The sequence below is a fragment of the Thalassotalea sp. HSM 43 genome, assembly GCF_004752005.1.
GTDB lineage: Bacteria > Pseudomonadota > Gammaproteobacteria > Enterobacterales > Alteromonadaceae > Thalassotalea_A.
The window spans coordinates 692,056-807,398 of record NZ_CP038493.1 but is presented as its reverse complement, the minus strand read 5'-3'; the positions used below and the strand labels follow the sequence as shown (position 1 = coordinate 807,398).

Annotated in this window: 104 protein-coding genes, 1 tRNA gene and 1 other RNA gene (2 of these 106 only partly in view); 69 read left to right on the top strand and 37 right to left on the bottom strand. The window is 41.5% G+C overall.

What is annotated here, in order from left to right; all coding sequences use genetic code 11:
- From E2K93_RS03390 to E2K93_RS03380, 3 genes are all read right to left on the bottom strand, one after another.
- Positions 1-14, bottom strand: partial view of a sigma-54 interaction domain-containing protein gene (locus E2K93_RS03390; protein ID WP_135437740.1) — the 5' end (the start) only. Its footprint begins 1,348 nt before the window's first position; 14 of the gene's 1,362 nt are visible here — the first part of the coding sequence; its start codon is at positions 12-14; its stop codon lies off the left edge, out of view.
- 245 nt (positions 15-259) lie between these two features.
- On the bottom strand, positions 260-2,425 hold the full coding sequence (locus tag E2K93_RS03385) for a M3 family metallopeptidase (protein ID WP_135437739.1): 2,166 nt from the start codon (positions 2,423-2,425) through the stop codon (positions 260-262).
- A 240-nt stretch (positions 2,426-2,665) separates the two neighbouring features.
- Positions 2,666-3,442, bottom strand: a complete 777-nt coding sequence (locus tag E2K93_RS03380; RefSeq protein ID WP_189637843.1) for a DsbA family protein — start codon at positions 3,440-3,442, stop codon at positions 2,666-2,668.
- A gap of 473 nt (positions 3,443-3,915) precedes the next feature.
- On the opposite strand from E2K93_RS03380, the gene E2K93_RS03375 reads away from it, so the two are divergent.
- Positions 3,916-6,882 carry an Ig-like domain-containing protein gene (locus tag E2K93_RS03375; RefSeq protein ID WP_228445569.1) on the top strand — a complete coding sequence of 989 codons (2,967 nt, stop codon included), beginning with the start codon at positions 3,916-3,918 and terminating at the stop codon, positions 6,880-6,882.
- Between the two features lie 94 nt (positions 6,883-6,976).
- Here the strand turns inward: E2K93_RS03375 and E2K93_RS03370 are convergent, their stop codons facing one another.
- A complete protein-coding gene (locus E2K93_RS03370; protein WP_135437736.1) occupies positions 6,977-9,586 on the bottom strand; it encodes a hypothetical protein in 2,610 nt (869 codons plus the stop codon).
- 375 nt (positions 9,587-9,961) lie between these two features.
- Between E2K93_RS03370 and E2K93_RS03365 the strand changes: the two genes are divergently transcribed.
- Entirely contained in the window at positions 9,962-10,615 is a 654-nt protein-coding gene (locus tag E2K93_RS03365) for a cupin domain-containing protein (protein ID WP_228445468.1), read from the top strand.
- 54 nt (positions 10,616-10,669) lie between these two features.
- On the top strand, positions 10,670-11,485 hold the full coding sequence (locus tag E2K93_RS03360) for a ceramidase domain-containing protein (protein WP_135437734.1): 816 nt from the start codon (positions 10,670-10,672) through the stop codon (positions 11,483-11,485).
- 7 nt (positions 11,486-11,492) lie between these two features.
- Here the strand turns inward: E2K93_RS03360 and E2K93_RS03355 are convergent, their stop codons facing one another.
- A complete protein-coding gene (locus tag E2K93_RS03355) occupies positions 11,493-11,774 on the bottom strand; it encodes a hypothetical protein (RefSeq protein WP_135437733.1) in 282 nt (93 codons plus the stop codon).
- 370 nt (positions 11,775-12,144) lie between these two features.
- Between E2K93_RS03355 and E2K93_RS03350 the strand changes: the two genes are divergently transcribed.
- The 10 genes from E2K93_RS03350 to E2K93_RS03305 all read left to right on the top strand — a co-directional run bounded on the left by E2K93_RS03350 (position 12,145) and on the right by E2K93_RS03305 (position 23,062).
- Positions 12,145-14,352: an ABC transporter permease subunit gene (locus E2K93_RS03350; RefSeq protein WP_135437732.1), complete on the top strand. Its 2,208-nt coding sequence runs from the start codon at positions 12,145-12,147 to the stop codon at positions 14,350-14,352.
- A gap of 13 nt (positions 14,353-14,365) precedes the next feature.
- Entirely contained in the window at positions 14,366-16,000 is a 1,635-nt protein-coding gene (gene pstA / locus E2K93_RS03345) for a phosphate ABC transporter permease PstA (protein WP_135437731.1), read from the top strand.
- A 58-nt stretch (positions 16,001-16,058) separates the two neighbouring features.
- The gene (pstB, locus tag E2K93_RS03340; RefSeq protein ID WP_135437730.1) at positions 16,059-16,883 is read left to right on the top strand and encodes a phosphate ABC transporter ATP-binding protein PstB; all 825 of its coding nucleotides are present in this window, start codon (positions 16,059-16,061) and stop codon (positions 16,881-16,883) included.
- A 16-nt stretch (positions 16,884-16,899) separates the two neighbouring features.
- A complete protein-coding gene (gene phoU / locus E2K93_RS03335) occupies positions 16,900-17,613 on the top strand; it encodes a phosphate signaling complex protein PhoU (RefSeq protein ID WP_135437729.1) in 714 nt (237 codons plus the stop codon).
- Positions 17,614-17,823: 210 nt separating this feature from the next.
- The gene (locus E2K93_RS03330; RefSeq protein ID WP_135437728.1) at positions 17,824-18,501 is read left to right on the top strand and encodes a TIGR00153 family protein; all 678 of its coding nucleotides are present in this window, start codon (positions 17,824-17,826) and stop codon (positions 18,499-18,501) included.
- Positions 18,502-18,512: 11 nt separating this feature from the next.
- Positions 18,513-19,778, top strand: coding sequence for an inorganic phosphate transporter (locus E2K93_RS03325; protein WP_135437727.1), 1,266 nt, complete (start codon positions 18,513-18,515; stop codon positions 19,776-19,778).
- A 130-nt stretch (positions 19,779-19,908) separates the two neighbouring features.
- Positions 19,909-20,823 (top strand): hydrogen peroxide-inducible genes activator, encoded by a 915-nt coding sequence (locus tag E2K93_RS03320; protein WP_135437726.1) that lies wholly within the window; start codon positions 19,909-19,911, stop codon positions 20,821-20,823.
- Between the two features lie 45 nt (positions 20,824-20,868).
- Positions 20,869-21,447 (top strand): RNA polymerase sigma factor, encoded by a 579-nt coding sequence (locus E2K93_RS03315; protein ID WP_416316101.1) that lies wholly within the window; start codon positions 20,869-20,871, stop codon positions 21,445-21,447.
- On the top strand, positions 21,434-22,120 hold the full coding sequence (locus E2K93_RS03310; protein ID WP_135437725.1) for a hypothetical protein: 687 nt from the start codon (positions 21,434-21,436) through the stop codon (positions 22,118-22,120). The genes E2K93_RS03315 and E2K93_RS03310 overlap by 14 nt, the downstream gene beginning before the upstream one ends.
- Before the next feature lie 15 nt (positions 22,121-22,135).
- Positions 22,136-23,062 (top strand): hypothetical protein, encoded by a 927-nt coding sequence (locus E2K93_RS03305; protein WP_135437724.1) that lies wholly within the window; start codon positions 22,136-22,138, stop codon positions 23,060-23,062.
- 88 nt (positions 23,063-23,150) lie between these two features.
- Here E2K93_RS03305 and E2K93_RS03300 read toward each other — a convergent pair whose 3' ends face one another.
- The 3 genes from E2K93_RS03300 to nadK form a co-directional block, all read right to left on the bottom strand.
- Positions 23,151-23,489 (bottom strand): outer membrane protein assembly factor BamE, encoded by a 339-nt coding sequence (locus E2K93_RS03300; protein WP_135437723.1) that lies wholly within the window; start codon positions 23,487-23,489, stop codon positions 23,151-23,153.
- Positions 23,490-23,634: 145 nt separating this feature from the next.
- The gene (gene recN / locus E2K93_RS03295; protein WP_135437722.1) at positions 23,635-25,299 is read right to left on the bottom strand and encodes a DNA repair protein RecN; all 1,665 of its coding nucleotides are present in this window, start codon (positions 25,297-25,299) and stop codon (positions 23,635-23,637) included.
- Between the two features lie 130 nt (positions 25,300-25,429).
- A complete protein-coding gene (gene nadK, locus E2K93_RS03290; protein WP_135437721.1) occupies positions 25,430-26,311 on the bottom strand; it encodes an NAD(+) kinase in 882 nt (293 codons plus the stop codon).
- Positions 26,312-26,517: 206 nt separating this feature from the next.
- Between nadK and grpE the strand changes: the two genes are divergently transcribed.
- From grpE to E2K93_RS03260, 6 genes are all read left to right on the top strand, one after another.
- Positions 26,518-27,120 carry a nucleotide exchange factor GrpE gene (gene grpE / locus E2K93_RS03285; protein ID WP_135437720.1) on the top strand — a complete coding sequence of 201 codons (603 nt, stop codon included), beginning with the start codon at positions 26,518-26,520 and terminating at the stop codon, positions 27,118-27,120.
- A gap of 307 nt (positions 27,121-27,427) precedes the next feature.
- Positions 27,428-29,212 carry a hypothetical protein gene (locus E2K93_RS03280; protein WP_135437719.1) on the top strand — a complete coding sequence of 595 codons (1,785 nt, stop codon included), beginning with the start codon at positions 27,428-27,430 and terminating at the stop codon, positions 29,210-29,212.
- 17 nt (positions 29,213-29,229) lie between these two features.
- Entirely contained in the window at positions 29,230-30,252 is a 1,023-nt protein-coding gene (locus E2K93_RS03275) for a glycosyltransferase family 2 protein (RefSeq protein ID WP_135437718.1), read from the top strand.
- Entirely contained in the window at positions 30,242-31,060 is an 819-nt protein-coding gene (locus E2K93_RS03270; RefSeq protein WP_135437717.1) for a class I SAM-dependent methyltransferase, read from the top strand. The genes E2K93_RS03275 and E2K93_RS03270 overlap by 11 nt, the downstream gene beginning before the upstream one ends.
- Before the next feature lie 22 nt (positions 31,061-31,082).
- Complete coding sequence (locus E2K93_RS03265; protein WP_135437716.1) at positions 31,083-31,850, top strand: hypothetical protein; 768 nt, start codon at positions 31,083-31,085, stop codon at positions 31,848-31,850.
- Positions 31,851-32,023: 173 nt separating this feature from the next.
- Positions 32,024-33,190 (top strand): glycosyltransferase, encoded by a 1,167-nt coding sequence (locus tag E2K93_RS03260; RefSeq protein WP_135437715.1) that lies wholly within the window; start codon positions 32,024-32,026, stop codon positions 33,188-33,190.
- A 44-nt stretch (positions 33,191-33,234) separates the two neighbouring features.
- On the opposite strand, the gene E2K93_RS03255 is transcribed toward E2K93_RS03260, so the two are convergent.
- The 3 genes from E2K93_RS03255 to E2K93_RS03245 all read right to left on the bottom strand — a co-directional run bounded on the left by E2K93_RS03255 (position 33,235) and on the right by E2K93_RS03245 (position 37,119).
- Positions 33,235-33,771, bottom strand: coding sequence for a DUF6702 family protein (locus E2K93_RS03255; RefSeq protein ID WP_135437714.1), 537 nt, complete (start codon positions 33,769-33,771; stop codon positions 33,235-33,237).
- A gap of 6 nt (positions 33,772-33,777) precedes the next feature.
- Complete coding sequence (locus tag E2K93_RS03250) at positions 33,778-36,234, bottom strand: M1 family metallopeptidase (RefSeq protein WP_135437713.1); 2,457 nt, start codon at positions 36,232-36,234, stop codon at positions 33,778-33,780.
- A 144-nt stretch (positions 36,235-36,378) separates the two neighbouring features.
- On the bottom strand, positions 36,379-37,119 hold the full coding sequence (locus E2K93_RS03245; RefSeq protein WP_135437712.1) for a DUF1461 domain-containing protein: 741 nt from the start codon (positions 37,117-37,119) through the stop codon (positions 36,379-36,381).
- A 218-nt stretch (positions 37,120-37,337) separates the two neighbouring features.
- Here E2K93_RS03245 and E2K93_RS03240 point away from each other — a divergent pair, with 218 nt between their 5' ends.
- The gene (locus E2K93_RS03240) at positions 37,338-38,201 is read left to right on the top strand and encodes a helix-turn-helix domain-containing protein (protein ID WP_135437711.1); all 864 of its coding nucleotides are present in this window, start codon (positions 37,338-37,340) and stop codon (positions 38,199-38,201) included.
- On the top strand, positions 38,188-39,789 hold the full coding sequence (locus tag E2K93_RS03235) for a L,D-transpeptidase family protein (RefSeq protein WP_189637842.1): 1,602 nt from the start codon (positions 38,188-38,190) through the stop codon (positions 39,787-39,789). Before E2K93_RS03240 ends, E2K93_RS03235 begins: the two co-directional genes overlap by 14 nt.
- 356 nt (positions 39,790-40,145) lie before the next feature.
- Here E2K93_RS03235 and E2K93_RS03230 read toward each other — a convergent pair whose 3' ends face one another.
- Together E2K93_RS03230 and E2K93_RS03225 are read right to left on the bottom strand one after the other, a co-directional pair.
- Positions 40,146-42,149: a sulfatase-like hydrolase/transferase gene (locus E2K93_RS03230; protein WP_135437709.1), complete on the bottom strand. Its 2,004-nt coding sequence runs from the start codon at positions 42,147-42,149 to the stop codon at positions 40,146-40,148.
- A gap of 3 nt (positions 42,150-42,152) precedes the next feature.
- Complete coding sequence (locus E2K93_RS03225) at positions 42,153-42,431, bottom strand: hypothetical protein (RefSeq protein WP_135437708.1); 279 nt, start codon at positions 42,429-42,431, stop codon at positions 42,153-42,155.
- Between the two features lie 305 nt (positions 42,432-42,736).
- Between E2K93_RS03225 and E2K93_RS03220 the strand changes: the two genes are divergently transcribed.
- Genes E2K93_RS03220 through E2K93_RS03150 form a run of 15 tightly spaced genes read left to right on the top strand, consistent with a single transcriptional unit; the run spans position 42,737 to position 56,594 of the window.
- Positions 42,737-42,934, top strand: coding sequence for a Flp family type IVb pilin (locus E2K93_RS03220; protein WP_135437707.1), 198 nt, complete (start codon positions 42,737-42,739; stop codon positions 42,932-42,934).
- A gap of 25 nt (positions 42,935-42,959) precedes the next feature.
- Complete coding sequence (locus tag E2K93_RS03215) at positions 42,960-43,526, top strand: A24 family peptidase (RefSeq protein WP_135437706.1); 567 nt, start codon at positions 42,960-42,962, stop codon at positions 43,524-43,526.
- A 2-nt stretch (positions 43,527-43,528) separates the two neighbouring features.
- Positions 43,529-45,049, top strand: coding sequence for an AAA family ATPase (locus E2K93_RS03210; RefSeq protein ID WP_228445466.1), 1,521 nt, complete (start codon positions 43,529-43,531; stop codon positions 45,047-45,049).
- 23 nt (positions 45,050-45,072) lie between these two features.
- Positions 45,073-45,882 carry a Flp pilus assembly protein CpaB gene (cpaB, locus tag E2K93_RS03205; protein ID WP_135437705.1) on the top strand — a complete coding sequence of 270 codons (810 nt, stop codon included), beginning with the start codon at positions 45,073-45,075 and terminating at the stop codon, positions 45,880-45,882.
- Positions 45,883-45,900: 18 nt separating this feature from the next.
- Positions 45,901-47,373 (top strand): type II and III secretion system protein family protein, encoded by a 1,473-nt coding sequence (locus tag E2K93_RS03200; RefSeq protein WP_135437704.1) that lies wholly within the window; start codon positions 45,901-45,903, stop codon positions 47,371-47,373.
- Complete coding sequence (locus E2K93_RS03195) at positions 47,373-47,636, top strand: hypothetical protein (protein WP_135437703.1); 264 nt, start codon at positions 47,373-47,375, stop codon at positions 47,634-47,636. The genes E2K93_RS03200 and E2K93_RS03195 overlap by 1 nt, the downstream gene beginning before the upstream one ends.
- A 36-nt stretch (positions 47,637-47,672) precedes the next feature.
- Complete coding sequence (locus tag E2K93_RS03190) at positions 47,673-49,022, top strand: TadE/TadG family type IV pilus assembly protein (protein ID WP_135437702.1); 1,350 nt, start codon at positions 47,673-47,675, stop codon at positions 49,020-49,022.
- Positions 49,019-49,498: a TadE/TadG family type IV pilus assembly protein gene (locus E2K93_RS03185; RefSeq protein WP_135437701.1), complete on the top strand. Its 480-nt coding sequence runs from the start codon at positions 49,019-49,021 to the stop codon at positions 49,496-49,498. The genes E2K93_RS03190 and E2K93_RS03185 overlap by 4 nt, the downstream gene beginning before the upstream one ends.
- 1 nt (position 49,499) lies before the next feature.
- Positions 49,500-49,991 (top strand): TadE/TadG family type IV pilus assembly protein, encoded by a 492-nt coding sequence (locus E2K93_RS03180; protein ID WP_135437700.1) that lies wholly within the window; start codon positions 49,500-49,502, stop codon positions 49,989-49,991.
- Between the two features lie 52 nt (positions 49,992-50,043).
- Positions 50,044-51,291 (top strand): AAA family ATPase, encoded by a 1,248-nt coding sequence (locus E2K93_RS03175; protein ID WP_135437699.1) that lies wholly within the window; start codon positions 50,044-50,046, stop codon positions 51,289-51,291.
- A complete protein-coding gene (locus tag E2K93_RS03170) occupies positions 51,292-52,608 on the top strand; it encodes a CpaF family protein (RefSeq protein WP_135437698.1) in 1,317 nt (438 codons plus the stop codon).
- A gap of 9 nt (positions 52,609-52,617) precedes the next feature.
- On the top strand, positions 52,618-53,583 hold the full coding sequence (locus tag E2K93_RS03165; RefSeq protein ID WP_135437697.1) for a type II secretion system F family protein: 966 nt from the start codon (positions 52,618-52,620) through the stop codon (positions 53,581-53,583).
- Position 53,584: 1 nt separating this feature from the next.
- Positions 53,585-54,553, top strand: coding sequence for a type II secretion system F family protein (locus E2K93_RS03160; RefSeq protein ID WP_135437696.1), 969 nt, complete (start codon positions 53,585-53,587; stop codon positions 54,551-54,553).
- A 20-nt stretch (positions 54,554-54,573) separates the two neighbouring features.
- Positions 54,574-55,677, top strand: a complete 1,104-nt coding sequence (locus E2K93_RS03155; protein WP_135437695.1) for a tetratricopeptide repeat protein — start codon at positions 54,574-54,576, stop codon at positions 55,675-55,677.
- Positions 55,678-55,697: 20 nt separating this feature from the next.
- Complete coding sequence (locus tag E2K93_RS03150) at positions 55,698-56,594, top strand: D-hexose-6-phosphate mutarotase (RefSeq protein WP_189637840.1); 897 nt, start codon at positions 55,698-55,700, stop codon at positions 56,592-56,594.
- A gap of 19 nt (positions 56,595-56,613) precedes the next feature.
- On the opposite strand, the gene mutH is transcribed toward E2K93_RS03150, so the two are convergent.
- Positions 56,614-57,285, bottom strand: a complete 672-nt coding sequence (gene mutH, locus E2K93_RS03145; protein ID WP_135437693.1) for a DNA mismatch repair endonuclease MutH — start codon at positions 57,283-57,285, stop codon at positions 56,614-56,616.
- A 137-nt stretch (positions 57,286-57,422) separates the two neighbouring features.
- Between mutH and rppH the strand changes: the two genes are divergently transcribed.
- The 5 genes from rppH to E2K93_RS03120 all read left to right on the top strand — a co-directional run bounded on the left by rppH (position 57,423) and on the right by E2K93_RS03120 (position 63,044).
- Complete coding sequence (rppH, locus tag E2K93_RS03140; RefSeq protein WP_135437692.1) at positions 57,423-57,989, top strand: RNA pyrophosphohydrolase; 567 nt, start codon at positions 57,423-57,425, stop codon at positions 57,987-57,989.
- A gap of 206 nt (positions 57,990-58,195) precedes the next feature.
- Positions 58,196-60,457 (top strand): phosphoenolpyruvate--protein phosphotransferase, encoded by a 2,262-nt coding sequence (gene ptsP, locus E2K93_RS03135; protein WP_135437691.1) that lies wholly within the window; start codon positions 58,196-58,198, stop codon positions 60,455-60,457.
- Between the two features lie 101 nt (positions 60,458-60,558).
- The gene (locus E2K93_RS03130) at positions 60,559-61,350 is read left to right on the top strand and encodes a sulfite exporter TauE/SafE family protein (RefSeq protein ID WP_135437690.1); all 792 of its coding nucleotides are present in this window, start codon (positions 60,559-60,561) and stop codon (positions 61,348-61,350) included.
- Positions 61,351-61,362: 12 nt separating this feature from the next.
- Complete coding sequence (gene lgt, locus E2K93_RS03125; RefSeq protein ID WP_135437689.1) at positions 61,363-62,193, top strand: prolipoprotein diacylglyceryl transferase; 831 nt, start codon at positions 61,363-61,365, stop codon at positions 62,191-62,193.
- Positions 62,193-63,044, top strand: a complete 852-nt coding sequence (locus tag E2K93_RS03120) for a thymidylate synthase (protein ID WP_135437688.1) — start codon at positions 62,193-62,195, stop codon at positions 63,042-63,044. The genes lgt and E2K93_RS03120 overlap by 1 nt, the downstream gene beginning before the upstream one ends.
- 230 nt (positions 63,045-63,274) lie before the next feature.
- Here the strand turns inward: E2K93_RS03120 and E2K93_RS03115 are convergent, their stop codons facing one another.
- The 3 genes from E2K93_RS03115 to rpsT all read right to left on the bottom strand — a co-directional run bounded on the left by E2K93_RS03115 (position 63,275) and on the right by rpsT (position 65,495).
- Positions 63,275-63,892, bottom strand: coding sequence for a PEP-CTERM sorting domain-containing protein (locus tag E2K93_RS03115; RefSeq protein ID WP_135437687.1), 618 nt, complete (start codon positions 63,890-63,892; stop codon positions 63,275-63,277).
- A gap of 426 nt (positions 63,893-64,318) precedes the next feature.
- Entirely contained in the window at positions 64,319-64,927 is a 609-nt protein-coding gene (locus E2K93_RS03110) for a PEP-CTERM sorting domain-containing protein (protein ID WP_135437686.1), read from the bottom strand.
- Between the two features lie 307 nt (positions 64,928-65,234).
- Positions 65,235-65,495 (bottom strand): 30S ribosomal protein S20, encoded by a 261-nt coding sequence (gene rpsT, locus E2K93_RS03105; protein ID WP_135437685.1) that lies wholly within the window; start codon positions 65,493-65,495, stop codon positions 65,235-65,237.
- Between the two features lie 240 nt (positions 65,496-65,735).
- Between rpsT and murJ the strand changes: the two genes are divergently transcribed.
- The 7 genes from murJ to E2K93_RS03070 all read left to right on the top strand — a co-directional run bounded on the left by murJ (position 65,736) and on the right by E2K93_RS03070 (position 74,195).
- Complete coding sequence (murJ, locus tag E2K93_RS03100) at positions 65,736-67,301, top strand: murein biosynthesis integral membrane protein MurJ (RefSeq protein WP_135437684.1); 1,566 nt, start codon at positions 65,736-65,738, stop codon at positions 67,299-67,301.
- A gap of 258 nt (positions 67,302-67,559) precedes the next feature.
- Complete coding sequence (ribF, locus tag E2K93_RS03095) at positions 67,560-68,489, top strand: bifunctional riboflavin kinase/FAD synthetase (RefSeq protein ID WP_135437683.1); 930 nt, start codon at positions 67,560-67,562, stop codon at positions 68,487-68,489.
- Between the two features lie 51 nt (positions 68,490-68,540).
- Complete coding sequence (gene ileS / locus E2K93_RS03090) at positions 68,541-71,360, top strand: isoleucine--tRNA ligase (RefSeq protein WP_135437682.1); 2,820 nt, start codon at positions 68,541-68,543, stop codon at positions 71,358-71,360.
- Positions 71,361-71,385: 25 nt separating this feature from the next.
- Positions 71,386-71,904 carry a signal peptidase II gene (lspA, locus tag E2K93_RS03085; RefSeq protein WP_135437681.1) on the top strand — a complete coding sequence of 173 codons (519 nt, stop codon included), beginning with the start codon at positions 71,386-71,388 and terminating at the stop codon, positions 71,902-71,904.
- A gap of 5 nt (positions 71,905-71,909) precedes the next feature.
- Positions 71,910-72,344, top strand: coding sequence for an FKBP-type peptidyl-prolyl cis-trans isomerase (gene fkpB, locus E2K93_RS03080; protein ID WP_135437680.1), 435 nt, complete (start codon positions 71,910-71,912; stop codon positions 72,342-72,344).
- 14 nt (positions 72,345-72,358) lie between these two features.
- On the top strand, positions 72,359-73,288 hold the full coding sequence (gene ispH / locus E2K93_RS03075; protein WP_135437679.1) for a 4-hydroxy-3-methylbut-2-enyl diphosphate reductase: 930 nt from the start codon (positions 72,359-72,361) through the stop codon (positions 73,286-73,288).
- Between the two features lie 310 nt (positions 73,289-73,598).
- On the top strand, positions 73,599-74,195 hold the full coding sequence (locus tag E2K93_RS03070; RefSeq protein ID WP_135437678.1) for a GspH/FimT family pseudopilin: 597 nt from the start codon (positions 73,599-73,601) through the stop codon (positions 74,193-74,195).
- 93 nt (positions 74,196-74,288) lie between these two features.
- On the opposite strand, the gene E2K93_RS03065 is transcribed toward E2K93_RS03070, so the two are convergent.
- The 4 genes from E2K93_RS03065 to pilV form a co-directional block, all read right to left on the bottom strand.
- Entirely contained in the window at positions 74,289-74,732 is a 444-nt protein-coding gene (locus E2K93_RS03065) for a type IV pilin protein (protein ID WP_135440390.1), read from the bottom strand.
- A 55-nt stretch (positions 74,733-74,787) separates the two neighbouring features.
- Positions 74,788-75,282, bottom strand: coding sequence for a hypothetical protein (locus tag E2K93_RS03060; protein ID WP_135437677.1), 495 nt, complete (start codon positions 75,280-75,282; stop codon positions 74,788-74,790).
- Positions 75,283-75,390: 108 nt separating this feature from the next.
- Positions 75,391-76,293, bottom strand: coding sequence for a PilW family protein (locus E2K93_RS03055; RefSeq protein WP_135437676.1), 903 nt, complete (start codon positions 76,291-76,293; stop codon positions 75,391-75,393).
- Entirely contained in the window at positions 76,283-76,852 is a 570-nt protein-coding gene (pilV, locus tag E2K93_RS03050) for a type IV pilus modification protein PilV (RefSeq protein ID WP_135437675.1), read from the bottom strand. Before pilV ends, E2K93_RS03055 begins: the two co-directional genes overlap by 11 nt.
- Positions 76,853-77,176: 324 nt before the next feature.
- Between pilV and E2K93_RS03045 the strand changes: the two genes are divergently transcribed.
- Genes E2K93_RS03045 through E2K93_RS03025 form a run of 5 tightly spaced genes read left to right on the top strand, consistent with a single transcriptional unit; the run spans position 77,177 to position 82,298 of the window.
- Complete coding sequence (locus E2K93_RS03045) at positions 77,177-77,761, top strand: GspH/FimT family pseudopilin (RefSeq protein WP_135437674.1); 585 nt, start codon at positions 77,177-77,179, stop codon at positions 77,759-77,761.
- On the top strand, positions 77,749-78,534 hold the full coding sequence (locus E2K93_RS03040; RefSeq protein WP_135437673.1) for a PilW family protein: 786 nt from the start codon (positions 77,749-77,751) through the stop codon (positions 78,532-78,534). The genes E2K93_RS03045 and E2K93_RS03040 overlap by 13 nt, the downstream gene beginning before the upstream one ends.
- Positions 78,534-79,748 (top strand): PilX N-terminal domain-containing pilus assembly protein, encoded by a 1,215-nt coding sequence (locus E2K93_RS03035; RefSeq protein WP_135437672.1) that lies wholly within the window; start codon positions 78,534-78,536, stop codon positions 79,746-79,748. Before E2K93_RS03040 ends, E2K93_RS03035 begins: the two co-directional genes overlap by 1 nt.
- Positions 79,749-79,757: 9 nt before the next feature.
- A complete protein-coding gene (locus E2K93_RS03030; protein WP_135437671.1) occupies positions 79,758-81,872 on the top strand; it encodes a prepilin-type N-terminal cleavage/methylation domain-containing protein in 2,115 nt (704 codons plus the stop codon).
- A 9-nt stretch (positions 81,873-81,881) separates the two neighbouring features.
- Positions 81,882-82,298, top strand: coding sequence for a type IV pilin protein (locus E2K93_RS03025; RefSeq protein WP_135437670.1), 417 nt, complete (start codon positions 81,882-81,884; stop codon positions 82,296-82,298).
- A 305-nt stretch (positions 82,299-82,603) separates the two neighbouring features.
- Here E2K93_RS03025 and E2K93_RS03020 read toward each other — a convergent pair whose 3' ends face one another.
- The 5 genes from E2K93_RS03020 to E2K93_RS03000 all read right to left on the bottom strand — a co-directional run bounded on the left by E2K93_RS03020 (position 82,604) and on the right by E2K93_RS03000 (position 88,368).
- The gene (locus E2K93_RS03020) at positions 82,604-83,791 is read right to left on the bottom strand and encodes an ATP-binding protein (RefSeq protein WP_135437669.1); all 1,188 of its coding nucleotides are present in this window, start codon (positions 83,789-83,791) and stop codon (positions 82,604-82,606) included.
- A gap of 7 nt (positions 83,792-83,798) precedes the next feature.
- Positions 83,799-84,533, bottom strand: a complete 735-nt coding sequence (locus tag E2K93_RS03015; protein ID WP_135437668.1) for a response regulator transcription factor — start codon at positions 84,531-84,533, stop codon at positions 83,799-83,801.
- Positions 84,533-84,919 carry a DUF3019 domain-containing protein gene (locus E2K93_RS03010; protein ID WP_135437667.1) on the bottom strand — a complete coding sequence of 129 codons (387 nt, stop codon included), beginning with the start codon at positions 84,917-84,919 and terminating at the stop codon, positions 84,533-84,535. Before E2K93_RS03010 ends, E2K93_RS03015 begins: the two co-directional genes overlap by 1 nt.
- A 13-nt stretch (positions 84,920-84,932) precedes the next feature.
- On the bottom strand, positions 84,933-85,763 hold the full coding sequence (locus E2K93_RS03005; protein ID WP_135437666.1) for a MipA/OmpV family protein: 831 nt from the start codon (positions 85,761-85,763) through the stop codon (positions 84,933-84,935).
- Between the two features lie 247 nt (positions 85,764-86,010).
- Positions 86,011-88,368, bottom strand: coding sequence for a putative bifunctional diguanylate cyclase/phosphodiesterase (locus tag E2K93_RS03000; RefSeq protein WP_189637839.1), 2,358 nt, complete (start codon positions 88,366-88,368; stop codon positions 86,011-86,013).
- Positions 88,369-88,859: 491 nt separating this feature from the next.
- Here E2K93_RS03000 and E2K93_RS02995 point away from each other — a divergent pair, with 491 nt between their 5' ends.
- Positions 88,860-89,192: a hypothetical protein gene (locus E2K93_RS02995; RefSeq protein ID WP_135437664.1), complete on the top strand. Its 333-nt coding sequence runs from the start codon at positions 88,860-88,862 to the stop codon at positions 89,190-89,192.
- A 79-nt stretch (positions 89,193-89,271) separates the two neighbouring features.
- Here the strand turns inward: E2K93_RS02995 and ssrA are convergent.
- Positions 89,272-89,622: a transfer-messenger RNA gene (gene ssrA / locus E2K93_RS02990) on the bottom strand.
- Positions 89,623-89,820: 198 nt separating this feature from the next.
- Between ssrA and E2K93_RS02985 the strand changes: the two genes are divergently transcribed.
- Positions 89,821-90,294, top strand: coding sequence for a hotdog fold domain-containing protein (locus tag E2K93_RS02985; protein ID WP_135437663.1), 474 nt, complete (start codon positions 89,821-89,823; stop codon positions 90,292-90,294).
- A gap of 64 nt (positions 90,295-90,358) precedes the next feature.
- On the opposite strand, the gene smpB is transcribed toward E2K93_RS02985, so the two are convergent.
- Positions 90,359-90,841 (bottom strand): SsrA-binding protein SmpB, encoded by a 483-nt coding sequence (smpB, locus tag E2K93_RS02980; RefSeq protein ID WP_135437662.1) that lies wholly within the window; start codon positions 90,839-90,841, stop codon positions 90,359-90,361.
- A gap of 123 nt (positions 90,842-90,964) precedes the next feature.
- Between smpB and E2K93_RS02975 the strand changes: the two genes are divergently transcribed.
- Positions 90,965-91,393 carry a type II toxin-antitoxin system RatA family toxin gene (locus E2K93_RS02975; protein WP_135437661.1) on the top strand — a complete coding sequence of 143 codons (429 nt, stop codon included), beginning with the start codon at positions 90,965-90,967 and terminating at the stop codon, positions 91,391-91,393.
- Positions 91,393-91,746 carry an RnfH family protein gene (locus tag E2K93_RS02970; RefSeq protein ID WP_135437660.1) on the top strand — a complete coding sequence of 118 codons (354 nt, stop codon included), beginning with the start codon at positions 91,393-91,395 and terminating at the stop codon, positions 91,744-91,746. Before E2K93_RS02975 ends, E2K93_RS02970 begins: the two co-directional genes overlap by 1 nt.
- 29 nt (positions 91,747-91,775) lie before the next feature.
- Here E2K93_RS02970 and E2K93_RS02965 read toward each other — a convergent pair whose 3' ends face one another.
- Complete coding sequence (locus E2K93_RS02965) at positions 91,776-92,066, bottom strand: hypothetical protein (RefSeq protein ID WP_135437659.1); 291 nt, start codon at positions 92,064-92,066, stop codon at positions 91,776-91,778.
- 584 nt (positions 92,067-92,650) lie between these two features.
- Between E2K93_RS02965 and E2K93_RS02960 the strand changes: the two genes are divergently transcribed.
- Together E2K93_RS02960 and E2K93_RS02955 are read left to right on the top strand one after the other, a co-directional pair.
- Positions 92,651-93,343, top strand: a complete 693-nt coding sequence (locus E2K93_RS02960) for a PEP-CTERM sorting domain-containing protein (protein WP_135437658.1) — start codon at positions 92,651-92,653, stop codon at positions 93,341-93,343.
- A 268-nt stretch (positions 93,344-93,611) separates the two neighbouring features.
- Positions 93,612-94,313 carry a PEP-CTERM sorting domain-containing protein gene (locus E2K93_RS02955; RefSeq protein ID WP_228445464.1) on the top strand — a complete coding sequence of 234 codons (702 nt, stop codon included), beginning with the start codon at positions 93,612-93,614 and terminating at the stop codon, positions 94,311-94,313.
- 149 nt (positions 94,314-94,462) lie between these two features.
- Here the strand turns inward: E2K93_RS02955 and E2K93_RS02950 are convergent, their stop codons facing one another.
- The 7 genes from E2K93_RS02950 to E2K93_RS02920 form a co-directional block, all read right to left on the bottom strand.
- Entirely contained in the window at positions 94,463-95,401 is a 939-nt protein-coding gene (locus E2K93_RS02950; RefSeq protein ID WP_135437657.1) for a LysR family transcriptional regulator, read from the bottom strand.
- Between the two features lie 80 nt (positions 95,402-95,481).
- Complete coding sequence (locus E2K93_RS02945) at positions 95,482-96,378, bottom strand: DUF481 domain-containing protein (RefSeq protein ID WP_135437656.1); 897 nt, start codon at positions 96,376-96,378, stop codon at positions 95,482-95,484.
- A 213-nt stretch (positions 96,379-96,591) separates the two neighbouring features.
- A complete protein-coding gene (gene fba, locus E2K93_RS02940) occupies positions 96,592-97,656 on the bottom strand; it encodes a class II fructose-bisphosphate aldolase (protein ID WP_135437655.1) in 1,065 nt (354 codons plus the stop codon).
- Positions 97,657-97,778: 122 nt separating this feature from the next.
- Positions 97,779-98,960, bottom strand: coding sequence for a phosphoglycerate kinase (locus E2K93_RS02935; RefSeq protein WP_135437654.1), 1,182 nt, complete (start codon positions 98,958-98,960; stop codon positions 97,779-97,781).
- A gap of 45 nt (positions 98,961-99,005) precedes the next feature.
- Positions 99,006-100,022 carry an erythrose-4-phosphate dehydrogenase gene (epd, locus tag E2K93_RS02930; RefSeq protein ID WP_135437653.1) on the bottom strand — a complete coding sequence of 339 codons (1,017 nt, stop codon included), beginning with the start codon at positions 100,020-100,022 and terminating at the stop codon, positions 99,006-99,008.
- Positions 100,023-100,059: 37 nt separating this feature from the next.
- Positions 100,060-102,051: a transketolase gene (gene tkt / locus E2K93_RS02925; protein WP_135437652.1), complete on the bottom strand. Its 1,992-nt coding sequence runs from the start codon at positions 102,049-102,051 to the stop codon at positions 100,060-100,062.
- Between the two features lie 731 nt (positions 102,052-102,782).
- Positions 102,783-102,859, bottom strand: a tRNA-Arg gene (locus tag E2K93_RS02920).
- Positions 102,860-103,376: 517 nt separating this feature from the next.
- On the opposite strand from E2K93_RS02920, the gene E2K93_RS02915 reads away from it, so the two are divergent.
- The 4 genes from E2K93_RS02915 to E2K93_RS02900 all read left to right on the top strand — a co-directional run bounded on the left by E2K93_RS02915 (position 103,377) and on the right by E2K93_RS02900 (position 107,585).
- Positions 103,377-104,078, top strand: a complete 702-nt coding sequence (locus E2K93_RS02915; RefSeq protein ID WP_189637838.1) for a flagellar hook assembly protein FlgD — start codon at positions 103,377-103,379, stop codon at positions 104,076-104,078.
- A 131-nt stretch (positions 104,079-104,209) separates the two neighbouring features.
- Entirely contained in the window at positions 104,210-105,316 is a 1,107-nt protein-coding gene (locus E2K93_RS02910) for a sensor histidine kinase (protein ID WP_135437650.1), read from the top strand.
- 84 nt (positions 105,317-105,400) lie between these two features.
- Positions 105,401-106,735 carry a sigma-54-dependent transcriptional regulator gene (locus E2K93_RS02905; RefSeq protein ID WP_135437649.1) on the top strand — a complete coding sequence of 445 codons (1,335 nt, stop codon included), beginning with the start codon at positions 105,401-105,403 and terminating at the stop codon, positions 106,733-106,735.
- A 106-nt stretch (positions 106,736-106,841) separates the two neighbouring features.
- Positions 106,842-107,585, top strand: a complete 744-nt coding sequence (locus tag E2K93_RS02900; RefSeq protein WP_135437648.1) for a VacJ family lipoprotein — start codon at positions 106,842-106,844, stop codon at positions 107,583-107,585.
- 243 nt (positions 107,586-107,828) lie between these two features.
- On the opposite strand, the gene E2K93_RS02895 is transcribed toward E2K93_RS02900, so the two are convergent.
- A complete protein-coding gene (locus E2K93_RS02895) occupies positions 107,829-108,149 on the bottom strand; it encodes a DUF6170 family protein (protein ID WP_135437647.1) in 321 nt (106 codons plus the stop codon).
- Between the two features lie 206 nt (positions 108,150-108,355).
- Here E2K93_RS02895 and ribE point away from each other — a divergent pair, with 206 nt between their 5' ends.
- The 6 genes from ribE to E2K93_RS02865 all read left to right on the top strand — a co-directional run.
- Positions 108,356-108,820 carry a 6,7-dimethyl-8-ribityllumazine synthase gene (ribE, locus tag E2K93_RS02890; RefSeq protein WP_135437646.1) on the top strand — a complete coding sequence of 155 codons (465 nt, stop codon included), beginning with the start codon at positions 108,356-108,358 and terminating at the stop codon, positions 108,818-108,820.
- 9 nt (positions 108,821-108,829) lie between these two features.
- The gene (nusB, locus tag E2K93_RS02885) at positions 108,830-109,249 is read left to right on the top strand and encodes a transcription antitermination factor NusB (protein ID WP_135437645.1); all 420 of its coding nucleotides are present in this window, start codon (positions 108,830-108,832) and stop codon (positions 109,247-109,249) included.
- 15 nt (positions 109,250-109,264) lie between these two features.
- Complete coding sequence (thiL, locus tag E2K93_RS02880) at positions 109,265-110,224, top strand: thiamine-phosphate kinase (protein WP_135437644.1); 960 nt, start codon at positions 109,265-109,267, stop codon at positions 110,222-110,224.
- Positions 110,225-110,239: 15 nt separating this feature from the next.
- On the top strand, positions 110,240-110,713 hold the full coding sequence (locus E2K93_RS02875) for a phosphatidylglycerophosphatase A (protein ID WP_135437643.1): 474 nt from the start codon (positions 110,240-110,242) through the stop codon (positions 110,711-110,713).
- A gap of 265 nt (positions 110,714-110,978) precedes the next feature.
- The gene (locus E2K93_RS02870) at positions 110,979-114,164 is read left to right on the top strand and encodes an Ig domain-containing protein (protein WP_135437642.1); all 3,186 of its coding nucleotides are present in this window, start codon (positions 110,979-110,981) and stop codon (positions 114,162-114,164) included.
- Positions 114,165-114,605: 441 nt separating this feature from the next.
- On the top strand, positions 114,606-115,343 hold the 5' portion of the coding sequence (locus E2K93_RS02865) for a hypothetical protein (protein ID WP_135437641.1). It continues 1,944 nt past the right edge of the window; only the first 738 of its 2,682 coding nucleotides appear in the window; it begins with the start codon at positions 114,606-114,608; its stop codon lies off the right edge, out of view.

Here is a 115,343-nt window from a genome sequence, read left to right as displayed (position 1 = left end):
TCAGGCGATTCCATCGTCGTCACATTTTCCTTTGTATAGCGAAAGCCTTACCAATTAAGGCCGGATGTTTCTGGTGCAGCAATTAAACGATAGGTTACCAATATTGATTTGGCAAGCAATAGGGTCATAGTGAAGTTGATTTTTGTTGGGCAAATGTCTAATTACATTGGGTTTTAGATTGCAAACTCTTTTTTAACAAAGGCATTTAAAAAAGCCCACTCGAGGTGGGCTTTTTATCATTGCTAAAAATAACAAAGAGTTATTTATTATTTTCCATTAGACCACGACGTTCTAGTAAGTAGTCAGGGTTTGGCTCTTTACCACGGAAACGCTTGTACATTTCCATTGGATCTTCAGTACCACCAGACTCTAGTACGTTTTTACGGTAGCTTGTTGCCGCTTCTTGGTTAAAGATGCCTTTCTCTTTAAAGACTTCCCAGGTATCTGCGTCAAAAATGTTTGACCAAATGTATCCGTAGTAACCAGACGAGTAGCCGCCAGCAAAAATGTGCGAGAAGTAAGTCGAACGATAACGCGGGGCGATTTGAGAAATCAAACCGATTTCTTTCATTGCCGCTTCTTCAAAAGCGTCTGCTTCTTGCAATTCTGCGGTTTCAAGGGTGTGCCACTTAAGGTCTAACAAAGCGGCTGCCATGTATTCCGTTGTTGCAAAACCTTGGTTGAATTTACCTGATGCTTGAATCTTCTCAACAAGTTCAGCTGGGATAACTTCACCCGTTTTGTAGTGCTTAGCAAATTGCTGCAATACTTCTGGTTGTGTCATCCAGTTTTCCATAACTTGTGATGGGTACTCAACGTAATCACGTGGTAGTGACGTGCCCGTCAATGAACGGTAGTAACCGTCAGATAATAGACCTTGGATAGCGTGACCAAATTCGTGGAATAAGGTTGACGCTTGATCGAATGTCAGTAGCACTGGCTCATCACCAACAGGGGCAGGGTAGTTAAGTACGTTATAAATAACTGGCTGTGCGTTCTCACCATACATTTTGTATTGCTTCTGGAACGAGCTCATCCATGCACCACCGCGCTTAGATGAACGAACGTAGAAGTCGGTCATGTAAACACCAATGGTCGAACCGTCTTTATCGAAAACTTCGTAAGTGGTCACGTCAGGGTGATACTTTGGTAGGTCATCACGTTGCTTGAAGGTAACGCCCCATAATTTTTCAGCGGTATAGAACACACCTTGCATGGTGTTGTTCAGCTCAAAGTATGGTTTGGTGATTGATTCATCAAGGTCGTATTTTGCTTTACGAACTTTCTCTGAATAGAACCACCAGTCCCATGCTTCTAGCGTACCTTCAAAGCCTTCGCTTTCAGCGTAGGCTTGCATATCGGCAACTTCTTGCTTAGCACGGTTTAATGATGGACCCCAAACACGGTTCAATAGGTTGTAAACGTTTTCAGGCGTCTTCGCCATGTTGGTTTCTAACACGTAATGAGCGTGAGTTTTGTAACCTAGCAATTGCGCACGTTGGTAACGAAGCGATGCCATTTCAGAGGCGATGGCTTTGTTATCGTTGGCGTTGTCGTTATCACCACGGTGTGTGTATGCGTAGAATAATTGTTCACGCAACTCACGATTGGTTGAATAGGTTAAGAATGGGTAGAAGCTTGGACGATGAGTGGTGAACACCCACTTACCTTCATGACCACGCTCTGTTGCGGTAGCTGCGGCTGCGGCAACGATTGAATCCGGAAGGCCTGCTAGGTCTTCTTTGTTATCAATCACAAGCTCAAAAGCGTTGGTTTCAGCTAATAGGTTCTCACCAAATTGAATAGACAATTTAGAGATTTGCTTGTTTAATTCGCGAAGTTTCGTTTTATCTTCGGCGTTTAAGTTAGCACCAGCACGAACAAAACCTTTGTAAGCATTATCGAGTAATGTCTTTTGCTCGGTATTAAGCGTTAATGAATCTTTTTGATCATATACTGCTTTAACACGGGCAAATAGGGTTTCGTTTAAGTAAACGTCATCACCCATAGCAGATAGCTTCGGCGAGTACTCTTTTGAAATGGCTTGCATTTCAGGCGTCGACATTGAACCGATTAAACCGTAAAAGGTGTTGGTTACTTTGGTTAGCAAGTCACCTGATTTTTCCATTGCTTCAATGGTATTTTCAAAAGTAGGAGCGGCTTCATTGTTCGCAATTTCGTCAATGGCGGCAATTTGCTCTTCCATAGCACGATCAAATGCTGGACGGTAGTGCGACATTTTGATCTTTTCAAAAGGCGGTACTTTATATGGTGTGGTGTAGTCAGTGAAAAATGGGTTAGAAACAACAACATCAGCTTGAGCAACGGTTTTCTCAGCTTGACTTGACTCTACCTCATTGTTGCCAGCGTTACAGCCAGCTAACGCAATAGCAAGGGCTATTGGCGATAAAATACGTGCTTTCATTAAAAGCTCCCTGGTTAAAAATAGGTTGCAGTGCAATCGTTTAGCTCACTAAAGGTGAAAGGATAAGCAAATACACCACTAAAATAAAAATTAGTGCATTCGTTTTATAACAAAGTGAGCTGCAAGTAAAACAATTCTTGCCTGATCGGGCGCTAAACTTTTAATAAATACCAAATTGTTGTTACGAAAACATTACAGGTTGACTGAAAAGTTTTACTTAGTAGCTGCACAGAGCTCTGGTTATTGTGCTAAGTATTGCTTCATAACATAATCAAACGAGGCTTGCGGCTGTGCACCAATGATCAATTGCGCCTCTTTAAGGGTATTGCCATCTATTTTACCAATGACAAATGCCGGCGTTCCGGTTACGCCTATGGCTTTGCCCAAGGCAATGTCTTCATTTATTTTGCTTTGATCGGTTTGCTTAAGACACTCATTAAAGGCAGCCATGTCAAGTTGTAACTCGCTGGCAACTTGTTGGTAATACTGCTCTGATAATTTAGCCATGTTATTAAAAAACGTATTTCGCAATTGCCAATATTTTTGCTGCTTGTTGGCACAAAAACCTGCGACAGCTGCACCTCTGGCTTTTGGGTGAAATGATAAAGGAAAATCACGAACATAATAGGCCGCCTTGCCTGTCTTTATAAAGGTTTTGTCAACATACGCAAAGGTTTGATCGATAAAACGTTTACAGTACGGGCATTCAAAGTCTGAAAATTCAATAATGGCTACGGTCGCATCATCACTACCTAATTTAGGTATGGTATCGCCTCGATTAAAATCCTCTAAGGTGCCAAGCTTTCTCGATTTTGGACGTTGTGAGCTCATGGCTATTTCATGAATGTCGGCCACTTGTTTCGCTAAGGTCGATATTTGCGTTTGCAATTCCTGTATTTGTTTTTCTAGTTTTTGAGTGTTGTTTTGTTGATTAGCGTTTGGATTGCTCGGCTCATTGCAACCACTGCAAAGCAAAATGAGGGCGATAATGACATTATATTTCAGACCGATATTCATGGTATTCATCCTGTACCAGATTTTTTGGGAGTGTTTGAGTTTTGTTAAAGGCAAACTTGTAATTCAACAACGCTAATACAGCCTGTATTTATGCTACAGAGTTTAGGAAAGGAATGGCAATTGGGCAATCACGAAAGGCTTTATTGCGATATTGGTTCAATGTTTTGCCAGCGTTACAAAATAGTGAATATTTTTTTCTAACAGGTGTTATTGATTCTTAAAGAGTTTTTAGTTTTCGGTTAAAAAGTGTTCTTTTTGTGGTTGAGTTGTGAACAAAGGGTTTGTTAGTATGCTTGGCGTGTCTTGCTAGGGCACTGCATTTAAAGGTAAGCGACTGCTTACCTTTTTGTGTTTTTACTCATTATAAAATTACTCGGCATAAACCGAGATTGTTGTTTAAGTAATTCATCAATAAATCAAATAGATATGATGAATATTTGACGACAAATTTAGGGGAATTTGTTTTGAAATTTATGTCTGCGCTAAAGGCAGAGGGGATTTTTGCGCTAAAAATCTCTTACCTGTTTTTATTTACCACGATATTTCTAAGCTGTATCAATACGGCTTATGCGTCTGAAAAAAAATCCAATGATCGTAATGTTGAGGCTTTGCTTTCCAATCTTGAACAACAATCTTTAAAGCTTTCAAAATTGGCAAAAAGCAATGATAAGTCGAAGCTGCATCAACAAGCTGTACTTGATCTGGCTAAACAACGACATGCCGGGTTATTAGAGCTTATCGAGTATTCGCCAAAAGAGGTGCTAAAGCTAGCTATTCCTAATAGCAGCCAGAATAGTAAAATTGCCCCGTATTTATTGCAGAAACGCAAACTGTCTGGGCAAATTGAGGTGATCTATCAGGATTCTCCGCGACAAGGTCAAACAGAGTTGCAATACACTCTTATATCTGACAATAAGCGATTTTTACTAAAACCTACGTCGGGTAAACCTTTGCAAGATATACGCTCAGGTGCACAAGTTGTTGTTGAGGGGCTTGAACTGCAATCAGCTCAAGAGTCATACATTGTGTTAGAGCAATCTCAACTTGAGCAAAACACTGTTTCACAAGCCTCTGCAGTGTCGAGTTCAGCAACGATTGGCGAGCAATCGACCCTTGTTATGTTGATTAACTTTGCTGATAACGCCGATGTAAAACCATGGACGGCAGAGCAGGCTGAAAGCCTGGTATTTGGCGATGTAAACGCCTTTGTTGAAGAAAACTCTTACGGCAAAACATGGCTAACCGGTTACGTTGAAGACTTCCAAACACTTCCTATCCAACAAAGCTGTGATTCATGGGATATCTATGTGGCTTCGCGTGATGTTATGGACGCTAAAGGTGTCGATATAAACGCTTATGACAAAATTATTTATATTTTCCCTGAAAATGCTGCATGTGGTTGGACAGGTAAAGCGACTCTTGGTGGTGACCCAGGGCGAACCTATATAAATGGCTCATTCACGTTAAATACCATAGCCCACGAATTAGGTCACAATTTTGGCTTGCAACATGCCAATGCCTTTGAGTGTGGTTATCAATCAATTGCCGATAACTGCTTAAACATAAGTTATGGCGATAAGATTGATGTTATGGGTGCCTACGGAAACGAAGGGCACTTTAATGCCTTTAATAAAGAGATTTTGAATTGGGCTAACGATATAGCACCGAGTATTGACATTATTTCAGAAAGTGGTGATTACCTAATCAGCCCATTGGCCGATTCTGATGTGCCCGGTGTCAAAGGCGTCAAACTGTTACGTCATCAAGACGCCAATGGTAATCATTATTGGTACTACCTTGAATATCGTACAGCACATGGTTTTGATGATTTTCTTGCGGATACGCCGGCTTTGACACAAGGGGTGATTGTCCATTATGCCAGTGATGCCAATATTGAAAGTTCTCGTTATTTAGATATGACACCTGAGAGTGATTTTTATGACTGGGACGATGCCGCATTGCCTCTTGGCCAGCAGTTCCATGACGCAGATGCAGGTATCACCATTGAACCAGTACAAATTACAGAACAAGGCATTTTGGTAAACGTACAGCTTGATCAAGCGCAGTGTCTGCAAGTTCAACCGACAATATCGGTGCAAGAACCGGCGACTTGGAAAACAGCTGGCGAGAGTGTTAGTTATGCCATCACTGTAGCCAATAATAATAACACTCACTGTGCAGCAACAGGTTTCGATTTAACAGCGACGTTACCAGACGGTTGGAGTGCTGAACAGTTGCAGGTCGTGCTTGAATCTGGTCAGTCCGTGGTTAAAAACCTTGTTGTCAGCTCATCAACATCCGCAGCGGATGGTTTTTACAATATTGATTTTACAGCGACCAATCAAAGCAGCCCTGAATATAGCAGCACAGCTAGCGCTAATTTTGTGATTGAATCGCCGCTACCTGAATGTGTTGCTGTCACACCGCAGTTGCAGTTGTTATCTCAATCGCAATCTTTTGTTGCCGCAGGTGAGGCAATTACCTATCAAATGTTAGTGACCAATCTAGATAATGAAGCCTGTGATTCGAGCAGCTATTTATTGGACACCGTGGTGCCACAGCAGTGGCTGGCCGAGTCTAAAATATTGCAACTTGCGCCACAGCAAAGTCAACAAGTCGCACTGACAATAACATCGGCAGAGGCAGCGTTAACAGATGATTATCAGTTGTCGGTCTCGGCGAAAAACAATGCTAATGCAGACTTGGTTAGTTTTGTTGATGTTAACTTTAGCGTTGACAGAACATTAGCGTGCCAGCTTTCAACCCCAACATTGACGCTAACATCGGCAGCATTGCAACAAGCAACATCGGGGCAGCCATTGGAGTATCAACTGCTCGTAGTGAATAACAATAGCAGTGATTGTGATGATGCTAATTTCAGCATCTCAGCCGATGTCCCGACGGGGTGGCAAAGCAACACTGTGACGGCAAATCTGGCAAGTGGTACACAAAAAGCTGTGTCAATTACTGTTATCTCAGCACAAAACGCTGAATCGATGGATTACTCGATAATGTTGTCGGCGGTAAACAACGCTGACGCTAATTATAACGCGAATGCCAATGCAACTTATCGTGTACTGGAGACAGTCAATAACGCGCCAAACGCGGTTAATGATGTTGTAGAGTTGTCAGCAAAGAGCCCAATTGACATCAATGTGCTGAGTAATGATTCTGATCCTGAAAATGATAACTTAGTGGTTAGTGCTGTTACTCAAGGCAATAAGGGCAGTGTAACTGTTTTATCCAATGGCATGATTCGTTACAGCCCAGCGAAAAGCTTCAAATCGACGGACAGTTTTAGTTATACCATCAGTGATGGTGTTAACCAGTCGACGGCAACGGTAAACATCAGTCTACAATCATCCGGTGATGATGGCGGTGGCAGTGGTGGTAACGGTGGCAATGGTGGCAACGGCGGTGGCAAAAAGCCTAAAGGTTAACATTGTATAAACACCCTTAAAAACGATAGAAAAAAGCCAGTAAGTTTATGCTTACTGGCTTTTGATTAGTGATTTTATATTTCTACACTATGTGTTAAGGCTCCGCAGTCTCTACAGTGATGCCTACAATGACACTTGTATCTGCTGTATCACCATCATTAACAGTAAATACAAGCCCACCTGTACCTGATAATGTGGCCATAACCCCAGCTACGTCTGTAGGGTTAGCAAACCCAGGTAACAGTTCAAGAGTAAATCCACACTTGTAGGTTTCACCTACCAAAATATCTGGATTGGCAGTATCAACTGCACAGAAAGGCAAATTGCTTTCATTAGGGTAGTCATAGCCATAAGATGTCGATTCATCACGGACAATGAATGTGTCGGTAAGAGTCACACCGTCAGCAAGTGCTAAATCACCAATAGTGATGCCGGTAATATCTACATTATCAACACCACCATTGCTTAAGGTGACATAAACATTGAGTTTAAAAGCAAAATTAGGTGTTATTTGTAACCCTAAATTAGTGAATACAACTTCAGCGGGATCCATTGCTGATACTGATGCCCCATCGCTATCAACACCTGTCACTGTCGCTTTATTCAACCAACTGTCGCCAGCATTGCCTGATACTGGTAGGGTTATCTTACATTCAGCCCATTCTCCAGGGCTTAATGTATATCCCTCATCTGCATTAGAGTCATATAACGCGATTTCAGGCATTATATTGGCGTTGTTGCTGTCTGCAGATATATTACAGAGACTTGTTAGAGGCACAGCTGTACCAGTCTCAGACACTGAATCATAATCGACTAGGTCATCTAAGGTTCTAAATTCCACATCGTCAACAGCATCTATATCGACGCTAAATCGATATGTATACTCAACATCTCTGGTTTGGTTTGTATCGCCAGTTTCATCAACCTCAAATGCGACGTTATTGGCTGCAGTTCCTGCCGTTTTGACCAGGGTTATATTGGTTTCTACATCAACAACATTTAGAGACTCCATGCCAGTATCTGTAGCTTCTGTTAATTCGTTATCATCAGCGGTTGCTGTAACGGTATTATCAAAGCTTGTATCAGATCCTGCATCTACTGCTACGTAGCGTGTAAAGTAACATGTATAAGTATCTCCAAAGGCAATAGTAACGTTGGTTGTATTACATTCAGTCGCACCATTGATGTTTGGAAATTTGGGATCCGTAATACTTGTCAAAGCTAAAGGTGAGTCATGGAAGCCAGATGTATTCTCAACGGTGATTTTGTATGTAACATCTTCTCCAGGTTCCACAATTTCCGTTACATCCGTTTCAACGCCAGTTATAGCATCAATACTTACGGCATTTTTGGTAACTGTAATCGTTGGAAGATCATTGGTTATATTGACCTCTTCGGGATTACTACATACTTTATCATCGTTATTACTAGGGGTACTGGCATCCAATAAACCAGTAGTAGCAAACGCTTGACCATTCGGATCGTATTGAACCGTTTCACATGACGTCGGATTACCAACACTGTCGCCATTAACATCTTTTAATGTTGCCTGAACAACATCACCGTATATTTCAGGGCTTTGATCATCGGGTAAATCTCGATCGACAATAAATACCTTAAATGTACAGGAAAAAGTATCTTCTGGTAAAACTTCAATCGAGGCGCCATTATTTTTATTACATGTGGAAGCGGTTAAATAAACCCCATCAGCAGGTAATGAATCCTCGAGTAAATCTCCCGCTGGGAACGTATAAATTGGTCCCCATAAATCCAAAGCGTATGCAGCTTCAAACGATCCATCAGCGCTTAAATCAATATAATCAGTAAGGGCATGAATGAAAATTGAACTTTGTGTACTGTCGTTGGTGAAACTGTATGTGTATTCAAACTCGCCGCCTGGTTCTTCATAAGTCGAAACTGACGTTAATGTTTTCGTTGGAACGGGTGGATCGGGTTGGATAAATATATTAAGCGGAATGTCACCACAGTTACACTTAGAGGTGGTGTTGGGCTCTTGCCCTGGGTAAGGTTCGTCGGCTGAACAATTGTCTCTTTCTTGGTTGTCCCAACCGGCACAATAGACAAAATCGACCTGTTGATCATCGCCACCATCACAAAGCATGGTAAAGGTCGCATCTACTAAAGTGTATTCATCATTCACTAAAGGTCCTTTGGCAATATCGCCACAAAAATCATCATCGAGATCTTGCGCGACTAATATTCCAGAGGGAATGTCAGTAGCAAATTCGTTTTTTGGAATGACAATGCTACAGGCTTCAGAGTCTTGCTGTACTACCTGAGGCGACTTTTGATTAAGGGGCAAATAGAAGGTGGTGTCCCAACGCTCATTTGCGTTAGTTCTGACTCGAAGATCCGCGGTTACTACAATCTCGGATCCATTCGTACAAGTAAAATCACCAGTACTTGGATCAGGAGGGGTACCATTCACCGCTTTGACGGTAACTGTGGTGATCTCGACATCGTTTGCAGTACAGTTGAGTGATTCACCTACTGTATTTTTAAGACCTTTCCCCCCCGTGGCGTAATACGCATCAGCCATACAGTAATTCTTGCTGTTGGCCGGGCCATCAAAGATGGGGTTGCTGGTGTTAGCCTGTGCGGCGCTAAAGCTAATGAGGAGTGTGCTCCCCAGAAGCAGTGGTAGCTTACAGGCAAACTGTTTGAGTTTTAGTAATTTTTCCATAGTGTCACCATTTTATTACTGCGTTAATTGATAATTATTCAGGTAATTGTTGGCGGTAATAGTTAACCGTCGATTTCAGCGTGAGCTGAATTAACATTCGCTTCCTTGGAAAATATGGTCGTAACCGAACACCAGAAAGCACTCTCGCGAGTGATGTGTCATAGCAATGTTTAAGCCATTTGTGTAAGGCTTTGTTATTTAAGGTTAAATATTTCATTTATGGAGGCGAGAGACTTATTTAAACATCGCTTATGGACACTTTTGCAGCGATAAAGTTTTAACCTTATGATATTCATGGTTATTTACTGGAGGGAGAGGTGTTACACCTGTTACACTTTGGGTTACAGTGTGAACAGATTTCACTCGGAGTATTTTGTGAGTTTAAACTTAGATAGAAGCCAACGATTGGTGATCAACAGCCAAGATATGGCGTGGGAAGCATCGCCAAGCGTTGGTGTTTGGCGCAAAAAACTGGAACGCGAAGCGGCAGAAACGGGTTTAACCACCAGTATTGTGCGCTATGACGCTGGTACCAGTTTTAGTGCGCATCATCATCCAGGCGGTGAGGAAATCTTTGTTTTAGACGGTGTTTTTGAAGATGAACACAGTAGCTATCCAGCCGGCAGCTATTTTCGTAATCCACCAGGTACCTTTCATTCTCCCAAAAGCGCAAAAGGGTGTGTGTTGTTTGTCAAACTTAATCAGTTTCAAGCAGGCGATAGCACAAGCATCAACATCAATACGCAACAACAACCATGGTTGCCAGGCAGAGTCGAGGGGCTATCGGTAATGCCGTTACACTCCTATGGCACAGAGCACACCGCCTTGGTTCGTTGGCAGCCGGGCACACATTTTTTAGAGCATGTGCATGCAGGCGGTGAAGAAATATTGGTGCTCGATGGTGTTTTTGCTGATGAGTATGGCCAATATCCTAAGGGGACCTGGGTGCGTTCGCCGAATTATTCCAAACATACTTCATTTAGTGAACAAGGCTGCACAATATTGGTCAAAACAGGTTACATGGGATAATCCACGGTAAAGAACAGTGGGTAAAGAACAGTGGGTAAAGAACGGTGCTAAGCAATGGAACCTGATAAAGCGCAAAGTGGTATTAGTGACAGTGGCAAAATAGAGAGTGCCAAATCAGATAGTGATTACACCAATCTAGATTGGCGCTCAGTGGTACTCGCTATCGTCAGTATCGCCAGTTTATTTTATCTATTTAGTTTACCGGTTATTGTGCAATCGCAAAGTTACCATGACTTTGCTGATCAACGCGCGATGTACGTTATTGCCAATTATGCCAATGTGTTGTCTAACATAGCGTTTATGCTGGTTGGCGGTTATGGGCTGTGGTTATGTCGCAACTTGCGTGGTTTAAACACCAAGTTGGCATGGCAAATCTTTTTTATTGGCGTGGCCTTGGTCGCGCTTGGTTCAGCTTATTATCACTTTACACCGAGCAATAGTTCGTTGTTTTGGGATCGCTTGCCAATGACGGTCGGTTTTATGGCGCTGTTTGCGGTATTATTAGCTGAGTTTGTGCATTCTTGGTTTGCTAAACAAGGTTTGCTGATACTTTTGCTACTCGGTTTTATATCATTGCTTTACTGGCTTTGGTTTGATGATTTGCGCTTGTATTACTGGCTGCAATTGCTGCCCATCATTAACATCCCGTTATTACTTCTGTTATATCCAGCTAAAGGCAAACGTTATGCCTTATTGTGGGGAACCTTTGCATTGTATTTACTGGCCAAAGTCTGTGAGCACAATGATAAGGCAGTGTATCAATACACCGCGTATGCCATCAGCGGTCATACCCTGAAGCACTTGTTGGCCAGTATGGCGATTTTATGTGTTTGTCTGTTGGTTAAACGCAAGGTGTCTGAGCTACTTTAAAGCGCGGTTAGTGCTGATTGTTTTTATCGACTTGTCTTTTCTCTGCAAGGCTTTTCTCTGCAAGGTCTTTGTCTGTTTCACGTTTAACCAGTAAAAATGTCAGGTACATTTTGGTCGGTAATGAAAATATAATCCCAAATGCCATGCAGGCGCCACCTAATATCAAACCCTGAATGCCCATAGTTTGCGGCAATTCGCTGTAGCTTAAAATATAGTGCCCCACGATCAGCAATATCAGACCAAGGACAATGCTGATTTTCAGGTAGAGAATTTGTTTATCTTGTTTCATTAGGGTTTATCTTATAGTGCCTTTAAAAAAGACAGTTTGATTGACATCAAGTTAACCTTTTATACCTTATCTGAAGCAGTAAAATAACGCTAGAGTGTGGCAGCGTATTGTTAATATTCATAAAAGTGTCAAATGTTTGTCATATTTGTTGGCTACATTAATTTGTTAAAAAATTGTAAGTGGTCAGCGCCTGGCCGTTGTTTATTGTGCAACTTACCGAATTACTGAAAATTTGGTAGGGGTTTTTTGCGTCCTTTTTAAGCTTTATTTCACTCCTGTAACAAAACTGTCATATTTCTTTCTTATAATCGCCGCAGTTGTAAAATTTATTAATCAGATAGGTTGTTCTGTGTCGATAGCAGCAAAAACGATGAAGTCCAGGCAGATTAAAAATAATCTTGCTAAATGGATGATTTCTGCGGGTGGAGTCAGTGTACTTTTCACCCTTGTTTTGATCTTCTTATATCTTGTTTACGTGGTTAAGCCGGTTTTCGAATCGGCGTCGGTAGAGCCTTTGCAAAAAGTCTCATCAACGACAACTAACGTGTTGGCCGCCGGTGTCGATGAGCTGCGAGAAATCGCATTCGATATCGATAATCAAGGTGTTATTCGTTTCTTCCAAATTGAAGAAGACGGTTCACGTCAGGCAAACCAATTGTTACTCGAACAAGACTTACTTGTCAGTGGCGAAACATTAGCGTCTGTGCAAAGCATGAATGATGGTAATTATTTATTGCTGCTTGATAATGGCACGGTGCGCTTGTTTAGACCTAAGTTTAGTGCCGAGTTTATTGGCGATACGCGCGTTATTCACCCAAGCATTGAGTACCCACTTGGTGAAGAGGCGATTATTGTTGATGAAGATGAGCAAACCCTTTCGCAATTATCATTTGCCATGGACGCCGAACGTGCGACCTTTATTGCATTAACAGCAGATGACCGTTTGATTAAAACCTCATTGATTGCCGAAGACGATTTTAGTTGGGATCCAGAATACTCTGCGGAGTATCAACTGGTGAAAGACAATGTCGAAAACATTAAATTTGTTGGCATCACGCCAGATATGACCACAGCTTTTGTGGTTGCTGGTGAAAGTGTTGATGTTTATGACTTTGAAGATGATTGGGACGTACCAAAACGTGCCGACTTTGAACCGGTTGCCAATAGTAACAATCAAATTACCTCAATGGCATTACTGTCAGGATCTAGCTCGGTATTAATTGGTACCAGTGACGGTCAAGTTCATCAGTATTTTGAAGTTGCCGCTAAGGATGGTCGTCAATTTAAACGTATCCGTTCTTTCACGGTAAGCGAGTCGGAAGCGGTTGTGGCGATTTATCCTGAGCTTTATCGTAAGAGCTTTTTTGCAGCAACAGAATCCGGCATGGTTGGTATTTACTACACAACTTCAGAGTCTGAGTTGTGGACCGGTAAGCTGCTTGATAATGGCAAACAATTATTGACCATCATGCCGCGTGCTAATGGTTTGGTTGTTGCGGCAACAGATGGTATCGAGTTAATCAACGTTGATAACGAGCACCCAGAAGTTACCTGGTCGGCATTGTGGCAAGAAGTTTGGTATGAAGGTTACCCTGAACCAGACTTTATTTGGCAATCAACGTCAGGCTCTGATGACTTTGAAGCGAAATTCTCATTGATGCCGATTTCATTCGGTACTATGAAAGCAGCATTTTATGCGATGTTATTTGCGGTACCAATTGCCATTTCTGCGGCTATTTACACCGCCTACTTTATGCCACCAGTAATGCGTCGCACGGTTAAGCCAACAATCGAGTTAATGGAAGCATTACCGACGGTTATTTTAGGTTTCTTGGCTGGTCTTTGGTTAGCACCGTTAATTGAAGAACATTTGCCGGCGGTGTTTATGCTGGTAATCACCTTGCCGGTGACCACGGTTGTTGTTGCCTATGTTTGGTATAACTTACCGAAGCAAATTAAGGCGATGATCCCTGAAACGTATTCACCACTTATTTTATTACCATTTTTGATTTTTGCTGGTTGGTTATCGTTTGCCTTATCGCCAGTAGTTGAAGCCAGTATGTTTGGCGGTGACATGCGTCAATACCTAACTAATGATTTAGGCATTAACTTTGATCAACGTAACTCACTAATCGTTGGTATCGCCATGGGCTTTGCGGTTATACCAACCATATTCTCAATGGCTGAAGACGCGATTTTCTCGGTACCTAAGCATTTAACCTCAGGCTCACTTGCACTTGGTGCGACGCAATGGCAAACCTTAATTAAAGTTGTGTTGTTAACCGCCAGTCCGGGTATTTTCTCGGCGGTGATGATGGGCTTAGGTCGCGCCGTCGGTGAAACCATGATTGTGTTAATGGCTACCGGTAATACACCAGTAATTGACTGGTCCATCTTCCAGGGTATGCGTACCTTATCAGCAAACATTGCGGTTGAAATGCCTGAGTCTGAAGTGGGTAGTTCACATTACCGTATTTTGTTCTTAGCAGCCTTCGTTCTATTTGTATTTACTTTTGTTTTTAACACGTTAGCTGAGTTTGTTCGTCAGCGTCTACGTGAAAAGTACAGCTCACTTTAGGGAATAACTCACAATGAATAATTGGTTTAAATCAGGTTCTCCATGGGTATGGCTAAGTGCCGCCGGTGTAACCATAAGCTTGATTTCGGTAGTGGGCTTGCTGTTTCTAATCGCATCCCGTGGTCTGTCATACTTTTGGCCATCAGATATCCATCAGTTTGAATTGCAAGATCCAAACGGTATTAAATCGACGGTTATCGGTGAAATATATGAAACCGAAAAAGTGCCAGCGGTGCAACTGGGTAAAACCCAACTTGATCTAAAAGGTGAGGAGTTTGTTACTCGTTACTTAGTGAAAACCGGTAACCGTGAATTGGTACCGCTTGATTTTCGCTGGATATTAGAACCTATGGTTGTCGAGCAATCACAACCTAAGTCAGTCGCGGTTATTGAACGTCGTACCAACGGTAACTTTTATGGCTTTATTGAAGAAGTGTACATGGACGGTAAGCAAGTTGACGTTAATCAACTAGATACTTTTATTGACCGTGTTAACGACTTACAAGACGACATCATTGATCTGCAAAAAGTCGACATTGGTGCCATTAACTATGAACTTGAACGCATTCGCTTAAAAGAGCGCAAAGCTGAGTTAGATGGTAAGCTAAATGACGCTAAAAAAGCTGAGTTCGCTGCCGACCGAAAAGCGTTAAATGACCAATACCTAGAGTTGGAAAGTCGTTTGGCAGCCCTTAGAGATGAGGTTAAACGTGACAAGATTATTGTTCGTGCAATGGATGGCAGCAAAGTAGATATCCCTCTTGAAGTGGTTATTCAAATTAACTTCAATAATGACATGGGGTTCTTTGCTAAATCCGGCATGTTCTTTGCGCAAATTGGTGCCTTTATCGCAGACGACCCACGCGAAGCAAACACCGAAGGCGGTGTATTCCCGGCAATTTTTGGTACCGTACTAATGGTATTATTGATGACGGTTATCGTTTCGCCATTAGGTGTGGTTGCGGCTATCTATCTGCATGAATATGCCGGTAACAATGCATTTACTAAATTATTGCGTATTGCCGTTATTAACTTGGCAGGTGTACCGTCGATTGTTTACGGTGTATTTGGCTTGGGCTTCTTCGTCTATATGATTGGTGGTTCACTGGATCAGATTTTCTACCCAGAATCATTACCGAGCCCAACTTTTGGTTCTCCTGGCGTATTATGGTCGGCGATTACCTTGGCGATATTGACCTTACCAGTGGTTATTGTGTCGACTGAAGAAGGTTTGTCACGTATTCCTTCAAGCATGCGTCATGGCTCATTGGCATTGGGCGCAACGAAAGCTGAAACCTTATGGCGTATTATTATTCCGATTGCCAGCCCGGCGATTATGACCGGTATCATTTTAGCGATAGCTCGTGCAGCTGGTGAAGTTGCGCCATTAATGTTGGTTGGTGTAGTGAAAATGGCACCGACGCTACCGTTAGATGGTAACTTCCCATTCTTACATCTTGAGCGTAAATTCATGCACCTTGGCTTCCACATATACGATGTTGGTTTCCAAAGTCCAAACGTCGAAGCGGCAAGACCATTAGTCTATGCAACCGCGTTATTATTGGTCAGCATTATCGTTGCCCTGAATATGACGGCCGTTACCATTCGTAACCGCCTACGTGAAAAATACAAAGCCTTGGAACACTAACCGTTAGTACGGGCTTTTGAACAGAATTTAAGAATTATTTAACAGAGTATTATGAACCATGATTAACGTTAAACCAGAAATTGCTATGCCAAGTGGCAACATCGTTGATATCAACAATTTGACGCCTGAACAAACGGCATTGGAAATTAAAAACTTAAACTTACATTACGGTGATAAACAAGCGCTTAATGGAATCTCAATGAAGATCCCAAAAGGCCAGGTAACCGCATTTATCGGCCCGAGTGGTTGTGGTAAATCAACCTTGTTACGCTGTATTAATCGTATGAATGACCTGGTTGATAGTTGTAACATTCAAGGTCAAATTGACTTGCACGGTGAAAATATTTACGGCAAGCACGTTGATGTTGCGCAACTGCGTCGCAAGGTAGGTATGGTGTTTCAACGTCCTAACCCATTCCCTAAATCAATCTATGAAAATGTGGTTTATGGTGTGCGCTTGGTTGGCGAAACCAATCGTCGAGTATTGGATGAAGTATGTGAACGCTCGTTGCGCGCTGCGGCACTGTGGGATGAAGTAAAAGATCGTATTCATGACAGTGCGCTAGGTCTTTCTGGTGGTCAACAGCAACGTTTAGTTATCGCTAGAGCCATTGCGATTGAACCTGAAGTGCTATTATTAGACGAACCAACGTCGGCATTGGATCCAATCTCAACGTTGACCATTGAAGAATTGATCAACGATTTAAAAGAAAAGTATACCGTGGTTATTGTAACGCACAACATGCAACAAGCGGCTCGCGTATCTGATCAAACGGCGTTCATGTATATGGGCGACTTGATTGAGTACGCAGATACCAATACCTTGTTCACCACACCAAGCAAGAAGAAAACTGAAGATTACATTACCGGTCGTTACGGTTAATAAAGGAGTAGCAACGATGGAAAATATCGATACTGGCCGTCATATTTCCGGTCAATTTAATCAGGAACTAGACGCTGTTCGTAATCACGTAATGACCATGGGTGGCCTGGTTGAGCAGCAATTGAAAGACGCGTTGCGCTCGGTTCATCAAAGCGACGTAGAATTGGCACAAAAGGTCCTTTCAAGTGACTACAAAATAAATAAACTTGAAGTGGATATTGACGAAGAATGCACACGCATCATCGCCAAACGCCAACCTGCGGCAAGTGACCTGCGTTTGGTGATGGTCATTATTAAGACCATTGCAGACTTAGAGCGTATCGCCGATGAAGCCGAAAAAATAGCGAAAGTCGCATTAGAGCAATTCAGTGCCAAACAACAAGACTTATTACTAAGCTTGGAAAACCTAGGTCAGTTAACACTATCTACACTGCATGAAACCTTAGATGCCTTTACTCGAATGGACTTTGATGCCGCGGTAAAAGTGCATCAAAGTGATAATCGCATTGACCGTGCCTATGAAGCCTTAATGCGCCAATTAATGACTTATATGATGGAAGACCCTCGTTCTATTCCATCAATTATGTCGGTGATTTGGTCTGCTCGTGCATTAGAACGCATCGGTGACCGCTGTCAAAATGTTTGTGAGTACGTTATTTACTTTGTAAAAGGCAAAGTAATACGTCATATATCTGATGAAGATGTGGCTAAAGACTTACTAGAACAGTAGCCACCGTCTGATCAGCACTGGCAATTTTATTAAGCTATATTAGTTCTGCTAGTATGGCTTAATTGTTTTTGTTTAAAAAATACACTAAGCACGCTATTCTTGTAAAAATATCTGATTTTATGACGGTATTTTTTTGTTAAATAAGGCTTAATTAGTGTATATTAGCGCCGATTTTTTAAATCAAGCAGTAACTACTGCAGGATAAACAATATGAGTGGAAATACAATCTTAGGTGTATTCGCAAAATCGCCTATAAAACCTTTGGAAAAGCATATTCGCAAAGTACATGAATGTGCTGCACACCTTCCTGAATTTTTCAGAGCATGTGCTGATCAAAACTGGAGTCGAGCAGAAGAAATTCGAAAAACAATTTCGACTTTAGAAAAAGAAGCAGATGAGTTAAAACGAGAAATTCGTAACGAGTTACCTGGTGGCATATTCATGCCAGTACAACGTACAGATGTGCTTGAGTTAGTGAGTCAGCAAGACAAAATAGCTAACAAAGCAAAAGACATCTCAGGTCGTGTTTTAGGTCGCAAATTGGAAGCTCCTGAACAATTACTTGAAGAATTTGAAGCGTACGTAAATCGTTGTCTAGATGCTGTTAAACAAGCAGCAGCGGCTATTAACGAACTTGATGATCTGCTAGAAACTGGTTTCCGTGGTCGCGAAGTTGACCTTGTGGAAAACATGATTGAAAAATTAGCCAAAATTGAAGATGACACTGACAGCATGCAAATTAGCTTACGTCGTAATCTTATGGCTATCGAAGATAAGCTTAACCCGATTGATGTGATGTTTTTATATCAAATCATCGAATGGGTAGGCGAATTAGCTGATTTGGCTGAGCGTGTTGGTGCTCGCCTTGAAATCATGTTAGCGAGATAAGGGGCGCTGCAATGGAAATCTTAATTAATCACGGCAGTGTGCTCATTATGTTTGCTGCAGTCGTTGGTTTCTTTATGGCCTGGGGTATTGGTGCAAACGACGTTGCCAATGCTATGGGTACATCGGTTGGTTCGAAAGCACTAACCATCAAACAAGCCATCATCGTGGCGATGATTTTTGAATTCGCAGGTGCTTACCTTGCCGGTGGCGAAGTAACCTCTACGATTCGTAAAGGCATTATTGATGCCGGATATTTTGTCGATATACCAGAGCTGTTAGTGTTTGGTATGATCTCTGCACTTCTTGCTGCAGGTACATGGTTGCTTATCGCTTCTTACATGGGCTGGCCTGTATCTACGACGCATTCAATTGTTGGTGCTATCGTTGGTTTCTCTGCCGTTGGTGTATCACCTGATACCGTAGCATGGGGTAAAGTTGGTGGTATTGTCGGTAGTTGGATCATCACACCATTGATTGCCGGTGTGTTCTCATTTATCATCTTCAACAGTGCGCAAAAGCTCATTTTTGATACCGATAAGCCATTAGAAAAAGCCCGTAAATGGGTGCCGTTATACATGTTTTTAGCCGGTTTTGTATTGTCTTTGGTGACAATCAAAAAAGGTCTCAAACACATCGGTATGGACATTGGTACGTTTGAAGGTTACATGTACGCCATTGGTGTTGCAGTAATCGTTGCTATAATCGGTAAATTCTTTATCGCTCGTCTTAAGTTTAAGACAGCAAAAAGTCGCCGTGCGGATTACATTAACGTTGAAAAAGTATTTGCCGTATTAATGGTGATTACCGCATGTTGTATGGCATTTGCCCATGGTTCAAATGACGTGGCAAACGCGATTGGTCCATTGGCCGCGGTTGTATCTGTTGTTGAAAGCGGAGGTGAAATAGCCTCAAAAGCAGCGTTAGCTTGGTGGATTTTACCACTAGGTGGTTTTGGTATTGTTGCCGGTTTGGCCATTTTCGGTCATCGCGTAATCGCCACTATTGGTAAAGGTATAACTCACCTTACACCAAGCCGTGGTTTCGCAGCCGAACTTGCCGCAGCTTGTACCGTTGTTGTTGCATCAGGTACGGGTTTACCGATTTCAACCACGCAAACCTTGGTTGGTGCAGTTCTAGGTGTCGGTATGGCACGTGGTATTGCCGCTATCGACTTAGGTGTTGTACGTAATATCGTGGTGTCGTGGGTAGTTACCTTGCCAGTAGGTGCTGGTTTATCGATCATGTTCTTCTGGATGATCAAAGGTGCTTTCACCTAACCAATTACGTTAAGTAATGCATATTTAAAACCAGGCTTTAGCCTGGTTTTTTTGTTTATAATGTTGGTAAAAGTCGCATTATTAGATTAGATTAATATTTCCTAAATGTTATTTTTGATTAATTTAATTGATGAATATACATCTGCCCAACCTCAAACATATCCAGTACTTGCTGGCCTTAAATGAACATCAACACTTTCATAAAGCGGCCGATGCTTGTTTTGTGTCGCAGTCAACCTTGAGCAGTGCCATCATTAAATTAGAACAGCTACTCGATTGTCAGCTGATTGAGCGCGACCATAAAAGCTTTGTGTTTACGGCACATGGTAAAGCCGTTGTAGCTATGGCCGAGCAACTTATAAAGCAAGCGTCAGAGTTTGTAGAGTTCTCACAATCACAAGGTAAGCTCGACAAGGGGCATGTCTATTTAGGTTGTATTCCAACAATTGCGCCATTCTTGTTGACTGATGTGATAACCGAAGTGAAGCAGCGCTTTCCTGATTTAGAGTTATTTATTACCGAAGCGCCGACGGATAGCTTATTAGCTCAACTTGCTAATGGCGACATTGATATTGCCATATTGGCCACGCCGGTTGACCCAAAAGCGGCAGGTCCGGTCAAAGTCACTGAGCTTGGTCATGATGCCTTTTATCTAGCGGGAGATAAATCCTTGGTGGAGCAAGTCATCGAGGAGAAAACATTTCAACAAATACCGGACCATTCGGTGTTCTTGTTATCAGAAGAGCATTGCCTAACCGATCATGCGTTATCGGCCTGCAAGTTAGTTGATAAAACCAAAGTCAATCCATTTGCCGCAACGTCGTTAGCGACCTTATTGCAAATGACCATTCATCACAAAGGCATTACCTTTTTGCCAGAGATGGCGATTCAAAAAGGCTTAGCAGACAACCCTAATCTTACCGTGTCGCTATTACAGGGACAGCCCGCCAGACAAATCGCCATGTTTGAGCGAGAACACAGCCCAAGAACGGAATCTTTTGCGCTGCTCGCCGATGTTGTGCAGCAATTTTTTCAAAAAAATTGAAAAAATTTCAAACTATTTTGCAACTCCCGTCGACTATAAGCGTAAATGACAACAACAATGGAAAAGAGATTGTTTGAGCGCAGTGAACAAAGCCTGATTAAACAAGCCCAGAATGGCAATAAATCTGCCTGGATGAAGCTTATTGCTCAATACGAGAGTCAGGTATTTAATTATGCACTTCGCATGGTAGGGCATCGGGATGATGCGTTAGATTTGATGCAAGATATCTTTATCAGCGTATTTCGCAACTTGTCTTCATTTCGCGGCGAAAGTCAATTCAAAACCTGGCTCTATCGTATTGCCCATTATCGTTGTGTTGAATACTATCGTCGTCGAAAACCGACCTTATCGTTAGATGATGAACCGGAAATGATGGACGAGTCTAACCAACATTGTCCAAGTACCAGTGCCGAGCATACATCGCAAGCACAAGCGCTCGGCAAAGCTATGCAAACGCTATCGGTTAATCAACGTGTGGTGGTGGAGTTAAAGTTCTTTCATCATTTCACGTTCGACGAAATAGCCAACCAAATCGGCGTATCTAGCAATACCGTTAAATCGCGCTTATACGCCGCATTAGATAAATTAAAAAATGTTTTGGAGGTTGAATATGCCCAAGCATGATCAAGACTCATTATTTGAATTATGGCTCGATAATAAGTTATCGATTGAGCAAGCACAGCAATTAGAGCAACTCGCAAGCCAAGATGAGGCATTAGCAGCACGTTTGGCGAGTGCTCGGTTTATTGAGCAACAAGCGCTAGCTTTTGAGCCTGAGCCGGTTCCAAAGTGGGATAAACAATCGACTTTCAGTGACGAAAAACGCCCGTGGTGGCAGTGGCGTGCGATGCCTGCACTGTCTATGGCTATGTCTATTGTCGCCATCGCGTTAGTGTTATTTAAAGTCGAGATAAGTAATACCGAACAAGGCTTACTGGTGAGTTTTGGTGGTAGCCAAGCCATGCCGACGGACGTCGAACAATTGGTTAATGCCAGATTGATCGAATTTGCTAAAGAGCAACAAGTGGTGATGGCTGAGTTTAATCAAGACATTATATCGAGACAGCAAGACAACAATCTAAAACTTGCGACTTATGTGCTAAGCGCATCGAGAACCGAGCGCCAGCAAGATATTTCCAATATCGTCAGCTTTGTCAATGAAGCGCGTGAAGAGGATAACCTGCAGCAGTCTCTAAAAATGCAACAACTTGATTATAAGTTGCAGGCACAAACCATAGGCTATCGCATTGATGGTCAGTCTGATGCAAAACCCGACACCTCCAACAAGCAACCATAATTTCAGGAGTCTATTATGAAAATAATGAAACGTATTATCTCAACAGCGGTTGCCGCAACACTGGTGTTGACGCCACAAGCGATGGCAATGGATTATCAAAATCTAAACAAGCAGCTAAATATTATGAGCGATATTTTAAAAAGCTCAGTCAATGAAAATTCTGGCAAAGGGTCGCGTTCGAAAGTAAGCAAAATTGAAGGCCATTACCTAGCAGGGCAAGGTGTGTTATTTACGGTTAACCTCAATCATTCATCATTCTACGGTATGCCACTCGCTTTACCTGTGGTGCCGGTTGCTCCTGTTGCGCCACGGCCTCCTAAAGCGCCTAAAGGTATGGATGGCGAAGCACTGTTTGGTGAAGAGTTTGAAGTTGTCATTGAAGAAGCGATGGAAGAGGCTGTCATAGCGCTTGAGGCAGCACAGGAAAGCATTCGTTATGATGTAGAGCAACAGCGCCAATTACGAGAGCAAGAACGTGATTTGGCTTATCAATTGCGAGATATCGCCCGTGAAGAGCGAGATTTAAGTTATCAGCGCTCGCATTTAGATAAAGATGAACAGAAATCAATAGAGCAAGATTTGAAACAGCTTGAAGCGCGCAAAAAGGAAATCAATAAGGCCAAACAAAAACTGGCTGCCGAATCGAAAAAGTACCAACAAAAAGTCGCACAATTAAAGCAGCAACGCATTGAGGAGCAAAAAGCCTTTATGCAATATATTGAACAACAAGTGAGTAATGTATTGTGTAACTATGGAGGCGGTTTACGTGAGGTGCCAGCACAGCAGTTTGTTAGTGTGATTATCAAAGGTGGTGGTGATAAAACCAATCAAGGCTATAAAGACAAGGTCTTGGTGTTTAATAAAGCGGATGTGAAGAACTGTGTGCTGGAAAAATTCGATGCCCCGGCACTGCTAAGTAAAGCCAATGGTTATCAGTTTTAATATACAGTAATGATAAAGAAGTGGTGTTCACCGAAAAACAAAACCCCGGCAATGCCGGGGTTTTTTTTGCTATTGATAAGAGTGGTGATTACTCTTCGATTGGTACGTAAAAGCTTTCTTTTATTTCGAAATCACCTTTAGCATCGACTAACTTATCGCCGTCAAAGTTTAATTCCAATCTTCTGCGCTTATCGTACTCTTCACCTTTACCTGATAAAAACTCGTACACATAGTACCAAGTATCGTCATTAAAGGTATCACGGATCACTGGGTTGCCAAGAACGAACTTAACTTGTTCTTTGGTCATACCTACTTGCAGTTTGTCTATTTGTTTTTGTTCGATGTAATTGCCTTGTGGTACATCTATTCGGTAAACGCAAGCCGATGTTAAACAAATGGCCGCACCGATAATCAAAGCTCGTAACATGTCATTATTATCCTAAAAGTCAGTGCCTGAATGATAACCAAGGGGACGCTTATATGAAAGCTTTTTATGCAACAATTTGGCCTTTTAAGCCGAGCAAAAGCAAGGGCAAAGGCCAAGGTATATGTTGCCGTTGTTATCAGATAGTTTAACTGGCTAAAAGTTCACGAGCATTTGCCATACTGGATTCGGTAATTTCATCACTAGCGAGAAGGCGAGCGATTTCTTGCTCACGCTTATGTTGATCAAGTTGATTGACTCGAGTTTGGGTTTGATTACCATCGGTGAGTTTGGCAACGAACAATTGCTGATGACCGCGACTTGCAACCTGCGGTAAATGCGTTACGCAGATAACTTGTGTTGATTGACCCAGTGTTTGCAGTTGCTTACCGACCATAGCCGCTGTTGGGCCGCTGATACCCACATCGACCTCATCAAAGATTAACGTAGGCGTGATGATCTTGGCGGATAGTATGACTTGGATTGCCAAACTAATGCGAGATAACTCACCACCAGAGGCGACTTTGTGGATCGCTTCAAGAGGTTGGCCAGGGTTCATGCTGGCAACAAATTCAATATGATCTAAGCCAAATTGCAGAACTTGATCCGGTTTCTCACTGTTTACTTGCACGCTAAATTGCGCTTTTTCCATATTTAACTGCTGCATCGAAGCGGTGATTTTGCTTGCCAATTGCTTGGCGGCTTGCACGCGCTTGTCGCGCAGTTTAACGGCGGCGTGTTGGTATTGCTCTATACATTGGTCTAGCTCGCTGTCGATAAATTCAAGTCGATGATCATCGACAGCGATACCATCGAGTTCTTGCCTAAGCAAGCAATGATGCGCAAATAGATTTTCAGGTCGTACTTGATGTTTTCGTGCTAATTGCATCGCGGTGGCGTAGCGCTCTTCAATCAAGGCATAGGTTTGTGGATCTATATCTATATTTTGTTGGTATACGCTAAGATCATTACTTGCTTCTTCTAATGAAATTCTCGCTTCATTGACCATTTCTGCAATGGCTGTCGCATTAGCATCAAGGTCGACTAACTGATTTAACTGTTCACTGCATTTTTGAATCATTGATAGCGCAGAGTATTCATCACTATCAGAAAGTTGTTGTAAACATAAATCACTAACTTGCATCAGTTGTTGCACGTTGGCATTGCGCTTAAAGTCGTTTTCTAGCTGGTCAAACTCATTAGCTTGTAGAGAAAACTCATCGAGCTCTTGTACCTGATATTGCAATAATTGTTGCTTAGCTTGGCGCTGTTCAACATTAGCGAGTAATTGCTGTTTTTCTTGTTCTAATCGACGGTGTTGGTGATACAGGGTTTGTACTTTTTCAATGTGCTTTTGATTATTAGCGAAATCATCCACCAAACGACGCTGCTCTGTTGGCTTTAACAACAATTGGTGATCATGTTGACCGTGTATATTAATCAACTTTTGGCCAAGCTCTTTTAACTGCGCCAATGGCACCGGGTTGGAATTAATATAGCCCTTAGACCGACCCTCTTTTGAGATCACCCGACGAATAATGCATTCATCATCTTGTTGTAAATCGTGATTTTGCAACCATTTTTGCACCTTGACTAATTGGCTGATATCGAAGCTGGCGGTAATTTCAGCTTTATCGGTGCCAGGGCGCACGGTGTTGGTGGTTGCTCTATCCCCCAAACACAAACCTAACGCATCGATGGCGATGGATTTACCGGCACCGGTTTCACCGGTGATGGTGGTCATTCCTTGTTGCCAGTCGATCTCAACAAAGCTGACAATGGCAAAGTTTTTAATGGCAAGATTGGTAAGCATGTTTGGCACTCATTGTTATAGTTCTGCGGTTAAACCACGGGATAAAATAAACACTGTTAATTTATACAGTAAAATTAACAGTGTTTATCAATGAATGCAAGTTTGAATTTTCGACAATCGAAAGGGGTGTTTAATAGACCTTATTGCCCCAACCAAGTTTGGTACGCAAAACGCTGAAGTAATCATGATCTAATGGGTGCACAAGACGTAATGTGTATTTGCTTTTTTTAATACGAATTTCATCGCCAGGCATTACCGCAAGAATCACATGGCCATCACAACTTACTTGCAATTCTTCGTGATTGTTTTCGGCAACGACAATTCTAATTTCACTGTCGCCATCGACAACGATAGGTCTTGATGACAAGGTATGCGGAAACATTGGCACCAAACTAAGGGCGTTTAATGTCGGGGTCATAATTGGGCCGCCGGCAGACATAGAATATGCGGTTGAGCCAGTTGGTGTTGAAATGATGATGCCGTCACTGCGCTGGGAGAACATAAAGGTATCACCTAAATAAACCGCAAACTCCATCATGCTCGCGACTTTACCCGGATGCAGAACCGCTTCATTCATGGCAGCGTTAGAGCTCTTTAATTGCCCATGACGGTATACTTCTGCGTACAGTAAGCATCGATGCTCGGTGTTAGATTGACCTTCTAAAATCGCTTCTAATGGCTCAATCAGGTTATCTGGCGAGAGATCGGTAAGAAACCCTAAATTGCCACGGTTAACCCCTAACACGGCAACATTATGACTGGCTAACACGCGTGCAGCGCCAAGCATGTAGCCATCACCACCAACTACAATAGCCAAATCAGCTTGTTCACCAATTTCAACGATATCAAAGGTGATATCTGCGTGTTTATTGAGTTTTTCACTGACCTTACTTTCAATCATTACTTGGTAACCATTGTTTTCCAAATAATGATGTAAAGCCGCAATGGTAGCCAAAGCGCCATCGTGATCGGGTTTTCCTATTAATCCTATGGTGTTATATAACTTGCTCATCTAGAGGTGTTGCAGTTTTTTCCTATATAAAGGCAGTTTTACTAAGAAATTAGCTAAAGTAAAGCTGAGAGCGGAATTTTAGTTAAAATTAATGCTTGAAAGCGTATATAATGCCCCCATAAATGTTTTAGTGAAAATCAGTACCCCTGAGTCAGTCGCAGTCTTGCGTCTAGCGGAACTTGGGAAAAGATATTGTGGAGTTATCGATGACGAACGAGTCAAATAAAACAGAACAGCAACCAGATACCGTAGAACAAGAAACGGTTGAGAATACAGAAGAGGTTGTTGTTGAAGAGCAACAAGCAGAGCAAGAAGTCGAAGTATTGTCTGCAGAGCAAGAAAAAATTGCTGAACTAGAGCAAAAGCTTGCTGCCGCATTAGCAAAAGTTGATGAGCAAAAAGATTCCGTTATTCGCGCCAAAGCCGAAGTTGACAATATTCGTCGTCGCAGTGCGCAGGAAGTTGAAAAAGCGAAAAAGTTTGCGCTTGAGAAATTTGCTGGTGAAATGCTAACGGTTGTTGATAATTTAGAACGTGGTCTAGCCACCATTAACGCTGAAGATGAACAGCAAAAGACCACCTATGATGGTGTTAACTTGACGCTGCAAGGTTTGATTTCTGGTTTGGATAAGTTCGGTGTTAAAGCCGTTGACCCACAAGACCAGCCATTTAATCCAGAATTGCATCAAGCGATGTCTATGCAACCGGTAGAAGGTGTTGAAGCAAACACCGTTATTGCGGTAATGCAAAAAGGTTACGAGCTTAACGGCCGCCTGATTCGTCCAGCTATGGTTATGGTTTCTAAATAACCGCTACAAGAATCTGTATAAGAAAAAGGCTCACTATTGTTCAGTGAGCCTTTTTTGTTTCAAATAAGTAATGATAATACTCTTTAGTACATATTGTATATTGACCTAATATCAAAGCTATTGAGAGTAATATAAAATAACTAAATAGCTCCCCTAAATTACAAAATAAACTAAAAATCAAAAGCTTAGTTCTATAAGTAAATAGTTTACTTAATTGGAAAAATAAAATTCTCTGCTATGCTCATAATAATAGATTGGAAAAACCCTGTTAGTTTAGGGTGATAATTATAATAACCATTAGCGGAAGATGAAAAGAGCAGTTATAGCGCTTAATAATTACATAACTTTAATTAAAACTCCCTTTGATCAAAAAATGGCTCTTTCACAGTCAATTTGGAGTGGTGTTTTAGTTTTACTGTTATTGTTACTTTTATTCTCCAAGATTCATATCGCGTTTAACTATGAAATTAATTGGGATGAATTTTATTATTTGTCTTTTATTTTTAAACATTTAAGAGGGGAGTTATCTTCTTCTCTCCAAACATTCCATGTACATCTTTTTTCATGGATGAGTCTTTTGACCTTCAATGAAGTTAATTTAGTTGTTGTTGGCCGTATTGTAATGGTTTTATTACAAGTGCTGACAGGAGCTTTTCTTTATTCTATATGTCGTAACTTTTTAACTGTAACAGCTTCCTTATTTGCAATATTTTCTTACTTTTCTTTTTCTTATATCCTTTTAATGGGAGCAAGTTTTAGAACCGATCCAATAGCAACATTTTGTGTAACCGCAATCGTTTCTATTTTGTTAAATTTCCAAAAAAAGAATTATTTGATTTTGACGAGTGCTTTATTAGGATCAATCTCTCTTCTTGTAACGATAAAGTCAGTTTTGTATTTACCAACTTTTATTTTGCTTGGTCTAAGGCGAATACTGTTATCCAATGAAAGAAAAGAAGATTTAATGTATGTAGCCAAAATCCTTATTAGCACCCTAGTTTTCTTTCTTATTGGGCTATTTTTTCATAAACAAGGGGTTGAATCGCCAATTAAACAAGCTGAAGTATCTTTATTAACTCACAGCTTTTCTAAAACTATTGAGCAAGCCGAATTTTTTCCAGGAAAAGCATATTTTTTGAATACTCTGGTTTTTGATGTTGTATTTTGGGGAACATTGTGTTCAGGTTGTGTGTTGTTTTGGACTATTGATAAACAAAAATTTATTTCAGAGCCTGCCCTCCTAAATTTTAAATTCATAAGCTGGGTTATGTTGTACGTAGCTTTCTTACTCCCTTTGTTTTCAATCTTATTTTACAGAAACGCCTTCCCATATTTTTATACGTTCGCCTTACCATTGGCATCTTTTTTTTGTGGCTTAGTTTGGTTTTGTTTATTTGATAAGTTTGAATCAAAAGCAAAGCATTTCATCGCGGGCACATTTATTGTTCTATTGGTTTTGAATACGGTCAAAATGGCTGTTGAACGACCACAAACCCGCTCAAATAATTCACAAAAACTTTTAGTAAATGAAATTCATAAAATTTTCCCTAAACCTGTAAGTTACTTTGATAGGTGCTCGATGGTATCAACTTTTCGGCAGGTAGGTTTCTTTATGAGTTCTTGGGGAATGGAAAATTACAAAGCCAATTTAACGCCAACTTTTGAGCAAATTATCATTAAAAGTCAGCCAGTATTTTATATTGCAAATATTGGATACCTAGAAGAAAAAACATTGAAAGTGGAGTTGGACAATTCAATAGACCTATCAGAGACAGATAAAAATGTCATAGGCAGAAACTATATACATCACTGGAATAAAATTTACGTTGCTGGTAAACAGTTTAACTTTGGGCACTCTAGTAGTGAACTTAACTTCCACATTCAAATTTCAGGCGTTTATACCTTAGAAGCGGGATCGAAAGTTAATATAAACAAAACTCCAATCTATCCAGGGGAAACTTTGTTTTTGTCTGAAGGACGCCATCAAATCTCTGCTAAAGATGGGAGCGGAATAGTTAAGTTACGGTGGGGGGATAACCTATACGTCCCGAGTAATGAAGTACAAATCGAAAATGTTTTCTCTGGATTTTAGCTAAAAAGGAAGTTGCAATGAAACTTATAATTCAAATACCTTGCTTTAATGAAGCTGATACTTTGCCTCAGGTTATTAAAGATTTGCCCAAAAATATTATTGGTGTCGATACTATAGAGTTGTTAGTTGTAGATGATGGCTCTACAGATGATACAGTGAAAATTGCAGAAGAGTTGGGCGTTGATCATATTATAATTAATACTTCAAACCAAGGTCTTGCTAGAACTTTTCATACAGGTATCGAAGAATGTTTACGTCTAAATGCTGATATTATTGTTAATACAGATGGCGATAATCAATATCAAGGTCATGACATTCCCAAATTGGTTGCTCCAATCCTAGCCGGAAAGGCCGATATCGTAATCGGCGATAGAGGTGGAATTGAAAACCCTCATTTTTCTCTTTTTAAAAGGTGCTTACAGGTTTTCGGTAGCTTTGTGATTAGAAAGGTAACTGGGCTAGAGATTACCGATGCTGTCAGCGGCTTTAGAGCAATGTCGAAAAAATCTGTTCAAAAGATCAATATAATTTCCGACTTTAGTTACACGATAGAAATGTTGCTTCTAGCTAGTGCTAATAAAATGTGCGTTAAATCAGTCAAAATTGGAACAAATCCCAATACTAGAAAGTCCAGATTGTTTACATCAGTGCCTCAATTTTTAAATAAGTCAGTTACCACGTTGTTTAGAGTTTATACAATGTACCAACCGTTTAGAGTTTTTTTAGGGACTGGGGTTATTATATTATTTATCGGTATTGTTCCGATATTACGGTTTCTTTATTTTTATTCTACCGGCGATGGAAGTGGGCATATTCAGTCGCTAATTTTAGGTACTACTTTAGTCATTATGGGCGTAATTATATTAGTGCTTGGTATCATTGCTGACTTAATAAGTATAAATAGAAAGTTAATAGAAAAAACAATCCATAAAGTTGAAAAGTTAGAAGACCGCTTTAGAGGTAACCCAAGTCCAAGCTCGAAAGATAATGTATTGGAGTACAATAAGGTTATGAAGAAAGGAACTAATAATGATGTCTAAGCTGCCTGAAAATAACAATCTGGTTAGTTTTGATAAAGATTACGGTCTTTATTTCAATGATTTAAGTTGGGTACCCGCTCCTAGGTATGTTTTAAGACGATTTAGAGTTTGTAAAATATTGAGGGGAATTAGTACAGCGCGTATCCTAGAAGTAGGGTGTGGTGCAGGAGCTCTTAGTTATGATTGTTGGCAAAAAGGTTATGAAGTAGAGGTGTTAGAGAGATCCGCTGAGGCACGTTTGGTTGCTTCACAGACATTATTAAATACTGCAGTTGCAAAGTCTATTCATGCTGAGAGTTTAGATTGGAATCAACAGTTTGATGTAATTATGTCTTTCGAGGTTTTAGAGCATATTGAGAATGATAAGGCGGCTCTTATTGAGTGGTTGAAATGGTTGAAGCCGGGAGGGATGTGTTTACTATCTGTACCTGCACTAATGTCGAAATGGGGGCCTAAAGATGTTTGGGCTGGCCATTTTAGACGCTATGAAAAACAAGAGTTTTTAAAATTAATGAATGATTGTGGCTTGGAATGTATTCATTTTGAGACTTACGGCTACCCCTTAACCTACCTGACTAATATCCTTCGAGATAGGATACATAATGCGGATTCTAAAAAACGGCCTGTGGGTGACTTAGAGGGAACAGAACGAAGCGGAATTGAACGAAAAAGTGAGGCTAAACTGTTTTCGTTTCAACAAAGTTATATAGGAAGAATGCTGATGCGATTATGTTGCCATGCGCAGAGTGCTTTTGCAAAATTCGGCCTTGGTGATGGGTATATAGTACTCGCTAAGAAAAAAAATTGAGCGTTTGGACAAAATAGTTAAAATGACTAAGAAAGCTGCCCACCTATTAGGTAATATCTTGGTAGTTATTATCCTAGCCTATTTTGCGTTAACAGCATTACCTAAGCTGGAGCAGTTTCAATGGAGGGCTACGTTTTTACTGCCCGTTACAATAACTGTAATGATTTTTATTTTCACAAACTTCTTAGGAGCTATTATATGGTTCATTTTATTAATAGGTAGAAATGACAAAATAGATATAAAGCAAACAATTCAAATATTTTTTATATCACAATTGGGTAAGTATGTGCCCGGAAATATAGCGCATTTATTTGGTCGAGTGTGGTTTTCGAGAGCTATAAGAATCGACACTGTCAATGTAGTTAATACTCTGGTTTTAGAGGTTGTTTTACTTACCTTAGCAGTAATGACTCTTTCATTGTTTACTTTATATCAAGTAGGTTTGCAGGAAACCATAGAAAAACATCTAATCCAATTAGATGTTTTGATTTATAGTTCAATTTTTATATCAGTTATCAGTTTGATTGTTTTGCGTCAAATTCCAAGCCTATTTGGAGTTGATAGTAAGCTTAAATTCCTACGTAATTTACATTTTCCTAAAGTAAAATACCTATTGATATGCCTAATTCTTTATTGGTTTACTTTTTTAACTGTTGGTTTTTCATTAGAGTATTTGGCCGACAGTATCTTTGATTATCAGTTTGAAAATATTATCCTTGTCGCCGGAATTTTTTCAATCGCTTTCATAACTGGGTATCTAACGCCCGGTGCTCCGGGGGGGTTGGTGTAAGAGAATTTGTATTGATTTTATTGTTAACACCTTTTTGCGGCGAGCTTTGTGCAATTATTATTACTGCTCTTAATAGGGTGGCTCAGGTAATAGCTGATTTTATTACTTTTTTTATCGGTAAGGCTATTAAAAGTACGAATGATTTGCCGTCAAAAATAGAGCAGGAATGACCGTTGAAAAATAAGAAAAATAAATTAAACATTCTAGTTTGGGGGACATTTGATAAAACCAAGCCTCGAAATCGTATTCTTCAAAATGGCCTGAGCCAAGTAGGTTGTATTCTACAATACTGCCATGCAAACATTTGGATGGGCGAAAATGATAAAAGTCAGCTAAAAAAAGTATCTCAATGGGGAAACATTCTCTTCAGTTATATGAAGGAATACCCAAAGCTCATAGCAAAATTTTGCAAAATTGACAAAACTGACTTTATTTTGGTTGGTTATTTAGGTCATATAGATGTTTTGATTCTTTGGCCATTTGCAAAGATAAAAGGAGTTCCAATTGTTTGGGATGCTTTCATTTCTCTTTATAATACCGTTGTTGAAGACCGTAAACTTGTTAGTAAATATAACCCTTTGAGTTGGCTCTTATATATATTTGAGTGGACAGCGTGTCGAGCAGCAGATGTGGTAGTGTTAGATACGCGTGCTCATGCTAATTACTTTCGTAGTCGGTATAAGCTAGATCAAAACAAAGTAGCTCATACTTATGTTGGTGCAGAAGAATTGTTTTTTGACCAACAAATAATACGTAAAAGAAAATTGAAACAGCAACATAAGCAATTTAATGTATTGTTTTATGGAACCTTTATACCCCTTCATGGAATAACTACCATATTATCTGCAGCAAAGCTCATCGATAATAAATTAGTGAATTGGACTTTAATTGGCACAGGGCAAGAGGCTGAAAAGTATAAACTTGAAATAGAACAATGCTCTAATGTTAGTTGGAATAAGTGGGTTGAATATGAATCATTAATTGAGAAGATTAATGAAGCTGATGTATGTTTAGGGATTTTTGGTAGCACAATAAAGAGTGATATGGTCATACCTAATAAAGTATTTCAAATTTTAGCTGCTAATAAACCCCTAATAACAAGAAGTTCACCGGCAATAAAAGAGCTCCTATCGGGTGAGGAACCTGGTGTATGGTTAATTCCTCCTAATAATGCAGATGAATTGATTCGAGCAGTAATCACTGCAATGAATGAAAGAGAAAAACTAAGCTCTTTAAATCTACATCATGAAGTGAATGAGCAGTTTACACACAAGGCAATAGGAGAAAAACTAATTTCATCGCTAAAAAAGGCAAAAATTTGTGACATTGAAATGCAATAATGGCAGCATATTACTAGCGATAAAATGCTATTGTTTATAAAAATTTATCGTTCAATCTCAATACGCTGCCAATCATCATCTTCCGATACGCGAACAGAGCGCACTTTATTGCCATTTGTCGGCTGGTCACTGTATTCAACGTTGATCTGATTAATTTGACCTGGCCACTCGTCCTGCAATGCTCGCATTTTAATGTATATCGCTGACAAGTTGTCAGGTTGGGCAATTTCTTGGTATACCCAAAAGTACTTACCTTCCACTTCAAAGCCAACACTGCCTAAGGCTAATGTTTTTTTGCTTTGATCCAATAAACGAAACTGTTTTTGAATATAGGTAGCAAAATTTTGCTGGCTGGTTGGATCCGATAGTAAGTCTGAGTTGCTACCCAAAATATCAGCAATCGCATGCTCAGCATCATGCAGATAAAAACGATGCGATACTTCTATATTGTTGGTGCGCTCATTAAATAAAATACTGCTGTATGCTTCTTTTTGTTGATGAGCACTAACGACAGTGCTCATCATCATTACAAACATAGTCAGTATCGGCATCAGCTTTTGTGTGATAAACGATAATTTCATGTCAGTTTACTTTTTATAAACCTTGGTTTTAGGTTCTTTAAGTTCTGCTTTACTGTCGTGCATGATATCGCGATATTCCATTTTCTTCGACTTTTCTTGCTTGAACGCTTCAATACGCGACTCAATAATGCGTCTTGGAAAGTGGTTGTTTTCGACATTTACATCGGCCGTTTCCCAGTGTGGGTCAACCGCAACAGAAACCAGAACCTTGTCTTTTTCGGTGACAATAAGCTTGCTTACCGACTTTGGCGAACGGCGCCAAATCTCAGCTGGGATATGCATTGCTTGAGTTGAACCGTCGGCGTAGGTTAGCTCTAGTAAAATAGGCATAACCAAACCACCTTTGTTTGAGAAGTTAATAACGTAGTAGTTTTTATCTTCTTTTACGGCACGTTCAAATGCTTGACGTTCCCAAGGCTCAAGTTTGTTAAGCATTTTCTTGTATTCATTGCGATCTTTGTTGGTAACTGTCCAACGATCGTTTTCGTCGTGGAAGTCACGAATGTCGGAGTTTAACTCTAACCAGGTTTTAACACCGGCTTCGTTGTTACGATCAACATGCAATGAGGTTGGCTTGTCTAATTCTTCTTGACGACGACGGTCAAGGTCGATGTCAGGGTTTTTAGTATCAAGACGTAGCTTATATACGTCATCAACTGCAATGTCTACGTGATCTGTGGTGTAAAACCAACCATACCAGAACCAGTCTAGGTCAACACCAGATGCTTCTTCCATCGTGCGGAAGAAATCGGATGGTGTAGGGCGCTTATTCTTCCAACGCACTGAGTATTCTTTAAAGGCAAAATCAAATAATTCACGGCCAAGAATAACTTCACGCAAAATGTTCAAGGCAACCGCTGGCTTGGTATACGCATTAGGACCAAGTTTCAGAACACTATCCGACTGGGTCATCACAGGTACTTGCACATCCGATTTCATGTAAGACACGATATCACGCGGTTCAACGCCCCATGGAATTGTAGGATCCCACTCACGACCTGCGACACCGTCAAGGAAGCTGTTTAAACCTTCATCCATCCAGGTCCACTGACGTTCATCTGAGTTGACGATCATTGGGAAGTAGTTGTGGCCGATTTCGTGGATAACAACACCAATCAAAAAGCGTTTTTCGGCAAGAGTATAGGTACGGCTGCCATCTTCATGCCATTTTGTGCGAGGGCCATTGAAGGTGATCATTGGGTATTCCATGCCACCAACTGGACCATTGACACTGATTGCCGTTGGGTAAGGGTAATCAAAGGTGTAGCGTGAGTATACGTCCATGGTGTGGATGACGGATTCAGTCGAATACTTTTTCCATAAATCGCCACCTTCTTTTGGAAAGTACGACATCGCCATAACCAATTCTTGATCGTCACCACCTTGATGATAACCTTTGGCATCCCACATAAACTTACGTGATGATGCCCAAGCAAAATCACGGACGTTTTCGGCACTAAAATGCCACGTCTTAGTTTTATCTGTGCCAGCTTTTTCGTTTTTCAGTGCTTCTTCAGCGGTAACGACAAATACTGGACGCTTAGCATTTTCAGCTTGCTTTAAACGCTTTTGTTGTTGCTTAGTAAGCACGCTTGAGGCGTTTTCAAGTTCACCGGTAGAGGCAACAATGTGATCCGCAGGTACGGTCATTTTTACATCGTAGTCACCAAATTCTAGGGTGAACTCACCACGACCTAAGAATTCTTTATTATGCCACGCTTCGTAATCTGAAAACGCAGCAACACGAGGGAACCATTGTGCAAGAAGGAATATATCATTGCCGCCCTTGTTGGCATCATCTGGAAAATGCTCGTAACCAGCACGTGCTGATACCGCATTTTCTTCGAGAATGTTAAACGCAAATTCAATGTTGAAACTGACGTCATCACCAGCGTTTAATGCTTTTGGTAGGTCAATACGTGCTTGTGCGCCAACAATAGTCACTTTTAATGGCTTACCGCGGCTATCAGTGACCTTAAACGTATCAAAACCATAGGTGTTGTCTGAATAGGCATGTTGTTTACGTAGCTCAGCAAAGCTGATCTTCCCTGGTTTGTCATGGCTAGGCTTTTCGGTTGCTGGACCACGACGACCTAAACCGCCAAAATCAGCACTTAGCTCAGAGATAGAATCACGTTTAAAACGGTTTTGCTCTAACTGTATCCAAATATATTTTAAGCGATATGGCGAGTTATTGTGATAGGTGACCGTTTGTGTCGCACTTAGGCGACGAGACTTTTCATCTAGAGTGACGTTGATATCGTAATCAACTTTTTGTTGCCAGTATTCTTTACCTGGCTCACCTGCGGCATTTCGGTAATCATTTGGCGTTGGTAAGATTTCTTCCATCTGCCTAAATTTATCTTCGAAATCACCTTTGGTTTGCTTTACGGCCATGCTTGATGCATGACTTGCAAATACTGCACATACAGAAATGGCAGCGAGGATATGTTTGAACTTCATTAGAGCCCCTGAAATGTAGTTATTTTATTAGCGCTAGGCGCGATATCATATCCATACTATTTTCAAGGGCAAGTACTATTCGACAAAATGCAACATTTTGCGATGAATTGTAACTCAGAAATGTTTAACTAATCGTTTGAATGCCTACTGTTCTCGTAAACCTTCAAACTTTTTCAGGCCGTGATTGATCAACACAAAAACGATTGCTGCCACAACGACCAGGTTTATAGCCAAAGCGGCAAATAAATCAGGGGCTTTCATAGCTGTACTCATCAAAGACTCTTGATAATAAAAAAACCATTGATGTTCATCTGGGAATACCACCGTGTGCAGATAGTAAAAAATGTCTCGAAAGCCGATAATCGCAAACAATAAAACGATGCCAAGAACAAAACTGCTACTGGTGATTAAGCGTATCTTAGCGCTCGGTGTTTTGTAGGGTTTGGCGATACAAAGGTATTGCAACAACACGAAAAACAATAAAACGACAATGCACATAAGGGTTAATTTATCGACAAGATTACTGACATCTTGTAAATGCACAACTTCACTGTTGGTATACAGCGCTTTGTTTTGTCCATTCACTTGATACTGTATGGCATCAAGTCCTTCGCCGCTATTATTTATCGACTCAACCACTCTGGCAAAAAGCTCTACATGTTGCGCTTTTTCGGTGTTAGCAAAGTCTTGTTTACCAAATTTGTTCTGTGGCGCGTACGTTGCGATATGTTGGTCGATATCAAGCAGCTCGTACCATACAGAGTAGGTAAAGTTCAGGTTGCTATTAATTATCCAGCTAAATCCAAGGCAGACAATGATTAAGCTAATGCTTTTAAATAACCAAAGCGCTGAATAGTATGGTGATTTTTTTGAATGTTTAGTCATTGTTGTTGTTTTGTGTAAATAACCGCGTGTATATAGCTAGATTAACAAACAATGACCAATGATTTCACTTTAAATGACAACAAAAGTTACATATTTATTTTATTAAAGTGTCAGGAAATTTGACAAATTTAATAAGCAGTTCTAGCTTTCTTAATAGGGCACGGAGTTGGTGACGTCCGGGAATGTTACCGGTGCAGGGATGAAAAGGGACTAAAAAAGTGAATAATGATAATGCAAGCGGACTGTTGCTGGTTGGGTTTGATCTGGTTTTAACATCGGAGTGTAGCCAAGTCCTGTCACAAATATGTGACATAAATGTTGTGAGTTCTATGGAACGATTAGAAGCTTTAGCAAACGAGCTGGAGCCGCAGGCTATTGTGTATGTGATGGACTACACAACTACAATTCACCTGCACAATATACAGTTTCTTAAAACCAATTTTCCTCAGTCCCTACTTTATATTGCGACCACTTCGGTATCCATACCATTATTACATCAGGCCATTAATATTGGTGTTGCAAATGTCTATATGTTTCCGTTTTCACCCAATGATGAACTAGATTTTACCGACAATTTAAGTTCTAAAACGTCAATTCAATGTCGTACGCAAAGCAAAAAAGAAGATATCAGTAGTATTCGCTTTAATCGAGACGACCCTGTGTCTTCATTGTTAGATATTGTCGAAAGAGATTTTGTTAAAGGTCCATCGCTACAAGATTTATCCGATGATATCCATTTGAGTCCAAGTCGTTTGTGCCACATGTTTAAAGATTACTGCGGGTTAACTTATAGTCATTATTTATTGTGCAGACGCCTTGAAGAAGGAGAGCGATTGCTGAACGACAATAAACAGTCGATAACAACGATTGCCTACAGTTTAGGCTTTGCTAACCCTTCGCATTTTAGCCGTAATTTTAAAGAACATTTTAATCTGACACCAAATGCCTTCGCCCAGGGAGACAGATCGGTAACGTTGAGCAATACTTATATAAGATATCAGCGCCTTCGCGCAGAATTATTGCCAGCGGACAGTTATGCCATACCAGAGAGAAAGCCAGTTAAGAAGCATGCCTCATTTTAAAAATATCAGACGTATTAGTCTTGGCGCACTGTTGTTTTTGTGCGCCATTTTTACGTCAAACGCACAATCCATTGATATAATCATTTCAAACAGCGGTGCCGCATACAATCGTTCTAGCGATGTTAATTGGCTGCCGGAAATTCAGCACCAACAATTTTTAAATACCTTACAGCATGATTACGCTTGGTTTAAAGATGGGCAGGCAACGTTAACTGGCATTGAGTTGCAAAAATTGTTGCTAGATTTAGGTTGGCTGAATACGAGCGTTACCACTGATGTTGCGTCTAAAAACATCTTGAATGCCGATGCGAATTTAACCTTGGGGATGTTGAAGCTAATCGATTTATCGGCGCATTTGTATGGTACAGAAGTAGATTCTGAGGATCTCTTATTGCAAGCGCTGCAACAAAAGCGTGAAGGTGAGCTACTTTGGTCGATGATCCCTAATTACGATCAAGTGAGCTTACTACGAAAGTACATTAGCAAATTTAGACATTTACAACGAAAAAAATGGCCCGCCGTTGATGTAAGCTTTTACCCAAAATTGGGGCAAAGCCACCCTAAAGTGAAAGCAATACGACAGGCTTTAGTTTATTTAGGCGATTTGCCTAAAAAGGCACAAACCAGACAGCGCCAAGATGTGTTTGATTCGGTCGTTATTGCTGCGCTAAAACGATTCCAACAACGCCATTCATTAGTGGCTGATGGTCGGTTAGGCCCGAAGACATTTGAACAGTTATCTATTACCCCAGAGCAACGCGTTAAACAGTTACAAATGAATTTATGGCGCTGGTTCGCATACCCTAAATCAGAGCCGAATCGCTATATATTAGTCAACATTCCCGGCTATAAATTGTTTATGAAGGACTCTGGCTCTAATGCTTTTGAAATGAAGGTGGTCGTAGGCAAAAGTGATAATCAAACCCCAACAATGGTTACTGAAATCAATCGTTTAACGGTTAATCCAACATGGACACCAACTTGGAATATCATCCGCAACGACTTACTGCCTGAATATAAGAAAGATTATTTGTCTTTGAAACGACAGAACTTTCAATTATTAAAAGGAACAGGGAGTTCACCTCAAGCAAAACAAATTGATAAACCCAATATCGATATTCCTTCTATGCTAAAGGAATATCGCTTGGTTCAATCACCAGGTGACAACAATGCGCTAGGGTATTATCGATTTAATATTCCTAATGACCACTCGGTTTATTTGCATGATACACCGGCAAAATCGGCGTTTAATTTAAAGCACAGAGCATTAAGTCATGGTTGCATACGCTTAGAAGATGCGGCATTTTTAGCGAACACGTTAAGCGAGTATGATGAAAATATATCATCAACACGAACGCAATCAGCGTTACATTCTGGCAAAACAGCACACTTTAGACTTGAACAGCCCATTCCGGTACTTATTACCTATCAAACGGCATGGATTAATGAGCAAGGTGAGCTGCAGTTATTGCCAGATATCTACAATAAAGATGAGCATCATGTGATCAATATTCCAAGGCTAGTGTTTGCTAATGATAGCGTACCTTCGCTACTGAAAAGCCGATTGAATAGCCCAGAAGGTTCTTAACACCAATACGAAGCTACTTTGGCTCTCACAGCTTAGAATGGGCACAGCATAGAATAGGGTATAGCTTAGAATAGGGTACAGCTTAGAATAGGGTACAGCTTAGAATAGGGCTTTGGATAACAGTCTATTATGCAAAGATTGAGCGCGCTGTTTTAAGCTAGGTTCTAAGTCAGAGTCTAGCACTTGATGTTGTGAAGGTTTAAAAAACAATCGTTGCCATTGCTCTACAGTAGCAGGTTGATGTGCAATCTCACATATTCCCATGATGATCCATTTCATAACTAATATCAAAAATAGAGCTAGCTTAAGACGCCGCTAATATTAAATAAATACAAAATATTGACTAAAAAATATCGTCACTCATTCAAGTCCCCTTGAGCTACGTCATTTATTTCCGTTACTAGGCACAAATTAGGTAAACTAACCTCAATATCCTTTGCATAGTGCTTGCAAAATTTATCTTTCATACTAAGGATGACATCATTATCCTCATGCTCCTTAATTGAGGACACATGCTTTTTCTCTAAATCAACAACGACAAACTCATCAAACTCTGGTAAGTGCGCCAATTGCCATTTCTGATGATAAATGGAACGGTGAATTTTGGTTAGAAAGTCTGTATATGACTCACTTTTAAGCACTAGGTTACCGTCATCGTTTACAGTGTAATGATCAACAGATTCACTGATCACACTTTTAGCGTCAATTTCACTGGTATTAAGGTTTTTCATGGGCAGTGATGACTCGACAAAGACAAAATTACTATCATGTGGAGATGGGGTGCTCGAAGGCAGGACAACACCTTGTGTGCCTTCAATCTGTATATCGAGTTGTGAGCCAATGGTCGGCACTATGTCGAGATTAGAAAATAATCCTTTATACACTTCTGGTTTTGTGACGTTTCGACCATTTTTATACTCCGCATAGGCGAGAAGTATTTCCGATTGAGTCTGATCGAGTACATTGGTGCCGTGACCATATGATGTCGGACGTACGTGCTCTAACGCCGTTGTCATTCGGTCTTCTTTTAAATTGAAGCTATCACCATGATCTGACATCACATACAAAATGGCATTATCCAAATAGCCTTTCTGCTTTAACTTTTGTAATAAATCTGAAAATTGCGCGTCCACTTGCGGAAGTAATGATTTATACATGAAATGGGCATGGTTGCCATCCCATAACTCTTCCTTGACATTAATGAAGTTTTTCGAGGTATATGGCCAATGCAGCATACAAAAATGGATAGCAAGAAAGTTTGATTGAGTTGGTGATAACTGCTCTAGCGCAGCATCGTTAAACGATTCTGGTGAAAATGTTCTGCCTACCGCTCTGTTCATGTTTATATAAGGTAAAAAATAGTAGCCAAATCTGGTGTTAATAAGGACGTTAATAAGAGGTAAATCAGAGGCGGTATTTATTAAAGTGTCGGCAATACCCATTTTAGGGCCAACAACATTATCAAAACCATAACTCTCATCTATTATATTAAATCGTCTCTCATCGAGCGCCCAAATTGTGTTGTAGTCTTCATCTTTCAAGGTATCAAGAAATGGTATGTCTTTACTAACTAATGGGTCAGGTGTCAGGTTAAATCGACCACCATGAGATATCGGATATTGACTCTTTAATAGGCTCAACCAAGAAACATAGGTTCGCGGGAAGACCGTATAGGTTTTATCGTAAATGACTGAGTTATCGAGAAAGTTGTTAAGATTGGGCATCAAGTCATGTTTAAAGTTTCTGTAGGTCAAATGGTCGGGTCGCAAGCCGTCGACACCAATGATAATGACATTCGGTTTTTGTTCAGCGATATGTTGATTTTCATTAGTAATAAATAGAGGCGGAGAACAGGCTAAAACAACGGCTGTAGTCCATATTAAAACAGATTTTTTAGAGTGATATTTATATAGATTATAGAGAAATAAAGCGCTAACAGTAGAGATCAAAAAGACATTAAATGCGATAGAGGATAACCAGGACGTTCTTAGAATTCCCAATAGTGACGTAGGGCTAACGTATGAATTAAATGCAATAACACAAAGGAAGTGAAGCGAACATATATTTAACCACGCTAGTGTTTTATACGAATCATTTTCGATGCGTTTAAAAAACACCTTACAAGAAACGGTAATGATATAAGCCCAGACGAAATGCACCACAAGTAACACTAATGTGAAAATACCGACTTCTTGAATTAAGGCCGGATTCAATAGTTTTCTTACTTTTTCATTGGAAAGTAAGGTGAGAATAGAAAATTCAGAAATTGGCTGCAGTGTACTCCTAAAGGCCAAGCAAAAAACCGTAAATAGCAATATAAGGGCTAATGTTCTGAAGTAAGTTCTTTTAATCGTAATCATTTTTTATTCTTTTATTTTATTTTCCTGTTCAGGCTCTTTACTCGAATCCGCTTTTTGAATATTGAATTTTTCGAAATCGGAAATGAGTTTGCTTTCTTTGCGCGCAGAAGGCCATTGTCCTGAATTGATATATTTTTGAGCTGCGACGTTAAGGTCCTTGTCTTCTGCAAAAATTATCTCTTTAAAAGAATAATTTTGATGGCCAAAATAGACGATAGGTCCCCAGAGCATAGCCAATGAGGATGTCAATAGTATCCCTGACCATATGTTTTTTTGTCTCACTAGTTATCTCCTCTTCTTACATCCATACCACGTTTAGAGTTCGGCATTTCTCAAAATGCATTGAGAAAATTCGACGTGAGCTATTAGTCATTTAGATTAGTAATCAGGATAAGTTTTTGGCAACGAAGGTAGGTGGATTTGTGCTAACTTCGCAATTTGATGTCAAACAATGCAATCCTGTGTTAAGCGAAACCTAAAATTGCCTCTAGTCTTAGTCATTGTCACTGTGCATAAAACAGTTACATATAAACCGCAAGGATTGAGAGGTTGACGTCCTTGCTGAATTAATTTCAGGAGATGAAAAGATGATTAAGTTTAAAGAGTTAATGAAAAACTTCATAGAGGACGAAAGTGGTTTAACAACTGTTGAGTACGCAATTGCAGGTGCACTTGTAGCTGGCTCACTAGTCGTAGCGTTTTCACAACTAGGTACCGCAGTAAGTGGCACGATTGACTGTCTAACCAGTGCGGTTGGCGGTGCGTCAGGCGACTGTACTCAGTAAAACCTTAATATCAAGGTCTACAGAGATGCTCGATTACGTAAAGTTAGCCATGATGATAACGATATTTGTTGTCTTTGCTATTTCCTTTTATACGGATTTACGTTTTCGACGCATCCCTAATTTATTATGCCTAGTCGCTCTTATTCTCGGATTGGTCTTGCAACTGTTACATAAAGGCAGCGCAGGGTTATTTGAGGGCCTTCTTTGCGTAGGACTCGCATTTATCATTTTATTTCCCTTCTTCGCACTTCGAGCATTAGGTGCTGGAGACGTTAAAATGATGATGGCCGTGGCTAGTATGATGAATATCGAATTTTTTTTACTAACCCTAGGTTATGGCATGGTTATTGGTTTTTTTACCAGCATCGCCTTCGCCCTATATAAGTTAGGTTTTAAACGATTAACGGCAATTGTTAGACATTACATACGTTGCCTTTATTTACGACAATTTATTGCAAGCAATGATAATGAATTTATGAAGCTTAAAGTACCTTACGCGCCCGCATTAGCGGTTGGTTGGGTTATTGCTTGCAGTCAAAATACGGAAGTCATGATGGTTGTCTCAGCGCTTCGGTATCAAGTAGGGATTTAAGTATGGGATTATTTAATTTTGGCAGGAAGAAAGAGACCAAAGCCGAGGAGTCAAAACCTGTGGCAGAACTCGCACCTGCTCAAGCTGAATCTCATAGCAAACAGGGAGATGGGGCAATTAGTCAATCACCATCCGATGTATCGCTTATTAATAAAGCGATAAGCATTAATGAACAGACAAGTGATGCACTCACAATTCACAGCAGTACGGAACAGCAAGCAATCCATAGCGATTTAAACAGCCAAGAGCAAAGACTTGCAGCTCTCGCGCCTCGGCCTAAAGATTTTAGCGATACCGGCTTATCTGAAAAAGTATTGCTAGAAATATTGATAAAAGCTCTATATAACAATGGCGTGTGTACTATTAGACAGCTTGCCGATATCACTTGCTTATCGGGTGGCATATTACAAACACTGGTTGAAGTCGCTAAACATAAAAAGCTTGTTGAGAACCATCAAATTCAAAACAACCAGATGCGATATGGGTTAAGCCACATAGGTGAGATGGCAGCCGAAAAATCTCTCGCCAAAGCAGGCTATCAAGGCCCTGCGCCGGTGCCTCTGAAACAATACTCTGAGATAGCTAGCAAACAATCTAGCCGACAAAAACTGATCACTAAAGATTTGCTGTTAAATGTCTTTTCTAAACTGACATTCTCAGATGATCTTTTAGAAAAAGTAGGCCCTTCACTAAATTCTTTTAAACCCGTGCTTATTTATGGCGCACCGGGAACAGGTAAGAGTTATTTCTGTCGTCATTTAAATATGGTCTTTGGTGATGAGGTGCTTATTCCGTACGCGATAGAAGTAAACGGCGAGATTATACGAGTTTACGATCCAGAGATTCACAAAAAAGTCGACATGAGCCCAGCTGAGCCAAAGAATGGCGTGTTAAGCCTAAAGCAAGGCTTCGACCCAAGATGGGTATTATGTCAAAGACCGCTCGTTGTCACCGGTGGTGAATTAGATGCTGAAATGCTTGAAGTAAGATTTGATCAGCAAAACAAAACCTATAAAGCGCCTCTGCAACTAACAGCCAATAACGGTATTTTGCTGTTAGATGATCTTGGTCGCCAACGAATTTCCGCAAAACAATTATTCAACCGTTGGATTGTGCCTTTGGAAGAGCGAAGAGACTTTTTATCGTTGCAGTCTGGTGCGCATTTCGAGATCCCATTCGAATTGATTATGTTGTTCTCCACCAACTTATCACCAACCGACTTGGTTGATGACGCTTTTCTACGTCGGTTAGGCTACAAAATAGAATTCGAAGAATTATCCGTCGCTCATTATAAAGTGATATGGGATGAGGAATGCATCAAATTTGACTTGATAAGTGATGAATCGTCATTTGAATATCTTGTTAACCAACTACACAAAACGCACGGCAAACCGTATTTGCCATGTTACCCAAGAGACTTACTCTCCATCATCAGTGATCAGGTCAAATATCGAGGGCTCCAAAATAACGTAAATAACGAGCTATTAAACTTTGCCTGGACAAGCTATTTCGTTAGCGAATAACGAATATAAATGGGAGCAAAAATATGAACAAAAATGTACTGATATTTATTCTTTTATCACTGGCCTTTGGTGTCGCAGCGGTATTTATTGCGCAAGATTGGTTGGATGCTAACAAACTCGGAAATATAGAAGCCGGTAAGAAAGCGACAGTGGTTGTTACGACACCAATTCCTGTCGGAACGATTATCGAAGCCAAGCATGTAAAAGTCATGCAGGTATCCGATAATCTGGTTCCTGAAAACGCTTTTGCTAAAACCGCTGAAGTCATTGGTTTAGTTGTTAAAAGTCCGTTATTTCCTAATGAAGTGGTTCGTCAAGAACGCGTTGCCAAAAAGGGGGCAGGTAGTGCATTAGCAAGCTTAATTGCGCCTAATATGCGTGCCATAACCATTCGAGTTAATGATGTTGTTGGTGTTGCTGGTTTTATTCTACCGGGTAACCGGGTCGATGTATTAATGACATCAACTCGTACAGGTGCTGTGCAAACCGAGGTTGTCTTAGAAAATATTAAGATTTTGGCGATAGATCAACGTGCTTCATCTGATGAGAACCAACCGAAAATTGTTCGCGCAGTGACCGTTGAAGTGGATTTGATGCAAGCTGAAGTTCTGCTCAGCTCGCGTAATCAAGGTAGCCTGCAATTAGCGTTGCGCAACCCGAATGACGAGTCTAAAAACGTTATACCTGAAGAGGCTCAACCGCAGATAGCAGAAGTTAACGCTGAACCAGAGCCTGAAACAGAAAAGCCAAAAGTAATAGCCTCAGTAGATTCTCGCAGAAAAGTAGAGGTTATTAAGGGAGTTAAGCGAGAAACGGTGCAAACCACCAACTAAACAATTAGGACTATAACAATGAATATAAAACTAATCGTAGTACCGTTTATTATGCTGATATTAAGTAGTATCGCAGTAGACAACGCATATGCAGGCGGTCCATTTAAAAAAGACGATGACGTGGTCACTGTGCCTATTTTTAAGTCTGATAGCTTAAAAGTGAAAGGTGATATTCAACGGATCTCTATCGGTAATCCACAAATTGCCGATATCCTGATCTTACGAAGTGATGAATTATACGTGCTGGGTAAAGCGTTAGGTACCACCAATGTGATGCTATGGGATGAAAATGATGAATTAATTGATGTCATTAATTTGCAAGTGACCCACGATTTAAACAGTTTAAGAAAAAAATTCCACGATTACTTGCCGAAAGAAGATATTGGTGTCGAAAGCTCACAAGGTCAACTTGTATTGAGTGGCCAATCAACGTCACTAGCGAAAATGGATCAAGCGTATGAACTTGCTAGAGCTTACGCCGAGTCTGCGTCGGCTGTAGGTGGTAAAAAAAGTGAAGTTCTCAACATGCTAAGTGTAGGCGGTGGCCATCAAGTGATGTTGGAAGTGACGGTTGCAGAAGTGCAAAGTGAAATCGCGAGAAAGCTTGATTCTAAAATGTTATTAGCATTCGATGGGTCAGATGGCACAGGCGGTGTTATTTCAGGTGGGGATTTTTTGGACGCATTAGATGTTGGCCCGGCACTAACTCAAGGCTTTTTTGGGAGCTACCTTGATGGCGATATGTTATTTCAATTTGCCTTCGATGTCGCCAAACAACACGGTCTAGCGAAAATACTTGCTGAGCCGAATATCACCGCATTAAGTGGCCAAAAAGCAGAATTCTTATCTGGTGGTGAATTTCCCATTCCAGTTCCTGGCGGAAGTGATAACGGTACAACAATTCAATACCGAGATTTTGGTGTTGGTGTAAGTTTCGTCCCAACAGTTCTAGATTCCGGAAAAATAAACCTTAATTTGAATGTATTGGTCAGTGAGCTGAGTACTGCTGCGGCGGTGTCACTTGCACCTGAAGGCACCAATTCACGTTTTGCTATTCCGTCTATTGTCAAACGCTCGACGTCAACCACTGTTGAGTTAGGCGACGGTCAAACCATCGCTATTGGTGGCTTAATTAGTGATACCTTGCGTGAAACGGTAGATAAGATTCCAGGTTTAGGTGATATACCAATTTTGGGGCAACTATTTAAGAGTCAGGAATTTCAAAAATCACAAACAGAGCTGGTGATTATGGTTACGCCTCGACTGGTTCGTCCGTTCAATAAAAAGGGTGTTGTTTTGCCTACTGAAGGGTTTGTACCAGCCAACGATTTAGAGTTTTATTTGCTTGGTAAAATGACCCAAAAAGAAGAGCCGGAAAGCTTAGATGTTGCACCAAATGAAATGGACGATAGTAGTGATGACATGTTGCCAGATAATGGCGGTACCCAATCATCTTATGGTCACGAACTACAAACAGAAGGCGGAGAATAATGAAAAATTTCCTTATATTGTTGTCAACAACGGCTGTTTTTAGCGGCTGCAGTACCATTCCTGAATATCCGATTTCAGGTAGTTATGCAAAGATCAATGAAATGCAAATCCTTGATCCTATGGCTCCCGAAAACAACAACGGCATCGTAAATGAACTCGATGCGGATTATGGTAAAAAAGTTATCGAAGCGTATAAAAATTCTATTTATGCACCTAAAGAAGGTCGAACCAATACAAGTGCTGCTGCCATCGGTGGTAAGTAAATAGAGGGTTAGTTTATTTAAAGATGGAGGTGAATAATGTTAGGTCGAAGTAAATCGGTTGATAAGCAAAAGGGTAACATTTTGGTGTTATTCACCTTAGGCATTGTGGTTATCATTGGTATGGCAGCTTTAGCTCTTGATGGTGGGCATATTCTCCTTAATAAAAATCGCCTTCAAAACTATGTTGATGCTGCAGCATTGCATGCTGCAAAAACGCTTGATACCGGCGGCAACCATGCTGACGCCCGTTCTGCAGCTGTAGAAATGTTGCAAGCTAATTTAGCGCACGGTGATGCATTTGAGATAAACGATGGCGTTGCTACCTTACCATCATCAGACTCAGTGTTATCAACCAGCACGATTACTGCGCAATTAACGGTTGAGTTTTCACAACGACCAGATCCATTTGCCAGTGTCACCGATGCCAGTGCGCGTTATGTGTTAGTGCGGGTTAGCAATGTGGGGCTAAATAGCTACTTTGCGGGAATGTTTGGATTAGACAAACAAATCTCAGCATCTGCAGTGGCTGGGCCGAGTACCGCTATCACGTTTTGTTCAAATGATTTGGTACCCATGATGATATGTGGCGATTCAACGCAAACTGCGGAAACAAATTTTGGTTTAGGTGCTGGTCAATTACAGGCTTTGAAAATTGATTCTGACCCTAATTCACCGGTCGGTCCAGGTAACTTTCAGTTGATAGAACTTGATGGCCTTAGCGGCGCCAATGATTTGCGTTATGCTATGGCAGGAGCCGATTCCAGCGAATATACATGTTTCTCGCCAGGGGTTGATAATGAAAGTGTACCTACTCAGCCTGGCAATGTCGTTGGCCCAGTAGCGGATGGCCTTAATACTCGTTTTGGTTCTTATCACGGTACCATGAAAGGCGACGAGAACGCCTACCCTCGAGATCAAAATACTTGTGAAGGAAATCTAATAGGCTTTGACGATGATGGAGAAGTAGTCATACCAACGGTTACTGATCCTGATACAGGTGTAGTTAGCAATGACTATTATACTTATCAAAATTACCTTGATGATCATGCAACGGAGTCTTGTACATCCTCAAAAACGATTTTGGACGGCAATTTTCTCCCTGATTCGACGGAAAATGATGCTATCAAACCATTGAGGCGTGAGATTCGAGTGGTCATCGGTGATTGCGGTGATAGCTCTATAAATGGGGCTAATACCGTCGATTTCTTGGGCTTTGGTTGTTTCTTTTTAACCCAGCAAGTTCAGCATACAGGTAATGAAGCTTATGTTGTCGGCGAGTTTAATTCCGTGTGCTCAGGAACTGGGACGCCATCTGGAATTGCTGAGGACAATCCTGGCCCTTACACTATCGTACTATACCATGTTCCAGGGAGCACTACTTCATGATCCGCTCACCTGGTAGAAAACTATCTACGAAAAAACGTCAATTAGGTTTGGCGGCGATTGAGTTCACGCTAATTCTTCCATTATTACTGTTTTTTACCTTTGTTGTGGCGGAGTTTTCGCGACTTTTATATCAGTACAACGCTTTAAACCATATCACCAGAGACGCTTTGCGTTATGCCATAAATGATGCCAGAGATGGCTCAACAGGTAATGTTACAACGGTTGGGATAGCTGATGAATCTAAATCTATCGCCATATATGGTGGAATAACGTCTAGTGGCACCTTATTGCCCAATTTAGCATTAGATGACTTTGTTTTTGTTGATGCGGTTGGTGATGAGGGGGAGTTTGTAACGCTAACGGTTACTTATGATTGGCAACCGCTGATCTTTACCGAGCTACCGCTATTCGTTTCGGGAAATACTATCGATATGTCATTTCCTTTGGTTGTTCGTTACACAATGCGGGTACTTTAATATGTTGCTGAAAAAAAATAACAAAGGAATGTACACCGTAGAGTTCGCTATAGTAGGTAGCGTATTTTTACTGCTGTTTTTTTCGGCAATGGAAATTTCAAGGTTATTGTTTACTTGGAATGTGTTGACTGAAGTATCCAGGCGAGCAGCAAGAGTGGCAACTGTGTGTAATTTACTTACAGATACGAGTGATATCTCTACAATTCCTGCTGTTACATCTCCACCTGCTAATGTAACCAGTTCAGCTATTGCTGGAATTGACAATCTTATTCCAAATCTTAGTGCAGCAAATATACGAATTTTTTATTTAAATCGTAACGGTACTGCAGCATCAAGTCTATCTACCACGCATTTAGTGCGTGCTGAAATTGTCAATTACCAACATGAATTATTAATACCTGGCTTTTTTATAACTCTTAACTCACCAACTTTTAGCGCTACATTGCCTGCTGAAAGCTTGGGAGCCACGCGCTGGGGTTACACAACATGTTAGACAGCAGGGGATCGGATACTGCTTATCTAAGAATTTGAATACTGAGGATGCTATGGAACATAAAGTACGTAAATTATTTGATTGGCAAGAAAACAACACGGACTCAAGCCAACCAGAAGTGATGAAGGAAAAATCGAAAATGTCTTTACCTGTATTAATCGAATCACTATTTGTTTGTGCTGATCCTAATTTACAAGCGACAACAGAAAGCTTTTTGCAGCAGATAAAAAACTTAAGAGTGACATTTGAAAGCAAATTGAACTTTATTAAAAAAGATTATCAATTAGTTTTTATTACTCATACCGGCGATGATATCGAAACCAAAAGCAATCTTGAACGAGCAGGAAAAGCGGGCTTTCCAATTGTTTTAATCGCCGAAAACCTGTCACAAGATATCATGAAACAGGCGATTTCTCTTAAAGTTCATGATGTTTTATCAATGACTGAATTTGAACAAGAAGCATTCAACACCATCAAAAAAGTCAGCGATGAACTGTTTAGTCAAGCTGAACTCGCACCGATTATTTCAGTCATTAATGGTAAAGCGGGCAGTGGCGCCAGTTTTATCACCAATTGCATGGCGCAAATTATTGCTGAAGATGCAACGGTTGCGGTAGTTGATGGTGATCTTCAGTTTGGTACATTGGCAGATAGCATGGGCTTTACCCCCGAATATTACTTAGATCAAGCCTTACAAGATGTTGATGAGCTTGACTCTACAGCGATTAAGTCAATGATGTGCCATCGTGATAACTTGAGTTTATTGCCGGTAAAGTCGTTCTCGCAAATTAATGAATTAAGCGACATAGATCATGGGCAATTATCGCAGCTGATTTACAAAATTCGCAGTGACTATTCTTATTTGATCACCGACTTATCTAGAGGCTTGGAAGCATTTTCGTTCAATATACTCGACGTATCAGATGCGATTTTCATTGTTGTACAACAAAATATCGTGAGTATTCGAGAAGCCAAAGCACTCGTTAAACAACTGATAGAAAGACTAGGAATACCAAAGGCAAAAATATCTATCTTACTAAATCGTTACTCAAGCAAGTACAGCAGTATTAGTGACAAAGATGTCGCTGAGGCTACCGGAATCGATGCTGTGTATGCAATTGAGAATGATCATCAATTTGCTAATTCATGTACCGATCTCGCAAAAACCGTGAGAGAGTTGTCAAGTTCAAAAGTTATCGAACAAAACTTACGCAATGCTATTGCGCAAGCAACACCAGTTGAATTTATGGAAAAAGACTCTTCTGGAAGCTTTTGGTCATTTTTAAAGAGGGATAAATAAATGGAAATGGTCGCAGAAAACTATTTCGAGAGTTTAAGTGCTCAAGATTTAGATATAAAACAAGAACTATACACACAGTTGATCAAAATGATGGACTTGTCGGTGTTAGAAACCATGGATTCAGCTAATGCTGAGGAGCAAATAACCGAAGCGTGTAATCATTTACTCAATGAAACCTCTAGACCATTAAATTTGTCGGTTCGTCAAAAAATCATTAAGTTAATTATTGATGAGATTTTAGGGTTAGGGCCATTAGAGACGTTATTTGCTGATCCAACAATTTCAGATATTTTGGTGAATAGCTTTGATAATATTTTTGTCGAGAGGCACGGTAAATTAGAACGTGTTCCTGTGCAATTTTATGATAACTCTCATTTGCTTAATATTATCGATCGTATTGTATCAGGTGTTGGCCGTCGCATAGATGAGTCATCACCAATGGTTGATGCAAGACTTAAAGACGGTTCTCGAGTAAACGCCATCATACCTCCTCTTGCCTTAGATGGCCCTTCACTGTCCATTCGTCGATTTACCGTTGAAAAACTTAGAGCGCACCAACTTGTTGAATATCGTTCAATGAGTGAAGAAATAGGCAAACTGATTCAGGCTGCCGTACATGGCAAATTAAATATATTGATTTCGGGTGGTACTGGTAGTGGTAAAACTACCTTGCTTAATATCTTATCTGGCTACATTCCGTCAGACGAACGCATTATCACCATCGAAGATTCTGCCGAATTGCAGCTGCAACAACCCCACGTTGTTCGACTAGAAACACGCGTTGCTAATATTGAAGGTGTAGGTGAAGTGATGCAGCGTGATTTGGTGAAAAACTGTTTGCGTATGCGTCCAGACCGCATTGTTATCGGTGAGGTACGTGGTGCCGAAGCGATTGATATGCTGGCAGCTATGAATACCGGTCATGAAGGCTCACTGACAACCTTGCATGCTAACAGTCCACGAGATGCATTAAGTCGCTTGGAAAATATGGTTTGTATGGGTGGCATTGATATGCCGGTTCACAATATTAGAGCGCAAATAGCTTCCGCCATAGATTTAGTGGTGCAATTGCAACGACAGGAAGATGGTAAGCGACGTATAACCAGTGTGTCTGAGATTAATGGTATGGAGGGCGATGTCATTACCATGTCTGAGATATTTACCTTCCAACGTCGAGGAAAGACTGAATCAGGAGACATCATTGGTGAGTTTAAAGCGACCGGTGTTGTGCCAAATTTCCATAAACAGATATTGATGAAAGGTATTGATTTACCACACTCTGTTTTTGGTGTTGATATCGAAACCATTAATTTTTAGGAGACAGGTATGAGTAATGAATTAACATTCCTGTTGCTGATATTTGGCGCTGTGATTTTTATGTCGCAGACGTTATTAGTATCCGTTTACAGCCCGCAACGGGCAAAAACAAAAATGCTGAAAACGAAACTGAAAGATCTTTCAGATTCAGCGGATGCGCAACTTGATTTAATCAAAGCCAAGCGCCTAGAAAAATTATCCCCGATGTTACGCTATGTTGAAAGCGAGACGTTTGTTGGCGATATAACCTCTAAATTAGAAATGGGCGGCTCAAAGTTATTTGGCCATCAGTATATCTTAATTGTAATAACGATCATTGCCTTGGTCTCCCCGTTAGTATGGTTGTTTACTCGAGACTGGCTCTTTTTATTGGTGGTTGCTGCAATCATTAGTTTTGCATCTATGGTCAAGCTCAATCGCGATATCACCAAGCGTTTTGAAAAAATCGAAGAGCAATTTCCAGAAGCTTTAGATGTGTTAAAGCGTGGCTTGCAAGCGGGTTACGCATTTTCGGAAGCTTTAAAGCTGGTTTGTGAAGAGTCACGCGGTGAACTCGCTTATGAATTCAACTTGATGTTCCATCAAATTAATTTTGGTAATGATGTTAAAACGGCATTATACAACTTCGTTGGCCGAGTACCTATTACATCTGCTATGGCGTTTGCTAGCGCCGTAAGTATTCAAAAAGAAACCGGTGGTAACCTTGCTGAAAAAATAGAAACCTTATCTCGTGTTATTAGACAACGATTTGGTTTTAAACGTAAGGTTAAAACTATGTCAGCGGAAGGACGATTATCAGCTTGGATACTTGTTCTGACCCCGTTTTTACTTTTTGCTATGTTGCATATCGTCTCGCCTGGCTACTTAACACAGCTAGTCGCTTCAGAAGAAGGCATCGATTTACTTAAATTTGGTCTTGTCAGCATGATGATAGGTATTTGGTGGATCAGCAAACTAATACAGATAGAGCTTTAATATGGATTATTTACTGTCTTTAATTCGCGAATATACCGATGACCCGGCAACGGTTCAAGCTATTTTCTATGCAGTAACAGGACTTGCCGGTGTGACTCTCGCTGCGGCTATCAGCCTGTTTGTTTCTGGTGTTTATTCACCAATTAAAATTCAACTTGAAAGGCTAAAAACTGGTGAGAAACAAAATTTCACCAAACAGGAAGGATTTTCTAAGTCGTTAGAACAGGGGTTGGATAAATCATCTTGGTTACCTTCAAGAATGGGCGGCGATAGCGAAAGTAAAAAATTGCTTATCCACGCCGGTTACCATAACGAAAGCGCACTAAAAATTTATAATGCGATTAAGTTGTTTTTACTGCTAATTGCCGGCGCAGCATCACTCGCGGCATTGCAATATTTACCCAATATGTCTTCAACCATGTCGTTTTATGTGGTGGCGATGATTGTTGGTCTTGGTTATATCGCACCAGGTCTGGTGCTCACTCATTTAGCCAATAAGCGTATGAATGGTTTGCGCAAGTTTTTTCCTGATGCATTGGATTTGCTTGTTGTTTGTTGTGAGTCAGGCCTTGGCTTACTTGAAGCCTTTCAAAGGGTCAGTAAAGAGATGGAGTTCTCACACCCCGAGTTATCGCATGAACTTGCCTTAGTGTGCCGTAAAGTGCGGGTAGGCTATTCGATGCAAGATGCGTTGCATGAATTCTCTGAACGTACGGGTTTAGAAGATATTCGCGGTCTTAATTCTGTTATTGTCCAAAGTTTGCGTTTGGGTACGGGAATTGCCGATACGTTACGTGTTTATGCCGATGAATACCGTGATAAGCGTTTGCAGGCTGCAGAAGAGAAAGCGGCCAAGCTTGGTACTAAGATGCTGTTCCCTATGTTATTTTGTATTTGGCCATCGTTTTTTATTGTTGCCGTAGGACCTGCTATATTGAAAGTAATGAGCGTTTGGGATAAAGCGTTTTAAACCGCGTAACTGGAGTGCGTATGCATATAAAAATACTAAGAATAATGCTGGTTCCAATGGTGGCCTTGTTTGTTTCGGCGTGTCAAACCACGGAAGAGCAGCCGACATCAATGCAGCAATATGCGAGACAAGATTTATTTGGTGAAGGGAAAACGAATACCCATTTAACCACCGAGACCTTTGAGAAAGCATTTGAATTCGCTCTGAGCTCTGAACGCTCAGGGGATACAGACCAAGCCTTATATTATTATATTCAGTGCTTAGAATATCAGCCAGATAATGCAGATGTTCTCTATCGAATCGCTCGCATCCACGATAGACAAGGTAATCACAAGATCGCGGTTAGAGCATATCGAGAAGCATTACTTAACGACAACAGTATGGTTTTTGCCCATCAAGCGTTGGGCATTATTGAAGTTGAAAATGGTAATTTTGAGTTAGGTAAAACCCATCTGTTACAAGCTATTTTACAAGATCAGAAACGCTTAGAAGAACTCGGTGCAGTTAAAGAAATGGGCTATTTTGTGCCAGATACTGAATCCCCCGTCGATGCATACAATGTAACCGGTGTGATAGAAGATATGGATCGAAACTTCGAACTCGCACGTACCTATTATAATCTGGCGCTCAAAATTAACGCCAAGTCAGCGAATATTTTGTCCAACATTGGTTACTCCTATTACCTTACGGGTGATTTAGTATTAGCCGAAAAGTATTTTAAAAAGGCCATAAACAGTAATAATCAGTTTAAGCGAGGTTGGACTAACTTGGGGCTGGTATATGCTCGCAAAGGTCAATATAATCGAGCCATTAAAACCTTCAAACAAGTCATGCCGGAGCACGATGCTTACAATGACTTAGGCTATTTTGTCCTTCTCGAAGGGCGTATAGATGAAGCGGAATATTTCTTTAAAAAAGCAATAGATTTATCACCACGTTATTTCGAAAAAGCCAATATAAATTTAGAAAAGGTTGAGATGAAAAAACGTGATATGCAATTACAGCAAGAACAGTCGTTGTCGTTAACTCAAGATAAGGTATCCGAATCTGTTTCATTGAGTACAGAAACAGGCAATCAAGTTGCAGCAAGCATTGATACGACTGTTATAGAAACGAGTCAATAAATGACTCTATAGAGAAAACCTTGATAGCAGAGAAGCAAAGCAATCCATCAATTCGCGTGTTAGATAGCAATAATTATGGCTCGATAAATGCTCGAGTGTTATCTGACAGCATCACATTAATAGACATTAGCCACGAAAGATTTGAGGCATCATTGTCGTTGCATGGTGGTCAAATTTTAAGTTGGCAACCTAACGGTCAGCAAGAGGTTTTTTGGCTGAGCAAAAAAGCGAAATATGACCAGGCAGAGGCAATAAGAGGTGGGGTTCCACTGTGTTGGCCTTGGTTTGGCGCTTTAGAAGGTGGTGGCAATCATGGGTTTGCCAGAACATCACAGTGGTCGTTAGCAGAATATCACATCAACCAAGATGACGTTGTGCTTACATTAGTACTAGCGGGCGAGCAAAGCCAGAATATTTGGCCATTTAAATATCAACTAACGCAACGTATTGTGATCTCAAGTTCATTACAGCAATCATTAGATGTCACCAATACCGGTGATAAAGCATTTCGTTTTAATGGTGCTTTGCACAGTTATTTTGGTGTCAGTGACCCTAAATACGTTGCCGTACCTGTTTTGAATAATCATTTCTATGATGACAAAATAAGTTCTCACCTAAAATGCACACCAAGCGATGTGTTTGACTGTGTTGGGCCGATTGATAGAATTTATCATTGCAATTCTTCAGCGACAATTTTTGATAAACACTGGAAACGTGCTATCGAAATTAAAAAGTCCAATTGCCCGCAATGGGTATTATGGAACCCAGGCAAAGCCACGGCATCAACTATGGCGGATGTGCACCAAGGTGGAGAGAATGAGTTTGTTTGTCTAGAAGCGGCAAACACCAATTGGCTTACCGTCGAACCTGGAAAGTCTATAGAACTTAGCCAAGAGATTCAGGTTTACAATATCTAAATAACACGAGAGATTAGTGCTATCCCACTCGTAAATTATCGAGCAGTATTTGCTGGGTAAATGAGGTTTTTAAATAAAAACCTCTAGGTAGAGTCATAAATGGTTTTCCGTGCTTATCAAATGCTTGAGTTTTTGCTTTTGAATTTGCCGCTTTGGGTCTAAGTTGCATCACTTGCCCATAGCTGCCATTTATTTTCTCGACTTCTCCCATGGCAATCATATCGGTCAGTTCTTGCCAATCGTCTTTTAATAATTGTTCTTGTTCTTGGCTCGCTTGCCATAAAAAAGGTGTGCAAACGATGCGCTCAGCAATTGGGATATGCCGCTCGGAAATAATCGGTACCCATAAGACTTTGTTGAGCTTGTTGCGAATATGACTGGTTTCCCAAGTTTCACCGGTGATGCCGGTAAGTGGGGCGACACAAACGAAGGTTGTTTCTAAAGGTTTTCCTTGGTCATTAATAGGCAAAGTTTTTAATTCGATACCTAATTCTGGGAAGTCAGGTAATGGTCTTGAACCGGCATGTGCGCCTAATACTTTTTCGAGCAGTAAGCCAATCCAACCTTTTTCTCGATTGAGACTTTCAGGGACGGCAACCTTATGCTGCTCGGCTAAATCACCTAATGAAAACCCAGCGATGCTTTGCGCAGTTTTCATAAGTTGATGTTCGCTACTTGGGATCCTAGTCATGACTCGTTTTGATTAAACTATTTTCGCTTATTATGTCGTGAATTAGTTAAAATAGAAATTATTTCTCCGTTTATTTGCTCCAAAGTGAAGTTTGTGGAACAATCAATTTAACAACGTAGAATTGAACGGGAGTTCACGTGATTGATGCCGAAGGCTTTAGAGCCAACGTCGGCATAGTAATTACAAATGGTAAAGGCCAGGTGTTTTGGGCCAGACGCTATAATCAGCATTCATGGCAGTTTCCGCAAGGTGGTGTCGATGAAGGTGAATCAGCTGAACAAACCATGTTTCGTGAATTATATGAAGAAGTTGGCTTAAAGCCACACCAAGTAGAAGTCATAGCAACGTCTAAGCATTGGTTAAAATATCGATTACCGAAACGCTTGATCAGACACGACAGCAACCCTGTATGTATTGGTCAAAAGCAAAAATGGTTTTTATTAAAGCTCACTTGCGCTGATGAAGATGTTGACTTGTTGCATTCCTCTCATCCCGAATTTGATGACTGGCGATGGGTAAGTTACTGGTATCCAGTACGACAAGTTGTATCATTTAAGCGCGATGTCTATCGTCGAGTGATGAAAGAGTTTTCGCCAATAGCGTTACCGAAAGGGCAGTACGAAAATAGTGATTTTAGATCGAGTAAGCCAAGAAAAGGCCATAATCAACGAAGAAACCACCGCCGTCGTAAAGCAAAAAGTTAGTCTAAAGTAGTTACTTTGCCGCAATAAAGAAAAACCACGCCTGTCGTGGTTTTTTTGTATCTGTATGCTGGCTTTACAGGTACTCGTTGGTAAGTCGCTGATTTTAAATAACAAGCAAATTAGTTTATACTTACGGTCTAATTATTATAATCCCCTGTCGTTGGGGCGCTGCTGTATCAGCGTCAATCATTTCTTTAAGAGAGAATATGTTAACCACACTGCGTCGCATTGTTTTGGCTTTTACCCAGGAACCCGAGTTAAATAAAGCTCTGGGCAATATGGTAGCCGATGTCAAGCAGGCGCTAAAAACCGACTGTTGCTCCATCTACCTTGCCGATTATCAACAACAACATTTTCTGTTAATGGCATCCGATGGTTTGGCGCAAGCGTCACTGGGGCACACCTCTATAGGGTTTTCTGAGGGGCTTGTCGGTTTAGTCGGGCAACGTGAGGAACCTATTAATATTGCCAACGCGCAATTTCACCCTCGCTTTAAGCATGCGCCTGAAGTTAAAGAAGAAGATTTAAATGCGTTTATGGGGACGCCGATAATTCACCAACGCAAAGTGTTAGGTATTATTTCCGTTCAGCAACGTCAATCACGACAATTTAACGAAAATGAAGAAGCGTTTTTAGTGACGCTCGCTGCACAACTTGCCGTTGTTATCGCCAACATCGAAAGCAAAGAAATACTCAGCCGAAGTAAACATCAGCAAAATCGCCAATTTATTCAAGGTGTGCCAGCGTCACCTGGCTTAGCCATTGGTAATTTATATGTTAGCTACCCCAAAGCTCAGTTAAGTGGCATCAGTTTGCGCAAAAGCGACAACAAGGAACAGCAATTATCGTTGTTTTATGGTGCCGTGCGACAAACTCGTGACGATTTAATGAACATGAGTGAGCGTATGCAAGGGGCGATCCCCGAAGATACTTTAGATATCTTTGAGATGTATCGTCACATGCTAGAAAGCGCAAGTTTAGGTGAAGAAATAACCGAGAAAATTGCTCAAGGTTGGTCCGCTGAAAGTGCCTTAAAACTGGTCATAGAACAATATGTGGTGCAATTTGAAGCGGTGGACGACGCTTATATTCGTGAAAGAGCCACCGATATTAAAGACTTGGGCAACCGAGTGTTGTATCACTTGCAGCAGGAAACCTCATCAAGGGTACATTTTCCCGAACAGATGATCTTAGTGGCAGAAGAAGTCACTGTCTCCTTGTTAGCTGAGTATCAAGATAAAAGCTTGAAAGCCATCGTTTCCTTACAAGGTTCAACCAGCTCGCATGCGGTTATATTGGCAAGAGCTCTAGGCTTTCCTGCTATTGTTGCTGTAGGTAATATTCCATTGAGTTTGTTTTCTGACAAACAGGCGGTTATCGATGGCTACTCAGGGGAAATCTATTTATCCCCGGATGAGGCAATATTAAATGAATATTGCCATTTAGTTAAAGAAGAGCAAGAGCTGCAGCAAATCGTTGCGCAAGTGGTTAACCTGCCGGCGGTAACCCAAGACGGTCGTTCAATCGAGTTATTACTGAACGCGGGCTTAAGCACTGAGTTTAACGAGTCGATGAAAAATGGTGCGGTTGGTATTGGTCTGTATCGTACTGAAATTCCATTTATGGAACGTAACTGTTTTCCATCGGAACAAGAACAAATTTGTTGGTACAAAACAGTATTAGAGTCGTTTCAACGTCAACCCGTGGTGATGCGAACCTTGGATATTGGCGGTGACAAAGCGTTGTCATACTTTCCAATTAAAGAAGATAATCCGTTTTTGGGATGGCGTGGAATTCGCGTAACCCTAGATCACCCTGAGATATTTTTGGTGCAAGTTCGTGCCATGCTAGCAGCCAATATTGGTCAGGGAAATTTGGAAATTATGTTGCCAATGGTGTCCAGTTTAAATGAAGTGGATGATGCTATACGCTTGATTAATCAAGCGTATTATGAGATTTCCAATGAAACAACACAGACGGTAGCAAAACCTAAAATCGGTATCATGATTGAAGTTCCGTCGGTGATTTTTCAGCTCAAAGAACTTGCAGAGAAAGTCGATTTTTTTAGTGTAGGCAGTAACGATTTAACCCAGTACTTACTGGCGGTTGATCGAAACAATGCTCGGGTTTCTGTGTTATACGATACCTATCATCCAGCCGTGTTAAGAGCCCTAAACCATATTGCCGAACAAGCTCAACTGAGTTTGATAGAGCTTAGTTTATGTGGCGAGTTGGCAAGTGACCCTGGCGGTGCTTTGTTATTAATGGCCATGGGATATGATAAACTGAGCATGAGCTCTCATAATATCCCTAAAATAAAGTGGGTCATTCGTAACGTCAGTTACGAGCAATCACAACAAATATTAACTCAATGCCTCATGTATAATACGTCCGATGAGGTTCATAACTACCTAAATGATCAGTTGGAATTACTGGGCTTAGGTGGTTTCGTTCGCGCTGGTAAATAGACTTATACGGTGCTATTGCGTATCAGCCAACAAAGCCAATAATATAGACCGGGTTTTGGCTTTACAGTCGATTTAGGTCTTCACAAAAATTAAAAGACAAAATGTTTCTTTCGGTATTTTTAGTATGCATGTTAATAGGCACGCTAGTAGGGTTTCTTGCTGGCTTGCTTGGTATTGGTGGTGGCTTGGTTATTGTGCCGGCATTGGTCATGCTGTTACCGAAGTTTGGTGTTGCCAAAGAAATTGTCATGCCAATTGCATTAGCCAGCTCTTTGGCGTCGATTGTGGTTACCTCATCTATGGCCGCATTCAATCATCATAAACTCGGTAACATTCCATGGCGCCTCACTAAGAAGCTAATGATCTTTGTCGCAATTGGTGCGGTGATTGGTGCCAACCTGGCGGACTTGTTACCGGCAAAAACCTTGACTTGGTTATTTGCCAGTTTTGTCATCGTGCTGGCGACGTATATGTTGTTATCGATAAGGCAAACAGTGCAACGTGACCTGCCGTCTAAAAGAGTGTTAAAAGCGGTTTCAGCGTTCACGGGTGTTATTTCAAGCTTAATGGGCATCAGTGGTGGCGCCGTTTTAATCCCTTTTTTGACCTATTGCGGCATGAATTTATTGCATGCGATAGGTATTTCCACTGCATGTGGCATGATAGTGTCGCTTTTTGGCACAATGGCGTTTATGATAGCAGGTCTTGGAAATCCTAATTTACCTGATTGGAGCTTAGGATATATCTATTGGCCTGCGGTACTCGGTATTGCGTCAACGTCGACAATACTCGCTCGATATGGAGTGAAACTTGCCAACCGCTTGCCAGTGAAAACAATAAAAAAAGTTTTTGCCGCATTCTTGATATTAGTGGCAATAAAAATGATGTTTTAAAACGGATTGTCTATGACATTTGCAGCTATTCAATTTCCACAAATTGATCCCATTATTTTTTCCGTCGGCCCTGTTGCTTTGCGCTGGTATGGATTGATGTACCTAATTGGTTTTATCTTTGCCATGGTTTACGCCAATAAAGCGGCCGATAAATCCAATGGCGTGTGGAGCCGAGACCAGGTTAGTGACCTATTATTTTATGGCTTTCTTGGCGTCATTGTTGGCGGTCGAGTCGGCTATGTATTGTTTTATAATTTTGACTATTTCTTAAGTGACCCGCTGTATTTATTCAAAATATGGACCGGTGGCATGTCATTCCATGGCGGCTTACTAGGCGTATTAACGGCTATATTGTTGTTCGCCCGTAAAGAAAAAAAGTCCTTCTTACAAGTTGGTGATTTTGTCGCGCCACTGGTGCCATTTGGCTTAGGGGCAGGGCGCATCGGTAACTTTATTAACGCCGAGCTTTGGGGCCGAGAAACTGACGTCAGTTGGGCAATGGTTTTCCCAAGCGATCCATTGGGGCTTGCTCGCCACCCATCGCAATTGTATGAGTTTTTCCTCGAAGGCGTGGTATTGTTCTTTATGGTTTACTTTGTCAGTAAACATACAAAAGCGACTGGTGTCGCGGGCGGTACATTTTTAGCCGGTTATGGCGCATTTCGATTTATCGTTGAATTCTTTAGAGAACCAGATGCCCATTTAGGCTTTATTTTTAGCTTTATTTCTATGGGGCAAATATTGTCCTTACCTATGGTAATTGGTGGTTTGGCATTGATTATCTGGGGCTTAAATCAACACACAAACGACACAAGCAACAAGCAAACCAAGGGAGCGCACTAATGAGACAGTATTTAGATCTTTGTCAACGCATTATCGACGAAGGTGTTTGGGTAGATAACAAACGTACCGGCAAGCGCTGTCTTACGGTTATCAATGCTGACTTACAATACGATGTGGCCAATAATCAATTTCCATTGATCACCACACGTAAAAGCTTTTATAAAGCAGCCATTGCGGAATTGCTTGGTTATATCAAAGGTTATGATAATGCCGCTGATTTTCGTGCGCTTGGCGCTCGTACTTGGGACGCCAACGCTAATGAAAACAGCGTATGGTTGAACAACCCATACCGTAAAGGTGAAGATGATATGGGCCGCGTCTATGGTGTACAAGGTCGTTCTTGGCAAAAGCCAGACGGCGGCACCGTAGATCAGTTAAAGAAAGTGGTCGATAATTTGAAAAACGGTAACGATGACCGTGGCGAAATTATCTCTTTCTATAACCCTGGCGAATTTCATATGGGCTGTCTACGCCCATGCATGCACACCCATAATTTCTCGTTACTAGGTGATACATTGCATTTGACGAGCTTCCAGCGTTCATGTGACGTACCATTAGGGCTTAACTTTAACCAAATTCAAGTGTTTACGTTTTTAGCCTTGATGGCGCAAATTACCGGTCATAAAGCGGGCACCGCTTTTCATAAAATTGTCAATGCGCATATCTATGAAGATCAGTTAGATTTAATGCAAAATGTTCAACTTAAACGTGAACCGTTAGCTGCACCTAAGTTAGAGATTAATCCAGATATTAAAACCTTGGAAGATGTCGAAAAATGGGTTACCGCGGATGACTTTAAAGTGGTTGGTTATGAGCATCATGATCCGATTCAATACCCATTTTCGGTATAGCTTTTACGTATAGCTTTCTGTTCGCTTAAATCGTTTGACCAAACGCTTAGCAAATTGCTTAACAAAACGTTTAACAAGCAGCTTAAACAAAACTTAAAGAAAAAGGAGAACAGTGATACTGTTCTCCTTTTTTATCTATATCTATTAACTAGTTGGTCAGGGCTAGTTGAAGCTGTGTCGAGTTCGCTGCTATGCTCCGGCGAACTCAGACAAGTTAACTAAGCTCTTAACTAAGCTCTGCGTCTCGCAAATCGTAATCCTAGTAGACCACTTGCAAGTATAAGCAGTGAAGTTGGCTCAGGAACTTCTGACGGTGGGTTCGTACCATCACAGCTGCTCGGTAAATCACTTGTTGTGCTTACTTCATCTTCGTTACACATACGAGCGTAAAAGCTGATATGTGACACTTCTTGCATCTGACCATTAGGACCGATGAAAGGAGAATCCCAAGTGAATATGTAGTCGCCAGACTCTTCATCGAATGCGGCGCCAAAATCAAGCCAGTAGCCAACGTAAACATCAGGATCCGCAGCAGAACCGCCTTTTAGTACAACCATGATGTCATAACCATCGATAGGATCAAAGGTGAACATCCCAGACTCAGCAGGAACATTTTCCCCTTCGTCTTTCTCAAGGAACATCCAATCACTGTAACCAAACATCATGTCTACGTTAACTTGTAACGGGTCTTTAATGAAATCATTAGTTTCTGAGCCCATATCACATGCAAAGCTTTGTTCGATACCAATGTATCTATCTTCACATGGAGCCATGTAGCTTGCGTTTGCCCCGAATGCTGAAAACGCGAGTATTAACACGGCACCTATTATACTTTTTCCTTTCCACATAACCTTGCCTCTTGGGTTTTATTGTTAACTGAATAATTGAGTTGAACAAAGCAATATACATTCCAATATTTTTTTTATGTTATATTTCAATGTCTTATTTGTGTTTCTCGGTTGCTGACTCGGTGGGTGCTTGATTCGAGTGTAAAAAAGCCTGTCAGTATCAGAATTGCAGCTAACAGCCATCTTATTGAAAGGTAACAACTTTACATTAAAGCCATTGTTTTAAGGCTGGATTTATCTTTATTCTGACGGTGTTGTTGATGCTACAGGCTATGTTTATAAAGGCGTTGAGGGGTAGGGGATCAAGGAGATAAAAATGATATTTGTTTTGAAAGGGTAAACAAAAAGAGAACAGGATCACTGTTCTCTTTGTCATTGGTTCTTCAGGCGAAGGCCTAAGATGCGTTGGAGATAAAGACGAGTCTATTAAACTCTTTTTCTTGCGAAACGTAATCCCAGTAATCCACTTGCTAAAATCAGTAACGAAGTAGGCTCTGGCACTTCTGACGGTGGGTTGGTACCGTCACAGTTGCTTGGCAGACCATCGGTGGTCGATGCTTCGTCACACAAGCGAGCGTAAAAACTGACGTGTGAAACATCTTGAATTGGTCCATTAGGGCCAACAAATGGTGACTCCCAAGTGAAAATGTAGCTGTCAGATTCTGCATCATACGCTGATTCAAAATCTAACCAGTAGCCAACATAGACATCTGGGTTTGCTGCTGCACCACCTTTTAGTACAACCATGATGTCATAGCCGTCCATCGGATCAAAGGTGAACGTACCTGATTGACCCTGACCTGAGTTGCTTTCATCTTTAGAGAGGAATTCCCAATCATCATAACCGAACATCATGTCTACATTGACTTGAAGCGGATTGAGTTTGTCATTGTTGACGGTACCCATGTCACAGGCATAACTTTGCTCAACACCGATATACATTTCATCACAAGGCGCCATGTAACTGGCCTTGGCGGCGAATGAGGAGAGTACGAGCAGCAACATAGCACCAATCAGATTCTTTCCTTTAAACATAAGATTTCCTCTTGAATTTTGTCTTTAGCCGTTAATTTGGAACTCGGGCTAAAGGTTGCAATATCCATTCCGAAATAATTTTTACTTATCTTATTAGTGACTTGACGTCGAAATAGGTATGAAAACAAAAGGCAAAGTAGTGATTTGTAAAAAATTCTGACACCAGTTCAGGCCTTGTGGAAAAAGGGATGACGGACTTTTTTACAGCTTTTAAGGGGCTTTTTTAAGGTTTTTAAGGTGGCTTTTTTTAGGCAAAAAAATACCGCCAAAAGGCGGTATTTCTAAAAAAACTTTAGCAAAAACTCAATTAAAGAGCTTTGATTTTTGCATTTAAACGACTCTTAACACGAGACGCTTTGTTTTTGTGGATTAAACCTTTACTTGCGTAACGGTCTAAAATTGGTGTAGCAGCTACCATTTCTTGTGTAGCAACTTCTTTGTTACCAGCTTCAATTGCAGCGATAACTTTCTTCACGTAAGTACGCATCATAGAGCGACGTGAAGCATTGTGTTGGCGACGCTTCTCAGATTGGACAGCGCGCTTCTTAGCAGACTTAGAGTTAGCCAAGGTGAACTCCTAAAATTTAAATAATATAGCCATAATTTAAGGCTGCGAAATATGCCTGTTTTTTCCGCCAATGTCAAACGTTTTAACTAAATAAAATCGATTAACTGATGATTAGGATGAAATAGCGGTTTTAACCCAGCCCGTCAAAGGATATGATACTAACATAATTGGCCCCTGAACCGAAACTTTACCGGCCTTGGTAACCAAATTATTAATAAAAATAACAAAGGAGCAGCAATTTTGGCTAAGCGTTTGCTTAAATCTGGCCTAATAGTCAGTTTTATGACCCTCATATCAAGAGTACTGGGTTTGGTCAGAGATATCGTTATTGCTGACAAGATTGGTACCAGTGCGGGTGCCGACGTATTCTTTTTTGCAAACAAAATCCCAAATTTCTTGCGTCGATTATTTGCTGAAGGCGCATTTGCACAAGCTTTTGTGCCGGTATTGTCTGAATATCAGCACCAAGATCAAGCCAATGGCACAAACGAAAGCAGAGAGCTGATAGCTAAAGTCAGCGGTACATTAGGCGTCATTGTCTCGGTTGTCACCTTGTTTGGCATGATAGCCTCGCCTGTGGTGGTTGCGTTATTTGGCTTTGGCTGGTTTGTCGATTGGCTTAATGATGGCCCTAACGCCGCTAAATTTGACTTAGCATCAAGTTTGTTAACCATTACCTTTCCTTATTTATGGTTTATTGCCTTAACCGCGCTGGCAGGTTCCGTGCTTAATACCCTAGGTAAATTCGCCGCAGCAGCGTTTACACCCGTACTGCTCAATGTGTGCATTATATTGGCGGCGATATTTCTATCCAGTCAATTTGAAGAGCCAGCTTATGCCTTAGCCTGGGGAGTATTTCTTGGTGGTTTAAGTCAATTTTTGTTTCAGCTGCCGTTTTTGTATCGCGCAGGTGTATTAGTGAAACCGTCATGGGGTTGGCGCCATCCTGGTGTTAGCAAAATTCGCAAGCTTATTGTCCCGGCTTTGTTTGGCGTATCAGTGACACAAATTAATTTATTGCTTGATACCTTGATTGCCAGTTTCCTTATAACCGGTTCGATCAGTTGGCTTTACTATGCAGACCGTTTATTAGAGTTTCCGCTTGGTCTGTTCGGTATTGCCATTGCTACCATCATTTTACCGAGTTTATCGAGATTACATGCCAGCAAAGATTCTGGCCAATTTGCCGATACCATTGGCTGGGCATTAAAAGTGGTGAGTTTATTAGGCTGGCCAGCGATGGCGGGTTTGATTGTATTAGCGCAACCCGTGATTATGGTGCTATTTATGCGCGGTGAGTTCTCGCAGCAAGACGTGTTACATGTATCTTATGCGTTATTCGCCTACATGAGCGGTTTAATAAGCTTTATGTTCATAAAAATCCTCGCTCCAGGCTATTACGCGCGCCAAGATACCAAGACCCCTGTGATAATAGGTGTTAAAGCGATGGCAGCTAATATGGCGTTCAATCTAATGTTGGCACCGGTATTTGGCTATGTCGGGCTAGCCATTGCGACGGCTTTATCCGCAACATTGAATGCAACCTTGTTATATAGAGGCTTAGCGGCGAAAGATATTTATCATATCGACCGAGCAACGATAACCATCATCGTCAAATTAGTCATCAGTGCAGCCATTATGGCCTTGGCACTAATGTGGTTATCACCGGAATTTGCCCTGTGGGTTGATATGTCGTTGTGGCAAAAGGTCAGCAACTTAATTGGCCTTATCCTGTCCGGCGCAGTTATCTATTTTGCAGCAGCGGCTGTGCTGGGTCTTAGGCCACGCCATTTTATTGGTAAATAATATGGCAACGGCTCGAATTACTGCGAAGTAACAAGCATATAGGCAATAATTTGTCGTCAAATTAGCTCAAATAGCCACTTTACTGATGCCGCTTTTTCGTCAAACGAAAAAAAAACTCTAAAAATTTTGCAAACTTGCGTTTAGGTGCTGATTATTGCGCCACACTGATATATAATTCGCCGGTTATTACTGGCGTATTTATATTGTCTTTTAAAAGGCAGTATCTTCGCTATCACTGAGGTACAGGTTTTTACGTTAATGCAACTGGTTAGAGGCATCCACAATATTCGAGACGCGCACAATGGCTGCGTGCTAACTATTGGTAACTTTGATGGTGTGCATTTAGGACATCAGCGAGTTGTTGAAGCGCTGGTTGAAAAAGCCCAACAGTCGAATTTGATCCCCGCCGTAATGGTGTTTGAACCACAACCTCAAGAATTATTTAACCCGCAAATGGCACCGGCAAGGTTAAGCCGTTTGCGCGATAAATATTCGTTGTTGGCAGAACTCGGCGTGAAGCGCTTAATTTGTGTTAATTTCAATCACAAATTTGCAGCACAATCAGCAGAACAGTTCGTCGAAGATTTATTGGTACGCAAACTTGGTGTAAAACACCTGATCATCGGTGATGATTTTCGGTTTGGTAAGAATCGCTTAGGTGATTTTGCCATGTTGCAACGAGAAGGCTCTAAATACGGTTTTGACGTAACCGATACCGCCAGTTTTAAAGTACATCAATGTCGTATTTCCAGCACCGAAATACGCAAAGCGTTACAACAAAACGACTTAGCAGAAGCACAAGTGATGCTTGGGCGAAAATACAGTATCCGTGGCCGTGTGGTTCACGGTGATAAACAAGGCCGAAATTTAGGTTTTCCAACCGCAAATGTCTTGTTAAAACGCTGCGTATCACCGGTCAGTGGTGTTTATGTGGTGCAGACCAATATAGCCGGTCAGTCGTATAATGGTGTCGCCAATATAGGTTCGAGACCAACAGTAAGAGGCATCCGACAACAGTTGGAAGTCCATATTTTTGATTTTAAAGGTAATTTGTACGGTAAACAGATAGAAGTTGTGTTACTGAAAAAGTTACGAGAAGAGCAACGATTTGCCTCTCTAACGGATTTGACCGCACAAATTGCCATAGATGCAGAACAAGCACGCCAATTTTGCCTACAGCAAGGTTAATCTTGGCATTACATGCAAGTGAATAGTTAATAGCTACGGATAATTATTTCAATGAGTGATTACAAACATACCTTAAATTTACCCGATACCGAGTTTCCGATGCGCGGTAATTTACCGCAACGTGAACCGAAAATGCTGCAAGCATGGGCGGAACAAGATCTATACGGTCAAATTCGAGCCGCCAAAAAAGGTAAAAAGTCATTTATTCTTCATGACGGCCCTCCGTATGCTAACGGTAATATTCACTTAGGGCATGCCGTAAACAAAATTCTTAAAGACGTTATTGTTAAAGCGAAAACCTTGTCTGATTTTGACTCACCATACGTTCCTGGCTGGGATTGTCATGGTCTACCAATTGAATTGGTTGTTGAGAAAAAGTGGGGCAAGCCAGGTAAAAAGCTTAATTCGGCGGAGTTTCGTCAAAAATGTCGCGACTATGCGATGACTCAAGTAAATGGTCAACGCGAAGACTTTAAACGTCTAGGTATATTTGGTGATTGGGATAATCCATACCTGACCATGGACTTTAAAACCGAAGCCAATATCATTCGCGCATTGGGTAAAATCACTGAAAACGGTCATTTGCATCAAGGTTTTAAACCTGTGCACTGGTGTACCGATTGTGGTTCAGCACTAGCCGAAGCGGAAGTTGAATACAAAGACAAAGTATCACCGGCCATTGACGTTAAATTTAATGCCGATGACAGTGTGGCGGACTTATTCGATCACCCAGAAGATCATCGTGGTGAAGGCCAAATTGGTATTGTCATTTGGACAACGACGCCGTGGACGCTACCAGCGAATCGCGCGGTGTCTGTGCACCCTGACTTACAATACACCTTGGTACAAGCAGAAACCGAGCAAGGCCCATTGCGTCTTATTTTGGCCACAGATCTTGTTAAAGACTGCATGGACCGTTTTGGCGTAGAAAAATATCACGCTTTAGGTTTTTGTAAAGGTGGTGCGCTTGAAAACGTTCGAGTTCAACACCCATTTTATGATTTCACTGTGCCAGTGATTTTAGGCGACCACGTGACCACTGATTCAGGTACAGGTTGTGTACATACTGCACCGGGTCATGGTGTAGATGATTTTAACGTTGGCCGTAAATATGACCTAGAAGTGGCTAACCCTGTTGGCGCTAATGGTGTGTATTTACCGGATACCGAGTTATTTGGTGGTCAACACGTATTTAAAGCCAATAATAATGTCGTTGAAACCCTAATAGAAAAGGGCGCTTTGCTGCATCATCATGCTTATGAGCATTCTTACCCACATTGCTGGCGCCATAAAACGCCGATTATTTTCCGTGCGACACCGCAATGGTTTATCAGTATGGATCAAAATAATTTGCGTAGTGATTCATTAAAAGAAATCAGCAAAACCAAATGGATCCCAGACTGGGGCGAAAGCCGCATCGAAAAAATGGTTGAAGGTCGACCTGATTGGTGTATTTCACGCCAACGTACTTGGGGTGTGCCAATTGCTTTGTTCGTTCATAAAGACACCGGTGCTTTGCACCCTGATTCAATCGCCTTGATTGAAGAAGTCGCGAAGAAAGTTGAACAAGGCGGCATTCAAGCGTGGTTTGACATGGAACCAGCGGAATTACTCGGCGAAGGTTCAGATGAGTATGTAAAAGTACCTGATACCTTAGACGTTTGGTTCGATTCTGGTGTTTCGCACTACTCAGTTGTTTCGGCTCGCGAAGAGTTCGACAAGCGTGCTGATCTGTACCTCGAAGGTAGCGATCAACACCGTGGTTGGTTTATGTCATCAATGATGTCATCGGTGGCAATGACTGGTCAGGCACCATACAGTGAAGTGCTAACTCACGGTTTTACCGTCGATGTTAACGGTCATAAGATGTCTAAATCGCTTGGTAATGTTGTCACGCCAAGTGAAATTACCAATAAAATGGGTGCCGATATTTTACGTCTTTGGGTCGCGTCAGTGAACTATACCCAAGAAATCACCGTGTCGAATGAAATCTTTAAGCGTCAAGCTGACGCGTACCGTCGTATTCGTAACACGTCGCGTTTCTTATTAGCCAATATGAATGGCTTTGAGCCAAATCAGCATATGGTTGCCGTTGAAGATATGGTTGCCTTGGATCGTTGGGTTGTCGCTAAAGCCGCAAGCTTGCAACAAGAGATTGTTGACGCTTATGACAACTACGAGTTCCATGCGGTTGTGCAAAAGTTAATGAACTTCTGTACCACAGAGCTGGGTGGTTTTTATCTGGATATTATCAAAGACAGACAATATACCGCGAAAGAAGACTCGCATGCGCGTCGTTCTTGTCAATCGGCATTATTCTTAATTGCAGAAGCAATGGTTCGTTGGATGGCACCAATCACCTCGTTCACTGCACAAGAAATTTGGTCGGCATTACCAGGTGAGCGTGATGAGTTTGTATTTACCGGTGTTTGGTTCGATGGTTTACAAGAGCAAGCACAAGACGCTGAACTAAACGATGCATTCTGGACACAAGTATTGGCTGTTCGTACCGAGGTCAACAAAGCATTAGAGCAAGCGCGTCGTGACGAAGTTGTTGGCGCGACCTTGCAAGCGGACGTAACCTTATACGCATCGGAAGAGCTGGCGGCTAAATTGCAAAAGCTTGAGCAAGAGTTGCGTTTTGTATTGATTACCTCTGCCGCAAACGTGGTTACTGGTGAAGCGCCAGAAGGTGCCTTTGTGAGTGAAGTTGCTGGCTTGTCAGTTGTTGTTAAAGCATCAAGTGGCAGCAAATGTGAGCGTTGTTGGCACTATACCGACGATGTTGGTAGCAATGAACAACACGCTGATTTGTGTGGTCGTTGTATCACCAACATTGAAGGTGAAGGCGAAACACGTCAATTTGCCTAAGACATGGCAATAGAGAAGTAGGCTTATGTCAAACGTATTTAAAGAAACAGGATTGCGCTGGCTCTGGTTGGCGCTGATAATGCTGATTGTCGATCAAGCATCGAAGCAATTGGTTGTCGCAACCATGGATTACCGTCAAAGTATCGCGGTAATGCCATTGTTCAACTTAACCTATGTACACAACCCAGGCGCTGCATTTAGCTTTTTGGCTGATCAAGGCGGCTGGCAGCGTTGGTTTTTTACGGCGATAGCCGCCGTGATGAGCATATTGCTGATTTTCTGGATGAGTAAAACACCCAAACACCATAAGATGATCGCCATTGCGTTTGCGTTGATCTTAAGTGGTGCGGTGGGTAACCTTATCGATCGGGTTATGTACGGTTACGTTATCGACTTTCTCGATTTCTATATTGGTAATAGTCATTGGCCGGCATTTAATATTGCCGATTCGGCGATTTTTGTCGGTGCTGCATTGATGATCATTGATGCTTTTAAAAATGACGATAAGTCAAAATCCGAGTCCAAGACTCAATCTCAAGAGTAGTAATAATGAGTGATAAAATCGTTGCTGAAAATTCAAGTTTATTGATGCACATTACCATGAAGTTATCGGATGGTTCTGCAGCCGATAGCACCAAGGTTAATAATAAACCTGCCCGAGTAAATTTGGGAGACAGCAGTATCTCTCCAGCGTTCGAACAACAATTGTTAGGGCTTCAAGCTGGTGATTCTAAAGAGTTCACCTTGGCGGCAATCGATGCCTTTGGCGAAGTGAACCCTGAGAATATTCATTACGTTGATAGACAAAAGTTTACCGCTGAGACACTGCCTGAAGTTGGTGCTATTATGACCTTTACCGCTCCTGGTGGTGAAATTCCAGGCGTGATTCGCGAAGTCAATGATTTAGCGGTAACCGTCGACTTTAACCATCCGTTGGCTGGGCAAGAGATAACCTTTGCTGTCGATGTAGTCGAAGTATTATAAGAAAAGGACAAGTTATGGAAATCATTCTGGCAAATCCTCGTGGCTTTTGCGCCGGTGTTGATAGAGCAATCAGTATTGTTGATCGTGCGCTGGATATATTTGGTGCGCCAATTTATGTAAGACATGAAGTGGTTCACAATAAATTTGTGGTTAATGGCCTTAAAGATCGTGGTGCCATTTTCGTCGATGAATTGCACGAAGTTCCAGATGATAATACCGTTATCTTTTCTGCTCATGGCGTGTCTAAAAAAGTACGCCAAGAAGCCAAAGACCGTGGCTTGAAAGTATTTGATGCAACTTGTCCATTGGTAACCAAAGTGCATATGGAAGTTACTCGCGCGTCACGTAAAAATCACGAATGTGTGCTTATAGGTCATGCCGGTCATCCTGAAGTGGAAGGCACTATGGGGCAATATGAATCGCAATCCGGTGGTATCTACCTGGTCGAATCGGTTGCCGACGTTGAAAGCCTGCAAGTGAAAAATGCCGATGTATTGTTTTACTGCTCGCAAACCACACTATCTGTCGATGACACCGCTGAAGTTGTTGATGCGCTAAGAGCAAAATTCCCTAACATCGAAGGCCCAAGAAAAGACGATATTTGTTATGCAACACAAAACCGTCAAGATGCGGTTCGCTCGATTGCCGCCAAAGTAGAATTACTATTGGTTGTTGGCGCGAAAAACAGCTCTAATTCAAACCGATTGCGAGAACTAGCAGAGAAAATGGGCACTACCGCTTACTTGATTGATGGTGCATCGGATATCAACGAAGAATGGCTAACTCAAGCTGATTCAATTGGTGTTACCGCTGGTGCCTCAGCGCCTGAAATTTTGGTTGCGCAAGTTGTGCAACAACTAAAAGCAATGGGCGGTAAAGTGGTTACGGAAAACCCTGGTCGTGAAGAAACCACAGTATTTGCGGTACCAGCCGAGCTAAGATAATGAGCTCTGAAAATCAGATTATAAAGCCCGCAATAGCGGGCTTTTTTGTATCTGAGTGAGTGCCAATATCAGTTAAGTTAAGAATTTGGTCTGAGTTTAAAGTGGCACTTTTTCTGCTGTGCTAAGAACGCCATTTTTTATCTATAATGTGTGTTACTGATAATCTTAATGTTTTAAAATAGTGCCACAACAGCCCAGCATAAGCGCTTTGTGGTGCGCGTTACTTTACGCTCTACGATAAAATTTAAGAGAGTATCTTCTTTTAAATTAGGCAGGAAGCCTATCCACACTAAATGAAAAGGATTTTCATATGATACCTAACAACAGGATATCAACACGCTTGCCATCTTATGCGATAAACGGCGTTACCTTAATCGAGTTGATTGTGGCAATCAGTATCATTGCCATATTATCGACAGTCGCCTTGCCAAGCTTTAAGCAGCTTATTTTACAAAAGCGTATGATGATTGAAGTTAATAAATGGCAGCAAGGGTTTGCCTTTGCGCGCCAAGCGGCGATTAGTTCAGCAAACGTTGTTACGTTATGTCCGTCAAGCGATGGTATGCGCTGCGCTGGCAACTGGCAGCAAGGGACTATGGTATTTGCTGATCTTGATGGTGATAAGCGCAAATCAACAGATGAGAGCGTGCTTTACCGAATGGGAGCGAGCAAAAACGGCATCGTAGCCACTTGGCGAGCGTTTCAAAATCGCAACTACATACAATTTCAACATAACGGTTTTACCTGGTATCAAAATGGTACACTCAGGTTATGTATCGATGGTGAAAACCAACGCTATAATCGAGCGCTGATTGTCACCAGAGCAGGGCGAGTACGCGTATCGCAAGATAACGATGGTGATGGCGTACATGATGATGCATCTGGCGAGTCGATACAGTGCCATTAATTCTCCCTCACTCTCACTAATTCTCATTCAGTCTCATTCACTCTCAAGAACGTTGAGTTGGATTATCAAAGCTCACTAGAATTGCTTAACACGTCAGAGGCAAGCATTGTTATGCTCGCCTGATTGAGTAAATGCTTGCAGAAATTGCTGATGGTCGATGCGGAACGTAAAACACTCGCTATCTTTTTGCTGCGTATCATGCGCGGTTGCGGTGATCATAAAGCTGTCTATTACGCCGGTATGGTGTGTTGTGGTCGCAATCGTTAAACGATATTTTTGTTGTTGTGACAAAGTTGTATCTGGCCACTGTTGATGAGCCAACAGCACAAGGTTGTCACTGTATGTTAAATACTTGCTGAAGTGCTGTTGTTGGGCAATGGCCAGAGCTAATAAGCTGGCTTTTGCATCTTCGCGGTTAACCTTCATTAACCATTGCTGATAATTAGTTAGCGCAACACTTGATAGAATGACGATAATCACTAAAGTTATCATCAGTTCAATCAAAGTAACCCCTCTAAGACTGCTTACTTTTTTCATAAGTGTTTTTCATATGAATTTTTCATGTTTTCTTATAGGCCTTTATTCATAGTTTTTATTGCTGCTCGTTAGCGCTCTTTGAACGGTTAACTTCAATACGAATAAGGTGCTGTTGCAAATAAGGCGCAGAATCTTGTGAGTTGGATCGAGTAAACAAGTGAAAGACATGGTATTTAACCGGCAACGTTAACGAGGCATTAGCGGGCAATTGACCTAAGTAAGCAATTTTATATCGACTGTGGTTGCCTAATTGCTTTGCGTCTTGCCAGTTAATGTCGCTAAGTTGCAAACGGGTGTCGTATCCATGGTAGTAGTCATGGCTGAGAGTTAAATCATCACCTCGAGAGATTTTGTCGCGCAGTTCTTTTTTCGCTTGTGATATCGCCTGATGGCGACGGTTTTTGCTTAACTGATGCATCTGAAAAATAGTTATCTGTGATGACTGATTTAATACTTGCTTAAAAATCGCATTGGCGATGAGCATGATGATGATCAATATTATCAGCACGCTAAACAGCAGTGCTCCGCTTTGCTTATGTTTTAAGCTCATTGCTTGCCTTTGCCTTATCTATACCAGTCTGCATTGTTATTCTTTCTTAGCTTATTAATTCTTAGTGTATTATTTCTTGGCTTATTGATTATTGCCTTAATGATTCCATTATTGGTTAATGATAAAGCTTTGCCGAAACTGTCGGCGGTGATAGTTATCGCTTACTTGATAAGTGATATCACCAAGGCGATAGATCTTATTGTCAACATGTTGGCTATCCGGGCATTTGCTTCGTACCAATAAATCGACGGTTACATGCATCACATTGCGCCAGCTCGCGACGTTATTTGGCGACACGACTTGGTCGACAATATTATCGTCATTGTTATCTAGCCCAAGAGTGATTTGCATGTGCTCAACACCGCTAAGTAATTCTTCCTTTCTCGGAAAGCCGCGATGAGATGTTTGCCAATATAGGGCGGGTACAGGTTGCCCGTTACATTGAATTTGACTGTTGCCGATATAAAAACTGTGACTAAAGGTTTGATGTTGACTGGCATTACTTAGCTGATTGGTTGTATCGGAACTATCTCGACCAAAGTAAAACCTTGACTGAGCAGCATTGGTTTTAAGGTAAAGTTGATTCGGGTCAAATGCCGTGGCTAGCTCATGCTTAATACCACGTAACGTCAATATGTCACCTCTGAGATAAGCATCTTCAGCGACACACAAATAGTCACTGGGTGCATCATTAATCGCAAACACACTTTGTTGGATAGCTCTCGCCCAATCTTGTGAGTCAGCGCGGCAGCTATTGGTAACTGTCGAGATAAAGGCGCTACCAGACAGTTGACTCATCTCAACTAGAGATTGCCAATAGCTGACTTCTTTTAAATCTTGCTCAAGTAAGGTAAAGCTAAAACGTGCGGTGTCATTTATGGCGCTTAGCGTCGACTGATAGTTAAATTGTTTGTTGACCGACGCCAATGTTGCCATGGTTATCGACAGTATAAATATACCAAGCGCCATAGATATCATTAACTCGACTAAGCTAAAGCCCTTAATATTCATAATCTAGGCTCAGGCAATAGTAATTGTCGGTTTTACTGGGGCACTCTGTGTAGTTTTCCACTTGGCCGAGTTCAGACCAGAATAGGCTAGCGGTGGCTTTATTCGAGGTCACGTTAAGCTTGCTTGCGCCATTTGGCAAGTGATGCAGTTGTTGTTGCCAGTTGGCGAGTTGATACTTAGCGACTATGTCAGGCTCACACTGGCTAATGTTGCAATCTACTAACGAGCCGGCAGCTGCCGCCGAAGAGCTGAGAGAAGCTGCAGATGTTAACTGATGAGCGTAGTTATTTATCGCACCGTCATTGCTGCTGAGAAGGTTAATAAGGTCGTTTAAAAGATATTGTGCCTGTATTTGCCGGATATTATTGTGGCTTTTGCTGGTCGCATGCAAGACAACATTAGCTAAATAGAGCATAACTAATGTCAGCAGTAGCATGGCCACTAACACCTCAAGCAAGGTACTGCCTTGGTTTCTGTTATTATTTCTATTTTTGTTTCTGTTTTCGTATTTGGTGAGATTTCGTCTCTTAAAAAACGCAGTCTGGTTTGTTCGTTGCATTTATTAACATCCATGTTGATAACATACGTTATAAGCATAGCGTTATTTTTACAGCCTATCGCTAGGATTAACGTGCCATAGCAGCTAGAGTAAAGTGTTTTTTGGACAAATATTAACCACTTAGCAAGACTAAAATGTAGTTATTATCTAGTAGTAATTTAAATTTAATGTTAGATTAGTGAATAGGAAGTAAAAGGCTTTGTCGATCAGGATGGATCACAAAGCAACACATTAATTTTAACAAAAAAGCTGTTTTATAGGATATTCAAGCGATACAAGGGAAGCGCTTCTGCAGGATGTTAGCTGCAGTTGGGGTATTGGATAATGAAAAGAATAAAAGGCATAACACTAATAGAAATCTTAATCACTGTACTCGTCCTGAGTATATTGGTGAGTGCTGCTGGCCCTAGCTTTATGGATTCCTTCAAGAAAGGTAAGTTAGTTAGCGCCGCTGAACAGATGTATTCTTTCCTGCAACAAGCTCGTTCTGAGTCTATCGCTCGCTCCGAAGAAGTTCACTTTACCGTTAGCAATATGACCTCATCATCATGGTCTTATGGCATGAAAGTAGGGGAGTCTTGTGATCCCAGTAAAACGTCGAATACCGATCCACTTGCCTGTGTATTAACCATAGATGACGGTGACGGCTCTTACAGCGCGGCTAATGATGATGTGCTGTTTCGAGTTGACGGCAGTGAGCACGATGAGCTTAGCATTAGAATGTACTATCAAAGTGGTACCATCACCACGAGTCTGGTCTTTGATCCCACTAGAGGCACTGTTGATGTAGGTCGAAATTTTATGTTTTCTGATGCTTCAAATAACGCAATCGTGGTGCGTGTTAACAGGTTGGGTGTTGTCAATATTTGTTCTGATGATTATGCGGAGTACAATGCATGCGGCCTTTAATCAATCAAAAAGGTTTCACCTTAGTTGAGTTATTGCTTTCCATGGTGTTTGGCTTAATAGTTCTTGCTGGCGTTACAACCATATATGTCTCGGTTGTTTCCAGTAGCGGCAGTACTTTGAAAGAGTCGAAGCTCAGCACACAGTTGATGACCATCATGAGTGTGATGACCAATGATATTCGTCGTGCTGGCTATTGGGGCACATTTACAGAAACACCTTCATCGAACCCATTTAGTGTCCCTAATGACAGCGCTTTAGCGGTGTTTAATTCAATTTCAGCCAATACCGTGGTTGCTGAAAATAGCAATGTTGATGGTGAGTGTATCATCTTTGCTTATGATGCCGATAACGACGGAGAGCTTGATTCAGACAGCGAGTTTTTTGGCTATCGTAAAAACGGCAGCGTTATCGAAATGCGCACTACAGGTACAGTCGCAAATGCTGATAGCTGCAATGAAAATGATGGCGATTGGGAAGAAATCAGTGATTCGGAGTTATACAGCATTACTCGTCTTAGTTTTAACCCGCAAAATTCAGAGTGTGTCAATACACGAGAGCCTGATGAGATAGACAACGATGGCGCCAATGGTGTCGATGATAATGGCGAAATAGACTGTTATGCGCAAACACCAACAGTGGGTAGCGGCGATACTACGGTTGAGACGAGAGAAATTATCATCACCTTAGCGGCAACACTAAATTCAGACAGTGAAGTGACGTATACGATTCAACAATCCATTAAAGTTCGCAATGACATGGTGAGGGTTCGATAATGAAACAATTAACGCTTCGCCGTAAACAGCAAGGTGTAGCAGTACTCGCTATTTCCATCATTTTATTGATTTTAATCACCTTAATCAGCTTGTATTTAGCCCGCAGTGTTATTTTTGAACAACAGCTGGTCAATAATGATATGCGCTCGAAACGAGCATTTGAAGCCGCAGAAGGTGGCCTGGCTCTTGCGCTCGAATATTATGCTGATGGCTTAGATCAAGATGACGATGGCAATATTGATCCGGTATTCGATTCTGACGGAGATGGCATCGGTGACTCAGCCACTGGTACCATTGGTACATCGCCTGTACAAATCAGTGTCAATGAAATTAGCGCCTCAGATGTGATATCAATCGAAGTGATCTCACAAGGTTGGAGTGAAGATGAGTCTGCCACCAGAACCATCACTGTTACCTTGCAAGCGTTAGACCCTATTCCAAATATGCCAGATAACCCACTCAGTACTCGTGGTAATTTAGATATAAACGGTTCTGCATCAGTACATAATCCAGAAGGACATAGTTCGATTTGGAGTGGTGGCGATATTGATATTGGTTCGAATAACGCCACCGCAACGTTTATTGCCGACCCAAGTGATGTGAATTATCCCGCTTGTATGGATGTGCCTCGCGCCTGTAGCGAAATTCAAACATCAAATAAAGAAACTGTTGGTTTGGATATTCTTGAGCATGACTCAGATTTGGCCAACTTGACGCCTGAAGAAATGTTTGAAAACTTTTTCGGCATGTCACCTCTTCAATACAAAGAACGTGTCGCGACCGTGGTCATTGATCCGGCATCGCCGGGTGATTCTAAGGGCTGTGATGCCAATACTTATGCCGATTGCGCTGAAGGTGCTCGAAATGAAGTGGTTTGGTATGAAGGCGATCTCAATATCAATGGCGGTACCGTAGGTTGTAAATCTGTAGTAACAGGTAACAATGTGTGCCCAAGTGATGATGAAGCGCCAAGCATTCTTATCGTTAATGGTAATGTCTCTATGTCCGGTACACCGCACTTTTACGGTGTGGTTTTTATCATGGATACCACCGAAGTGTCGGCAAATGCGACGTTTCATGGTGCCGTTGTCACCGGCGGTGGCTTTAATACCACCAGTGGCAGTTTAGATATTCATTACAATACTGACCTATTAAAAAACACTAGGTTGAATACAATTCCGACTGTTGCAGCAGGAAGTTGGAGAGATTTTTAGGGAGTTATTATGAATAAATATCGTAATTACGGATTTGGTCTTATCGAAGTTCTTGTTGCGTTAGCAATTATGGCTGTTGGCCTTTTGGCGGTAGCGTCATTTCAAACCTCACTTATTGGTGGTAGTGCTGAAAATAAAGCTAAAGCGGAAGCCATGGCGATTGCCCAACAACGCCTCGAACAAATGCGTAATATCAGTAATGATGCATTTACTGCGGCTGAATTTGAAACCTTATATACGGCAACTAATGGTTACAGTAATGACACAAAAGTAGCAGGTTCTAACACCTCTTTTTTACGTCAAGAAAACATCACCGATAACGCTAAAGCCAAAGAAATTTCGATTATGGTCAGTTGGGAAACCAGTGACGGTGTGTCGGAATCGGTCGAATTAGTCACAAGCCTCGGTTATGAGTCACCGGTTATTAGTGGTGAAATAGATAATAGTGACGATGATGAGTTTTATGTGCGTTCTGCAACCGGTCGAGCTGAGCTAGGTGAAGGTCAGGTTACCGATGATGATCGACGTCGTATGGTTATGAACGATGATTTAACCGGCTTGGTTAACCGCGAAGACGGTGATTTACGTTTAACATCCGGTGATGACATTGTATTAACGCTAAAAGATGCCTGTCAGATTGATGATGAAGTCATCGACTACGATGTTGGCGAGTGTACTGGCTTTGTTGAAATTTCTGGGCATGTTTATATTGATACGGCAACACAAAATCAATTATCTATCGGTGAAGTTTACGTCAAAGCCTCTGATGCCGCGTTTTGTCAACGTTATTACGTTGATGATACCGGTAAAACTGTGCAGGTAACGGCGGACAGCACAACAGCTTTAACCACGGATAATGGTGATTACAGTTACTATCAGTATACCTGTTATCTAGGAGGTGGTTGGCACGGCAATATTGGTATCATTCTTGGAAGCGGTATAAGCCAATCTGACAAGGTTTGTGTTGGTGATCCGACATCAGCAGATGCATTCGAACGACCGCAAATCGCAACCCGTCGTGTATATCGTGGTATGGCGTTTGAGATTGACGACACTAAGACCACTCAAGATGTAAACGGTGATGACGTATATTCACCTATTGTCGATGATAATGGTGATACCATTTATTATTCGGTGGGCGTAAAAGATGCCTTGGTTCTGCCAAATCCAGATGCAGAGCCTGCTGAAGCACCGCATGACTTTGTTGTTAATAAGATGCAACCAGGTGATAGTGATGGTGAGTTGTGTGTCAATGACGGTATCATGGTGCGTACAGATGCTAACGTCGATGGTATTACTGGCGGCTTATTTATTGGTAACCCAGACGATTTTTACTGTTTAAATAATATGGGCTCGGCTTATATTGATGACACCAAACTCGAAGCATTTGGTTATTCAGTAAATAATAACTGCCCGTTTGATCCAAGTGATCCTCCATCACAGAAACATCAGATTACTGGTAGTATTAAAATTGGTGTAGTTGGTGATGATGTCCCGCCATTTACGGTTAATACCTCTGATGGGCCACTAAATTGTACTGCCGATGCACCGGTATTTGCTGGCTTTATTGAAAGTATATTTAACATCTATACCATAGATTATCGTTGTGATGTTTACGATTGGGCGGAAGCAAGCGATTTAGAAAATGGTTGGTCGGGTTATATTCAGGTAAACCCTGATTTATCGCAGATGACCTGTTCCGATTTAAGACAATATCATGATGTGATCAAAGCCGATCACACCGCGACAGAGCAATTTGTTTGTAAAATGGGCCAAGTATTTAACGTTGTTGGTGACATTACACAAGGCTCTGGTGGTAAGTCTTTAGCAGATGTTACGATTAGCGACGCTAACGGTGTTTGCTTAATTAATGCCGAGCAAACCGGCTTTGAATGTTCGTCTGATACTATCGATGACGGTGATACCTGGACAGGTAGCATTTATTTTCAAAGTGACAGTAATTTGGATGTCTGTTTGTCAGTGAATGATGTTGAACTGGTCGGTAAATATACGAAAGTCGATGGTGTGCCGTTAAGTCATATAGAATTTACCGCGGTGTCGCCGGGTACGTTTAGCGTAAGCGCGACATTGCAAAACATTAAAAATGGCGACAGCTGTCCTTAGGAGTTAATAATGAGAGCTAAAGGTTTTACATTAATTGAATTAATGATTGTTGTTGCCATTGTCGGCATTATTGCCGGCATTGCTTACCCGTCTTTTGCTGATTCGATGATGAAGTCACGGCGTGCTGATGCGAAGACCGCTATGTATGAAATTGCAATTCAACAAAAGAAACTTCGTGGTAATTGCGCAACTTATGGTTCGAGTTTTGGCTCTGCGAATAACTGTGCGGCTAAAACGGTGAGAGGCAGTGCGACAACCGACAATGGTTATTATCAATTGTCATTGGGCAGTGTAAGTGGCAACGCATATGTTATTACTGCAACGGCTCAAGGAGTGCAAGCCAAAGATACCGGCTGTACCTCAATGACGTTAACATTTAGTGCCTCTAATCCAAAAGGGTTAAAAGCGCCAAGCGCTTGTTGGTAACGCACAGCAATCGATAGTTAGATTTTTGTAAAAGTAAAAGGCCAGAATTCATTTCTGGCCTTTTTTGTTACCGATGAAAACAGTGGGTTATTTATGCTTAAATATGCTTAAACCACGTTCTGAGCTATGCTGATGAGCTTTATGGATGCGCTTTATGGATTAGTAACCAGCTGGACAGATGAATACGTTTAAGAGACACGTAGCTGCCATTATTCGATAATGACTAAACTATCATAGTCATTCGCATTAAAAGCTTACTAAGCTGCTATCAAAGAGTCTTATGGTATTAGATTCAATGTAGGTGATTAATCTTCGTCTATAGGCCAAGTAAAGCTGACTTTAGCGCCATTTAAGGTGTTTGATTGGGTGAATTGGATATCGCCTTGATACCAAGCGGCAATCATCTTAACAATCGAAAGACCTAGGCCATAACCATCGACTTTTGGGTTGCCTTGATAAAACGGTTTATCAAGCTGTTGGGTTTGTTCAAAGCCGCCGCCATCGTCGCTGACACTGATGGTAAATTGATCGTTGACCTGGCTAAAGCGTATCTCAACTTGTTCATTGGCGTGTTTTAAGGCATTGGTGATCAAGTTTTGCATTAAACGTTTAAAGGTTTTGGTTTCGACCGGTGCAGTGACATTATTGTCCATGTCGATAACGATATTAATGCGTGATGCTTTTTGTAATTTATTGACTAAATCTTCGATTGGAGCATAAACATTTTGCTTAACTAAAACAATGTCTTTCGAGTCGAATTCCAGCTTGGTAATTTGCAAAAATTCTTCAGTGAGATCTTCAATTTCTTGCAAGTCTTCTTCAATAGACAGCAATTCATCAAGGCTAGGCTCGTGCTTTAAGCTGGCTATCGAAAACCCAGTACGAGCCAGAGGGGTACGTATTTCATGACCGACCATACGTGATAGATTTTTTTGCAAATCGATTAATTGCTCAATGCGTTCAGCCATTTGATTGATGGTATTGGCAGCAGGGTAGGCAATTGAGGTAGGCTTTAAATGCAAGTGTTGCCATTTGGCGTTTTTGGAGAACTCCATAACTGAGGTCGATAATTTACGTAAATCGACAAAAGCAGGTCGAAACCAGAATAAGATAATTAAACCACAGCCAGCATAAAATAATGTAGTCACTAACTGGTGACTGTCTTGGCCCAGATCGTCGTCAACAATCGGCCCTAAAATTAATACCGCGTTATTGTGGAGCTTATAGTAATAGGCGTTATCTTGTTCGTCATCAACACGAATGATTTCACCGCCTTTTAACGGCTCAAGCATATCCGCTGGCAATGAAATGGTGTTTAACGGCACCATGGTAAAGATATCGCCTTTACGTTCAATAGACGAGTGATAAAAATCATCGACGGATATCACCGTCTCACTTGGTTCAATGGACTCCCATACTAATTGGAGACTTAGCGCTAAAATAATTAGCGACGCCACCAAAAATAGCGTGAGACGCAGAAACTGCTTGTTCATTTATTTGTTAATCTTCCTGATTAGTAAGCACGTAACCTTTACCCCATAAGGTATTAATTTGGTAAGGGTTACCGTTTATGGTGTTAAACTTTTTACGCAGTTTGCTGACATAGACATCAACACTTCGATCAAAACCATCATATTCACGATTCATGACGATCTTGCTGATCACATCCCTGGTCACTTTATAATTAAAATTGCGGGCAAATAAGTAGAGGATTTTAAACTCTTGTTGCGTGAGGTTAAGTAGGGTATCAGCCACTTTAACTTGCTGTGTTGCTGGAGTTAAGTGCAGCTCAGGTAGGGTAATCGGTGTCTCATCGTCACTTTGCGTTGATGAAGGTGATTCATCTTTTGCTTTGAACAGTTTTAATTTGCGAATTGCGGTTCGAACACGAGCTAACAATACATCCGGCACAAAAGGTTTGACGATAAAATCATCTGCGCCCATTTCTAAGCCTTCAATTTGACAATCTGAGTCAGTAAAGGCTGTGATAAAGATAAACGCACCATCGAACTTGTCGCGCCATTGGTTGCATATATCAAAGCCAGACATGTCAGGTAAATCGATATCACACAATATCACATCGAAGGCATTAACTTTTGCGTCAACACCCAACAAAGAGCCGCCATTAAGCCATTCAACTTCGTAATCATGTTGCTCTAAAAATCGCTTTATCTTTAGACCAAGTTTGTGATCATCTTCTATGAGAAGTATTTTTTGTAGTTCATATTCTTGCATTATAACAATCGCCAAGGAAGTTTGCGGCGTTTCGCCGATGTTTTACCTAAGTATAATAGACTGAATTTAAAGGTCGAAAGCTCGGTTAAGGTGGTCATTTCTACCAATTTAAAATTCAATGTTTCTGCCGTCTCTACCGGGTAAACAAATGAACCTTGTTTACTATTTTGTTGACAGTGGACGATGTTATTATTTTTAAGAATGCAGATGTTTTGTGCGTCGGGTAATTGCCATTGCAGAGTGAGTTCGGTGTTACAACTCTCTCCTTTATTTTTAACAATGCATTTGTTTGGCATAACGCTAAACACAGTCTCATCTGCCTGAGCAAGGCTCGGCATAGACATTAACAAAGCTAATAAGGCAAGTACCTTGACGCTGTATTTCATAGTATTACAGGGTTTACCAATTCGTTAACCAACTTATTCCAATGAAACCGCTCTGTAATTCCTTTTTATCGGTCGCTTGTGAGCTAATGATTTTGCTCGACAAACGTTCATACTTGAAGTTCGCCACCAAATATAAACCATCCGATAGCTCATAGGCGGCATCAATTCGAGAATAATAATTGATATTGTCACCATCTAATGGCGAACCGTAGTAATACTCTAATACTTGATCCGATTTGTAGAGTGCGCCAACTTCTGCGGATAATTTAAAATCCGTGCCTTTATTAAACAGCACTCGCTGCCAAGACACTTCCGCTTCTTCGCCATGGTGTACATTGGAAATATCGGAAAACACACCAAAGGTGATGATGTTTTTATCGTAATAATGCTTAACTTCAACACCACCTAAATAGCTTAAGTGGGCATCAGTCGAAGGGTGGTTAAATGGCGGTAGCATTGGGTCAACAAAGCTGACAAAATCGTCATCCATGTGATAATACAAGCCATCAAAGTTATGTCTTGTCACCAGATCAACGATGGTGGTGGAAGTCTCATCGGCGTCGATGTAAAGGTTTAAACCCATCTTGGTATTTTCTATAAAAAACAGATCTTTATAGTAAAAAGTCCAAGTGGGAAGAAAATAAAACTCAACATCTTCTTTGAAATTTAACGGCGATTCAAAGTGATACTTACCAGCGGAAAATTTGATCGCGAAAAATGTATCATCCACGTCTTGTGATGACTCTTCGATTGGTTGTTGTTTTTGTTGCTCTGCAAATGCTGGTAATGCCATAACAGAGCAAAAAGCACTAATTAGTGCCGCTTTTATGATACGGGCTGTCATATGATTGTTTAACTGTCTTCATCCCAAATGGAAATCATCAATATGCATATACTAGGTAAGCAAAAACCTGCTCACCATGGCCTATTGATATCGAACTATTTCACTTTAATAGTTTGCTATTAACATCGCTGTAAAAAAGTGTTAACAATCATCGTTTTTACGCGCTGTAAACTGCCCGCATGCTAGCAAAGGTGGATAACAAATGCGACACAAAGTTACATATGGGTTACAGTATAGCGCTTACTAGTTATTTGTTTTCAAGGGATAAATTAGCTGGTTGATCCAACAGTTTGACCTTGTATTCACCTTTCTCAAGCCATTGCTCTAAATCTTCGCTCGAAAGCGGTCGGCTGATGTAATACCCCTGCACCGTTTCACATTTTTTGTCTCGTAACCAGTCTAGCGTTAGTTTATCTTCAACGCCTTCAGCAACAACTTTTAAACCAAGCTGATGTGATAATTGAATCGTCGACTCAACAATCAGTTGATCTTGTGGTTGGTGAATTAGATGCTCAATAAAGGCGCGGTCTATCTTCAACTCTTGTACTGGTAAGTTTTTCAACTGTGCTAAAGACGAGTAACCGGTGCCGTAATCATCGATTGATAAATTAATGCCATGGGTGCGCAACATAATGATGTTATCAACCGCTTTTGAACTGTGATCAACAAAGGCATCTTCGGTGATTTCAAAACTCAACGCATCTGTCAACGAGCCGTCATTCGCTAAGGTATCGATTAAGTATTGACAGAACTCATCGTCGAGCAAGTTCTCTGGGGAAATGTTTATGGCAATATTTAATGCTAGGCCTTTGCTGCGCCAGTATATGTGTTGCTCAATGGCTTCGTTAAGGACCCACTTACTTAACGCCGTCATTTGCCCGGTCTGATCGGCAATATGAATGAAACTGTCTGGTGTAATAAGACCGTTAACTGGGTGGTTCCAGCGTAATAAAGCTTCGACTTCTTCGATATTATTGGTCGCCAGATTTAATTTCGGCTGAAAGAATAATAAAAATTCATCATTCTCTATGGCACCGCGTAAGCGATTGACTAGCTGTAATCTATCAAGTGTATTTAAGTCTATTTGACGGTCATAGATTTGATATTTTAAGTTCTTACGTTTGGCGATTTGCATCGCTGAGTCGGCTTCTTTTAATACCTGATTTGCCTGTGACCAACCATCACTGATGGTAATACCGATATTAACCTGCAAATGAATAGAGATATTTTGATAAATAAAGCTTGGCTCGATAACACGGTTGATATGACTTACCGTGGATTTGATGTCTTTTTCGGTTTGATGGTCAAAACGAATTAAAAAGCCATTACCAGATACGTGGAACAAAGGTTTTTCCAGTTTGCCAAGGCGATGGGCAATTTCAAGAATGACTTCATCGCCGACATCGTGACCTAAGGTATCGTTGATTTCTGATATGCGGCGTACGTTTATTTGGCATAGCAGGTAAGGCTCCTTTATATCATGCATTTCACGATAAAATTGACTGCGGTTTGGCAGTCCTGACAGTAAGTCACTAAATGCTTGGCGAGTAATTTCGTTTTCACGTTCTTCAATTGCTTGTTGCATCACGCTAAATTGCGCAGCCAATTGATTTAACTCATCGGTACTGCCAATACGCGCCGTCGAATTATAGTTACCTTGGGCAATTTGTTTGGCTAAATCGACAAACGAGCGCACTGGGCGTGAGACGCCATTAGCGATAAAATACGCGCCAAATAAAGAGGCTGCTAACGTTAACGCGATTAGTAGGAAGATATTAAAGCCGTCTTGTTTTATTGCCGCAACAAGATTTGAACGAGATTGAAAGAAGGTCGCATTAACGGCGACGTTATTAATATCACCCAAGTGCAAATGTTTACCAATCAAAGAACCTTCTTGCATCGCCTGCAGTGGTGAATCACCTTCAATAATAAACTTGTCCTGACGCATCGCATCATTTCGCGCAATCCACTGCCAGTTTTCTTGTTCTTGCAACGCAAAGCCAACGTAAAAACTGCTTAAACCTGCCAGCTCATTTGCCAGTGCTTTATTGATTTCATACCCCAATGCAATGTGACCGACGATTTCAAACTTTTCTAATACGGGGGCAATCACCATTTGGTAAATTTGTTTGTTGTTAGCGTAATACACTTCAACAGGGTGATCTTTGAGCCAATCAGTTTGGCTAAATATCTCGTTTATTTTATTACCATTTTCAACACGCTTTATTTCTTTGTTGCTGTCTTTTACTTGCAAATGTCCAATGATCACCGCGTCGACATCGATAGCTAGGGCAATATCGGCATCAATGCGCTTTCTGTGGTTATTTAAAGGCAAAGACAGATTTCGATGTGCGCTCGTAAATTGCTCAACCAAGGCTCTGTCGGTTGCTGATATTTCAGTAAAGGCAGATAAGTAATAGCTGCGACTTTGTAGTTTTTCTTTTAATAAATGTTCTGCGTTAGATAATACGCTTGCTAACTGATGTTCGGCACGTTGTTTATTAGAATAATAAGACGTGACAAAGGAAACGGTTTGTACTGCGATCAGTAAAAGAATGAAAAGACCAAAGATGCGACTGCGCAAACTGGAAAACAAAGGAGCCATAGATTTTTCCCTATTACTGTGACGATCCATTTTATGCCACAGTATTTATTGTTGTTATATAGGTGTTGCTATCTTGTTAAGATGACAAAAATCACCTTGAAAAGCAAGCAAATAACCCGCGCTTAGACGCCTTTGTTTAGCTGCAAATCGATAAATACCGCTATGTACATGTTAGATAAATGCTGCTGCTTAATTTATATGCAAATGTGCAATCTTGCAGTACAGGTTTCTGTAAGCCCATAATTCGGGCACTAAGGTGAAATTTCTATTAGAAGATCACAAATCGAAACGCTAATTGCCTCGTTTTAAATCAAAAAAAGTGGAGTTTTTAATAAAACCAACTAGGATTTTTATTATTAACACAACAACTTATCAACAAAGGTCGTGACCAAGCCATAATCGACTTTTAATGATTACCGATACCAAGATAAACCCTAGGTATCACAAACTCTGTGTAGTAATTGACGTCAAATTAACGCTAAGGAACAATGATGAAAAATACAATTGCAACGCTGCTAATCGCTTTATTGATAAGCGGTTGTGCCGCAACCTGGGACAACATGTCTGAAGAGACTATTGGCGAATGGAAAGCAAATGGTGTCGATGTAGAAACGGCAAACTATTTAACTGAAAACCGTGTAACACCTGAACAATATGCTGAATGGAAAGCGGTAAAAATTACCGACCCAGAAATGATTATTGAGTGGTCTGAAGCTAAGTTTAGTGCATCAGAAGCACGTGCTTGGATGGATGGCGGTTTTGAACTCGATGACGCCATTGATAATCGCTCTGAAGGTTTAAGCCCTACGGCTGAAAAGCAATAACGGTTGTTATCTCGCTCTATTGTCATTGAGCGTATCGATACAAAAAAAGACGCCCTTAGGCGTCTTTTTTATGTGGAGTTGGTGGAGCGGGGGAGATTTGAACTCCCGTCCGAAAAACCTACATCCTCGGTACTACATGCTTAGTCGCTCATTTATTTAACCAGTCAGACGCCAAGCGACAAGCTTCGTTCTGGTGAGTCTGATACTGTTTCGCGGTTCACCGTCAGACGCAGTTCCCTCGCTAGCCAATTTTTCATGACCATCGCATCTCAAGCCAATAGGCGAAGCTTCGAGAGGATGGCTAGCATTATGCTGCTAGTGCGAACGTTTCGTCGTTTGCAACTATAGTTTTGCGGCTTTTTACCAGGCCAACCGCCCCTGGGCATGCACCTTGGGTTTCGTGAATCCCGTCGAATCCTAGATCCGCCCCAAAGTGAAACGCTAAACGCGCTTTACATTGTATATTGTACTGTTAATTATGGTTGAAAACAACGCGGTTAAATAGCGAACAGTAATTGTTGATAAACTAGGCTTGATTATCATAAAGCGGTAAAGCACTTTAAATATTACATTAATTCGTTATACTGGTTGTACCAGTGATGAGTGATAATAACAAATAGAGGCGATAATGGCTCTTCCTAAAATATTGGATGTATATGAAAAGTGGACCAAATTTGCATTTGGTAACCGACTTTTTTCGTGGTTTTTTGCGCGTTGGGCACCTTACTTTAAGACCATAAAACCTTTGGTTAAAGAGTTAAGAAAAGGTTACTGTGAAGTGCTTATACCTAAGCGTAAAGCAGTGGAAAACCACATTGGTACTGTGCATGCGATTGCAATTTGTAACGGCATGGAAATGGCTATGGGAGCGGTCAGTGAAGCGAGTATTCCTGATAACCTACGTTGGATCCCGAAATCAATGACGGTCGATTATACCGCCAAGGCCGGTACCGACATTCGTTGTATTGCCAATATCGAAAACAAAGAGTGGCAAGTGGGGGATTTTGGTATCCCGGTTGAAGCATTTGATGACAACGATGTGTTGGTGGCGAAAGCGGTAATAACCGTATGGGTTAGTGAGAAAAAGCCTAAAATATCCTAACGAGCCAAAACAAGTCTGATGTTCGATTAATAAAAAAGCCTGCATGCGCAGGCTTTTTTATGTGTTATTGATTTTTGTGCTTCATGATTCGGCCTTGATCAACCTTCCATTCTCGGTCTTTGATGTCAGCTCGCTTGTCATGTGATTTTTTACCTTTACCTAAGCAAAATTCCAGCTTAACCCAATTGCGCTTCCAGTACATCGCGGTCGCAATGAGAGAGAATCCTTGACGGTCTACTGCGCCTATTAAGCGATCAAGTTCTCGACGATTTAACAATAGCTTTCGATCTCGTCTTGGATCACAAACCACGTGGCTAGATGCCGACAATAAAGGTTGGATTTCAGCGCCAAGTAAATACGCTTCGCGATTTTTAATGAAAACGTAACAGTCTGATATATTTACTTTTCCATCCCGAATAGATTTGATTTCCCAGCCTTGAAGTTCCATGCCGGCTTCAAATTTATCGGATAGATTGTATTCATGCCTCGCCTTTTTATTTAAAGCGATGGTATTACTTGCTTGTTTGTTTGATTTTTTCTTTGCCATAACGGCGACTATTATACGGATAAAGGCGATTAATGGTACTGATTAAAACATTTTTTGCGAAATTTTCCAGATGTGATTTCGCTAATCCTTTGATATCATGTCGAATGTAACATAGGAGAAGAAATGCCAGCGATTAATCGTAGTGCACTGGTTATGCGTAGTGCCGCTGATATGTATAAGTTAATAAATGATGTTTGCAAGTATCCAGAGTTTTTACCTGGTTGTACTGATGCCAAAATTGTCAGCCATAATGAAGACTCAATGACCGCCTCATTGAAGGTCTCCAAAGGTGGGGTACAAAAGTGGTTTACCACCGAAAACACCTTGCAAGAAAATCAAAAAGTCAGCATGCATTTAAAAGATGGCCCCTTTAAATATTTAACAGGGCATTGGTTGCTAACACCATTAAGTGACGATGCTTGTAAAATCGAATTGAAACTTGACTATGAATTTTCCAGTAAGCTCATCGAGATGGCATTTGGCCGAATATTCGATAGCTTAACCAATTCTATGGTGAGTGCGTTTACTCAAAGAGCGAAACAGGTTTACTGATGATCGAACAAATTTCAATAGAGCTGGTTTATGCTCTGCCGACCGAACAAACATTGATTTCACTATTGATTGATGAAAACTCAACCGTAGAGCAGGCGATTATGGAATCGGGTATATGTCAGCAATTTCCAGAGATTGATTTGACCGTCAATAAAGTTGGCATTTGGAACAAAGCGGTTAAGCTGCAGCAAACCGTGCATGATGGTGATCGTATTGAGATATATAGACCGCTTATCGCCGATCCAAAAGAAGTGCGTAAACGACGAGCGGAAAAGGCCAAACAAGAAGGTCGCGCCGACAAAGTAACGGGTGGACGAGTCAACCCGTTACGTGGCGCTGCGAGTAAAGAATAGATTACCCGAGTTAGATTACCAAAGTTAGACTACCAGAGAATGAAACGTGCCATGCGTGATGCTCGGCATTCTTCATCGCTATAACCTGGTTCGTCATTATCAAAAACGTTTTCAATCATCGCAAAGTAATACTGCATTTTGTCTTGCATTTGCATCGCTAGAGCAAACACGTTATTTGCCGATTTTGCTTTGGATTTATGTAATAGTACTGGTTCATTGCTTCGTGCTTGTACTAATTGAACCAATGGTTTGTTTATCAAGGATGCATAGGCACCGAGATCATCGCGTGAAATCGAAATAGGCGTGATCGTGGCACGCATTTCCTTGTTAAACAGAAATTTATCCCCGGACACAGCATATGACTTCAAGCTTAGTAAGCTGAAAAAAGTGATTAACGACCACAGTAGAGTTAGCTTTACTGATTTCACTGTTCTTCCTCCCTCTTTACGTACCATATCAAATTTGCGTCTTTATTAACCTATGTTAACTGATTGTTAAATGCCAGTGCAAGGCGGTAAACAACCGGTTTTACAAGATAAGTGACCATAAAATACTCAATTCGCTTTCAGTTGCCTGTCAAAAAATAATAAACCAGCCTATTTAACCATGTTTATATTGTGACTACTCTGTAGGCATTGTAAATATTGGTTTTGGCCTTTTAAAGTGATTTTCAGAAAGACAAAAATCATAGGTAAATGAATAACTAATCAACAATAACCCTACTTTTATAGTGGCAAAGATAGGAATTGCGTCAGCTTTTTTTACGTAACGGCTTATAAAATGTAGTTTTCTATACTGACCGCTTGTTAAGTTGCTGAATAATTTGGGTAAATCAATATTGGCAAGGTGTTTGCAGTTATCTGTTCGTTACTATAATAACGATTGCAATATTGAGGTGAATAATATGAAAAAGTTTCTGTATGCTACTTTGGCTAGTCTAGGATTGATGATTTCTTCAACCGCATCTGCCGACGTAATCAATTTTATGGATCTTGCCGATAACGAGCCTGGCGAAGGCTCTGTCGGTGAATCTTGGGTGTATGAAGGTGACGGTTTTACGCTAACAATCACAGCGATGTTAGGCGATCAAATGGCATTTCCATACCTTGATGAATCAAACCGAAGAGGCCCAGGCGGATTAGGCGTGTGCCCAGAAGATTTGGATGAATGTGGTTCTGATGACAACATTACCATTGACGAATCATTGATGTTGACCTTCGAAGTAGACGAAGGTGTAAGCGTTAGTCTGACTCAGTTGTGGTTCAATAATAACCATGATGAAGGTTTAGATGCCGATGACATGATCAGTGTCGACTTTTCCAGTATCGGCGGTATGGTTGGTGAATTTAGCCCAGTTGCAGACGGCGAAGTTATTGACGGTGTTAAAGGCACTTACGCGTGGGTAGCTGATGCCGGCGAATATGTATTTGGCAGCGGCGACTATGTATCACTTGCCTACTTTAATCAGGAGTTTTACCTGTCAGCGATGGAAATTGATGTGACACGTCCGCCCGCTGAAGTTCCTGAGCCTGCAAACTTAGTGCTAATGTCACTTGGTCTAATCGGTCTGATTGCGACGCGTCGACGCCGTATTTAGAATAATTATATATTTATTGTAGTAACAGAAAGCGTCGCATTAGCGGCGCTTTTTTACATCAGTTCGTTGAATAACATAGCCTACAAGCCTTTGCCAACAATGTTGGTGAAAAAAACAGCGTCGGATTTTTTTACGATTTCGTTGTGATTAAGAAAAAAACAGCGATAGAGAAATATCAACCTTATGATTTGTATTGGTTTATACATATTGGAAAGCAAATTGCATAAGTTAAAGCGGTGATTCTTTTATGTCTTTACAGAGGTTAAATATGAAAAAGTTAATTTACGCGTTTCTAGCATGCTTAGGCTTGACGATTTCTTCGACCGCTTCAGCGGGCTTCCTTAATTTTATGGAATTAGGTGAGACTGAGGGTGGTGCTTTGGAATTGGTTTATGAAATGGATGGATACACTCTGACCATTACAGGTTTTGATGATCTTGATGATGACGATGACGTTTATGCGTACCTTGATGCACCAAACAATACTGGACCTGGTGGTTTAGGTGTTTGTGCTGACGTGGACGACGCTATGCAATGTGTACCGTCGAGCAATGATAATGTCACTGAAGCTGAGTACTTAGTATTTACTTTTAGTGGTCTCGATGAAGGTACTAAAGTTGGTTTGCAACAACTTTGGTTTAATAACTATCACGATGGTAATTTAGGTGTAGGTGACTTAATTAATGTAGACTTTTCAGATATAGGTGGTCCGTCTGTTGACTTTGAACCTGTAACTGATGGTATGGAACTGGATCCAGGTAATTGGGCATGGGTTAACGACGACCCAAGTATGTTCTTATTTGGTGAAGGTGATAGCTTTACAATTTCTTATGTTAATCAAACGTTCTATGTTTCAGGTTTCGCCGCATCTAGTTTAGATGTTCCTGCTGAAGTGCCTGAACCTTCTAACTTAGTGTTATTAGCACTTGGTTTAGTAGGATTAGCAGCTACTCGCAGACGCCGCCAATAAACGCCCAGTCATTAATGCATGATTAGAATTTACCAATAGTGAAAAAAGCACCGCTTGGCGGTGCTTTTTTATGACTTGCTTAAAACGATGTGCTTTGCCGGTAATTTAATCTTTATTGCAATAACATTTTCAGCCCTTGTTGTTGCGGTTTAACAGTGCTCTGCTGCTTTGACCACTTGTTGGCGAAACCAAATATGACTTGGTTCATGATGCAACAGCGGTGACCAAATCATTTTTAACTCGATATCCGGTATTGCAAAAGGCGGTGGCAGTATCGCATAGCCCGTATCCAAACGATGAATATGAGCGGCTTTACTTGGTAATGTGGCAATTAACTGATCATCGTGGGCCAGTTGCATCGCAACATGGTAATTGCGAGTAAACACCTTGATATCGCGTTGCTTTCCTATTTGCGCTAGCGCTTCATCTACCCAACCGAGCTTTTGAATGTCTTTGGGATTCATGCCCAAGCCTACACCAAAACCTGTTTTTGAAACCCACACATGTTTACTTTGCATATAAGACTGCAAATTAAAATTTTCTAAAATAGGGTTACTAGCACGGGTGAGGCAGGAGAAACTGTCTTTCCAAAGAACCTTTTGATGAAAGGACAAAGGCAACTCATTAAACAAGTTAATTGCCATATCGATTTTACCATCTTCAACGTCGTGGAAGGTCACATCACTTGGGGTCATAATGTCGATGGTTATATTTGGCGCGACTGCATTTAAGTGTTCTAACAGTTTTGGCAATAGAGTTGATGCGGCATAGTCACTTGCCATCAACCGGTATACACGCTGAGACTGTTCTGGAATAAAGTCTGCGTCAACTTGCTGTAAGGCTTCTTTGGTATCCAACAGGATTTTGCGAATTTTTGGCGCGAGAAAGTTGGCCCGCTCGGTGGCTACCATACCTTCTGATGTGCGCACCAAGACCGGATCATTTAACAATGATCGTAGCCGCTTTAAACTATTACTCATTGCCGGTTGGGTTATGCCAAGATGGCCTGCTGCTTTAGTGACGTTTTTCTCTCGGAGCAAAACATCAAATGCGATCAGTAAGTTAAGATCTATATCATTTATATTCATAGCACTTATTTAACTATAAATGCTATGAATAATAAAGAGGCCGACAACAGAAATTATATTGCCGGCAACCGCAGAGGGGACTAGATACTGTATACCAGAGTCAGTGAGGTTTCAGTACGAGTCTTTTCGATGTCGCCATCGACGTTGGTGTTGTGGTCAACAGTAAAGGCAAATTTTAAAGCCAATGATTCGATCAGTTTGGTGGTTACCGAGCTGACCGATTTTAATTTACTGTTTTCACCTGTTTTCGTGGCAATCTCGGCACTCAAGGTTTGTTTAAATTCCATGGTCTGATAAATACGGCGTTCATAGGTTGCTGCGGTACGAACAATGGTCGACGTCTCAGTACGGTTGTTATGGTCATCGGTTTCAGCAATCTCATCGACTTTGAAACCCGGACCAATTTCCGCATCAAAATAGGCAATATCGGTTTCATACCAGCGACGACCCCAACCGGCAGCGACCGCGGCTTGGTAATCAAAACCATTAAATCGGTCAGCCTCATAAGAGCCATAGCCAAACAGATAGTTACGGCCACCTTCTTCTAAGGTGTAGTTACTTTGCAGGGAGGTTAGCCATTTTTGGTCGGTTGTTTCGTATCGCTTTTTACCGGTTACATCATCTTCGACTTCTGACTTACGGCCGAATACATCTAAAATCCAATTGGTTCTCAGCTTCCCCACTTCATGATTTAAATCAGAGCGCGCTTTGGCAATAAAGTAGTCATTGTCACTGGTGTTAAAAAACGCACCAACTTCGACAGAGCCGGTTAGTTTAGACGGCGTTAAGTCACACTCGGGAAATCCAATAAACTCTTCCGGTGGCACTTCGTCTGTAAAGTGATAACACTCAGGCTGTTGTTTTTGATTTAGCGCATCAACTATCGCGTCAATGGCTTCTGCATTACTCGATTGCTCTGCAGCTAGCAGCAATGGCGAGAACAATGCAAGCAAAGAAATGGGGACTTTTTTGTTCATGTTAAGCGCTTAAGATTGTTATTTTTCTATGAAAATATGGTTATGCGATTTACTGCATGTAGGATTATACATCGCTTGGTATCTGGCTTTGTTTTTATTAATCCTGCAGCGATTATATAGAATTACAGCGTCGAATAGAACACGACAAAGCAGTATTTTTTGCAACAAAAAAGGGAGCTCAGCTCCCTTTTAAATTAATAGATGTGTATTTGCTTATTTTACAACAGCTTTAAGTTCACCGTTTTCGTAACGAGCAAACATAGTTTCAAGCGAAATTGGCTTAATTTTGCTTGCGTTACCTGCGGTATTAAATGCTTCATAACGAGCCTTACAAATCTCGTACATTGCATCGGTACTGGCTTTTAAATATTTACGAGGGTCAAATTCCGATTGATTTTGCGCCATAAAACGACGGATAGCACCGGTTGATGCAAGACGTAAGTCTGTATCAATATTGACCTTGCGTACACCGTTTTTGATGCCTTCTTGAATTTGCTCGACAGGAACACCGTAGGTTTCAGGAATATTACCACCAAACTCATTGATCACCGCTAACCATTCTTGCGGTACGGACGACGAACCGTGCATAACCAAATGGGTGTTCGGGATACGCTCATGGATCGCCTTAATACGATCAATCGCTAAGATATCGCCAGTTGGTGGACGAGTAAATTTATAGGCACCATGTGAGGTACCACAGGCAATAGCCAATGCATCGACATTGGTTTTTTTAACAAAGTCAGCCGCTTCTTCTGGATCCGTTAACAGTTGATCGTGACTTAATACGCCTTCTGCACCAACGCCGTCTTCCTCACCAGCCATACCAGTTTCAAGCGAACCTAGGCAACCTAGTTCACCTTCAACCGATACACCACACGCGTGGGCCATCGCCACAGCTTGACGGGTAACATCTACATTGTATTCATAACTCGATGGTGTTTTACCATCTTCCATTAAAGAGCCGTCCATCATTACTGATGAGAAACCTAACTGTATAGAGCGCTGACAAATGGCCGGTGATGTACCGTGATCTTGGTGCATAACAACCGGAATATTTGGAAATTCCTCAACAGCTGCTTGAATCAAATGACGCAAAAATGGGGCGCCAGCATACTTACGAGCACCTGCTGATGCTTGCAATATGACCGGGCTGTCGGTATCAGATGCCGCTAACATGATGGCACGAACCTGCTCGAGATTATTGACATTAAATGCTGGGATACCGTAGCCATGCTCTGCTGCATGATCCAGCATTTGACGCATTGAAATTAAAGCCATTATCAACACTCCTTATTTGTGTGATAGATGCATGTCACAATTTTACTTGCCATGCGATTATTATAGTTCAAGTTGTAATATCGATTTTTATAATGAGGGCCAGCTGTACTGGCCCTTTAGATTTAAGCGTTTGCTGCTCGTTCTTCAAGCATAGCAACCGCTGGAAGTTTTTTGCCTTCGAGGAATTCAAGGAAGGCGCCGCCACCGGTAGAAATGTAAGACACTTTGTCAGCGATGTGATATTTATCAACAGCTGCTAAGGTGTCACCACCACCGGCGATAGAAAAGGCGCTTGAGTTGGCAATGGCTTGAGCGATTGCTTTTGTGCCTTCGCCAAATTGATCAAATTCAAACACACCAACAGGGCCGTTCCAAACGATGGTTCCGGCATTTTCAAGAATATCCGCCAGTGCACTGGCTGAATCAGGACCAATATCAAAAATCATATCGTCCGCTTCAACGTCGGCAACGGCTTTTAATGTCGCTACAGCGCTCTCGGAAAACTCTTTACCAACAACAACATCGGTCGGTACCGGAATGTCGCCGTTATTGGCTTTAGCATTGGCGGTTAAGCGGTTTGCCTCATCAAGTAAATCCGCTTCGTACAGTGATTTACCGACGCCATGACCTGCAGCGGCAATAAAGGTATTGGCAATACCACCACCAACCACTAATTGATCAACGACGGTTGCTAAAGACTCTAATACGGTCAGTTTGGTTGACACCTTTGAGCCACCAACAATCGCAACAAGAGGGCGCTTAGGGTTATCTAACGCTTTACCAAGCGCGTCGAGCTCACCTGCAAGTAATGGACCTGCACACGCGACAGGCGCAAATTGACCTACGCCATGAGTACTGGCTTGTGCTCTGTGGGCGGTACCAAAAGCATCCATGACATACACATCACAAAGTGCCGCCATTTTTTTGGCTAAGCCTTCATCGTTTTTCTTTTCGCCCACATTAAAGCGAACGTTTTCGAAAATAACTAATTCGCCGTCTGCAACGTCGATACCGTCAAGGTAATCAGCGGCAAGTCGAACCGGCATAGCAAGCGCTTTGCTTAAGTAGTCAGCGACTACTTGCATTGAAAATTGGCTATCAAACTCACCTTCAACAGGGCGACCTAGGTGTGACATAACCATGACTTTAGCGTTTTGGGCTAAGGCGTTTTTAATGGTTGGTAATGCGGCTTTCAAACGAGCATCAGAGGTAATGACGCCATCTTTAATTGGCACATTCAGATCTTCACGGATCAGAACGCGTTTACTGGTTAAATCCAAATCAGTCATTTTGATCACTGACATAGTTAGACTCCGTTTGCGTATTTAGTTAGTTTCAGTTAACTGTTGTTATTGTTTGCAGTAATGCATGCACCAGGCGGTATCAAGCATGCGATTTGCAAACCCCCACTCGTTGTCACACCAAACCAAAAGTTTGACTAGGCGCTTATGACTGACGCGGGTCGAATTTCCATCAACAATCGATGAGTGTGGGTCATGATTAAAATCACTTGATACCAAAGGTTCTTTGGTAAAACCCAAAATACCCTGCAATGGCCCGTCTAGCGCATTGCTGATCGCATCATTGACGCTATCGATATCGACGTCGGTATTTAAGGTGACACTCAGATCCATTGCCGTAACATTAATTGTAGGTACTCGTACCGCAATTGCCTCAAAGCGGCCGGAAAATTTCGGTAAAATTCGCTCAATTCCTGCGGCTAATTTGGTATCCACAGGGATAATCGATTGGCTAGCAGCACGGGACAGACGTAAATCATCATGATAGGCATCGATAACTTGCTGATCGTGCATAGATGAATGAATGGTGGTAATGGTGCCACTTTCCACACCAAAGGCTTGATCGAGCACCTGTATCACCGGAACAATACAGTTGGTGGTGCAAGAACCATTGGAGACAATAACGTCTGACTCGGTTAGTTGTTGCTGATTAATGCCATAGATGATGGTCTTATCAACATCGTTTTGTGCCGGTTGCGAGAACAATACTTTTTTCGCGCCACGCTCCAGGTGAATTGCGGCGTGGGCTCTATCTTTATAAATACCGGTACATTCTAAAACGATATCAACATCGTATTTATCCCACGGTAGCTTTTTGCTGTCTTGTTGATGAAGCAGGGCAATTTCGTCGCCAGCAACATAAAGGTGCTCGTTTTCATAGCGAACATCAAACGCAAAACGGCCATGATTGGTATCGTATTTTAATAGATGAGCAATGCCTTCTGGCTTGGCTAGTTCATTGATAGCGACCACAGTAAACTGGTCGTTTCGACCGGTTTCATAGAGTGATCTGAGAATGCTTCGGCCAATTCGACCAAAGCCATTTATTGCAATTTTTATTGTCATTGGTTAATCAGCCGGGTGAGAGCCCGGCCGGTATCCGTTAGTCCAGTAATTCGCGAGCGGTATTTACTACGTTTTCAACGGTAAAACCGAACATTTCAAAAAGTTCGTTAGCAGGCGCTGACTCACCAAAGGTTGTCATGCCTATGATGCGGCCATCAAAGCCAACATACTTGTACCAGTAATCAGCGATTCCGGCTTCAACAGCAACTCGTGCGGTTACATCACTTGGCAATACCGACTCACGGTATTCGGCGCTTTGTTCATCGAATGCGTCTGTACAAGGCATTGACACAACGCGCACGTTGTAACCTGCTAATTGTTCGCTGGCTGCCATCGCAAGTTCAACTTCAGAACCGGTTGCGATAAAGATGAGATCCGGCTTTTCGCCACAATCTTTAAGAATATAGCCACCGCGCTCGATATTTGCCAATTGCTCGGCATCACGCTGTTGCTGCTGCAGGCCTTGGCGAGTGAAGGTCAAGGTTGTTGGACCTTCAGTGCGTTCGATTGCGCGCTTCCAAGCAACCGCCGATTCAACCGCATCACATGGACGCCAGTTGTATAGATTCGGTGTCACGCGCAATGACGCAAGCTGCTCAACCGGTTGGTGGGTCGGGCCGTCTTCACCTAAACCAATAGAGTCATGGGTATAAACAAAGATATTACGTTGTTTCATCAGTGCCGCCATACGTACCGCATTGCGAGCATATTCCATGAACATTAAGAAGGTCGCACCGTAAGGTACAAATCCACCGTGCAAAGAAATACCGTTCATAATGGCGGACATACCAAATTCACGTACACCGTAAAATAGGTAGTTGCCAGATGGGTCTTCAGCACTAATGCCTTTAGAGCCTGACCACAATGTCAGGTTTGAACCGGCTAAATCTGCCGAACCACCAATAAATTCTGGTAATACAGGACCGTATGCTTCAAGACAATTTTGACTTGCTTTACGAGTCGCAACATTATCAGGATTTGCCTGCAAGGTTGCAATGTAGTCTTGGGTATGTCGCTGCCAATTTTCTGGTAGTTCACCTTTTGTGCGGCGCGTAAACTCTTTTGCCAGTTCTGGATGAGCTTGTTGGTAGCTAGCAAATAGCTGATTCCAATTCGCTTCGTTATCCGCGCCTTGTGACGATGCGTCCCATGCAGATTTGATATCGTCAGGAACCATAAATGGGGCGTGTTGCCAGCCTAAAAATTCACGTGCCGCTTGAATTTCGTCTTCGCCAAGTGGGGCACCGTGACAATCGTGGCTGCCACTTTTATTTGGTGAACCATAACCAATAACGGTTTTGCTGCAAATAAGGGTCGGTTTGCCTGTTTCTTGTTTAGCCGCTTGGATCGCCGCTTCAATTTGTTCAGGATCGTGGCCATCTACATCACGAACCACGTGCCAGCCGTAGGCTTCAAAACGCGCAGGCGTATCATCAGAAAACCAACCTTCAACATGGCCATCTATTGAAATGCCATTGTCATCCCAAAAAGCAATTAATTTGCCGAGGCCTAATGTGCCGGCTAATGAACAGGCTTCATGAGAAATACCTTCCATCAAACAGCCGTCACCTAAAAATACCCAGGTATGATGATCAACAACATCAAAACCAGGTCGGTTAAATTGTGCTGCTAAGGTTTTTTCAGCAATAGCAAAACCAACTGCGTTGGTGATACCTTGACCCAGTGGACCTGTCGTCGTTTCGACACCTGCCGTGTAACCATACTCAGGGTGACCTGGCGTTTTTGAGTGTAATTGACGGAAACTTTGTAAATCCTCAATGCTCACATCATAGCCGGTAAGATGCAGAAGGGAATAAATCAACATGGAACCGTGACCGTTTGACAACACAAATCGATCTCGATCGGCCCAGTTTGGGTTTGTTGGGTTGTGCTTGAGGTGATCACACCACAATACTTGAGCGATATCAGCCATACCCATAGGCGCGCCTGGGTGACCTGATTTAGCTTTTTGCACTGCATCCATACTTAACGCGCGAATGGCGTTGGCTTGTTGTTGACGTGACGGCATTTTTGCTCCGTTGTTATTAGGCTCTGATTAAAAACAGCGCGTATTTTCGCTTACAAAGCATTCTCGATCAATGATAAATGTAAGCTTTTTGCAATTAGTTATACTCATTCAAATCTTTGTTCACACTATATTTTCTCTGTTTTTGCTTGTAATTGAAGAGCTATCAATCATTTAGGAATAACAAATAATCAAAACACCAAGTGAAAGTCGGTGTGAAAACTTTTATTTTGTTGTGTTTTTTAAGCGTCGAACAATCAAAATAACGGCCTGTAAAGCCATTTTTTACCCGCTGAAGAGGTTGTTTTTTGTAATATACTGTAATCGTTCTGTAATTTTGTGAAAAATAACCGCAAAACAAAAGGTTATGGTGTTATGAAAGTTTTAGGGTGGGCTTTCAGTTTTTTGCTTGGAGAATTGTACAAAAAAATAGTTAAAAAAGCCTCTTGTCATACCTCTTTAAAGTGTATAAAGTGGTCTTGTTTTTAAAATAATAACAACTCTTTCAGGGCCTGCGTCATGAACAGATCGTCTATGAGGGAAGTGAAATTAAGTACTGTTTTTATAGCGGTTTTAATTTTGGGTGTTTCAGCGGGATTTTCCAGCTCGAACGCATCTCATGACACGGAAGTTAACGAAATTATATCTGAACAATAATAAAAAATAATTATTGTTAATTTTCTTAAACCTCGCTTTGGCGAGGTTTTTTATTTGTCTTGAAAAAATTTAATATGTGGCGTCCCTGAGACGATTCGAACGTCCGACCTAGCGCTTAGGAGGCGCTTGCTCTATCCAGCTGAGCTACAGGGACTAAACTCGTTTTGCACACCAGTGTCCACACCAGTGTCTATTGCCTTATGTGTAGCAAATTATCCGATTATTCCATAAATGTAAACGGCAATATTGAGCTAGGTGGCAACAGCTTGCCGTTCGCTTTGCCGCCCAGGTCAGGCAATAAATCCATTGTTATTCGATAAATGATCCTTTACAGGCTGCTACACGCTCAAAGTGTTGTCATCTGATCGTTTTATCGGCAAATATCGATCAACATGCGCCAAGTGTAAATATTTGCTTTTTGGCACAATTTTTGAATAAATAGTTAGAGTGAATTGATATTTGCAGCCATAGGTCTTGCTTACTAAGTGATTCATAGGCAAGTAGTCAAATAGAAAAGTAGACAATGCGAACAACAAAACCTTTTAGAATAACTTGAAGGTTAACGTTTAATTCACTCTGATACACACAAAACAATAATAGCGTATTAGCACCTGCACAAAATGACTTTAATGGTAATGCCATTTTGATCAGGCAGGATTTTGGAAATATTGGTGCAAGATAAAAAAACTGACCAGCAAGCAGGAAGCTCGCAAGTGATTTCAGACTCATCTCTACAAAATTTGGTCACCAAACAAGCGACGGTGCAGTTGCATGAGTTTTTTGCGCACATTATTCCTGAGCCAATCGATTCCGATCTCGAAACCAACCTCAAAGCTGACGAAGAGTTTTCCCAATTATTAGCCAGTTCCATCAGTTTAAGTATTGATGAATACCATGACAAATTACTCGGTAAGTCAGAATTAAACACCTCGAACCTGGCGTTGCAGGCCAGTAGTCTGATTGGTCGTAATGTACTCGTGCAAAATGGCCGTATTTACCTGGAAGACAATCAACACGCAGAAGCCTTCCTTGAGCTTGAGCGAGATTGTGTGCATATCTTGGTTTATGTCGAAAATGAGCAGGGTGAAATCGTTAAGCTATTACCATTAGGAGATTGTGGGCCAGGCCAGTTGGCATTTTCGTGGGATGGCTCCACGCGAACCGGTGATGTCGCGGCAGAAGGTGATTACCGTTTTATTGTTTCCTGCTTATGCGATGGCAAGGTTATAGAGTTGATACCCTTCACCAATAATAAGGTTATTCGCGTCAGCGTTGATAAGGCGCTCCAAGACTTGCGTTTGTACTTAGAAAATGATGACACCTTGATGTTGAGCGAGGTATCTCAAATTGTTAAACAAGATGGTAACTTTTAGAATATTTGAGGGTAAAGCTGATTTATCCTATGATGGCATTGATGCCAGAAAAAACAGAGCGTTAACACCATGGTGATATTAAGGCTCAAATCAATAATAACAACTAAATATGGCAAAACAGAGGTATTACTATGAGCTTTACTGATGACGACAATGATTTTGCGTCGACAGTGGACAAAGCAGATCAAGCCGGACAAGGGAAGCTACTAAGCGAAGCCTATCCTGGTGAATTGGATTTGCTGCGCTTACAGTCAAATCAACTTAATCAGTTATTTGATGTTATGCCTGCTGGTGTGGTTATCATTGATGGCGATGGTATTGTTGTTAAAGCCAATGATGTAGCATTTGAATTGCTTGGTGAACATTTATTAAAGCGCGCCTGGATTGATGTCATTCAACAAGCATTTAAGCCACGCGCTGATGATGGCCACGAAGTATCCTTAAAAGATGGTCGCAGGGTTAAACTCGACATCTCTTCGTTTGGTTCCCAAGCCGGACAACTTATCTTAATTACCGACTTGACCGAGACCCGCCTTTTACAAGATAAACTCAGTCAAATGCAACGCTTATCAGCGCTGGGTCGTATGGTGTCTACCTTAGCTCATCAAGTGCGCACGCCATTGTCTGCGGCGATGTTGTATTGCTCTAATCTTGGTAGCCAAAACCTTGATAATGAAAAGCGTCAAAGATTCCAAGAAAAATTGACCTCACGTTTGCAAGATCTCGAACAACAAGTCAATGACATGTTGTTGTACGCCAAAAGTGGTGGCAAACAAGTGGTCGCGGTTCTCGATGTGGCTGATTTACTTGATGAGTCATTAGCGGGTGTCGAGGCACAGGTCAGTGAAGCGTCTGCACAGCTTAACTTTGATTATCAGGTCAATACACCTATTCAAATCATAGGTAATCAAAGTGCCCTTGCTGGAGCGATTCAAAACCTAATCCATAATGCATTGCAAGTTATTGATTCTAATGCTGTTATCGATGTGGTGGTAAAAAGTAATGATAATCTTGTGCAGATCAGCGTCAAGGATAATGGCAAGGGCGTCAGTGAAGAAGATGCAGAAAAAATCTTTGAACCGTTTTATACATCGAAAGTACAAGGCACAGGTTTAGGGCTTGCGGTTGTAAAATCGGTAGCAAAAGCCCATCATGGTGATGTAACATTAACAAGTACCTTGGGCGAAGGCGCGGAATTTTGCATTTCAATTCCTTTGTTTATGACAAACAAAGACTGATCCAATCCTAGCTGATTAATGCTAACCGTCGCCCCGAATGTACCGACATTATTGACAACATAAAAACAATAACAAGGGGCACATATGACCAGTAAGCTGGTTCTGGTTGTGGAAGACGATCCAGGTTTGCGCGAAGCCGTCGTTGACACCATGTCATTATCTGAATATCAATGCATAGAAGCTGACAGTGCTGAGCAAGCATTGGTGATCCTCAATCAACGTAAAGTGGATATGGTGGTTACCGATGTGCAAATGGGCGCGATGAGTGGCCTGACCCTGTTAAAAAACATCAAAGCAAATTGGCCGCAGTTACCGGTTTTGATAATGACCGCGTACGCAACCATTGATGATGCCGTGCAAGCGATGAAAGATGGCGCGTGTAATTACATCGCCAAACCATTTGCACCACAAGTCCTTTTAAATATGATTGACCAATATATGCCGTTGGAAAAGGTAGAGGTTAATCGTCCGATCGCTGAAGACATCAGCAGCCAAAAATTATTGCAGCTCGCTGAAAAAGTCGCTCAAACAGATGCTTCCGTTATGATCCTCGGTCCAAGTGGCTCAGGTAAAGAAGTGCTTTCACGTTATATACATGACAACTCACCGCGAAAAGAGCAACCGTTTATAGCGATAAACTGTGCGGCTATTCCTGAAAATATGTTGGAAGCAACGTTATTCGGTTATGAAAAAGGTGCGTTTACCGGCGCACTAAATGCGTGTCCTGGCAAATTTGAACAAGCACAAGGTGGCACCATCTTATTGGATGAAATCACCGAAATGGACCTTGGCCTACAAGCGAAAATTTTGCGCGTTATTCAAGAGCGCGAAGTCGAGCGCTTAGGTTCGCGAAAAATCATTAATCTCGATGTACGTGTATTGGCAACATCCAATCGCCAGTTAAAACAAGTTGTCGCGCAAGGCCGTTTTCGAGAAGATTTATATTATCGCTTAAATGTTTTTCCTTTGACTTGGCTACCGTTAAGCCAGCGAAAGGGCGACATTATCCCGTTGACCGAAGCCATTGTGCGTAAGTATTGTGCTGGCGAGACCGTTAGTGTTGATGCTGGTGCTCGACAAAAACTGTTGAGCTACAGTTGGCCTGGTAACGTTCGTGAACTGGATAACGTTATTCAACGAGCCTTGATATTAAAATCATCGGCAGAAATTTGCGCGCAAGACCTATTGATCGACGAAGACGACATCATTGCAAGCTCAGATGCGACGGATGATGTGGCCAGTAATGAAGACAATCTTGGCGCCGAATTGAAACAACAAGAGTTTCAAATAATCCTTGATGCCCTAAAAGCATGCGATGGATCGCGCAAAGATGTCGCCGAACGATTGGGTATTAGTGCTCGCACATTGCGATATAAACTAGCCAAAATGCGTGAAAGTGGTATAGAGTTACCAGCATAGAGTTAACAGTGTATTAACATTGTAAGATGTCATCGCAAATCAGGCATCACGCGTACAAGATAAAATAGATAAAGCCTAAGGCGTATCCAGGTAGGAATAAAAACAAATGAAGTTTACATCACTAAGCATCATGCTCGTTGTGCTTAGCATCTTTATGACCGGGTGTTCGACCACTTCTGAGGACAGCGATCCGCGAGATCCGCTGGAATCCATTAACCGTCCGATATGGACCTTTAACTGGGAATACGCAGACAAATACGTATTCAAACCCGTATCCGAAGCCTACGCCGAATATGTACCGTCTCCGGTGAGAACCGGTGTACTTAATGTGGCGTTAAATTTAAATGAACCATTTACCGCGATAAACAATGTGTTGCAGGGTAAATTTCAACGTGCAGGGGTTGCTACCGGTCGTTTTGTGCTAAACACCACGGTTGGCTTGTTCGGTTGGTTTGACTTAGCCAAACACGCCGGCCTGATGCGCGAAGAAGAAGAATTTGGTGAAGTGCTTGGTTATTATGGCGTTGGTGATGGCCCTTATCTAATGTTGCCTGTGCTTGGACCAAGCTCTGTACGTGACGAAGTAGGTGATTTGGTTGATGGCTATTATTGGCCGTTGGCGATAATAGATTTTTGGCCCAACGTGGCAAGACGTTTGATCATCGCCCTAGATGCGCGCAGTAAGCTTGCCGAACAAGAGACCTTGTTAGAAGAGTCGTTAGACCCTTATGAATTTGTGAAAAACGCTTACTTCCAGAATATACGTTACCGATTATATGATGGTAATCCACCGATTGAAGTGGATGAAGAACAAGAAGAAGAGTTGGACGACTTGTTAGAAGAGCTCTAACGCAAACCATAAATCAGCCCATAAATAGAAATAAAAAAGAGCGCACTGTTGATAACATGCGCTCTTTTTTTAGCTGTTCACTTTAGCTGTTCAGTTGAGTTATTCACTTTAATTATTCACTTGAGTTTTTCAAACTGGCTATGGTGATTTTCTAACTAGTCATTTCTAATTAGCCATTTTCGAACAAGCCATTTTCGAACAAGCCAATGGCACGTGAAGACTAGAACAGAATCAGCTTAAGAATTAATCGTCTTGTAATTGCTGGCGGCGCTTAAATTGCGCCACAGCCTCATCAATATATTTGCCCAGAAACATTAACGAGACCGGTCGTAAAATAACAAAGTAGCACACCAATACCAATAGCAAAGGTAGCACAAACATCCATGAATCGACCCGCGCTAATAATAAAAACGGTGGGATCAAAATCAACAGTTTTAAAATGTTCAAAGTGACCTTAGCAGGTGCTGGCATTTTGTTATTAGCAAGCTCAATAATTTGCTGTTTTTCGGCAAAATTAAAGTCTTGTAATTGCTCAAATTGATTACTGGAAAAATAGAATTTCATAATGATTCGACTAAACTAACGTAGGCGGTATTGTAGCAAAGGCTAGGTAACAGGCAAACCTAAATACCAGCAAAAATATACAATACAGGCTAATCGGCGCCATCTGTATAGCAAATGTAATAAATCAATTTTTAGGCTATTTTTAAGTACCTAAATCTATTGTGTTTTGCTACAATTGCGCCAATTTTCGTAACAGGTTAATAAAAATGAACGTAATTGAAGGAACTTTTGTAGCCACAGGCAAGAAATTTGCCATTGTTGTTTCTCGCTTTAACAGCTTTGTTGTTGAAAGTTTGTTAGAAGGTGCTGTTGATGCACTAAAGCGTCACGGTAACGTTGCCGACAGTGACATCACAGTGGTTCGCGTTCCTGGTGCATATGAGTTACCAGTTGCCGCTAAGAAGCTGGCACAAAAAGGTGAATATGACGCCGTTATCGCTATTGGTGCGGTTATTCGCGGTGGTACACCACACTTTGATTTTGTTGCAGGCGAATGTAATAAAGGCTTGGCGCAAGTGGCAATGGAATTTGATATTCCAGTGGCATTCGGTGTGATTACCGTTGATAGCATTGAGCAAGCAATTGAACGTTCAGGTACCAAAGCAGGTAACAAAGGCGCAGAAGCTGCCCTAAGTGCACTTGAAATGGTAAATGTTTTAGAACAATTATAGGTGACCCCGTTGGCTAAACCATCTCCTAGAAGAAAAGCACGTGAAATTGCCGTACAAGCGATCTATTCGTGGCAATTAACTGGTAACGATATCGGCGAAGTTGAATCAAACTTTATTGCCGATAACACAAAACGTCGCTTTGAAATCGACTTTTTCTCCAAGTTAGTACGTGGCGTTGCTGCAAACGTCAGTGAACTTGATAATGCAATTCGACCGCATGTTGACCGTCCGTTGGATGAAGTTGATCAGGTAGAAAAAGCCATTTTACGTGTTGGCATTTACGAACTTCGTGATTGCAAAGACGTACCATATCGTGTGGTGATCAATGAGGCTATCGAGCTGGCTAAATCGTTTGCCGCTGATGACAGTCATAAATTTGTCAATGGTGTGTTAGATAAAGTCGTCACGGCATTCCGTCCTAACGAGTAAGGTTTCTACTTCTCTATGAAAGAGTTTGAACTGATAAAACAGTTCTTCACGGCGCAGCCTGTCAATCGTAAAGATGTGGCAATGGGCATCGGTGATGACTGTGCGCTTATAGAAGCCAGTGGTGATAGCTTAATTGCCGTTACCACGGATACCTTAGTTGCTGGTGTGCATTTCCCTTTGGATACCAGTGCTAGAGCGATTGGCCACAAAGCCGTTGCGGTTAATCTTAGTGATTTGGCCGCTATGGGCGCCGTACCAAGCTGGATTTCAGTTGCGATTACCTTACCTGAAGTAGATGAAAAATGGCTGGCCGAATTTACCCAAGGTATGTTCGAGCTAACAGAATACTATAATGTCCAGCTTATTGGTGGTGATACCACTCAAGGACCATTAAGCATTACTATTACCGCTCAAGGCACCGTTGCTAGAAATACAGCGCTGTGTCGCAGTGGCGCGAAAAATGGCGATTATGTGTTTGTCACCAATACCATCGGCGATGCAGGCTTAGCGTTGGCTGCCATCAATGGTCAGGTTGAATTGTCAGAACAAGACTTTGTTAAAGTCAAAGAGAAGTTAGACTTTCCTCGTCCGCAAGTGCTAGTGGCACAAATGATCCGTGAATTCGCTACCGCAGCGATTGATGTTTCAGATGGCTTGCTGGCGGATCTAGAACACCTTTGTAAAGCGTCTACTTTAGGTATCGATATCGATTTGGCCAATGTGCCAATATCTGATGTGATGCTGAGTAACCTGAGCAAAAAGCAGGCGATTACCATGGCATTAACCAGTGGTGATGATTACCAATTGATATTCACCGTACCTGCGACCAATAAAGTTGGTGTTGAAACCGCGATGGCGCATGCGAATGTTGATTATCGCTGCTTAGGCCAACTAAACCCATCACAACAGATAAACCTGCTGTTAGATGGTGAAAACTTTGTGGTACCGAGCAATGGTTTTCAACACTTTAGTTAATGGCGTTGTAACGTTATGAGCAATAAAAATGCCAGTCAGCTTTTTAATTTAAGCAATCCCGTGCACTTCTTAGCATTGGGTTTTGGCACTGGATTAGCGCCGAAAGCACCTGGTACCTTTGGCACCTTAGCGGCTCTACCTTTCATTTTTATTCTTGCTCAGTTCTCCTTACCGGTTTATATCGTCGCGACCATTATTATGTCTGTGGTTGGTATTTGGATTTGTGGTAAAGCGTCTGCAGACGCAAAAGTGCATGACCATGGCGCCATTGTCTGGGATGAAGTTGCCGGTTATACAATTACCATGATCGCGATTCCACTCAATTGGCAAACTCTGCTGGTTGGATTTATCATCTTCCGTATTTTCGACATATTAAAACCTTGGCCAATATCGATTGCCGATAAAAAAGTCCATGGCGGCTTTGGTATTATGCTAGATGATATTATAGCTGGTGTTCTGTCTTTAGCCTTGATGCATCTTATCTTTTAACTACCCTGTTTTGCTCACCTGCCATGTTGGTTTTGTTCCTTAATGGCATGCCTTAATAGAGTTAACCTTGTTCAGGTTTAACATTTATTAACATAATTCTGATACCCCTTTCTTTAGATTAGCTTGATAGTTTGGCGTTAATGTCCCTGTCTTAAACCCTTTGCCTTGCCTACCGTCAGGTGTCGAGCAGAGCACTGTGGTTTTATTCAATTGGTATTTCGCCCGAATAAAAATAAACACAAGTTAAATAAACTCAGGGGAAATTATGAGTACGGTCCAGAGAAAACTTCTCACGCGATTATCGACGGTTGCCTTAGCTGTTTCATTGTCCGCATGTGGCGGCGGTGGAGGCGGCGGTGGCGCTGATGACAACAAGCAAAAGCCACCTCCGGCGCAAAATAATGTGCCAGTGATCTCTGCATCTCCTGATTTGTCAGTTAATGAGTTACAGCAATATGCGGTAACCATCAGTGCCAGTGATGCCGATGTTGGCGATACATTGACGTTCTCAGCATTGAACTTACCAGCATGGCTATCATTAGATAGCACAACCGGTGAGTTATCAGGCACACCATCACTGTCTGATGCTGGAAGTTATGACAATATTATCGTTAGCGTCTCAGATGGCACCGATTCAGCTCAACTCGAGGCATTCTCGATTACCGTTGACGATACCTATGTGATAACTGGCCCAGTTGTTGATGGCTACGTTTCAGGTGCGAAAGTCTATTTAGACGTAAATGCCAACGGCGCATGGGATAACAGTGAACCGTTTGCGCTTTCGGACGCTGCTGGCATATACGAGTTGCATGTCGCAGGTGATGATAAAAGTGCTTTAAGTATTGCCCCATTACGTGCCTATTTAGGTGAGGGCGCGGACGATATCAGTCGCGATAACGATGATTTCGCGGCTATGCCAGTGACCCTATCTACGGTGCCGTTCACGGCGCTAAATTATGATAAAGCCATCACTCAGGTTATTTCTCCATTTACTCAGCAATTAACACAACAGCTGTCAGCTGAACTGCAGCAATTGCACGCAGGAACCATCTCAGAACAAGGCTTTCGCGATGCTGTCGCGTTACAAAAAAATAGCCTGTCGACGATTTATGGGGTTAATTCTGCAGGCATGTTTGGTGATTTCTTAAGTGACTCAGCGCCAATCAGTGATGAACAACAACAACGTCTTGTTGCTCGTGCAGAGCAACTTGTCAGCCAATGGCAATATCAACACAGTGATAGCCATGATATGGACAATGACGGTGTCGTTAATAATTTGGATAACGATATCGATGGTGATGGCGTCAATAATGACCTTGACGCGTTTCCTACCGATGCTAATGAATGGTCAGATATCGACATGGACTTTATCGGTGATAACGCCGATATCGATCGCGATGGTGATGGTATCAACAACGACCAAGACGCATTTCCGGCAGATTCTAGCGAGTGGTTAGACAGTGATAACGACGGTTATGGCGATAATTCGGATGCGTTCCCACAAGACTCAAACGAGTGGTTAGATAGCGACAGCGATGGTTATGGTGATAATTCAGATGCCTTTCCAACGGATGCCTCTGAATGGTTAGATACCGACGGTGATGGCACCGGTGATAACAGTGATGATGATATTGATGGTGATGGTCTGCTAAATGACGTTGACCCGGATCAAAACGTTTATGACAAGAAAGTATCTGAACTGACCTTGACCGACGCAGTACTGCAAAGCTGTTTAGCAAACTCTCAAGATGACTACGTCTATAAAATTAACTCGTTCAGCTGTGCCGATAGCACTATCGCTAGTTTACAAGACCTAGCTAATTTTTCTAATTTGCAATACCTAAACTTACCTGGTTCGCAAGTGAGTGACTGGAGTGCTATCTCGCAATTGGCTGATTTATTACAAATTGAAGCCAGTAATTCCAATTTCGTCGATACCAGTTTATTGAGCGGTATGGCTAAATTGCAAAAGCTGATCATTAACGACACTGACGTCACCAATGTCGATGTGCTTTTGACGTTACCGTCTTTGTTGGCCGTTGAAGTTTATAATACTGAACTGACGGATGGGCAATACATCAGCCTACTTGAAAACGACATTGCCATTCACTCAAAATCGGTCGATGTTGAACAATCCGCAGGTTTTTATGCTTACAGCGATTATTACATTGAGCTGATGTCTAATTTAAAAGGCAAATATTACCGTGAAAGCGGTAACGTGCAATTTAATTGGAAGAGCATTGGCAGCGGTGTTCTCGAATTGTCTGATTACCTTGGCAAATCAAATCTGGTGGTTGTCAGCGGCAGCATCGAAGATGGCATCGCCATCAAGTACAGTAAAACAGAGCAAGGTGTTGAGTTTTCTAAGCAAGCAATTAGCGCTTACCACCGTGAAAAACTTAATTACAGCTACGTGCCTTTGCCGGATGTAATGCCGGGCAATTATGATATTTGTGTCGGTATTGAAGATACCAATCAAATTGGCTGTAGTAAGTATGATATTGCCGGCGAGTTAGAAATTCTTACTTTTCGTGTCAATGATGAAGACGTTGAATTACCTATCGATGCGGTGGTTCAAGCCGGTGGTGTTATAGCTCAAATTAACTATGGTAATTGTGCTTTGTACAACAATACCGTGCATTGTCATGGTGGTGAATTTGAAGCCAACCCTGATGTCACAGACCCTGAAATTCTAGCGGTTGGTAATACTCACTACTGTGTTGCCCAAGCAGATCAAACGGTAAAATGTTTTGCTGAAGAGGGGGCCGCCGTAGTGGCGAATGTGCCAAGCTTTACTGACGTAACCGCTTTGCTATCCGGTGATCAGTTCAGTTGTGCATTAGATGCTGGCACGGTGAAATGTTGGGGCGATGATTTATACAACGTTGTTAGCGTACCGGACAGCCTAGGTACCGTGACTCAATTGTATGGCAACAATGTATTAGCCTGTGCTGTTGATGAAAACGGTACAACCTGTTGGGGCAAAGAAGAAGAAAAGCTGCATGAAGTACCAAGCTTGCAAGCATCAACGGAAAAACTTGAGGTGCGTTATGGTTCCATTTGTTCACTTGGCAATGGCAGTGTCGATTGTTGGGGCCAAGATGCCATTGAAGAGTGGAGCGAAGAGTTACAGCAAATCATCATAACCGGTTGGGTTGATCGAGTAACTGTCCCTGAATTTAACGATTCAGTGTCTGATATCATCAAAGGTATTGGTCGAGAATACTGTGCGTTATTAAGCACAGGTAGCTTACATTGCTTTGAAGATATGGTGGGTGACAGTTATGTACCAACAACACCACTAATGCAAAATATCGAATGGGCTGTAAGTGGTACCAACGCTATTTGTGTTGGTAGTGGCGCGGCTATCGAATGTATCTTAAAAGAGCCTGGTGGTAGTGGCACGTACCAAGATGAAGTGTACGTACTGGAACCATTTACTTTTAATTAAGCTTTGCTCTAGAGCGTATAACACAATTTTAAACAGTCATTAAAGACTAAGTTAAAACCCCGATAATTTGCTTTGTCGGGGTTTTCGTTTATTTGCGCCTAGATTAACGCCCAGCAGTTAGCTTTTTCATTTGTTAATGACCTCACTAAAGCTATGGCTGAAAAATATTCGATACGTATTTTTATTGTACATAAGTGCTGATTTGTTGCGGCGTTAGTTAATAAGTTTATTTGGTTTAAGTTTTTGTTATGTATGGTTTTTTATAAATTCGTTGATGGATTGTGAATGGGTTTAACACTTTTTAACAAACATCGTAAGTTTGCTGATTTACATTGGGTTTGCGCAAGTGTTTTTAAGGTTAAGTACAGGTTGACAGTTTGTTAACGAATAAGAATAAAACGCTTAGAAGCACGAATAAAAACTAGTCTAATGGGAAGAAAAATGTCCAATACAATAAAATTTAATAAATCATTGATCGCGACAATGGTTGCTACCAGCATGCTTGCTGCTTGTGGTGGTGACGATGTTGAAGTTCAAGATACCAGAACTGAAATCGTAGAAATTCCTACACCGACACCAACACCAGCTGATCCAGTTATGGCATCTGCATACGTGTCAGTGGTTGACGGTAACACAATGGCGGCACTATCAGGTGCAAGCGTTGAGTTTCACGTTGATGGTAAAGTGGTTCCTGCTGTTGCCTCTGGTACTGGCTACGCAATCGATGGCCTACCAACAAACTCTGACTTTATCGTTGCTGTAAACGTAGAAGGCAAAGCGACTGCATACGCTCAAGGCACCACAAACTCTGGTGCGCTAAATATTGATCCTATCGCTGTCTATGATTCTGTACCAACATCGGTAAGCATTGTTGACATGATGGGCGCGCCAGTAACCGGTTTATCTTTATACGTAAACGGTGCTGATGCGGCAGGTATTGAGAACATGCCAAGCGTGCAAATGGAAGGTGATAGCGAATTCCTATCAAGCATTCCTAACGTATTTGCCAGCGAGAGCAACGGTGTTTACACCTTTATGCTTCCGGCAAATGGTACGTCATTTGACGTAGAAGTTGCTGGTGCATTTGCTAGCCAAAGTATGGACTACGTGGTTGTTGGCGGTGCAATGTCTGTTGCTGCTGGTCAAAGCCCAATGGTTTATGTTGACGACGCACACCAA

Coding starts and splice junctions, on each gene's coding strand:
- E2K93_RS03385 (WP_135437739.1), bottom strand. CDS start 2,425: ATGAAAGCACGTATTTTATCGCCAATAGCCCTTGCTATTGCGTTAGCT.
- E2K93_RS03380 (WP_189637843.1), bottom strand. CDS start 3,442: ATGAATATCGGTCTGAAATATAATGTCATTATCGCCCTCATTTTGCTT.
- E2K93_RS03375 (WP_228445569.1), top strand. CDS start 3,916: ATGTCTGCGCTAAAGGCAGAGGGGATTTTTGCGCTAAAAATCTCTTAC.
- E2K93_RS03370 (WP_135437736.1), bottom strand. CDS start 9,586: ATGGAAAAATTACTAAAACTCAAACAGTTTGCCTGTAAGCTACCACTG.
- E2K93_RS03360 (WP_135437734.1), top strand. CDS start 10,670: ATGGAACCTGATAAAGCGCAAAGTGGTATTAGTGACAGTGGCAAAATA.
- E2K93_RS03355 (WP_135437733.1), bottom strand. CDS start 11,774: ATGAAACAAGATAAACAAATTCTCTACCTGAAAATCAGCATTGTCCTT.
- E2K93_RS03350 (WP_135437732.1), top strand. CDS start 12,145: ATGAAGTCCAGGCAGATTAAAAATAATCTTGCTAAATGGATGATTTCT.
- pstA (WP_135437731.1), top strand. CDS start 14,366: ATGAATAATTGGTTTAAATCAGGTTCTCCATGGGTATGGCTAAGTGCC.
- pstB (WP_135437730.1), top strand. CDS start 16,059: ATGATTAACGTTAAACCAGAAATTGCTATGCCAAGTGGCAACATCGTT.
- phoU (WP_135437729.1), top strand. CDS start 16,900: ATGGAAAATATCGATACTGGCCGTCATATTTCCGGTCAATTTAATCAG.
- E2K93_RS03330 (WP_135437728.1), top strand. CDS start 17,824: ATGAGTGGAAATACAATCTTAGGTGTATTCGCAAAATCGCCTATAAAA.
- E2K93_RS03325 (WP_135437727.1), top strand. CDS start 18,513: ATGGAAATCTTAATTAATCACGGCAGTGTGCTCATTATGTTTGCTGCA.
- E2K93_RS03320 (WP_135437726.1), top strand. CDS start 19,909: ATGAATATACATCTGCCCAACCTCAAACATATCCAGTACTTGCTGGCC.
- E2K93_RS03315 (WP_416316101.1), top strand. CDS start 20,869: ATGACAACAACAATGGAAAAGAGATTGTTTGAGCGCAGTGAACAAAGC.
- E2K93_RS03310 (WP_135437725.1), top strand. CDS start 21,434: ATGCCCAAGCATGATCAAGACTCATTATTTGAATTATGGCTCGATAAT.
- E2K93_RS03305 (WP_135437724.1), top strand. CDS start 22,136: ATGAAAATAATGAAACGTATTATCTCAACAGCGGTTGCCGCAACACTG.
- E2K93_RS03300 (WP_135437723.1), bottom strand. CDS start 23,489: ATGTTACGAGCTTTGATTATCGGTGCGGCCATTTGTTTAACATCGGCT.
- recN (WP_135437722.1), bottom strand. CDS start 25,299: ATGCTTACCAATCTTGCCATTAAAAACTTTGCCATTGTCAGCTTTGTT.
- nadK (WP_135437721.1), bottom strand. CDS start 26,311: ATGAGCAAGTTATATAACACCATAGGATTAATAGGAAAACCCGATCAC.
- grpE (WP_135437720.1), top strand. CDS start 26,518: ATGACGAACGAGTCAAATAAAACAGAACAGCAACCAGATACCGTAGAA.
- E2K93_RS03280 (WP_135437719.1), top strand. CDS start 27,428: ATGAAAAGAGCAGTTATAGCGCTTAATAATTACATAACTTTAATTAAA.
- E2K93_RS03275 (WP_135437718.1), top strand. CDS start 29,230: ATGAAACTTATAATTCAAATACCTTGCTTTAATGAAGCTGATACTTTG.
- E2K93_RS03270 (WP_135437717.1), top strand. CDS start 30,242: ATGATGTCTAAGCTGCCTGAAAATAACAATCTGGTTAGTTTTGATAAA.
- E2K93_RS03265 (WP_135437716.1), top strand. CDS start 31,083: ATGACTAAGAAAGCTGCCCACCTATTAGGTAATATCTTGGTAGTTATT.
- E2K93_RS03255 (WP_135437714.1), bottom strand. CDS start 33,771: ATGAAATTATCGTTTATCACACAAAAGCTGATGCCGATACTGACTATG.
- E2K93_RS03250 (WP_135437713.1), bottom strand. CDS start 36,234: ATGAAGTTCAAACATATCCTCGCTGCCATTTCTGTATGTGCAGTATTT.
- E2K93_RS03245 (WP_135437712.1), bottom strand. CDS start 37,119: ATGACTAAACATTCAAAAAAATCACCATACTATTCAGCGCTTTGGTTA.
- E2K93_RS03235 (WP_189637842.1), top strand. CDS start 38,188: ATGCCTCATTTTAAAAATATCAGACGTATTAGTCTTGGCGCACTGTTG.
- E2K93_RS03230 (WP_135437709.1), bottom strand. CDS start 42,149: ATGATTACGATTAAAAGAACTTACTTCAGAACATTAGCCCTTATATTG.
- E2K93_RS03220 (WP_135437707.1), top strand. CDS start 42,737: ATGATTAAGTTTAAAGAGTTAATGAAAAACTTCATAGAGGACGAAAGT.
- E2K93_RS03215 (WP_135437706.1), top strand. CDS start 42,960: ATGCTCGATTACGTAAAGTTAGCCATGATGATAACGATATTTGTTGTC.
- E2K93_RS03210 (WP_228445466.1), top strand. CDS start 43,529: ATGGGATTATTTAATTTTGGCAGGAAGAAAGAGACCAAAGCCGAGGAG.
- cpaB (WP_135437705.1), top strand. CDS start 45,073: ATGAACAAAAATGTACTGATATTTATTCTTTTATCACTGGCCTTTGGT.
- E2K93_RS03200 (WP_135437704.1), top strand. CDS start 45,901: ATGAATATAAAACTAATCGTAGTACCGTTTATTATGCTGATATTAAGT.
- E2K93_RS03195 (WP_135437703.1), top strand. CDS start 47,373: ATGAAAAATTTCCTTATATTGTTGTCAACAACGGCTGTTTTTAGCGGC.
- E2K93_RS03190 (WP_135437702.1), top strand. CDS start 47,673: ATGTTAGGTCGAAGTAAATCGGTTGATAAGCAAAAGGGTAACATTTTG.
- E2K93_RS03185 (WP_135437701.1), top strand. CDS start 49,019: ATGATCCGCTCACCTGGTAGAAAACTATCTACGAAAAAACGTCAATTA.
- E2K93_RS03180 (WP_135437700.1), top strand. CDS start 49,500: ATGTTGCTGAAAAAAAATAACAAAGGAATGTACACCGTAGAGTTCGCT.
- E2K93_RS03175 (WP_135437699.1), top strand. CDS start 50,044: ATGGAACATAAAGTACGTAAATTATTTGATTGGCAAGAAAACAACACG.
- E2K93_RS03170 (WP_135437698.1), top strand. CDS start 51,292: ATGGAAATGGTCGCAGAAAACTATTTCGAGAGTTTAAGTGCTCAAGAT.
- E2K93_RS03165 (WP_135437697.1), top strand. CDS start 52,618: ATGAGTAATGAATTAACATTCCTGTTGCTGATATTTGGCGCTGTGATT.
- E2K93_RS03160 (WP_135437696.1), top strand. CDS start 53,585: ATGGATTATTTACTGTCTTTAATTCGCGAATATACCGATGACCCGGCA.
- E2K93_RS03155 (WP_135437695.1), top strand. CDS start 54,574: ATGCATATAAAAATACTAAGAATAATGCTGGTTCCAATGGTGGCCTTG.
- mutH (WP_135437693.1), bottom strand. CDS start 57,285: ATGACTAGGATCCCAAGTAGCGAACATCAACTTATGAAAACTGCGCAA.
- ptsP (WP_135437691.1), top strand. CDS start 58,196: ATGTTAACCACACTGCGTCGCATTGTTTTGGCTTTTACCCAGGAACCC.
- E2K93_RS03130 (WP_135437690.1), top strand. CDS start 60,559: ATGTTTCTTTCGGTATTTTTAGTATGCATGTTAATAGGCACGCTAGTA.
- lgt (WP_135437689.1), top strand. CDS start 61,363: ATGACATTTGCAGCTATTCAATTTCCACAAATTGATCCCATTATTTTT.
- E2K93_RS03120 (WP_135437688.1), top strand. CDS start 62,193: ATGAGACAGTATTTAGATCTTTGTCAACGCATTATCGACGAAGGTGTT.
- E2K93_RS03115 (WP_135437687.1), bottom strand. CDS start 63,892: ATGTGGAAAGGAAAAAGTATAATAGGTGCCGTGTTAATACTCGCGTTT.
- E2K93_RS03110 (WP_135437686.1), bottom strand. CDS start 64,927: ATGTTTAAAGGAAAGAATCTGATTGGTGCTATGTTGCTGCTCGTACTC.
- ribF (WP_135437683.1), top strand. CDS start 67,560: ATGCAACTGGTTAGAGGCATCCACAATATTCGAGACGCGCACAATGGC.
- ileS (WP_135437682.1), top strand. CDS start 68,541: ATGAGTGATTACAAACATACCTTAAATTTACCCGATACCGAGTTTCCG.
- lspA (WP_135437681.1), top strand. CDS start 71,386: ATGTCAAACGTATTTAAAGAAACAGGATTGCGCTGGCTCTGGTTGGCG.
- fkpB (WP_135437680.1), top strand. CDS start 71,910: ATGAGTGATAAAATCGTTGCTGAAAATTCAAGTTTATTGATGCACATT.
- ispH (WP_135437679.1), top strand. CDS start 72,359: ATGGAAATCATTCTGGCAAATCCTCGTGGCTTTTGCGCCGGTGTTGAT.
- E2K93_RS03070 (WP_135437678.1), top strand. CDS start 73,599: ATGATACCTAACAACAGGATATCAACACGCTTGCCATCTTATGCGATA.
- E2K93_RS03065 (WP_135440390.1), bottom strand. CDS start 74,732: ATGAAAAAAGTAAGCAGTCTTAGAGGGGTTACTTTGATTGAACTGATG.
- E2K93_RS03060 (WP_135437677.1), bottom strand. CDS start 75,282: ATGAGCTTAAAACATAAGCAAAGCGGAGCACTGCTGTTTAGCGTGCTG.
- E2K93_RS03055 (WP_135437676.1), bottom strand. CDS start 76,293: ATGAATATTAAGGGCTTTAGCTTAGTCGAGTTAATGATATCTATGGCG.
- pilV (WP_135437675.1), bottom strand. CDS start 76,852: ATGCAACGAACAAACCAGACTGCGTTTTTTAAGAGACGAAATCTCACC.
- E2K93_RS03045 (WP_135437674.1), top strand. CDS start 77,177: ATGAAAAGAATAAAAGGCATAACACTAATAGAAATCTTAATCACTGTA.
- E2K93_RS03040 (WP_135437673.1), top strand. CDS start 77,749: ATGCGGCCTTTAATCAATCAAAAAGGTTTCACCTTAGTTGAGTTATTG.
- E2K93_RS03035 (WP_135437672.1), top strand. CDS start 78,534: ATGAAACAATTAACGCTTCGCCGTAAACAGCAAGGTGTAGCAGTACTC.
- E2K93_RS03030 (WP_135437671.1), top strand. CDS start 79,758: ATGAATAAATATCGTAATTACGGATTTGGTCTTATCGAAGTTCTTGTT.
- E2K93_RS03025 (WP_135437670.1), top strand. CDS start 81,882: ATGAGAGCTAAAGGTTTTACATTAATTGAATTAATGATTGTTGTTGCC.
- E2K93_RS03020 (WP_135437669.1), bottom strand. CDS start 83,791: ATGAACAAGCAGTTTCTGCGTCTCACGCTATTTTTGGTGGCGTCGCTA.
- E2K93_RS03015 (WP_135437668.1), bottom strand. CDS start 84,533: ATGCAAGAATATGAACTACAAAAAATACTTCTCATAGAAGATGATCAC.
- E2K93_RS03010 (WP_135437667.1), bottom strand. CDS start 84,919: ATGAAATACAGCGTCAAGGTACTTGCCTTATTAGCTTTGTTAATGTCT.
- E2K93_RS03005 (WP_135437666.1), bottom strand. CDS start 85,763: ATGACAGCCCGTATCATAAAAGCGGCACTAATTAGTGCTTTTTGCTCT.
- E2K93_RS03000 (WP_189637839.1), bottom strand. CDS start 88,368: ATGGCTCCTTTGTTTTCCAGTTTGCGCAGTCGCATCTTTGGTCTTTTC.
- E2K93_RS02995 (WP_135437664.1), top strand. CDS start 88,860: ATGAAAAATACAATTGCAACGCTGCTAATCGCTTTATTGATAAGCGGT.
- E2K93_RS02985 (WP_135437663.1), top strand. CDS start 89,821: ATGGCTCTTCCTAAAATATTGGATGTATATGAAAAGTGGACCAAATTT.
- smpB (WP_135437662.1), bottom strand. CDS start 90,841: ATGGCAAAGAAAAAATCAAACAAACAAGCAAGTAATACCATCGCTTTA.
- E2K93_RS02975 (WP_135437661.1), top strand. CDS start 90,965: ATGCCAGCGATTAATCGTAGTGCACTGGTTATGCGTAGTGCCGCTGAT.
- E2K93_RS02970 (WP_135437660.1), top strand. CDS start 91,393: ATGATCGAACAAATTTCAATAGAGCTGGTTTATGCTCTGCCGACCGAA.
- E2K93_RS02965 (WP_135437659.1), bottom strand. CDS start 92,066: ATGCGTGCCACGATCACGCCTATTTCGATTTCACGCGATGATCTCGGT.
- E2K93_RS02960 (WP_135437658.1), top strand. CDS start 92,651: ATGAAAAAGTTTCTGTATGCTACTTTGGCTAGTCTAGGATTGATGATT.
- E2K93_RS02955 (WP_228445464.1), top strand. CDS start 93,612: ATGAAAAAGTTAATTTACGCGTTTCTAGCATGCTTAGGCTTGACGATT.
- E2K93_RS02950 (WP_135437657.1), bottom strand. CDS start 95,401: ATGAATATAAATGATATAGATCTTAACTTACTGATCGCATTTGATGTT.
- E2K93_RS02945 (WP_135437656.1), bottom strand. CDS start 96,378: ATGAACAAAAAAGTCCCCATTTCTTTGCTTGCATTGTTCTCGCCATTG.
- fba (WP_135437655.1), bottom strand. CDS start 97,656: ATGGCTTTAATTTCAATGCGTCAAATGCTGGATCATGCAGCAGAGCAT.
- E2K93_RS02935 (WP_135437654.1), bottom strand. CDS start 98,960: ATGTCAGTGATCAAAATGACTGATTTGGATTTAACCAGTAAACGCGTT.
- epd (WP_135437653.1), bottom strand. CDS start 100,022: ATGACAATAAAAATTGCAATAAATGGCTTTGGTCGAATTGGCCGAAGC.
- tkt (WP_135437652.1), bottom strand. CDS start 102,051: ATGCCGTCACGTCAACAACAAGCCAACGCCATTCGCGCGTTAAGTATG.
- E2K93_RS02910 (WP_135437650.1), top strand. CDS start 104,210: ATGAGCTTTACTGATGACGACAATGATTTTGCGTCGACAGTGGACAAA.
- E2K93_RS02905 (WP_135437649.1), top strand. CDS start 105,401: ATGACCAGTAAGCTGGTTCTGGTTGTGGAAGACGATCCAGGTTTGCGC.
- E2K93_RS02900 (WP_135437648.1), top strand. CDS start 106,842: ATGAAGTTTACATCACTAAGCATCATGCTCGTTGTGCTTAGCATCTTT.
- E2K93_RS02895 (WP_135437647.1), bottom strand. CDS start 108,149: ATGAAATTCTATTTTTCCAGTAATCAATTTGAGCAATTACAAGACTTT.
- ribE (WP_135437646.1), top strand. CDS start 108,356: ATGAACGTAATTGAAGGAACTTTTGTAGCCACAGGCAAGAAATTTGCC.
- thiL (WP_135437644.1), top strand. CDS start 109,265: ATGAAAGAGTTTGAACTGATAAAACAGTTCTTCACGGCGCAGCCTGTC.
- E2K93_RS02875 (WP_135437643.1), top strand. CDS start 110,240: ATGAGCAATAAAAATGCCAGTCAGCTTTTTAATTTAAGCAATCCCGTG.
- E2K93_RS02870 (WP_135437642.1), top strand. CDS start 110,979: ATGAGTACGGTCCAGAGAAAACTTCTCACGCGATTATCGACGGTTGCC.